The organism is Amylibacter sp. SFDW26, assembly GCF_009184395.1.
Lineage (GTDB): Bacteria > Pseudomonadota > Alphaproteobacteria > Rhodobacterales > Rhodobacteraceae > Amylibacter.
Genome location: NZ_WEIC01000001.1, coordinates 441875 through 555502 on the forward strand (window position 1 = coordinate 441875; position 113628 = coordinate 555502).

Here is a 113628-nt window from a genome sequence, read left to right on the forward strand (position 1 = left end):
TGATTTCAATTTTTCATCTAGAACATGTGTGTAAATCTCTGTTGTTGCGACATCTGCATGTCCCAAAAGCATTTGGATAACACGTAAATCAGCACCATTTGCCAACAGGTGTGTCGCAAAAGCATGACGTAAAGTATGAGGTGTCACCGTATCGGGGCTGACACCAGCATTAACGGCTATTTCTTTGACTAAAGTGTAAAACCGAATACGTGTCAGATGACCAAGCTTACCATTTGAAGGGAACAAGAACCTTGAAGGCGCTTTCCCTTTTGTTTGCGCCATAGCTTCGCGTGCATCACGTTCCTTTAAATATACAGCCGCTGCCATTTTTGCAGGCGGCGATAGAGGCACCATACGTTCTTTGCCACCTTTACCCTTAACCAACAACATTTCTGGATTACCACGAATGGCTGCAACGGGCAGGGATACGAGCTCGGATACGCGCATACCTGTGGCATAAAGCAACTGCATTAAGCATGTGTTGCGTAAGCAGTCGTATTTTTTGCGCCCTGTTTGTGTCGAGGCCTCTAATAACCGATCAACATCGGCCTCGCTTAACGTATTAGGCAGGTGTTTGGTCTTGCGGGGACCTTTGATTTGGGCTGATGGATCATCAGGCCGCCAGCTTTCTTCGAATGCAAAGCGGAATAATTGGCGCACAGCAGATAATCGCCGTGCTCTTGTAGACGCTGCCATCCCACGTGTTTCCAGATCAATAATATAGCTTTCCACATCTGCACGTTCTGCAGATTTGAAATCGTGTTTTATGCCACTCAAAAACGCTTCAAACTCACGTAGGTCACGTGCATAAGCCATGATTGTGTTCTCAGAGGCATCTTGCTCAGCTTGGATAGCCTCAAGGAAGGTTTCAATCCAATGTCCCGTCATGTGTTTTTTCCTAGAACCAGAAGCTGAATTGCAATGCGTTTAGCTTCTTCTTTAAAACCGTCATAAGCCATAACAGAGAGCGCTGTTTCAATATCCCCAACATCCGTTTCTGGTCCATCATGCAGCAACGTTAGGGCGGATATAATAGCTTCGCCTTTTCTGTTGTCTTCAATTGCAAGATGCAGAGCCGATTTTTGGCTGAAACCTTGCAAAGCATTAGATATTGCGGATTGCATATCGGTCTTTGCTGGTGTTGTGAAGTCGTCAGACAGTATAGATATAATGAACTGATCATCTTGTGCACTTGAAGCAAATTTCGGGGCTAATGCGGTAGCATCTGGGTGTAGAACTGCCAGCTTAAATGCAATCTCTTGGGCTGCTGATGTTAAGTCATGATCTAAAAGTGCAGGCGCGAACCAATCTGCCAGTAAAAATTCTAAATTTATATTTTTCAATTGGTTATAAGCTTCTACTAAAGTATCTGAAAGCTTGTCATCGTCCCCTGAAGCAAAGGCATCATTTAGTTTTTGAACAGCTGCGACACGGTCCCAGACACTTCCAGAGGCAGATGGCGAACCCTCTAGGTAAAGGTTTAACAAAGCCGTTGTGGGAAGTGCATTTTCACGCACCAATCGTTCTGCAGATGTAATCCGTACTTTCCATCCTGCATTGTTTTGCAAATCTAAATGAAGAAACGCTAATGGTAAGCTGTGTGCCGGGCGTGGTAGTGCCAGGCTTTCACGCATTACGAATGTTAAAGGCGTTAATTTTTCTGGTAATTCAGGGGCTGCATCGCTTTCGAATGCCTCTGGATCCAAAAACATACCAGCTAAGAGTGCTTCCTGATCAGAAATAGATCCGATCGCTTGACTGGTGGATAACGTTAGTTCAGCCGCTTTCCAATCTCCAAGACGGGCAAGGCAAAAGATACGTGCCTGAAGTGTCGGTGCAAAATTTGGATTGTTTGCCATACGCTTGCATGCGTCATCTGTGCGTTGCGTTAATATACTGACATCAAACCACCGCCGAAACAATTCAGAGTCTTGTGGATTGGCCGCTTTGAGTAAAGCTTCGGCTGGATCAAGATCACCTGCCATTAAGAGATTGTCTAAACGGGCTGCAAGTAACGAATGGGATGATGTCCCAACGACTGGCGGATTGATCTCAGCCAAAACAATACGGCGCCATAGCGCTGTTATAGCAGGGATTTGGCCTTTTGGTGCATTGCGTATAATAACAGCCAAACGTTCAACATTACTGGTGCCCCAAAAATCAATTGGGATGCCTGATATTTGCGATGGAAATAGCCCAACAGTATCTTTTTGGATGTTTGTCAGCGTTGTCGTTTCAATCCCCTCGATAGAGATGCCCTCCAAAGGCTTCTCTGGCGCCACAGTTTGCGGTTGTTCAAGAGATTCTGACAGCCAATCAACAGCAGAAAGCGGATCAGAATAGGTTTGAGTCGCTAAAACTGACAAAGTTAGCGCGACAAAAGCAGATCTAGCTATCATTTGAAGGTACGGGTTGAATGATTTCTACATTCGGGGAAGAAATATCGCCGAAATAAGAATACCCAACCAAGCCTATCAGGCTTAAAATTGCCAAAACGAATAAAAATTTTATCAAACGACCCATCAAATTACCTTAACTGCCTGTTAGTGGACGGTTCCACCTTGTCTTGTCTGGCTGTGATGTTATCACGATTATAGGAAAAGTCATCCGTCTGGGGCAAGTTGCAGCAAAACTTCGCCACTTTGTGATCGGATCGGGAAAGTTGGGGTTCATTGTGAGCTACAAATTGACAAAAACCATTGTTTTAGTTGGGCTTATGGGCGCTGGTAAAACTGCTGTGGGTCGTTTGGTTGCGCAAGAATTTGGCGCAAAGTTCCTAGATTCGGATGAAGAAATTGTAAAAGCTGCGAATATGTCTATTGCCGAGATATTTGAGCGCGATGGCGAACCGTTCTTTCGTCAAAAAGAAACACAAGTTCTGGATCGTTTGCTCGAAGGGGAACCTTGTGTACTGTCCACGGGTGGTGGAGCCTATATGTCTGCTGAAAACCGTCGCTTGATAACGGATAAAGGCGTTGCTTTATGGTTGAACGCTGATTTGGATATATTGTGGGAACGTGTCAGGCATAAAAACACCCGTCCTTTGCTGCGTGTTCCTGATCCATATGCCAAACTTTCTGAGCTTTATGATGAACGCGCTCCGTTTTATGCTAAGGCAGAACTATCAGTGGAATCTGAACCCAATCTCAGTTTGGAAGCGATGACAGATAAAACTGTGCAAGTATTGTTAAATAACCCGCTTAGCGGCGTGCAAAAAGGATAACACATGACGCACGAAACCGTTCATGTTGATCTAAAAGATCGTTCATATGATATTCTGATTGGCCCAGATTTGGTGCCAAATGCTGCAAAGCATGTGAAACCGTTTTTAAACAGAAACCACGTTGCAATCGTCACAGATGAAAATGTTGCCGGGTTACATTTGCAAACACTCCAGGATGGTTTGTCGGCTGAAGGTATCACATCATCTGCGTTAACTTTACCTGCGGGTGAGGCCACAAAATCATGGCCGATGTTGGAAAAAACCGTTGAATGGTTGCTGGCCGAAAAGATCGAGCGCGATGACGTCGTGATTGCGTTCGGAGGTGGGGTTATTGGTGATTTAGTGGGTTTTTCTGCCGCTATTTTACGTCGTGGTGTTCGATTTGTGCAAATTCCAACATCACTGTTAGCACAAGTTGACAGCTCTGTTGGGGGTAAAACAGCGATTAATTCCCCGCATGGTAAAAATCTGGTCGGTGCCTTCTATCAACCACAATTGGTTCTGGCAGATGTGGATATCTTGGGCACGATGACCGAACGTGATTTTCTGTCTGGCTATGGCGAAGTTGCTAAATACGGCCTTTTGGGTGACGCACAATTCTTTGACTGGCTCGAAGAAAACGGCCCTGCATTGGCAGCAGGGGATGTGGAAAAGCGCATCTATGCTGTGAAGCGATCCTGCGAGATGAAAGCTGATATTGTATCGCGTGATGAAAAAGAGCGGGGCGACCGCGCGCTGTTGAACCTTGGGCACACATTTTGCCATGCATTAGAGGCGGCAACGGGATACTCAGATCGTTTGCTTCATGGTGAAGGGGTGGCCATTGGGTGTGCTTTGGCGTTTGAAACCTCTATGCGTCTGGGCTTATGCAGCCAAGAGGCGCCCAGCCGTGTGCGTGAGCACCTAAAAGCGATGGATATGAAGGTGGATTTGGCGGATATTCCAGGGGAACTGCCTGATGCGGATGCTTTGTTGGAGTTGATGTACCAAGATAAGAAGGTGCAATCTGGTAAGCTGACATTCATCATGGCGCGTGGCATTGGCGAAGCTTATGTCGATCGCGATGTTGATTTGGATGTTGTAAAATCAGTTTTAGAAGACGCCCTAAACCAACGCTAATCACTTATAAAACAGCGTATGGCACGAACGCCACACGCTTTTTGTTATTTCCAATAGTTATTTGCAGCAGCAACCGTTTGAAAATTGGTGGCAACGACTTGCGATACATTGATCAACGCGTCTGAATCACTTGCATAGATTGGGCGCATCTTTTCACGTGCGGTATCATCTGGTTGTGTTTTTTTCACGGCCATGCGGGATAGTTTGATTGCAATCTCATAACCTTGCTCGGGCGTGTCGGCGATTAGGCTGGGTAACCAAGACATTGTCTTCTCCATTTTATATTGTTAACAATTGTATTGTATGCAATTAAAATACAAAAGCTTGCCAGTAAGTCAATGCTGGAATATCGAAAAGAAAAGGGGCCTTGGTCACAATATAAGGAATGATGTTGATGTCAGAACAGAAAACCAGTTCAGAATTGCCAAGCACTGCTGACGAGTTGATTTGTTTCGCAGTTTATTCCGCAGGTCACGCGTTTAACCGTGCTTACACGCCTTTGCTGAAAAAATTGAACCTAACATATCCGCAATACATCTTATTGACGGTTTTATGGGAAGAAGATCATCAAACTGTGGGATCGTTGTGCCATCATATGAAATTGGATTCAGGTACCGTCACGCCGCTGTTAAAGCGATTAGAAACCCTTGGGCATATTCAACGTAAACGCAGTGAAAAGGACGAGCGCCGTGTTATAGCATCGCTGACAGACACTGGGCGTGCATTACAATCGCACGCAGGTGAAGTTACAAAATGTATTGTTGGTGCAACAGGGATGGATTTGCAGACATTGGATGGTTTGGTCGAAACAATTCATGCTTTGCGTGACAATCTTATGCAATCGCCAAAGCAGGACTAGGCTGAGCAGCTAGCGCCACCTAAAACACAGAATTTTGCACAATGTTTGTGGTTTAACTTCACAGCACCTTCGGCCTCTTCCAAAGTTTCACCCAGTTCAAATTCAGGGCTATACGGCAGCAATGTACAGGCCAAAACCGCTGGTTTATCTGCACCCTTACGTTTCACAACCATACGCGATGATGCGCACATAATATCGCGTGGAGATTTGTTTAATATACCCCAGCAAGCTGTTGTAATTTCAGGAACTTCCACAGTTTCATCCATCTCAGGAAACAGCACTGTCATGCCAGGGCTATACGCATCTATTTCAAAATTATGCTCTTCAAACAGGGCTTTGTATCCTGCGCGGCTGTCTTCGTCACTGTCACCCCAAAGTGTACGACCCGCAACTGCCATAGTGAAACCATTGTCACGCAGCCACTGCATACCTTTGATGGTCACGGCATAGCTGCCCTTTCCACGTTCTTCGTCGTGTAATTCGGCCTTAAAGTGATCTAGTGAAATACGCATTGTGATTTTATCGCCATACTGCGCTTGCAACTCTAACAATCCAGCTTTCACAGTTTTGCGCATCATCGGCAGCATGGCGTTTGTCAGCACCAAAACCTCATATCCGCGTTCCAATGAAACGCGCATCATATCGATCATATCTGGGTTCATAAACGGTTCACCGCCCGTAAAGGCAATCTCGGTCGTGGCCCATTTCCGTTCTTCGATTTGATCCAAATACTCTTCAACTTCTGCCGTGGTTATATAGACCAGAGCGTCGTTTTTTGGAGAGCTTTCAATATAGCAATTCAGGCATTCGATATTGCACAAAGTGCCCGTATTAAACCAAAGCGTTGTGGCTTTCATCAAAGGCACAGAGGCGCGGTCTTCGCCCTTTGCGGTAATGTTTGGGTTTTCAAACTTCCCGTAGGGGACTGCGTTTTTCGTGTCAAAAGATTGGTCGTTCATGCCAATTGCCTGTTTTATCGTCCTATTTTTGCTACACTTTTTACGGGCATTTGCAAAGGTTTTACGCAGATACCACGATTTTGTGATTGTTTTGGCGTAATAACCCTTTTGCTTGCAGGGGGGCGGGACAATTGCAATAGTCTGAACAAAACGACGAAGGGGAGTGCGCCAAATGGTTGCTCAAACAATTCCAGTAGATGATTTTGATCTGGTGATTATCGGTGGTACGGGCGATTTGGCGAAACGTAAGATTTTACCGGGGCTCTATCGGCGCATGTGTGCAGGGCAAATGCCTGAAGGGGCGCGTATCATTGCGGCGGCGCGGTCTGATTACTCTCAGAAAGATTTTAAGGACTTCGTTCAAGAAGCTTTGGAAAGTTTTGTGAAATCCAAAAAACGCAATGCAGAGAAGATACAAAATTTTCTGGAACGTCTAAGCTATATCAAACTGGATGCGATGGGCGAAGAGGGCTGGAAAGAACTGGCTGGGTCTTTGCGCAAAGACGTTGTACGCGCGTTTTACTTTTCTGTTGGGCCGTCTTTGTTTGCCCCTTTGGCAGAGCGTTTGAAACTGCATAAAATCACCGATGATGCATCACGGATTGTTGTGGAAAAGCCTTTTGGTCGTGATCTGGCAACGGCACAGGCGTTGAACGATGAATTGGCGAATAGTTTTAATGAGAACCAAATCTATCGTATTGATCACTACTTGGGCAAAGAGACGGTGCAAAACTTGATGGCACTGCGGTTTGGCAATGCTTTGTTCGAACCGCTTTGGAATGCACAACATATCGATCATGTACAGATTACTGCGGCTGAATCGCTGGGGGTCGAAGGGCGGGGAGCCTATTATGATAAATCGGGTGCGATGCGCGATATGGTGCAAAATCACCTGATGCAACTGTTGTGTTTAACGGCAATGGAGCCGCCCACCACATTTGACGCGGAATCTGTGCGTAATGAAAAACTCAAAGTCATCAAAGCGTTAGACCCTTTGGATATAGAGGGCGGTTTGGTGCGTGGGCAATACCGCGCTGATGATAAGGGGCAGGATTACCGCACTGAAAGCGGCAATCCGAACAGCCGCACCGAAAGCTTTGTTGCGATGAAGGTGGAAGTGTCGAATTGGCGCTGGACGGGCACGCCGTTTTATCTGCGCACAGGTAAAAAGCTGCGCACGCGTGTGTCAGAGATTGCTATTGTGTTCAAAGACCCGCCGCATTCGATTTTTGCGGACAGTCAGGATCTAAAGGGCAATATTCTGACCATTCGTTTGCAACCTGACGAAGGTATCAATCTCAGCATGACGATCAAAGAACCAGGTCCAGGTGGGATGCGCCTGCGCGAAGTGCCGTTGGATATGACCTTTGCGGATGCATTGGGCGAAGATATCGAAGACATGCCAGATGCATACGAGCGTCTGATTATGGATGTGATCCGTGGCAACCAGACGCTGTTTATGCGTGGGGACGAGGTGGAAGCAGCTTGGGCATGGATTGATCCAGCGATCAAAGCATGGGAAGCGGGAACAGCAAAACCAGTGGAATATGATGCAGGCGGCAATGGCCCAGATGACAGTCTGATGCTGATGCACAAAGACCACCGTCGCTGGCGCGAGATTTCATCATGAGTATTTTATTCGATTATCCAAACCATGAAACACTGATGATGGGGCTGGCCAAGATTGTGGCCAAACAACTGTCCGAGGTTCTAGATACAAAAGGCAAAGCGACATTGGCTGTTCCGGGTGGTACAACGCCAGCGCCATTTTTGGAACGTTTAAGCCTACAAGAATTGGATTGGGCCAATGTGACGATCATGATGACCGACGAGCGGTTACAGCCAACGGATGCATTTCGGTCTAACTTTAAGATGGTTGAGCATTATCTCAGTCAAAATGAAAGCAGCAAAGCAAAACTACTACCAATGGCAGGCGTTGACGAAGCACCAGATGCTGCGCTGAAAAATGGTACAGCACGTTATGTGCCACATCTACCGCTTGATGTTGTTGTGTTGGGAATGGGGGCAGATATGCACACCGCATCGTTGTTCCCTGATTCAGATGAGGTTCATGCGGCTTTGTCCCCCGATGCACCGCCATTGATGGTGATGACCAGCGCATCCCAACCAGAAGATCGTATCACAATGACGGCGCCTGTATTGATGGGGGCAGCGAATACCCACGTTCTGATCACAGGTCCAGAAAAACTGGCAGCCTATATAGAAGCAGAAGAGGGCGAAGGCCCTGCGATCGAGGCACCAATACGGTGCGTTCTACAAAATAACAGAAGCACAATGGTGCACCATACTTTGGGTAAAGCCATATGAAACCATTCCCCGTTTTGATGATCTTATGCGGGGCAAATATGGCCGCAGCCCAAGACTTGGATTGTACCGATGGTGGAACAACGCAATTAGCAATGAATATCTGTTCTTATCAGGCGTATCAGGCGGCGGATGAGGATTTGAACCTTGCCTATCAATTGGCGCGCGATGCTTTACAGCAAATTGATGATGATATTACTGCGGGCAATGGTCTTGCAAAAGAAGGTGATGAAAAGGGTGTGATCTTGCTGCGTGATGCACAAAGGGCGTTGATCATATACCGTGATAAATCCTGCGCTGCCGAAGGGCATATGTTTTCTGGCGGCTCTATGCGGCCTTTGATTGAGAACACATGTAAGGAAAGTTTAACACGCCAACGCACCGAAGGCTTGCGGGCTGCATTCGAGATGAATTAAGGCTTCCAGCTTGCCTCAAGCGTGTATGTCATTTTTTTGTGGTCATACTTCTGTTCAAATTTAACAGGCACACTTTTTAGAACGATCACAAGTTCACCCATGGTGTTGATCTCAACATCTACTGGCTGATTGGTCTTAGTATCCTTCATGTCTAATGCTTCACCCATCGGCCTATTTTTCTGGTTGTTTATGTATGATTGTAATTATGGTCGTTGACGTCTGACCAATCTGCACTGGCCGTTATTGCAAATTACGCGCAATGAACCTTTTGACAAAACCCTTATCGGCTTCGCCTCGTGTTTGGGCTATTTCTTGCTAAACCCTTTATATGACTAAGCAGTATTATGATCACGAAAGAAAAAAGGCGCCGCATTTTCATGCAGCGCCTTTCTTTTTAATAATGTTATCTTATTTCAAGATTACCTCTGGCCCCATGACCATGTTTGGAAGGAACGTTGATATCCAAGGTATGTAAGTGACCATGATCAAGAACACGAACATGATTGCAAGGAATGGTAATGCGGCGCGCACAACACCCATCATAGACATGCCAGCCACACCAGCGGTTACGAATAGGTTCAAACCCACAGGTGGTGTGATCATACCGATTTCCATGTTTACGACCATGATGATGCCCAGATGAATTGGATCAATACCCAGCTCAATCGCAATCGGAAACACCAAGGGTGCTACGATCACCAACAATCCTGACGGTTCCATGAACTGACCACCGATTAACAGGATTACGTTCACGACAATCAAGAACATCACTGGGCCAAAACCGTAGGCCAGCATTGTGTTGGTGATCTGTTGCGGGATTTGTTCATCCGTAATCACGTGTTTTAGGATCAGGGCATTGGCAATCACGAACATTAAGGTAATCACCAAACGACCCGCATCAAACAATGTGCGGCGCGTATCTTCGTGCCATAGTGCGGTGATCAAGGCTTGTGGTTTTTTCAACAAGTTGCTTTTTGCCACGCCTTCGCGCTCGGCCAATGGTCCCATATCGCGGTAGATAAAACAGGCCACGATAAAGGCATAGATCGATGCCACAGCCGCAGCCTCCGTCGGTGTAAAGATCGCTTTTGTAACACCCGGAATGCCATAGATACCGACCATAATGATCACGATCAGCATCAAACCCCAAAACGCTTCGCGCCAAGCGGTGAACACTTCACCCCAACCTTGCCATTCGCCAGCAGGCATATTTTTGATACGTGCCATGATATAGATACCAATCATCAGCATCGTACCAGCCAATAGGCCAGGGATCACACCTGCAAGGAACATACGCCCCACGGATACATCCACGGCAGCAGCATAAACAACCATCACGATGGAAGGTGGGATCAAGATGCCCAAAGTCCCTGCATTACAGATCACACCAGCAGCGAATTCTTTGGTATAGCCCACCTGACGCATTGCTGCGATCACAATAGAACCGATAGCCACCACTGTAGCAGGGGATGAGCCAGATAGGGCTGCAAAGATCATACAGGCCAGCACTGATGCAATGGCAAGACCGCCACGGAAGTGACCAACCAAAGCGATAGAAAAACGGATGATCCGTTTGGCAACGCCGCCAGTCGACATGAAAGACGAAGCTAGAATAAAGAACGGGATTGCCAGCAATGTGGAGTGCCCTTCAAAGGCTTCAAAAAGCGTTTGTGCGATACTTGCCAATGAGCTGTCAGAATAGAACAGCAGGAACAGAATGGATGACAGACCAAGGGATACAGCAATAGGCGCACCCAATAGCATCAGGCCGATCACCAGTGAAAAGAGAATGAAGATTTCCATATTATAAGTCTTTCTCTTGTTCTTTGATCAGCTTTGCAGCTTCTTCAACGTCTTCTTCGGCTTCGTGGGATACGATCAACATGTCGGACTGGCCTTTCCAAACCGCGATGCCAGCTTGGCAAAAACGGTATAGGAGTAAGGCCATAGACAACGGCATCACCAGATAAGGCACGACCTTTGGCATTTTCTCATATGGATCACCGTCATTAAAGACGGTTTCCAGCCATGTCATGAAAAACGGTACAGGCACATCTTGGGTTTCATACCAGCCTTGGCCACGTACATTTTCGGTGAAACCAGTCGGGAACCAACGTCCAGATGTGGGTTGTAAGTTGGCGTAAGGTGCCCAGTAATCCCAAGAACCTTTTAATAATAAGGCGGCATAGAGGATGCAGACGGCAGAAACAAATAACGCCATTTTGCGGCGCATAGGTTTTCCAGCAAGGTTGATTATGGCATCAACGCCTAGATGTGCGGATTTCTTGACCGCGTAAGAAGCACCTAATAAAACCAGCCATGCAAACATGAAGACGGTTAATTCTAAGGCGTAGAAAATATTGGTATTGAATGCATAGCGTGCGGCCACGTTTGCGAATGTCAGAAGGGTCATTGCGCCAAGTAAAAATGCGATAAGATTTTCTTCGAGGCGTTCGATCCAGTTGGATGGCTTTGTCATAACAGCTCCCCCACCGTTAATGAATTAGATATAAGAACGGCCTCAAAGGGAGGTTTGAGGCCGTTCTTTTGGTTTGAAAATTTAGTTAGCAGCGTTAATCGCTTGCGCGGCAGCGATATTATCTGTGCCAACGTCGCCTTCAAACTTAGCCCATACTGGCTTCATCGTATCAACCCAAACCTGACGTTGTTCTGCTGTAAGTTCACGCACAACACCACCAGCTTCGATCATCGCTGCTTTTGCTGCATTGTTCACTTTTGTTGATTCAGCGTTACGTGTTTCAGTCACTTCTGAAATGATTGTCATAAGTTGATCGCGTACGTCTGCATCCAAGCCATTCAACCAATCGATGTTTGTCACCAATAGATAATCCAAGATGCCGTGGTCTGTTTCAGTCACACCGTCTTGCACTTCGAAAAACTTCTTACCAAAGATGTTTGACCATGTGTTTTCCTGACCATCCACAACACCTTGTTGCAAGCCGCCGTATACTTCAGAGAACGCCATTTTCTGTGGGCTTGCACCCATAGCTTCCATCTGTGCAACCAGTACATCTGATGATTGAACGCGGAATTTCAAACCGTTTGCATCAGATGGCGCAATCAATGGTACGTTTGCTGACATTTGCTTCATGCCATTGTGCCAGTATCCCAACCCTTGAAGGCCACGTTTTTGCATGCTGTCCAACATTGCTTGCCCCGCGTCTGAGGCTTGGAATGCTTCAACCGCTTGAATGTTTTTAAACATGAACGGCAAATCGAAAATGCGGAATTGTTTTGTGAATTTTTCAAACTTTGACAATGATGGTGCTGCCAATTGAACGTCGCCTTGCAGCATTGCTTCTAGAACTTTGTTGTCATTGTACAATGTAGAGTTCGGGAACACTTCCATACAAGCTTTACCGTTCATTTCGTCATTCACACGTTGCTCAAGCAAAGAGGCGGCAATCCCTTTTGGATGCTTGTCTGTGTTTGTCACGTGGCTAAACTTGATGACGACCTCACCTGCATCACAAGCGGCTTGTGCAACAGATGGTGTCAGTGCGACTGCGGCAACAGCTGCCGCTTTAAAAATAGTTTTCATGGTATCCTCCCAATGGTCTTTGCGGAACATCCGCCTAGTGATTAGAATAGAGGCAGTGGCAGATGTTTTTGCAAATTTTTTGCGATATTTTTATTTTATGACATAAATTCAAAACGTTATCTATTTTTCACAAGCTGGTTTCAATTTTTGTGCGGATTATCGCACAAAAATCTTGCAGCATTTTCCATTGCCAAGTTAGGGTCGACGCTATCCTTTTTAAGCGATTCGAGATCTGAATGACCGCAAAAACACGCCTTCCTTATTCCATCGCATATGGTTTTTTTGCCTTGGCCATTGTTGTGGGAACCTACACGTTGTCCTATCGCAGCGGCTTAAAACAGTTACATCAAACGGGGCAAATTCGGATTGAACAAAGCCGAGACCGTTTGCTGGGGCAGCTCTCTGCATTTAGGCAGCTTCCGAATATTTTGGCCAAGCATCCGACAGTCCAAAAAGTGCTAAACGGATCGGATGTGCCCGAGGATATCAATGGTTTTTTATTAAATACGGCATTGGTGTCGGGTGCTGACGATATTCTGATTTTGGACCCAAGTGCGCGCACCATTGCCACCTCTAATTTTTATGAAAATGACAATTTTATTGGAAAGTCCTTTGCAAATACAGGTTATGTGAATGCTGCACAGAACGGGCGTCTTGGCTATTCCTATGATGTCCGTGATGACCAATCACGTAAATTCGTTTTTGCACGTGGCGTTCTTGATAATAGGAGTCTCAGTAAAGGTATGGTTGTCGTTTACGTCGACATTGCTGCTTTGGAGTTTGAGTGGCGTATCGATGATGAGGTGATTGCGTTCTTTGATAAAAGCGATGTGGCGATCGTGACAAACCGCCCATCATTAGCTCTGCGTGATATCAGTGCCGCGCAAGATGCACCCAACACAAATCAAACCTTTGGCCATACAATTGCGCGTTTCAAACACGGGGAAACATTGCCAGCTGAAGCGTTGATACTAGAGCGTTATATTCCGCAGATTAACATGACAGCACGCGCATTCTTAAACACAGCAGACACAAAATACCGCGCGCTTCTGCAAGCTTCATTAATAGCATTGTTGCTTGCCCTGATTGGCCTAGCTCTTTGGGCGTTATCCCAACGCAGACAACGCTTAGCAGATCTTTTGGCGATCGAAGAAAGGGCGAACGCAACGCTTGAGGCACGAGTGGAAAAACGCACAGAGCAACTGCGCAATACGCAAAAACAATTGATTGAAGCGGGTAAATTAACCGCCCTTGGGCAGATGTCTGCAGGGATCAGTCATGAATTGAACCAACCCTTGGCAACCATGCAGAATTTTGCGGAAAACGGTGCGCGTTTGATTGAATTGGATCGCAAAGACGAAGCTAAGGGTAACTTTGAACAAATCAAAGGGCAGGTGGATCGAATGAGCCGTATCATCAAATCTTTACGCGCCTTTGCCCGCAAAGAAAAAGAAACCGTCGAAGCGATTGATTTGCAAAAAGTCATTGCTGAATCTTTGGCACTATCTGCCAATCGCTGTCAAATCGAAGGTATCGACTTACAAATAACAGGCATCAAAGAAGCACTTTTTGTGATGGGCGGCCATGTGCGGTTACAGCAAGTGGTGATTAACATGTTGACCAATGGCATAGATGCAATGGGTGAGCAGGCGGAGAAACGAATTTTGATGGATCTGTCGCGGACATCTGATCAGGTATGCCTGTCGATCCGTGATACTGGTACTGGTTTGATTGATCCCGAACGTGTGTTTGAGCCGTTTTATTCCACGAAAGAAGCAGGATCGTCCAAAGGCATGGGATTAGGTCTGTCTATTTCTTACGGCATTGTTGGCAGTTTTGGCGGCGATATTGAATGCCGCAATCATCCTGAAGGCGGCGCAGAGTTTACTATCATCCTACGCCCCGCTGAAAGAGAGCAGAAATGAGACACCAAGTTCTGCTGATCGAAGATGATGATGCTTTGCGGATGTCGTTGACCCAAACGCTCAGCCTTGAAGGTATCAGTGTGATTCAGGCAAATGGATTTGACCAGGCACGTCGCACCATTCGTGCGAACTTCGCAGGTATTGTATTATCCGATATGCGGATGCCACAAAAGAACGGTTTTGATGTTTTGGAATACGTCAAAAGCGTTGATGAAGATTTGCCCGTTGTGTTTTTGACAGGAGAGGCTGATGTGCCAATGGCCTTACGTGCGATGAAAGAAGGCGCTTATGATTTTCTGGAAAAGCCCTGTTCTACCAGTGCTTTGCAAGAGGTTTTGAAACGAGCATTAAGTTACCGAAAAATGGTGCGCCAAACTCGCAGTTTGGAAAGCGCTTTGAAACACAGAGATGCGGCATCGGTGAATTTTCCTGGTAAATCAGCGGCTGTCAAAGAGTTACGTGGAACCTTGCGCAAAGTGTCATCACTGCGAGCACATGTGCATCTACATGGTGAGATCGGTGTTGGTAAGAAACTAGCGGCCTATACGATCCATTCCTTGTCCGAGGATCGTGAAACATTGTTGTCATTGAACTTTCAACATGTGCCAGAAAATGCAGTACAAGATTTGAATGTGCCAAAAGAGTTAACTGACTTAACATTGAAGAACATAAATTTGGCATCGCCCAATCAACAACACCAGTTGCTGGATTTGATTGTCCGCCGACCTAATTTGCGGCTGTTGTTCACCAGTATCCACTCGATGGAACAGCTTGTGCAGCACGGGTTCCATGAAGATTTGGCTGGGGTAAGGATTATTCAGGTGAAAGTGCCAACTTTGAAAGAGCGTAAACAAGACCTGCCTATATTAATCGAAAGCCTTATGCGCCAGTCCGCGCGGTCTATGGATATGGACATGCCTGATATACCGCATACGCTGCATGCGCAGGTTATGGCGAAGAATTGGGATGATAACTTACCAGAAATGCGAGATTTTGCACAATCTATGGTGTTAGGGCTGAATATGCGGACGCATAAGGCGGAAACACTGACTTTGGCACAGCAAATGGAAGCATTTGAAAAGTTGGTGTTGATCGAAACATTGAAGAAAAACAATGGGAAAGCCTCTGAATCGGCAATCGCATTGGGACTGCCACGTAAGACATTTTATGACCACTTAGCGCGCTTCGATATACGGCCTAAAGACTTCAAAAATACCTAATTTTGGCAAAAAACCGCTGTTTTTCGTTCGAAAACCCACATTGCACATTTATGTCCCAATTCATCAATATTTTGATTCGCATCCAAGTGCTCGCGCCCTCCAAGCTCTGCATATTGAATGAATTTTAGATTTAATAAGTCATCTTTGAGGATATCAAGGAAGGATTAAGACAATGTTGAATGAAAGACTGCCAAACGAATACAATGCAAGTGAAGCTTATGCGCACAGACGTGAAGTGTTCCCTGAAAGTGACTTCATACAAGTGCCTTCTCGTGTGGACGAGAAAATAGATGAAGCGGACCTATCTAAAGAAATAGATTCGCTATTTTCAAATTTAGAGTTTGATGAGGTCGGCTGAAGTCTGTCTTAACCACGACGGCGTCTGCGGCGTCCGCCACCAGCACCACCATCGTTGTCACCGCCTGTGTTGAAGTTAACATCAGGCAAGGGAACAATGCTTTCTAGGATTGGGAATTTTTCCACACTGTTTGGAATGGCTGATGCATTTACAAAATGCTCTTGGAATCGTGGTTCAATAGCTGTTTCAATTTTGTGAATTTTCCGAACAGTCTCTTCAATATCAGAACGCGCCTCGACATTTAGCAATGCAATACGCGCACCCGTACCTGCGGCATTCCCCGCAGAGGTGACTTTATCCAGATCACAATCAGGGATCATTCCCAGAATTGTTGCATGTTTCGGGCTGATATGAGCCCCAAAAGCACCTGCCAGAACAATGCGATCGACCACATCCACATCGAATTTATCCATCAACAGACGCGCCCCAGAATAAAGCGCTGCTTTTGCCATTTGGATTTCACGGATATCACGGTTGGTCACCGTGATCTTTGGCCCGCCATTAGCAGTGCCATCCCAAACCAAATAGGAATGGGTGCGCCCATCAAGGAAGCAACGATCAGTGCCCGTTTGTTCAGGGCTGCCGATCAAACCAGGGCCATCAACGATGCCAGCAATGCGCATTTCTGCAACCATTTCGATAATGCCAGACCCACAGATGCCTGTGATACCAGAGGATAGGATGCTTTCGGCAAAGCCAATCTCATCTGACCACATATCTGAACCGATTACGCGGAAGCGCGGCTCCTTAGTTACAGGATCAATCTCTACACGTTCAATCGCACCAGGTGCCGCACGTTGGCCACTGGAAATTTGTGCACCCTCAAAGGCAGGACCAGTGGGGGATGAACAGGCCAACACTTTGTCTTTATTGCCTAATAAGATTTCAGCGTTTGTGCCTACATCCACAACCAAAACCAAATCTTCGGATTTATCAGGCGCTTCTGACAAAGCAACGGCAGCCGCATCTGCACCCACGTGACCCGCGATACAAGGCAATAAATACACACGCGCAGCAGGGTGGACTTTTAGATCAAGGTTTTTTGCTCGTGTACTGACTGCATCAGAGGTCGCCAATGCAAAAGGCGCTTGTCCCAGTTCAAACGGATCAATACCCAAGAACAGGTGATGCATCACTGGGTTACAGACAAACACGGCATCCATAATCTCAGCGGGGTCAATCTGCGCCTCGGCACAGGCTTGCACGAACAACGCATTCATTCCGTTGCGCACCGCCAAAGTCATTTCAGCAGCGCCATTGTCATTCATCATCGAATAACTGACACGGCTCATCAGGTCTTCGCCAAAACGAATTTGCGGGTTCATAATACCCGTGCTTGCAATGACTTCGCCTGTTTGCAGGTCGCATAGGTGCGCTGCAATTGTGGTCGATCCCAAATCCACAGCCATGCCATAGATTGAACCCTCATAGTATCCTGACCACACATGCACGATGCGTGGAGATACGTAATCATCACCCAAATGCACAGCACAGGTGACTTTCCATTCGCCCTTGCGCAAAGCTTGTTGCAGGTATCCCAGAACTGAAAAATCCACCTCAAGTTCAGGTAGTTCCCAATCTTTGCGCAATGCGGCGACCAAACGTTCCAAATCCCCTGATGGGTCGTGCATATCTGGCTCTTGGACTTCAACATAGAACAGTTTTGTCGATGGGTTCATCGTAATATCACGCGCTTCTGCACGTTTACGCACCACTTGTTTGTGTACTTGACTTTCAGGTGGTACATCGATCACGACATCGCCTTGCACCGCTGCCTGACAGCCCAAACGACGCCCATCAATCATACCGCGTTTGGATTTGTAACGTTCTTCAACTGAATTCCATTCCGTCAAAGCGTCATCTTCAACAGTCACACCATGTTTGGAAAATTCACCATAAGACGGTTGTACTTGGCACTTTGAACAAATGCCGCGACCGCCACATACACTGTCCAAATCCACACCCAACTGTCGGGCTGCCGTTAAGATCGGAGTGCCGACAGGAAAGTTACCGCGTTTGCCAGAAGGGGTGAAGATTACCAAAGGGTCGTTAGAAGTACTCATATTTTACATCGTGCCGTATTTTAGTTTCTAAGAAACAATATGCAGCAATATGCCAATAAAGAAAGGGCAAACTGCGCCGTTATGATGTCGCAATTCGCCAAGTTCTTACGTTTTTACAGACCTTTATGCTGTTAAGCTTAACAAGCCATCAATATCCAACCGATCATTGGTTAATGTCAGCTTTCCATCTGTGTCCCGTGGCCATATTTCACGCGGTTTATCCCAGTATAATTCCACACCATTTCCGTCTGGATCACTGAAATAAACAGCCTCAGAAACACCATGATCCGCGGCACCTTCAAGTTTGATGCCTGCATCTTGAACACGGCGTAAAATGGCGGATAGGTCTTTGCGTTCGGGATACAGGATCGCAACATGATAAAGGCCTGCATGGTTCTTAGGGGCAGGCGGCATGTCTTTGCTGTGCCATGTATTCAACGCGATATGGTGATGATATCCACCTGCAGAGATGAAAACAGCATCTTCGCCGTAGCGTTCAATAATCTCAAAACCAAGCAGTTTGTGGTAAAACTCTAAAGCGCGGTCAATATTGGCGACTTTTAGATGTACGTGGCCAATAGTTGCTCCAGCCGGGGTGACATAATCGGTTTGCATCAGATGCTCCTTATATAATTAAGGGCATATTCTAGGACTTTACGATTTATGTCATGTGAATTTGGGGTTGTAAAAGCGCACATAAACTGTGCGCTTTATACTTATTATAATGCTTTAAAGCTTAACCGCGACGACGACGTCCGCCACCTGCACGGCGGCCACGTGCACCTTGTTCACCACCTTCAACTTTGTTGAAGTTGATCCAATCAGAACCGTTTGCATCGTTGTTCGTTAGGAAGTTTGCCGCACGGATTGCTTCCATTTCTTTACCTGGCTTAGACTGAGTAGAGCCCATGCCCATCAATTTTGCGAAAACTTCTGGATCGATGTCAGATGGAACGATGATACCAGCGGCCGAAAGCTCTTCCAGCTTTGCGTCAATTTTCTTAGCACTTACTGGGATCTGAACTGGGTTCATAATTGCAGATGTCATGCCGCAAGCCATTGCCATTGGCAGGAATGCGTTGTTGATACCGTGACGATTTGGCAGGCCGAATGAGATGTTTGAGGCGCCACATGTCGTGTTCACACCCAATTCTTCGCGCAAGCGGCGCACAAGTGAGAAGACTTGCAAACCAGCTGTTCCCATCGCACCGATTGGCATCACCAATGGGTCAACCACGATGTCATGGGCAGGGATGCCGTAATCAGCAGCACGTTCCACGATTGTTTTTGCCACTGCAAAACGCACATCAGGGTCTTCGGAAATACCTGTTTCATCGTTTGAAATCGCCACAACAGGAACGTTGTATTTTTTCACAAGCGGCAGAACTTCTTCCATGCGCTCGCTTTCACCTGTCACAGAGTTCAGCAATGGGCGACCTTGGCAAACTTCCAAGCCAGCTTCCAAAGCGGCAGGCACAGAACTGTCGATACATAGTGGCGTGTCCACTGTGTTTTGCACCAATTCGATCAATTGCTTCATCAAAGCAGGCTCAACAAAGTTGTTGTCTGCATAACGCACATCTTCAGCCATTTTGTTGCTGAAAACTGCGCCAGAGTTGATGTCTAGAACACCAGCACCAGCCATAGTCTGAGCAATTGCGTCTTTTTCAACTGTTGAAAAATCGCCAGCTTCCAATTCTGCATTCAGAATTTTACGGCCCGTTGGGTTGATGCGTTCACCGATCACACAAAACGGCTGATCAAAGCCGATGATGGATGTTTTTGTCTTACTTTCGACGACTGTTTTTGTCATAGTCGGTGTCCTTTAGGATTGAGAAGCAGGTACAGCAGAGCTGCCGCCATGTGTCATTGCCCATGTGGCATTTGTTTTGATGCCACCAAGAGGGAAGAAGTGTACTTTTTCAATATTAAACTCTGGATGTGCGGCTTTATGGTCAGCCAGTTCAGATAATATTGAATTTGGTTCAAATGGCAAAAGCAGTTTGGAAACGTCTTTTGCACGTTTTTGCAGAACTTTTAGCGATGGGCCAACACCACAAGCGATGGCGAATTTAATCATTGTTTGCAGTTTTGCAGGGCCAGCGATGCCAATATGTACTGGGATATCAATACCTTGTTCAACTAAGCTGTCTGCCCATTCAATCACAGGGCCGCTTTCAAAACAGAACTGCGTGGCCAATGCCATGTTTGCATCTGTGCGTTTTGAGAATTCTTGTTTCCATGAAAGTGCTTCAGATACATTTTTCATGCTACCATCGCTATCGATGTCGCGATTACCCTCTGGGTGGCCCGCAACGTGCAAGTTTGTAAAGCCAGCTTTGTCAAAAAGACCTGTTTCCAACAACTGCATAGATGAGTGGTAATCACCATGTGGTTTGTCCACACCACCCGCCAATAGAAGCGCTTGCTTTACGCCAGCTTCACCTTGGTAACGGGCAATCCAATCTGCCAAAGTCGCTTCATCCTTGATGATGCGGGCAGGGAAGTGTGGCATGACATCATAACCTTCGCCAGCCAAACGCTTAGCAGTCGCAACCATGTCGTCAATTGGTGTGCCTTCGATATGTGCCACATAAACGCGTGTGCCTGTTGGCAAAAGATCACGGAAATCCTCAACCTTTTCAGCCGTACGTGGCATCACTTCAATAGAATAACCCTTCAAAAAGGCTTCAAGGTTTGCACTGACCGTTTCTTCGGTCTCTTTGCGCATAAATTTCAGCAATGCCATGTTCTTTAACCTTTCAAACAAGGGGATATCCTTGGTCACGTTTCCCAGCCGTCGCTCGCGATCAGCTCTTTAATCTTTTCTTGGTCGTATTCAGAATCCAAACGTGCAGCTTCTGCTGCTGCCACTTCGTCTTGTTCGCCGTCCAACGGATAAGGCTCTGCTTTACGCCATTCAGCCAAATAAGCGTCCGAATCTTTAGCGTCGATTTTCATCGCACAACGATCAATAGCTTGCTCAAACCGCTCTGGCAGTTGAACTTTTGCGCCGCGGCGTCCTTTGCCCACAATCACTTGGGCTGGGATATCGCGCCAATATACTATTGTTACGTCTGGCATGTTGAATTCCTCTTTATGCTTTAGCCGTATCTTGGTTTGGGCTGATTCCGACGCCGTTTTTCGACTTCGAACCCTTTAGAAACGACAGAATTATGTTTTAACGTTGCGCAAACTACCTTGTAATAAAATCAGACCGCGCGTATCGTTATATTAATGTTACTTAGGAGCGTATGATGCCAGCGGAAAGGGCGAAAAAAGCAAATTTTTTTGCACACAGGCGTCGGAATAAGAAACCTAAGCCAGATGTTGGCGAATTATTTGCCGCATTAGACCTTGGAACTAACTCCTGTCGAATGTTGATTGCGCGCCCCGATGGGGACGAATTTGAAGTGGTGGACGCCTTTTCAAAACCAGTGCATTTGGGCAAAGGGTTAGAAGAGCATGGCACATTATCCCGTGCAGCCATCAACCGTACGATCCAAGCTCTGCATATCTGTCAGAAAAAACTAAAACAGCATGGTGTCGTGAATGCCCGCTTTGTGGCAACCGAAGCCTGTCGTCGTGCCAGAAATGGCCAGCATTTTGTGAAACAAGTGAAAGCCCGCACCGGCTTGCAATTGGAAATCATCCGCCCAGCCGAAGAGGCGCGCTTGGCCTGTGTCAGCTGCGCACCGCATGTGGCACCCGAAACGGAAAAGCTATTGGTGTTGGATATTGGTGGCGGGTCTACCGAATTGGCATGGATCGATTTATCAGGCGTGAAACCAGAAGACCGCTCTGATGCATTGCGCAATTTGAAAGTTTGTTGCGAGAAAACCAATAAATGCGGCCCAGAAGGGGCGCGCATTACCGATTGGATATCTGTGCCTTTAGGTGTTGCCACATTGAATGATCAATTCGCTGATGTAGATGATGATGCGGCGCGTTTTGCATTGATGTCCTGCACCTTTGAAGATGCCGTTTATGATTTCGGCGATAAACTGGATTTTTCTGACCCTAAAATACGCGATAGTTTCCAAATTGTCGGCACCTCTGGCACCGTGACAACTGTTGCGGCCTCGTTCAAAGGTTTGAAACGTTATGAACGCACACAGATTGACGGTGTATCCATGTCATCTGATGAAGTGGAACAAGTCACCCAAGAATACCTGCGCCTTGGTCTGGATGGTCGTCGCAAAGCCGCCTGTATTGGCAATGACCGCTGCGAATTGATCATGTCAGGCGCTGCAATTTTACAAGGTGTGCTGCGCGTATTCCCAACGGATAAATTAACCGTTGCCGATCGCGGGTTGCGCGAAGGGTTGCTGTATTCGCAAATGGCAGAAAAACAAGTCAGCTAAAGCTGATTGCCTTTATCACATGAACCAGAGTAAACGGGTGCCAAATCGGGCAATCACCCATGATATTTAGGACGATAAGACAATGGCAAAAGAAAAAGGCAGTTCAGGACGCGGCCAACGAGACCTGCGCACGCGCGTCAAAAGCGCCAAAGGCCGCCGTTTGTCATCGACGCTTTGGTTGGATCGCCAGTTGAACGACCCCTATGTGCAACGCGCACAAAAAGAGGGGTATCGTGGGCGGGCGGCTTATAAAATCATGGAATTGGATGATAAGCACCGCTTTTTAATCCCAGGTGCCCGTGTCGTGGATCTTGGTTGTGCTCCCGGTGGTTGGATTCAGGTCGCAGTTCCGCGTGTCAATGCTTTGGGGGAACGCAAAGGCAAAGCAGTTGGCACAATCCTTGGTGTGGATTTGCAAGAAGTCGATCCTATTCCTGGTTCTGAAATTCACGTTTTGGATTTTCTGGACGAAGGGGCAGACGACAAAGTCAAAGAATGGCTGGGCGGGATGGCGGACGTCGTGATGTCAGATATGGCGGCGGCCAGTTCTGGGCACAAACAAACCGATCACTTGCGTATCATGAACTTGTGCGAAGCTGCTGCTTATTTTGCATTCGAAGTTCTGGATGAAGGCGGCACATTCGTTGCCAAAGTTCTGGCAGGCGGCGCCGAGGGCGAATTGCAAAAAATCTTGAAAGAGAAGTTCAAGAAAGTCGCAAATGTGAAACCCCCAAGCAGCCGTTCCAACAGTTCTGAAAAATTTGTGGTCGCCACTGGGTTCCGTGGGTAATTCATTCGATCCATGGGTTTAAAGATAAGCCAAAGAGTTTAATCAATACGGCCGCTTTCTAAAAGCGCTATACTTGATCGCTAAGTCATCATAATTCTCTATTCGTCTAAAGCGGGTAAATCTTTAGTTGCTTTAACCACTAGGTCTCGGAACCATTTCATGATCGGTTGTTCATGGGTAATCGGCGCCCATGTCATGAGTACTGACCAATCGGGATAGGCACTTTCCTCTGAAAATGTCATCGCTTTAATTGGCAAATGGTCGTTTTGCTGGAAAACCCGCAGGGGTAGGGTAACGATTATGTCTGAATTGGCGACATGATATAGTGCGGAATGAAAGTGGCGGGTAATGATGGCCTTATGCCGTTTCATTCCCTTACCTTTTAGCCAGTCATCCATCGGGCCACCGCCAACGCCCGTTTTGGTAATAAACACGTGTGTTTCAGCAGCGAATTGTTCTGTTGTAAGTGTATCCCCTATCAATCTTGGGTGATTTTCATGTGCAACAATGACCAAACGATCTTTCCATAAACGTTTTTGGCGAAAATGCCCTGCTTGCGGAACATCGGCACCAACCATCAAATGGATATCTCCCTGAGCCAATGCCTTATCATCCGCTCGGTGGCCCGTTATAAGATCCAATTGAATGTTTGGGGCCTTATGCAGTAGCTCGGGTAACAGCGCGGGGACGAGAATGTTTTCACAGTAGTCATGTAACAATATTCGGATTGTGGCAGTGCTGTTTTGGGGATCGAAATGGCCATGTGATGCCAAGGCACCTTCAAGCAATTGCAATGATTGGGATAGTGTCGCTTGTAATTCTTTGGCACGGTCAGTCATCATCATACCCTGGGCACTGTTTACCAGTATAGGGTCATTAAAATATTCTCTGATACGTTTTAAACTGTGGCTCATGGCCGATTGCGTTACGCCAAGCTCTTGTGCCGCCCCAGTGACAGACTGATGCTCTAGCAAAACGCGCAAGGCTTTCAAAAGGTTCCAATCCAGTTTGTTTAATAGCATTGATTTCCCTCATGTCTCTTATGAAGAGGTTTCATTGGTCGGATAATCCTCTGCGTTTTAATGTCGTTTCATAGCAAAAGACAAAGGAAACTAACAATGAGAAAAATTCTATCAATTAGAAAAAGTCTATTTACCGCTGCATTAACATCAATGATATTCTTAGGGCTTATATCAACTCAAGCCAGTGCTCAAAGTAATAAAGAACTGGTGATAAATTTTTACGAACAAGCACTCGTTAATAAACAAGTCGAAGCAGCGGCGATGACGTATTTAACCGAAGATTATATCCAGCATAACCCATATGTTCCTACAGGGCGTAAAGGTTTTATTGAAGCTTTATCGAGCTGGTTTTCCGCAGTGGATGTAGATTTTTCGATTGTCAGAGCGATCGCGGAAAAGGATCATGTCGTCTTGCATGTGAAACAGGTCATAGATGGTAAAGAAACAGCTATTATTGATATCTTTCGTGTAGAAGAAGGTAAAATAGTTGAGCATTGGGACGTTTCTCAAGCAGTTCCTGATGAAATAGCTCATGATAATGGTATGTTTTAATTATAAAAAAACACATGATGCTGCGCACGCACCCATAAATCCATATTAACCTTTTTCAAACCATACTGATCTCGTTGCAACAAAGTGGACTATGGCTTTCAAAGGGTGTGTGCAGCATCAAATGCGAAAGCTCTGAAATAACTGGTTAAAGTAAGTGCAGGATTAAAACCCCTGTCAGGCATATATCCACACTTCGGTGGCGCCACCTTTCCAAAAGATACTTGTAAAAATCACCTAGCAGATAGAAATACTGTTGGGGAAATTGCCATGCCGTTCGTATATATTGGTTCCCAATACAGATAAAATCCTGTTAGATTTAGCATGGGCTTGGGTGCAATAGGGGACAAATGTGCAAGAGTTGGATTTGATACTGCGCGGTGCTGGCTTGGGCTGTGGCTTGTTGATCCTGATTACGTTGCTTACGGGTGATGTGCCACTCCGTAAAAAAATCGCACTTGTCCTATTTTTGATTTCAACAGCTGGTTATGTGATTGTTTCTAGTCCCAGTTTGGAAACGCTTATTGAGCCTATCGAACCTATATTTATTTTTGCAGCAAAACTGATCCCATTTACCTTTACATGGGCGGTTCTGGAAATTCTCTTTGATCGCATAGAGGGAAAATGGCCTTGGCTGCTTATAACGGGGCTCACCGCCATTATCAGTTTATTTTCAGGGATATTGCCCATTTTGGGCACAGCGGTGAATATCATCGATATTGTCTTGCACATCGCTTTGTTGGTTCTAGTGGTCATAACAAGCGCTGATGATCTGGTTGCTGAAAGACGCGTATTTCGGTTGTGGTTCGTTGTGGCAATGACGCTCTTTGGTCTTGTGATCTCTGCCGTAGAGGTGTCTTTTAAGGATGCAGATGTTCCACAGTTTATCTTTGTTTTGCATGCGGCAGCATTCCTTTTATTGGGGACTGTATTTGGTATTTGGGTATTGGGCGCAAATTCGAGAATATGGGTCAGTGCAGAGCAGCCAAAAAACAACAAAACCTCATCACAAAAGAACAAACAGCTTATTGCGAAATTAATGCAAGCGATGGATGAAGAGGTTTGGCGTGAAGAAGGATTAACTATTGGTTCATTGGCGCAAAAGATCAAGCTGCCCGAACACCAACTGCGTGTTGTGATTAATCAGGACTTGGACTTCCGCAATTTTTCAACGTTCATAAATGGTTACCGCATTACAGCAGCTATGCAAGCCCTTGATGATCCAGAACAATCCAATCGAACAATCCTTGAGATTGCTTATGATATTGGGTTTTCGTCCCTTGGTCCTTTCAACAAAGCATTTCGTCAACAAACGGGCAAAAGCCCGCGTGAATACCGCAGCCGTTAGACTTATTGATTTTAAAAAGAACAGTCATTTTTGAAAAACTCTCGTCGATTTTAAAATGAAGGAGAGTATGTGCGTTTGTTTTGCCAAACCTGTCTTCGAATACAAACTTCGGAGAAAACGATGATACATACTTTCAAAAAATATTGCCTAACAATACTGGTTCTAACTCTATGCGCTTCTGCACCGTCTTATGCGAATGATGGCTTGTATTTCCCAAGCTTACAATTCCCTAAAGAAGGGGTGTTTACAGGGTTTTTGACGGTGAAGTCGCCCAAAGATCAACCTGCGCCAAAGCCCTCTGATAAATAGCGGATATTACGAGGTGATACCCTCAACATATTCCTTATTAAACTCTACATACCCGTTTGATGTGACACGCAATTCCTCTTTGACTAAATCATGCAATGCAGGAAGTTTGTGAAACGGTACAGATGGGTATGTATGGTGTTCAATGTGATAGGGCATATTCCACGCCACAAACCTTACAATACGGTTGGTGAATGTGGTGCGGGTGTTTTCAAACATATTGGCCACGGGCGGACAGCGCCCGTGTTCTGCCAACAGATAAAGGCGCAAGAACGGTTGTCCGATCAGGGATGGTAAAATCCAACACCAGAAAATCCATGACTGCCCAAGGATAAGCGCGATAAGAACACCGCTGTAAAGCGCCAGTGTGGTGCGCGCTTCATGTTTGACCCTAGCTTTGCCTTTATCAGGAACATAAGGGTCGTTGTTTTGTCGCGTCGCATTTTTGATGATTTTTCCGATATTGCCGCGCCAAACAGGTAAACCCGTCACATGCCAGATATATTGCCCAATGGTTTCAGGCTTATCAGACCGCAATTCTGGATCATTTTCGGGGTCGTTCGTGTGGCGATGATGCGCCAGATGAAAATAACGAAACCAATCCATTGGCAGAAGGATCAGAAATGCACTGATCCGTCCTGCGATTTTATTAAAGCTTTCGGTTTTGAAAGGTGTGGAATGCACCGTTTCATGCAGCAACGTAAAATTAAAAGATATAAGAATGCCCAAAGGAACCAGCACAAGCCACCACAGGGGTAGGCCATAAGCCACATACACACCCAAACCAATCATAAGCCCCCAATAAAGCCCAAGATGAATAAGGGCAGGGGTATCAGAGCGTTCCGTTAACTTGGCCCGCGTGTCTGTATCCAATTGGCTTAGGAAAGTTTTATGATCCATTTTCGATGATTTTCCTGAATTGCTCTACTTTCGTTTTTGCGCTGTTATTGAAAAGGTACCTGTACCCGTCTTTCGAGAGACCAATAAGAGTTGCGTCGTGATTTTATAATCAGGCAACTCTTTACTGTGCCACGTGTGCGTTAAAGAAACTGCATTTTTACCGATCATGTTTTGGGCATCTGTTGGCTCAGTTTGTTCTTTTAAGTCGAATAAAGCAATCAGGTAGCGTAAGGAGTTGAGAGCGTCTTTTTGCTGAAAGCGTGCAACTTGGCAATATTGATAGGGCGTATCTAATGTCTGCGCTGCGGCTTTAATAGTAAGCTTATTTTCGACACTACATTCAGGACATGGATCGCTTAATCTAAGATGTGGTTCGGACCCTTTAATAATCGACTTGCGGCCCAGTCTATTATTCCAATTTTCTTTTATGTCGGTCAAATTTCCTGATGTATTTACGCATATTTCTTGAAAGGTATCAGCAAGATCGTTTTTTACATTTTCAATGTTCTTCAGAGGTGATAAATCAAGCGTTTCCTTGTCTTCCTCCAAGCGCCACATGCTAAAAGCGATGCTTTTGTCATCTAAGATCGTCTCAATCGTCCTTTCTGGATGGTTTGGAGATCTCCATAAAAAACGACCATGATTGCTTTTCTCCCAACGTCTTTGCTGTGATTTTCGCAATGGATAAAGTTTCATTTTATCAACAAGATCAGTAGCTTCTTGTTTTGGGTTAGATTCCATTTGGTTGACGAGATTGCATTCGAAAACACGACTATCAGCATTTTTTGCAGATGTTCGTAAGGTATAAAAAGAACCTGGGTTTTCTGGATGAACCGACGAATTGGAAAACTTGTACTCGCTTGACGATACTGATTTTTTGGGCGTTTTATTGATATTAAACTCTTCATTCCATGCATCTAAAACAGATGAAAAATTTTCTGAGTTATCCATACATGTCTTTATAAATATGTCGCTTGTTGTACCAGCTGTTGCCATGCTTGTAACCGATGCAAATAAGATGGGTGTAAGAAATGTTTTTAGAATATGTCGCATTATATGTGTCTTCTTTTTATTTGATTCATTATCTTAAGGGCTCCAGCCTTTTTCAGCTAACTCAAAGCCTGAAAATTCAAACCCAGGGGATACGGTACAACCGACCAATACCCAGCCACCCTTGGGGATAGATTTTTGCCAAGCATCCGTTGGTACAATCCGTTGAGGGCGTTGATCACTCATTACATCTGGCCCTAGCATCTCAATGCGCGTGTCACCGCCATCATTTATATGTAGTTCCATTGGACTGCCAGCATACCAATGCCAAATCTCAACAGCATCAACTTTATGCCAATCGCTGGACTGGTGTTCCTCTAATAAAAAATAAATAGAAGTACCCGATGCACGCGGCTGTTCATCGCCGCGCCATGTTTCACCATACCAACCACCCTCTGGGTGAGGTTGTAAGTTTAGAGTTTTGATTATGTCGTTAGGTGTCATAGAGTTTCAGCTTGTAAGTTACATTTAACTTTTAGGTTGCGGCATAGTGCAGAAGACTTCAATACAAACTTATGACGAATATATTTAATTTCTGGCGCCGAACCCCGCCTGCATTGTTTCCATGTTTATTGGGTTTTCTGGGTCTAGGCCTATCTTGGCGCCGTGCCGCTTCTGTTTGGGGTATACCGACATGGATTGGCGAAGTGCTTGCTTTATGCGCAACAGTTTTATTCGCTCTGACATTCCTATGTTATCTGCTGAAAATGATCGCGCGTCCCTCAGTCGTTATGGATGATCTAAAGGTTGTTCCCGCGCGAGGTGCTGTTTCCGCAGGGTCGATGTGTTTGATGATGATTGCGGCGTTATTGGTTCCATATAGTATTGAAGTGGCGCGGATCATTTGGTGGATTAGCCTGTTTTTGCATACGCTATATATGATTTGTGTGGTTTGGGCATTTGCACAGGCGAAAAATATATTACGCAATATTACCCCGCCAATATTCCTGCCGTTCATTGGCTATATCGTGGCCGCTGTTTCTGGGCCCGCATTAGGATATAAAGATCTAAGTGCATTTATCTTGCTCGCCACTATGCCAGCATTTTTGCTTATTGCAGTCATGTCATTGATGAATTTGGCAAAAGGATATGTTCCTGCGCCACTACATCCAAGTTATGCCATCGTATTAGCCCCAACATGTATTTATGGAGCTGGCGCATATGAAGTGTGGTCTTTGGATGTATATGCATGGTTTTGGTGGGCTGCAATGCTTGTTGCTATTGGGATGTTGCCATTTATAAAATGGTTTACCAAAGGTGGCTGGAACCCAGGGTGGGGTGGTTTTACGTTTCCACTGTCTGCTTATGCCGGAATGATGTTGATGGGGGTTGAAGCCGGATTGGGGATGTTGTCAGAGATAGCGGCAATCGGCAGCTTGGGGGTGGCGACCGTTATCATTCCATATATTGTTTGCAAAACTTATCGCCTGTGGGTGATTGGAGGATTGGCACAAGCGACAGGGGCTGCTTGCGTTTAACTTGTTTATAACTTTTTGAATGATTATGTTGAATATTCTGGGCCGATTAACTTTAAACCCCATAATTGTGCTTTAACTGTAGGGTGCTGTGAATTTGTGTTGGTAGATACAAAATATGGCTCATACAATTCTTTTAGAGAAACAACATACTCTGATGGTCTGTGGTCATTAAAACCAACGCACAGAAAGCGAATGGCGAATATGGACTTCAGGAACTGGGATCATTTACTGTTGATGGTTCTGGTTGGGAAATATTCTTTAAAGGTAAAGCTTATTATGGTGGCAAGGAAAAGAAACGTACTTTAAAACGGATTAAATAGTTGGGTTGAATCTATTAATGTAGAAAGGTGGATTCACATGAAATTTTTCAAGTTTATTTTAATCGCAATCTTTGCACTAATCATAATTGGATACGGTACATGGTTTTCTATAGCTTTGTTCTACCAAGGGTTTTTACCGTTAAAATGGCTACTTATCGGACTTTGGAGCTTGTTCGCACTGTTTTGCCTTTTGGGGGTCTTCAAAGCTGCTGGTCGTACACGGTCTATATTAAGCTTCTTAATTGCAATGGTTCTAAGTTTAGGATGGTGGACATTCGGTATTACGCCAAAGTTAAATCGCGATTGGAAACCAGAGGTTGCACGCACAGTGACTGCTGACATTGATGGGTCTCTGATCACATTAAATAATGTCCGTAATTTCGATTGGACAACTTCCGATGACTTTGTGGAAAAGTGGGAAGACCGCACGTATGACTTGGATCAGTTAGAAAGCATTGATCTGTTCGCATCCCATTGGGGCAGTGAAGCGATTTCACATTCTATAATGTCATTTAGGTTTACAGACGGGGAGCGCATCGCGTTTTCTGTGGAAATTCGCAAAGAGCAGCATGAAAGCTTTTCCACAATCGGTGGGTTCTTTAAGCAATATGAATTGGCGATCATTGCAGCAGATGAAAATGATATCATTCGTGTGCGCACCAATGCGCGCGACCCGATTGAGGACGTGTATCTGTATCCTTTGAAAACGACAATGGAACGTCGCAAGGCATTGTTTTTAGGATATATTGAAAAAGCTAATGCAGACGCAAAAAAAGCTCGGTTTTACAACACGATTACAGCGAATTGCACAACGGTAGTCTATACTTTGATTAAAAGCTACCGTGATACAGTGCCGCTTGATTGGCGTATCCTAGCATCTGGGTATTTACCTGATCTTTTGTCTGAGATGGATGAATTGAACTGGATGAAACCTCATGGAGATATCCGCGCAAGAGCAGCAATTACAGATAAAGCACAGGGTATTCTAGCAGGGCAGAATTATTCAGAGCTGATACGCAAGTAAAACCGCAATAATCGAGGTGTTAAGCTATTTATCAGGCCCACTGGTTAAGCTGTTATGGTCATCGCCAATGAATGGTTCTGGTGGGTTCGCTCCATTATGTTTAAAGGAGAATTTTAATTTACATAACTGATCACTGCTGTTCCATTGGCCTTCATCGCATTCTACATTTTTAATATGAAGGGTGGAAAAGCGCATCTGCTCTATAATTTTGCCGTACTTCCTCTTGAGTGCTATGGTTATTTCTTCTTGCTGGTCATTAACATGCATCGATGATTTATTTTCGAAAGTATAATTTGTAATGATCGTGCCTGGTTTGATGAATGCTACAATTGTGCTGTTTGTTATGCGAAATAATTTTGCGCCAACTTCTGCCTCTGTGTAAGCATATAAACCTTCTGGTAATGCTGCGATCCATTGAGCCAGATATCGTTTCCCATTTATAGATATAACATCTGCCTTTTTACTCCATGTCCCTACATTGAAATGGTACCCTTTTCTATGACATCTAACAGGGAATGATCCCGAACTTACGGGGCAAAATTTTGGATAATGAACGCTAAAGCCTGAGGTTAATTCTTGGACCAAAACAACAGAATTCGGATTTGGATTGGTATCAATTGTAAGAGCCAATAAGGGAGAAGATGAAGCAAATAAACTTGCTGCAATTACGAGGGCTTTGAACGTGGCTTGCATTATAATGGCCTATTTTAGGTGCCAAACCTGCGCATTGAATTTAGTAAAATTAGAAATAATAGTGTATTTGTGCTATAAATTGCAGGTGTGGTCTTTAAGATATTGTACGTCAAATGTGCTAAAACTCAATAATAAAACATTTACTTTGCAAGTGTGTTTAATTTTCCAAAGCCATCTAAAAAATTGATATATTCATCAATTGTAGGCGCTTTAGCAATTTGCCTCTTTCAATTTATCCACATCCATGAGATATGGCAGCGTCAATACCGATAACTCTTGGAGATAGTCATGGAGATTCGTGAGGCCCTCACATTTGATGATGTTTTGCTCGTACCAGGTGCGTCCAGCGTTTTGCCGTCTGATGCCAATACTGCAACGCATGTAACGAAATCTATTGCAATGAATATCCCATTGTTAAGTTCTGCGATGGATACAGTCACCGAAGCGCGTATGGCTATTGCTATGGCGCAAGCGGGGGGGATTGGGGTGATCCACCGCAATCTGAACGAAGAAGAACAAGCGGATCAAGTTCGCCGTGTGAAACGTTTCGTAAGTGGTACAGTTTATTCTCCAGTTACATTAAAAGCCAATCAGACTTTAGCAGATGCAAAAGCATTGCAAGAACGTTACCGCGTCACCGGATTTCCTGTTGTTGATGAAGACGGTAAGGTTGTGGGCATTGTGACAAACCGCGACATGCGTTTTGCAACCGATGACAGCACACCTGTTTCACATATGATGACAGCAAATAATTTGGCGATTGTACAAGAGCCCGCTAATTTGGACGACGCTAAGTTGATGATGCAAGAGCGCCGCATCGAAAAGCTATTGGTAGTGGATGGCTCAAATAAGTTAACTGGCCTTTTGACATTGAAAGACTTGGAACAAGCTGTTTTGAACCCACAAGCCTGTAAAGATGAATTGGGCCGTTTGCGTGTGGCTGCCGCCTCTACAGTAGGGGACGCGGGTTTTGAACGCTCGTCACAATTGATCGACGCAGGTGTCGATCTGTTAGTTATTGATACGGCGCATGGTCATTCGATTAGTGTGTCGCATGCGGTTGAACGTATTAAAAAGCTGAACAGTAATGTGCAAGTTGTGGCAGGTAACGTTGCAACAGGTGAGGCAACCAAAGCTTTGATCGGTGCAGGTGCAGATGCTGTTAAAGTTGGTATTGGACCAGGGTCTATCTGTACGACACGTATCGTTGCAGGTGTTGGTGTTCCTCAGTTGACCGCGATTGATGATTGTTCAAATGCAGCCGCCGCTGACGGTGTTCCTGTGATCGCTGATGGTGGTATTAAATTCTCTGGCGATTTCTCTAAAGCAATCGCAGCGGGTGCACACTGTGCTATGGTTGGCTCTATGCTGGCTGGCACAGATGAAGCACCAGGTGAAGTGATCCTATACCAAGGCCGTAGTTTTAAGTCCTTCCGTGGTATGGGTTCTGTTGGAGCTATGGCACGTGGGTCTGCTGATCGGTATTTCCAAAAAGAAGCAAGCACTGATAAGCTGGTGCCTGAAGGTATCGAAGGTCAAGTGCCTTACAAAGGTGGAGTTACATCAGTTGTGCATCAAATGATCGGCGGCTTGCGGGCTTCAATGGGGTACACAGGATGTGCAACTGTTGATGAGATGCGTCAAAACTGTAAGTTTGTGAAAATTTCTGGTGCCGGTTTGAAAGAAAGCCATGTACATGATGTTCAGATTACACGCGAAAGCCCGAATTACCGGATTGGTTGATCATTCAAAACGGGTAAAGATATTCTAGTTCCCTTGGAGGAACAGCGGTTGACGATACTTGAGCATATAAAACTGCTTGAAGATAATTAACGTTTTCCAAGATAAAGATTCATATTCATAAGTGTTTGATCTTTTGAATATGAAATTACAATCAGATTGGTTCTAATTATGACCCCAAGTGCACGATATGCTGCTGCCATAGATATTTTAGACCGCATATTTGATGGAGCGCCTGCAGAAAAAGTTTTAACCAACTGGGCGCGATCAAATCGCTATGCAGGCTCTAAGGATCGTGCGGCCGTTCGAGATATTGTTTTTGATTGTTTGCGGTGTAAACGGACTTTTATGTTCCGCGCTGGTTTTGAGACTGGCCGAGGTTGCGTGATGGGGCATATTTTAGCGCAAGGTGCTCAAATAGAAGATTTTTTCACGGGTGAGAAATTCGCACCAGCCGTTTTATCTGATGTAGAGTTTACCGTTTTACAAGAACATAAAGGCTGCCCAGAATTTGCAATACAATTGGATATTCCGAATTGGATTGCCCCAAAACTTGATGCCGCTTTAGAGGATGACGATCTTGTGCCTGCGTTATCATCATTGCAAAGTCGTGGATCATTGGATTTACGTGTTAATACCTGTAAGACCACCATCACATCGGCACAGGCTTCTTTGGCGAAAGAGGGTGTTGAAACTGAGGTTTTAGAACTTTCTTCTAGCGCTTTACGCGTTTTAACAAACCCTCGTCGTGTTGCACTCTCAGAAGCGTATCAGAATGGTTTGGTTGAAATCCAAGATGTTGGTTCGCAGATGATTGTTGATGCATTGCCATTGGATACCGTGCAAACAGTTCTGGATTATTGCGCAGGCGGTGGTGGTAAATCTTTAGCGATTGCTGCGCGTTCTGGTGGTAGTAAAAAGCTTTATGCTTATGATCAAAGTCAGGCACGGATGAATGATTTGCCTGCACGGTCCAAACGGGCTGGTGCTCAGGTAAATGTATTAACAAACGACCCTGCCAAACAAAAAATGCAGTATGATCTGGTGTTATTAGATGTTCCATGTTCTGGAACAGGGGCATGGCGCCGAAATCCCGATGGGAAATGGCGGTTTACTAAACGAGACCTAGAAGATCTTTGCATTGTTCAGCAGGATATTTTGCGAAGTACACAAAATTTGGTCAGCACACAGGGATATTTAGCCTATGTGACGTGCTCATTGCTGCTGGAAGAAAATGAAAACCAAATTGAAACCTTTTTAAAAGAGAATCCTGAATGGATATCTTTGAAGCGGATGCGGTTATCGCCAAGCCGTGGAATGGATGGGTTCTTTTTAGAAGTTTTGCAGAAAATACAATTATAGGTTGTTTTTCGTTCAGTAATTTCTTCTAATACTAGTATTGGAAACATTTTATTGATGCGAATTTTATGATAAAAATTTTGACCCTTAAAAGGGATTGGTGGGTAATTGCTACCGTAATATGCATGGCTGCTTTGGTTGCTACCTTGGTCCCTGAACTGGATTCCAGTTTATATCCAGTACTGATTGTCATACCAATTGCGGTTTTTATGACAGCAGGCTTGATATATTGGTTGATTGTATCAAATCGTATTCATTTACAACAAAAAGGCGAAGAGGGTGCTGCAAAGATTGCTAAGCGCAGTTTTGCACATACGGGTGTTAGCACAGTTCAAGACCTGTTTGACGATCTGCCGATAGCATTGTTGCGTGTTACGAAAGATGGACAAATCAAGCAAACAAACCAATTTTCACGCAATATTCTTGGTATTCGCGAAGGTGATTGTCCAAATATTTCTGAAATTATATCTGGGCTGGCGCGCCCAGTACCAGAATGGTTAGAAGAATTAACTGAACGCGCCGCACGAGGAGAACCAAAACTTGTACAAGTGACGGGACCAAAGTCAGAGGTTTTCCTACATGTTTCATTGATAAGTATGGACCCAAGAGGCGGCTCTGATTTAATTGCAGTGATCAGTGATGCAACAGAATTAAAAACCCTAGAAGCGCAATTCGTACAAAGCCAGAAAATGCAGGCGATTGGGCAATTGGCTGGCGGTGTTGCGCATGATTTTAATAATCTATTAACGGCTATTTCTGGTTATTGTGATCTTTTGCTATTGCGGCATGACAAAGGTGATCCTGACTATAGCGATCTGATCCAAATCCATCAAAATGCCAATCGTGCTGCTGCTTTGGTGGGGCAATTATTGGCATTTTCACGCAAGCAGACATTGCAACCAGATGTTTTGAACGTGGATGAAGCACTGGCGGACATGACCCATTTGTTGAACCGTTTATTAGGTGCCAAAATTGATCTGGTACTTAGGCATGCAGAAAACCTACCGAATGTTTACGTTGATAAACGACAGCTAGAACAAGTCGTCATGAACCTTGTTGTGAATGCGCGTGATGCAATGCCCGAAGGAGGGCAGGTTGATATCTTAACCTGTGAAAGAGTTTTCACTGAAGACACGGCCAAAGAAGGGGTGACCATCCCTAAGGGGCGTTATATTGAAATTGTTGTATCAGATAATGGTTGCGGCATTAAACCTAAAAACCTGTCCCATATATTTGACCCGTTTTTTACAACCAAAGATGTAGGTGAGGGAACTGGATTAGGGCTTTCGACGGTTTATGGGATTGTTAAACAAACTGGTGGTTATATTTTTGCTGACAGTGCTTTGGGCCAAGGAACCTCTTTTAGTGTAATTTTACCCGTCACAAAACATGTCGAACAACCCGTTGTTGATACTATGACTGGGCCACGTATGATTGGACAATCACTGAAAGGTACCACCGTTCTTTTGGTAGAAGATGAAGTTCCCGTTCGTAGTTTTGCTGCACGTGCATTAGCGATGCAGGATGTAACAGTTATAGAGGCAGGATCAGCAGAAGAGGCGTTAAAGTTTGTAAATGATTCCAGCTTACATATTGATATCTTTGTATCAGATGTGGTGATGCCTGGTGAAGATGGTCCAACATGGGTGCGCAAGGCTTTGATCACGCGCCCTGATGTAAAGGTTGTATTTGTGTCTGGGTATGCAGAAGAAACATTTTCCCAAGAATTTGGTTCCATAGTTGGGGCTAAATTTTTATCGAAACCTTTTACGTTATCCAGTCTTATTCAAACCATACATGATATTTCCGGCTGATTAAGAGGCAACACCTTCGTATATATCGAAATCAATTCGATAAGCGTTCTGTAATTCGCGCTGTAATTCAGGACTTAAAGAGAGTTCCATCTTGGGGGATACATTGGCTTTGGGTAAATTGATTTGCTTTTTCAAACGCTCAGATAAGAATCGCACCATAGCGTTCATATGGTCGTATTTGAAAATATGTGTCATGCCGACATTACCATTCTTATCAGATATAAATTTTGCTTGGTTGCCAACATTTGCATAGGCTGGCTGGTCATCTTGCAAGTACCCTTCGACAAATTGGTTAAAACTTAAGTTATTTGTGCTGTTGGGTTTGCCTATCAATTCATTGCGGGAGCGGTATCTGTACCAACTGCCCAACCAATCAACGGGCTCCCTGAATGCTGCAACGCAATCAGGTTCGTTTGGCATAACCGTTTGAACAAAGGGCTCTAAAAGACGTTTGTACTTTCTATAGGGAGTGTGCTTTAGGGATGGCATTTTTGATAAACGGATTTCACATAAGGTCCCGAGTGTTGTTTCTATAGATGTAGATGCGGTCTTTGGTGTGGCGAAAAAAACTAAATTTTCTTTTATAAATATCAACATCTTATTTGATCTGCCTGTGTACTCGATAAATCGTTTATAATATTTTTACCTATCATAAACTAACTTTACCAAAAGTAGAATTATAAAATTTATCTTGAAATGTTCCTGTTTTGGTCTCATAACGATAAAAGAGAACATAAATGGAACAAACGACTCATTGTTGCGATCGCAGGGATGTGAAATAAAAAGGAAAAAACATGGGTGCGACTTTACTAGATATGACCGACAAAAAAGCAATGGATAAACAAAAGGCGCTAGAAGCAGCCTTGGGACAGATCGAACGCCAATTCGGCAAAGGCTCTGTTATGAAACTGGGGCAAGACAACCCAGTGATGGATATCGAAGCAACATCAACAGGCTCGTTGGGTTTGGATATCGCACTGGGCATAGGTGGTTTGCCCAAAGGCCGTATTATCGAGATTTATGGCCCTGAAAGTTCAGGTAAAACAACGCTGACTTTGCACGCTATTGCGGAAGAACAGAAAAAGGGCGGTATTTGCGCATTCGTGGATGCGGAACATGCATTGGATCCTGCGTATGCGAAGAAACTTGGTGTGAATTTGGACGACCTGTTGATTTCACAGCCAGATGCAGGTGAGCAAGCTTTGGAAATCACAGATACATTGGTGCGTTCAGGCGCTGTTTCCATGGTTGTCGTGGATTCGGTTGCCGCTTTGACACCAAAAGCGGAATTAGAAGGCGATATGGGCGATCATCAGGTTGGTGCACAAGCACGATTGATGTCGCAAGCGATGCGTAAATTGACAGGCTCAATTGCGAAATCAAACTGTATGGTGATTTTCATCAACCAAATCAGAATGAAGATCGGCGTGATGTTTGGATCACCTGAAACCACATCTGGTGGGAATGCGTTGAAATTCTATTCCTCTGTTCGTTTGGATATCCGCCGCATTGGTGCGATCAAGGATCGTGATGAAATTGTGGGCAACCAAACACGCGTGAAAGTGGTGAAAAACAAAGTTTCACCGCCGTTCAAACAAGTTGAGTTTGATATCATGTATGGCGAAGGCATTTCCAAACGGGGTGAATTGATTGATCTTGGCGTGAAAGCTGGATTGGTTGAAAAATCAGGCTCTTGGTTCTCATATGGGGATGAACGCATCGGGCAGGGCCGTGAGAATGCGAAGAATTATCTGAAAGAAAACCCACGTATGGCGCTGGATATCGAAGATAAAATTCGGGCATCACATGGTTTGGATTTTGATATGCCAGCTGAAGAAGCCAAATTGGTAAAAATGGATGACGATGCGGTTGTTGAAGATTAAATGTGTCTGAAATTAAAGTTTAAAAGGCCAAAGGTTTTCTTTGGCCTTTTTGTTTTTCACAGTGACATGCGATAATTTCTTTACAGTTTTAAAAAATAATGGCTTGGTTCCGATATAGCATTTTAGGAATGATTATGGCTTTTGAACTTTGGCTGGCTTTCGTGGCTGCATCCACCGCATTATTGCTTATTCCAGGGCCGACAATATTGCTGGTGCTGAGCTATGCATTAAGCCAAGGGCGCAGAGTTGCCGTGGCAACCGCTGTTGGCGTTGCCGTTGGTGATTTAATCGCGATGAGTGCATCGCTTGCAGGGTTAGGCGCTTTAGTCTTGGCATCTGCAACTTTATTCACTGCTTTGAAATGGGTAGGGGCTGCTTATTTGATCTATTTGGGTGTTAAGTTGTTTCGCAGTGCGCCCAATGCAAAGGTTGCAATACTCAGCGATGTTGTAGATTTGCCAATGTCCAAAGTCTTTAGCCATGCAGCGGCCGTGACGGCCTTGAACCCCAAGTCCATCGTATTTTTTATAGCCTTCGTGCCACAATTTATCACCACAGAAACGGCATTGTTGCCGCAGTTTTCCATCTTAATAGCTACCTTTGTTTGTTTGGCTGCATTCAATGCCTTAGTATACGCACTCTTGGCTGATAAGCTGCGCGAAAAGATTTCAAAGCCTGCTGTTATTGTTTGGCTTACAAAGTTTGGTGGGGCGGCATTAATTGCAATGGGAGTTGCAACGGCTACGTTCCGACGCGGAACGGTGTAAATTCATGTCGCAGGTGACAATGGATGAATTGCAGGCTGCAATTCCTGATATTTTAGATGCGCCAAAAGATAATGTGCCCGTGCAAATACTCTGTTTGCGCCCTGATTATGGGGAAAGGCAGATTGTGGATCAGATTGAGTTGACCAAAGAATTTGGAATTCCTAGTGAACGTTGGTCAACAGCGGCATGGATGAAACTGCCCGATGGCAAACCTGATCCGCGTATTCAAGTTTCAATTTTGAATAAACGCGTGATGGATTTGGTATGGCTGGATCGGGAAAATACACCACATCCAGGTGATCCGATTGTTGCAGATATTGATACATCAGAGGCGAATATGCCGATTGGTACTATCTTGCAGATTGGAACCGCTGTAATCCGTGTAACCGATGCATTCAATGATGCCTGTGTGAAATGGAAAGTTCGTTATGGCAAAGATGCCAAGGACTGGATTGTACGGCCTGAAAATATCAAACACAAATTGCGCGGATTGCTATGCGAAGTTGTGATAGATGGGCTTGTTTCCAAAGGGGATATGATCCGTAAGGCTTAACTATCGTTTCCCTTTTTCGCTTCACGCCTGAAAAGAATGGCCAAGACAAGAGTTAACCCAAATATAATCGCAGGTGTTGTAACCAATAAATTGAAATCTTCCCCGCTCAACATCCATGGGTATTTGACACTGCAATTCGTTGAGTTGACTGAACCAAAGGCGCAGGCCATGCCCATAACATATATATAAAAGAACGCCCAAAGTCCCAGAACGATTGCGGCTAGTATAAAGAATATAATGGAAAGAATTTTCATGTGTGTCCTGCGTGATGAAATACAGATGTGTTTATATAATGCTATCCTAGCTTTGTGGTAGAGTCGATAAAGGTAAACGTAAGCTGTGGACACCCGTTATCCCCTTGGATACAACGCTGTAAACGACTTAAGCGGAATAGCCAGATGACCAGCGTAAATGACATTCGTGCAACCTTTTTGAACTTCTTTGATCGGAATGATCATCAAGTGGTACAAAGCTCGCCTTTGGTGCCGCGTAATGATCCGACTTTGATGTTTGTGAACTCTGGTATGGTGCAGTTTAAAAATCTGTTCACAGGTCAAGAAACACGTGATTATGTGCGGGCTACTTCGGCGCAAAAATGTGTGCGCGCGGGTGGTAAGCACAATGATCTGGACAATGTTGGTTATACGGCACGTCACCATACATTCTTTGAGATGATGGGGAACTTTTCCTTTGGCGATTACTTCAAAGAGCAAGCGATTACGCAAGCGTGGGATTTGATCACCAAAGACTTCGCAATTGATAAGGATCGTTTGTATGTGACGGTCTATCATACGGATGATGAGGCAGCGGATATTTGGAAGAAATACGCCGGCCTGCCTGATGATCGTATTATTCGCATCGATACAGATGACAACTTTTGGAAAATGGGTCCAACGGGACCTTGTGGACCATGTACCGAGATTTTCTATGATCACGGTGATCACATTTGGGGTGGTCCTCCGGGATCACCAGAAGAAGATGGTGATCGGTTTATCGAGATTTGGAACCTTGTTTTCATGCAAAACGAGCAGTTCGAAGATGGATCCATGGTGCCATTGGATATGCAATCCATTGATACAGGCATGGGTATTGAACGTGTTGCAGCATTGTTGCAGGGCAGCCATGATAACTACCAGACGGATTTGTTCAAGGACCTGATCGAAGCGTCTGCACATGCAACGGGTGTTGATCCTTATGGGGATATGAATGTCAGTCACCGTGTGATTGCGGATCATTTACGCTCGACTTCATTCCTAATTGCGGATGGCGTTTTGCCATCGAATGAAGGCCGTGGGTATGTGTTGCGCCGTATTATGCGCCGTGCGATGCGCCATGCGCATTTGTTGGGGGCGCAAGATCCTGTGATGCACAAATTGGTGCCAGCTTTGGTGAAACAGATGGGCCAAGCCTATCCTGAATTGACCCAAGGCCAAGCGATGATCGAGGAGACATTGCTGTTGGAAGAAACACGTTTCAAAAAGACTTTGGATCGCGGTTTGAAATTGCTGGATGATGAGGTCAGCGGTTTGGGTGAAGGCGGAACCTTGGCGGGTGACACGGCATTTAAGCTTTATGACACTTATGGTTTCCCTGTTGATTTGACCCAAGATGCCCTGCGCGAAAAGGGCATGACGGTTGATGTCGATGGGTTCAATGCAGCAATGGAAGAGCAGAAAGCCAAGGCGCGTGCGGCGTGGTCTGGCTCTGGCGAAGCTGCGGATGAAAGCATTTGGTTTGATATTGCTGAAGACAAAGGTGTGACAGAGTTCCTTGGGTATGACACCGAAACAGCAGAAGGTCAGGTTGTGGCTGTCGTTGTGGATGGGGCTTTGGCGGATAGTGCAGACAAAGGCACAGCTGTTCAGGTTGTTTTGAACCAGACGCCGTTTTACGCGGAAAGCGGTGGTCAGATTGGTGACAGCGGTGTTTTGAAAACGGATGGTGCTACAGTTACTGTGTCCGATGTTAAGAAAAAAGCTGGCGTGTTCATTCACATCGGTGAAGTGAGTGAGGGCACGTTGACCAAAGGCGCAGCAGCTGAGTTAACAGTGGATCACGGTCGCCGTTCAGCCATTCGCAACAGCCACTCTGCAACGCATTTGTTGAACGAAGCATTGCGGAATGCGTTGGGCGATAATGTTGCACAACGCGGGTCGTTGAATGCAGTGGATCGCTTGCGTTTCGATTTCAGCTATTCCAAAGCGATGACTGCGGATGAAATTAAAGCGGTTGAGGCAGAGGTGAATGCTTATATTCGTCAAAATAGCAGTGTGGAAACACGGATTATGACGCCTGATGATGCGCGTGAACTGGGTGCGCAAGCCTTGTTTGGTGAGAAATATGGCGACGAGGTCCGCGTTGTTTCTATGGGTGTTCAAGGCGGCTCTGGTAAGGGATTGGATAAGAATACTTATTCGCTTGAATTATGTGGCGGTACGCATGTCAGCCAATTGGGTCAGATCGGTTTGTTTGCCTTGTTAAGTGAAAGCGCATCGTCAAACGGTGTGCGCCGTATCGAAGCGCTGACTGGGCAAGAAGCGTTAAAGCATCTGACGGGACAATCCGCTGCTTTGGCAGGTGTTGCTGGTACTTTGAAAGCAAAGCCAGAGGATGTGTCCGTGCGCGTTCAGGCGTTGCTGGATGAGCGTAAAGCGTTGCAAAACGAAGTGGCAGAGCTGCGCAAAGCGGTTGCTATGGGCGGCGGTGGTCAATCTGCCGAGGCTGAGGATGTGAATGGTGTGCCGTTCTTTGCGCAAGTGCTGAAAGATGTGCCAGGCAAAGACCTGCGCGGTTTGATTGATGAGCATAAGAACCGTTTGGGCTCTGCTGTGATCCTGTTGATTTCAGATGCGGGCGGCAAAGCGGCTGTTGCGGCTGGTGTGACCGATGATTTGACAAGCAAAGTGAGTGCTGTGGATGTTGTGAAAGCAGCAGCTGCGGAATTGGGCGGCAAAGGCGGCGGTGGCCGTCCTGATATGGCGCAAGCGGGTGGTGCGGATGCAGCAAACGCAGATAAGGCGGTTGCGGTCGCGAAAACAGTTTTAGGAGCATAAAACATGGCAGCTTATTGCATGGTTCAAATCAACGTTCATGATGCGGATGAATACGGTAAATATGTAGAGTTGGCAGGTCCTGCTGTTGCAAAATATGGTGGGGAGTTTTTGGTGCGCGGTGGCAAATGCGTGACCAAAGAAGGGCCAGAACAATTGCGCAACGTGATCATTCGTTTTGAAGATTTTGATACGGCTGTGAAGTTCTATGATGGACCAGAGTATCAAGAAGCTTTGGGCTTTGCGCTGGCAGATGGTGTGTCCACACGCAACTATACAATCGTTGAAGGTCTGTAAGACCAAACAATGACTGATTTCATTCGCCATATTTCCAAGACGGTATTGGTGGATGGATGGAAGCGGTTTTCTGAATTCACATATGAGCTGCGCAACCGTGATGGGTCATGGCAGAAACAAACGCGTGAAGTGTATGAGCGCGGTTCTGCGGTGACGTGTTTGTTGCGTAATCCTAATACGGATAATGTTTTATTAACACGTCAATTTCGATTGCCATGTCATTTGATTGGGCGTGATGCGTTTCTGATTGAAGCCCCTGCTGGGATGTTGGATGGGGCTGATCCTGTCGAACGGATGCGGTTGGAATTGGAAGAGGAAACGGGGTTTTCTGTTTCTAAAATGACCCGATTGTTTGATTTGATTTCATCGCCCGGTGGGGTGGATGAAACAGTGGTGTATTATGTCGGTGAATACCGTGCATCTGATCGGGTATCCGATGGGGGTGGTGTTGTTGATGAGGGCGAAGATATTGAAGTTTTGGAAGTACCCTTAGATGATGCACTGCATATGATCACCACGGGCGAGATTTATGACGCGAAAACAGTGATCTTACTTCAACACTATGCGCTACAGCGGTAGTGCTGTTGTTTCCTTAATCTCTTCCATCACGAAACTGGCGGATACATCAGCCAAGGTCACCTTTTGAATTAGACGCTGGTATAGACGGTCATAGGCGGCCATATCTGCGACTTGAGCGCGGATCAGATAGTCCAGATCGCCACTCATGCGGTATGCGCCCAAGATTTCAGGCATAGAGCGTGTGGCGCTGGCAAATTGGTTTAACCAATCGGGATCGTGCTTGTTGGTTCTAACTGAAATAAACACACTTAAGCCCACATCCAGTTTTTCGGCGTCTAATATGGCGACACGCGATTTGATAAAACCTGCGTCCTCTAAGTTTTTGATGCGGCGCCAACAGGCATTGCGGGACAGACCAACGGATTCGCCTAAATCCTCTAGGCCTAGTGTGGCGTCGCGTTGCAAGTGTTGCAGTATTTGTGTGTCTATGTGATCTATTTTCATAAAGTTACTATATACTGGGATATTTTCACAATAAAGAAGAAAATTACCTTAACTTTGGGACGTTTTTACGTTGGGCGTCTGATATTGTGTGAAAAACAACAGGAGTAGCCCCATGATACGCAAAATTTTCCTAGATCACCCAGCATCTGTAGATGAGACATTTATTGAGCATTTCTTCTTTGCTTTGAAGTTTTCGTCCACTTTGTTTGCCGCTGCTTTCGCTGCATTGCTTCACGCCTTTGTGCCTTGTGCGTGTGAAAAAACGGCGAGTAAGATCGTTGCTAAGCTATATGCAAAGACGCATAATCGAGGTGCTTAATGTGTAGATGGGCGGCCTATATTGGCGAACCTGTTTTTATCGAAGGACTTTTGTTTGACCCGAGCCATTCGTTGATCAAGCAAAGTAAGCAGGCTGAAGAATGTAAAACGGCGATTAATGCCGATGGGTTTGGATTGGCGTGGTATCACGCAAGGCCAGAGCCGGGATTGTACCGTGATGTGTACCCTGCGTGGTCCGATCCGAATTTGAAATCCATTGCCAGTCAAATTCAAACGGGGTTGTTTTTGGCGCATGTGCGTGCCTCCACGGGATCTGCGATCAGTCGTAACAATTGCCATCCGTTTGCTGTGGGCAATTGGAGTTTCATGCACAACGGCCAAATTGGTGGGTTTGAGATGTTTCGTAAAAAGGCGGATATGTTGATCCCAGATGAGTTGTATCAATACCGCAAGGGGGCGACGGACAGCGAAGTGCTGTTTTTATTGGCTTTGGGGTATGGGTTGAACAAGCATCCCTCTAAAGCATTGTCGCGTGCCGTTTTGGAAATGCAGGGCATGTCAGAGCAATATGGCACGGGGCCTGCAATGCGGTTGTCTGCGGCATTTTCAAATGGGAATGATCTCTATGCGGTGCGTTATGCGTCAGATGATCGTGCGCCGTCTTTGTATTATCGCCGTAATGAAGATCAAAACGGATGGGCCGTTGTTTCAGAACCTTTGGATATGTCCGAAGAGGGTTGGATTGAGGTTCAGAACGGTGAGATGTGTTGTTTTCGCAAAAACGGCGTGCATAAAACGCAGTTTTTGTCAGAGTGCCATGAACCAATCGCTGTTTAATGCGGTGTGCTGTTTGAAAACACGTTGATTACGATCACGCCCAACATGATCAAGCCGATGCCGATGTAGGCGGCTAAATCCAAACTCTGTTTGAAAATTACGATGCCGATGATGGTGATTAAGACAATCCCCAATCCCGACCATAATGCGTAGACCACGCCAATGGGCATGTATTTTAGGGTGAGGGATAGAAAATAAAATGCTGCGCCAAAACAGATCAATACGCCAATACTGGGCAGGGGTTTTGTGAACTCTGCGCTGGCTTTGATACAGGCTGTGCCTGCGGTTTCACAGACAACGGCGATGATCAGATAGATGTAATGTACTGGCATTTGATATCCCAATAAAAAAGGGCGGCTTATAAAGCCGCCCCTGAATGCTAATCTGCTTTGGCTTAACCTGCCAAGGCTTTGTTTAGGTTCTCGTCGATTTTTTCCAAGAAACCTTCTGTTGTGAGCCAGCCTTGGTTTGGACCAACCAATAGAGCCAAGTCTTTGGTCATATGGCCGTTTTCAACAGTGTTGATGATTGTTTTTTCCAAAGTCACGGCAAATTCTTTTAGCTTTTCGTTGCCGTCTAGTTTTGCGCGGTGCTTTAGACCACCTGTCCATGCATAGATAGATGCGATGGAGTTTGTTGATGTGGCTTCGCCTTTTTGGTGCTGGCGGTAGTGACGTGTCACTGTGCCGTGTGCTGCTTCTGCTTCGACAATCTTGCCGTCTGGTGTCATCAACTGTGATGTCATCAGGCCCAGTGAACCGTAACCTTGTGCCACTGTGTCTGATTGCACGTCGCCATCGTAGTTTTTACAGGCCCAAACATAACCACCTGACCATTTCAGGGCAGAGGCAACCATATCATCGATCAAGCGGTGCTCGTAGTGAATGCCAGCTTTTTTGAACTCTTCTTCGAATTCGTTTTCATAGACTTCTTGGAAGATGTCTTTGAAACGACCGTCATAGGCTTTTAGGATTGTGTTCTTTGTTGACAGATACACAGGCCAACCAAGGTTCAAACCGTAGTTCATTGAGGCGCGTGCAAAGTCATAGATAGAGGCATCAAGGTTATACATACCCATTGTGATGCCTGAACCTGGTGCATCGAACATGTCTTTTTCGATGATTGTGCCGTCTTTACCTTCGAATTTAATTGAAAGTTTACCTTCGCTTGGGAAAAGGAAGTCTGTTGCTTTGTATTGGTCGCCAAATGCGTGGCGGCCCACAACGATTGGCTTTGTCCAACCTGGGACAAGGCGTGGAACGTTGCTACAGATGATTGGCTGGCGGAAGATCACACCGCCAAGGATGTTGCGGATTGTGCCGTTTGGCGAACGCCACATCTTTTTCAAACCGAACTCTTCTACGCGCGCTTCATCTGGTGTGATGGTCGCACATTTTACGCCAACGCCGTATTTTTTGATGGCTTCAGCGGAATCGATTGTGATTTGGTCGTTGGTTTCGTCACGGACTTCCATGCCGAGGTCATAGTATTTCAAATCGATGTCTAGATATGGAAGGATGAGTTTCTCTTTGATGAAGTGCCAAATAATGCGTGTCATTTCATCACCGTCTAACTCTACGACAGGATTTTCTACTTTGATCTTGGTCATGTGTAACCTCTGGTTATTGGAATCGGAACTTGGCTTATCTATCCCAAGTATCGAAAAATTGAAAGGTCAGTATACAAATGTATACGGACTTTATGTGTAAAGTTTGCGTGCTTTAAGCCACTATAACCGCTGTACTAAGGGAATACGAATTTTATGTGACACTGGTTACTTATGCGTGTGCGGTAGCTTGCACTTAATCTAAGTGGAGCGTATCACGCTGCCAACGACTTTTGGAGCCCTAAAACACATGTCAGGTACAGATCACAGCCAAGCTACGGAATGGAATGGCCCGCAACCCAGTATTATCCTTGTGGAACCGCAAATGGGGGAAAATATCGGTTCTGCTGCGCGGGCGATGTATAACTTTGGGCTGGAATGGATGCGTTTGGTTCATCCGCGTGATGGTTGGCCCAATCAGAAGGCTGTGGCAACGGCATCGGGTGCAGCGCGTGTTTTGGATCAGATCAAAGTGACAGAAACCACTGCGGATGCTGTTGAAGATCTGAATTATGTGTTTGCGACAACTGCGCGGACGCGGGATTTAACCAAGCCGATTATGACACCAGAGCGGGCAATGGCGCATGCGCGGGCGTTGATTGGTGAGGGGCAAAAGGTTGGCGTTTTGTTTGGGCCAGAGCGGGCAGGGTTGGCGAATGACGATATTGTGCGGGCAAATGCGTTGATATCTGTGCCTGTGAACCCTGCGTTTGCATCGCTAAATCTTGCGCAATGTGTTTTGTTGCTTGCCTATGAATGGCGCAGGCAAGAAGCGGATGTGCCAGCAGAAGCGATGGCATTGGCTGGAACGGAGTTTGCGACAGGCATTGAGGTTGAGAAGTTATCGGAACGTTTGGAAGAGCGATTGAGCGAGCGTAATTTCTTTTGGCCTGAGGATAAGGCGGAAAGTATGCGTTTGAATCTACGCAACCTGTTTTCACGTATGCCGCTGACTGGTGCGGATGTGCGGACATTACACGGTGTGTTCCGTGGGTTGGTCAAAAAACCGCAGGATGACTAGATTACTTGTCGGATTGAACCAGACGCCCTAGATTACCGCAAAATGGAGAAAGACCCATGAGCAAGCAACGCAGTATTTTCGAAGAAGTCGCCAGCGATAAACCCAAATCCGAAGCCCCAAAAGGTGGTTTGATTGATGGGGATCGTGGGGGATCACGCAAGGCTGTTGCGCGGTGGTTATTGATCCTGTTTAAGCTTGTTGTTTTGATGATTGTTGTGGGTGGTTTGACCCGTTTAACAGACAGCGGATTGTCAATTACAGAATGGAAACCTATTACAGGTGCCATTCCACCGTTAAATGAAGCGGATTGGATGTCAGAGTTCGAAAAGTATAAGAATATACCTGAGTATATCCTGCAAAACGCAGGTATGACGTTGCAAGAGTTCAAGACGATTTATTGGTGGGAATGGGGTCATCGCCAACTTGGACGCCTTGTTGGGCTGGTTTGGGCCGTTGGTTTCGTCTTTTTCTTAGCGACAAAACGCATTCCAAAAGGTTGGACATTGCGCCTGCTTGGTGTGGGTGCTTTGGGCGGTCTGCAAGGTGCGATTGGCTGGTGGATGGTATCCTCTGGTCTTGAGGGGCGCATGGTTGATGTGGCCTCTTACCGTTTGGCCACGCATCTGGGTTTGGCGTTTGTTATTCTGACAGTACTCATTTGGTACGTTTGGCTGTTGAAGCGTGAAGAAATGGATTTGTTCCAAGCACGCCGTCAGGCGGATGCGCGTTTGGCGCGTATTGGTAAAATCTTACTGGGGCTTGTGTTTGTGCAGATTATACTTGGCGCATTGGTGGCTGGTATTGATGCAGGGCGTGGATATATCGATTGGCCGATGATGAATGGGGAATTCCTGCCATCCGAAAGCTTTGATTACGAACCGTTTTGGACGAACTTCTTTGAAAACCCTGCTTTGGTACAGTTCAATCACCGTATGTTGGGCTATATTGTATTGGCATTTGCTGTGTTTGCATGGTTGCAAAGCCGTGCTTCGGCACTTGTTTCTGTACGCAAATCGTTCAAATGGGCGCTATTCTTTACGATTGGTCAGATGATTTTGGGTATCTTCACTGTGCTTTATGCAGCCCCTTGGAGCATCGCGATTGTGCATCAGTTGGGTGCTGTAGCGGTGATCGTTCTGGTGCTGCGCGCTGTGTTCTCTGTCACATACCCTGCGACGCAAAAACTGCGTTAAGCCCATTACCAGAGTTGGTGACAAAACCAAGAGACGCTTTAGGGATTGCAATGATGGCTTATTTGTCGTTGCCTTGGTTTCTAGGATGGTGATTACCAACCGCTGATATTGTGAGGTTCGTAAATTGGCTACAGCATATAACCCCAAGGCAGTTTGGACTCCATTTGGTGCGTTTTCACAGGCGGTGGTTGCAGGTGAAGGGCGACTTGTGTTTCTAAAGGGACAGGTTGCTCTTGATGCTGACGGTGCAGTCGTTGGGGAGGGGGACATGGTGCGGCAGGTTGAGCAAGTTCTCGATAATATCCAAAATGTCCTAGGGTCTTTTGGTGGTCGAATGGCTGATATAGTCTCTTTAACCCAGCACACCACTGATATCGCTGCCTTTATGGAGTGTGGTTCCATCCGACAGCGCTATTTTAATGAGCCATATCCCGTTACGACGACGATCGAGGTGTCGGCACTCTATGACACGCGGCTGAAAATTGAGATTACCGCGATAGCAGAGATTCCAGTGGATCGGTTTGATGGATCGTTAGATGGGCGACACATGCACGGTTGAGCGATTTACGTTCATTTTTGAAGGCGTCCGTAGGAGATCCTATGCCTTGATCATAGTTAAGGATTTTGCCAAGTCGGATCGCGTTTTTCTAGGAATGCGGCGATGCCTTCTTCGGTGTCTTTATACATCATATTGGCGGCCATAACCTCGCCAGTATAGCTGTAAGCCTCTATTATAGGCATTTGAAGTTGTTCATAAAATGCTTGTTTGCCGATTCTGACGGCTTTGCCGAGTTTGCCCGCAACGGTTTGCGCCAATTCCAGTGTTTCTTTGTTTAAATGTTCATCTGGAACAGCACGATTGATCAGCCCTAATCCTTCGGCTTCTGATGCAAGGATAAACTGTCCTGTGGTCAGCATTTCGAATGTTTTCTTACGCCCGATGTTGCGTGATAGAGCGACCATTGGGGTTGAACAGAACAGGCCGATGTTTACACCGTTTACACCGAAACGGCAGGTATCAGCAGCAATTGCCATGTCGCATGTTGCAACCAATTGGCAGCCAGCGGCGGTTGCGATGCCGTGGGCCTGAGCAATAACAGGCTGGGGCAGGGTCAGAATGCGCTGCATCACGGCACCACAACGGGTGAAGAGATCGGCGAAATAGGCAGCGCCACCATCGGAGTTTGCACGACCTGCGGTCATTTCCTTGAGATCATGGCCTGCACAAAAGGCATTTCCTGCGCCTTTTAGAATAACAGCGCGGCAGGTTTCTGTTTCTGCAATCTCATCTAACGCAGAATGCAGGGTTGCAAGCATATCATCAGAGAGCGCATTGAGCGAATTTGGACGGTTTAACGTTAAGATCGTTACGTCACCTATGTCTTTACGCAGTAGAATTTCTGAGGTCATAGTGCAAACCTATAGTAGCTGAATAATTTGGGGGAGCGTGGCATATGGAATTAAAGATGACAATCGCAGAGATTACTGCGTTTTTGGAAAAAGTATTCCCGCAGATTGATAATGATTTCGATGTGATTTCGCTGAGCTCAGAAGAAGTCGTTGTACGAATGAATGTTAAGGAAAGACATTTGCGTCCAGGTGGCACTGTATCGGGGCCATCTATGTTTGCTTTGGCGGATGTGTCCTATTATATCGCGACATTGGCGTTTATTGGGCCAGAGGCGCTGACTGTAACCACGAACTGTTCGATTGATTTTATGCGCAAACCTGCGGCAACGGATATGATTGCCAAGGCAAGGGTGCTGAAATTGGGGCGTACATTGTCTGTTGGCGATGTGTTATTATATTCAGAAGGGCAAGAAGAGCCTGTAGCGCGGGCGAATTTGACATATGCGATCCCGCCAAAGCGGTAATTTTGTGGGGTATTATTATACCTAATTTTTAACGCATTGTTATTGCTTAATAATTACGGTTTTATCTGTGTTGACTTAACCCCATAAACCCTTAGAACCCCCATATCAGTTTCGGCACATCCCGTGCCATCAACCCTATGGGAAGAAAACAATGAAAACTTTTTCAGCTACTCCTGCTGATATTGAGAAAAAATGGCTTATCATCGACGCTGAAGGCGTTGTACTTGGTCGTTTGGCATCAATCATCGCAATGCGCTTGCGCGGTAAGCACAAGCCAACGTTCACTCCTTCAATGGATATGGGCGACAACGTTATTGTTATCAATGCAGACAAAGTGCAGATGACTGGCAAAAAACGTACAGACAAAATTCACTATTGGCACACTGGTTACCCGGGCGGTATCAAATCCCGCACTGCTGGCCAAATCTTGGAAGGTAAATTCCCAGAGCGTCTGTTGGAAAAAGCCGTACAACGTATGTTGCCAGGCGGTCCATTGTCACGTGAGCAAATGCGTAACCTACGCATCTACGCAGGTGCAGAGCACCCACATGAGGCACAAAACCCAGAAGTTCTAGACGTAAAAGCTATGAACCCTAAAAACACACGGAGCCAATCATGAGCGACGACATCAAATCATTGGACGACTTGAAAGAAGCCGTTGGCGAAGTTACAGCCGCAGAAGCTGTTGCAGCTGCCGTAACACGTGAGCCAGTTCGTGACGAATTGGGCCGTTCATACGCAACTGGTAAACGTAAAGATGCTGTTGCACGTGTTTGGATTAAACCAGGTTCAGGTAAAGTTGTTGTAAACGGCCGTGACCAATCTGTTTATTTTGCACGCCCAGTGTTGCAAATGGTTCTAGCACAGCCTTTCGAAGTTGCTGGCGTTGAAGGCGAATTCGACGTGATGGCAACTGTAAAAGGTGGCGGTCTGTCAGGCCAAGCTGGTGCGGTTAAGCACGGTATTTCAAAAGCATTGCAACTTTATGAACCATCATTGCGTGGTGTATTGAAAGCTGCTGGCTTCTTAACACGTGATGCACGTGTTGTTGAACGTAAGAAATATGGCCGCCGCAAAGCGCGTCGTAGCTTCCAGTTCTCTAAGCGTTAAGCTTTACACTATACGAATTTCGAAAAGGCCAGCGTTTCGCTGGCCTTTTTTTGTTGCATAGCTTCCTTGGTCTATTAAAACGATCATATGGGAAAATTATCTATAAAATCAGAAGTGATCGCTGAAACGCTTGTGGAAGAGATCATTCGTGGAGAATTCGAGCAGGGCGCGCGATTGGGGCAGGATCACCTGGCTGAGCGGTTTGAATGTAGCCATGTGCCTGTCAGAGAAGCATTGCAAAAGCTCATACAAATGGAATTGGCAACGTCAGAGCCGCGGCGCGGCGTGCGTGTTGTATCTTTGGGGCAAGCAGATCATGCAGAGATTCTGGACATGCGGTTAGCTTTAGAACCTTTGGCTCTAAGGGGCGCTGTTCACTCTTTAAATTCTAATGTCATTGGGAATATCAATGTTTTGCGTGATGAATGCGATGCAGCTAAAAATGCAATTGAATGGGAAAAAGCAAACCGTGCGTTTCATTATGCCATCTTAGCCCCCTGCGGTCAGCCGCGCCTATTACAGCGTATTGCAGAGTTACAACGACTGTCAGCCCATCGTTTCCATGCATTGTGGCGCAAGCAGTGGGTTCAGATGGCGGATCGTGAGCATGCTGCGCTTGTCCATGCGATGGCACGCGGGGATGCTGATGCGGCCTGTACTGTTCTTACTAAGCATTTACGGCGACAATAAGTATAATCGCTCCTTTACTATAGATAATTTCGATGCAAAAATAGACAAGAATCATTTTTTATCTATAAAAGGAATTTTGCTTTGAATATTACAACTTTAGCATCGCGTGATAATACGATGTTTGTCGCGAAAATTCTGGTTTCTGTTTGCCTTTTGACAGCTTCAGCAAAACTCGCTGTACCGTTTTGGCCTGTACCAATGACAATGCAGGTGGGTGCTGTTTTGCTGATTGCAGGCCTTGGTGGGCTGCGGTTTGGCACATTAAGCATACTTTCCTATATGGCTGTGGGTGCAGCTGGTTTGCCTGTTTTTTCTGGTACCCCAGAAAAAGGTATTGGTCTGGCATATATTGTGGGGCCAACAGGTGGGTATCTGTTGGGGTTCTTCGTGGCTGCTGCACTAGTGGGTTGGGTTACTGATCACTATGGCCGTGCATTTTCTGCACTGGCCATGTGTATTGGATTGTTGTGCATATATGGTTTTGGCCTTGCATGGCTGGCAGCGTTTGTGCCCGCTCATAAAGTCATCGCTTACGGTCTTGCGCCATTTTGGATGGGCGACCTGTTTAAGTTAGTTTTGGCAGCGTTGGTAACATTCATCATGCCTGCAAAAGTGGTTGCTTGGATCAAAGGAACGCACTGATGTTGGATGGTAATACGACTGATGTATCGGATCTGGCTAATGTCGCAGAGAAATACCTGCGGCTGCCGCTATTAACGCTGATCCATGAAGCGGCAGATGTGCATCGAATGCACCATGATGTGGAAGATATTCAAAAAGCCAGCTTGCTGAGTATAAAGACAGGGGGGTGTCCTGAAGATTGTGCATATTGCCCGCAGTCTGCTCATCACAAAGAGGTGGGCTTGCAAAAAGAGCATTTCATGGAGCCTGCGCGTGTTGTGGCAATGGCTGGTCGTGCTCAAAAAGCGGGTGCTGAGCGGTTTTGCATGGGGGCTGCTTGGCGCAAGGTGCGTGATGGTGCCGAGTTTGATGCGGTGTTGGATATGATACGAGGGGTTCGAAGCTTGGGCATGGAAGCCTGTGTGACATTGGGCATGCTACAGCCCCATCAGGCGGAGGCTTTGGCCAATGCGGGATTGACGGCATACAACCATAATCTGGATACGGGGCCTGAGTTTTATGCCAATATCATTGGCACACGTACATATCGTGACCGTTTGGAGACGCTGAATTATGTGCGTGCAGCGGGTATATCGGTGTGTTGTGGAGGTATCATCGGTATGGGCGAGAGCTTACGAGATCGCGCCGAAATGCTGGCGGTTCTTGCCAGTTTTGCCCCGCAACCTGAAAGTGTTCCAATAAATGCATTGATACCTGTCAAAGGAACGCCTCTTGGGCATTTGCCGCGTGTGCGTTCACCAGAGATAATCCGTATGGTGGCAACAGCACGTATTATGATGCCAGAAACGCGTGTGCGTTTGTCGGCAGGGCGTGATGGGTTTTCAGTCAGCGATCAAATCTTGTGCTTTGTGGCAGGGGCAAATTCTATTTTTTATGGTGATGTGCTTTTGACGGCGCCCAATAGTGGAATTTCATTGGATGATGAACTTTTCGATACGCTTGCAGCTTTATCATAAACAGTTTTTTGAACATGTCATTGTGTGGCGTGTCATAAAGAATGGGTGAGGGTGATTTGAATATATGTAAAGTGGCTAGGTTATTCAAAAATCGAGGACGACGGTGGCTCACACCTGTTTCGACAGGACAAGTGGTCGCTTTTATTTAGTTTATCAGTCATGCGCATTATGCGCTGCGTATGAAGATACTCCTTTGTGGATTTGAGAAGAATATTCGGAAAAATATTATTTTAATGAAATAAATTACTATTTCAGGCAATTAAATATTGCACTTTTCGAAGGATTGTAGTGTTGTGGTTAACTTTTGACATGACGGGGCATATGGACTTTTCCCCTAAAACATAGATACATCTGTCCTAGAATTTAAATATGAGGACAATTATTAGAATGCCAGTCGGAGTTTTCGATAGTGGATTGGGCGGCCTAACCGTTTATCGTGGTATTCAGGAACGGATGCCAGATTTGAAGTTATCCTACATCGGGGACAATATGCATGCGCCATACGGTGTGCGTGATGCGGATGATATTTATAATCTGACTTGTAGAAGTGTTGAGCGGTTGTGGGATGAGGGGTGCAATCTTGCGATCCTTGCCTGTAATACGGCAACTGCTGTGGCTTGTAAGCGTATGCAAGAAGAATGGGTCCCCAAGGATAAGCGCGTACTTGGGGTATTTGTGCCGCTGATTGAGGCGTTAACAGAACGCGATTGGGGTGATAATTCCGCACCGCGCGAGGTTGCTGTGAAACAAGTGGCGTTGTTTGCGACACCTGCAACTGTTGCCAGTCGTGCGTTTCAACGTGAATTGGCGTTTCGGGCTGTTGGTGTGGATGTAGAGGCACAACCCTGTGCCGGTTTGGTTGATGCATTGGAGGACAATGATCTGGAATTGGCCGAAGCCATGGTACGCAGTCATGTCACGGCATTGAAGCGGCGTATGCCGAACCCGCAATCTGCTATCCTTGGGTGTACGCATTACCCGATTTTGGAGCATGTTTTTCAAAGTGCCTTGGGGGATGACGTGAAAGTGTTCTCGCAGGCGAATATCGTGGCGGCATCGCTGGAAGATTACCTGAAACGTCATCCTGATATGGTTGGGACAGATACAGAAGGGCGTTTTTTGACGACGGGCGACCCGCAAGCTGTATCTGATGCGGCAACACGGTTTCTGTCAAAGTCGCTACGATTTGAAGCAGCCTGATTGTCATTTGCGGATGAATCTCTTAAGTCATTCTTGAATTAAGGAGAATTATCATGTCTGCACCAAAAAATATCGCGATCCTAGGGGCCTCTGGCTATACAGGCGCTGAATTGGTGCGCTTGATTGCGACACATCCTATGATGCGTATTGTTGCGCTGACAGCTGAACGTAAAGCTGGTTTGGAAATGGGGGCAGTGTTCCCGCATTTGCGCCATTTGGATTTACCGTCGTTGGTGAAAATCGATGAGGTTGATTTTGCAGGTGTGGATTTATGCTTTTGTGCATTGCCACATGCGACCAGCCAAAAGGTGATCTCTGCTTTGCCAAAAACATTGAAAGTTGTTGATTTATCAGCAGATTTCAGACTGCGGGATCCAGAAGAATATGCCAAATGGTATGGTGGTCAGCATGATGCATTGGAATGTCAGGCAGAAGCGGTTTACGGGCTGACGGAATTTTACCGTGACGACATTAAAGACGCGCGTTTGGTTGCGGGTACGGGCTGTAATGCAGCAACTGGTCAATATGCGTTGCGCCCTTTGATTGCGGCGGATGTGATTGATCTGGATGAGATTATTATTGATCTGAAAACTGGTGTCAGCGGTGCTGGACGTGCATTGAAAGAGAACCTGTTGCATGCGGAATTGTCTGAAGGGGCGCATCCTTATGCGATTGGAGGCACACACCGCCATTTGGCAGAGTTTGATCAGGAATTCAGTGCGATTGCAGGGCGGCCTGTGAAAGTTCAGTTCACGCCGACATTGCTGCCTGCGAACCGTGGGATCATTGCAAATGTCTATGTTAAGGGCGATGCGCAAGTAATTTATGACACGTTGGCAGCGGCTTATGCGGATGAACCGTTTATTGAGATGTTGCCGTTTGGTGAGGCACCAAGCACACGTCATGTGCGCGGCTCAAACTATTGCCACATCGGTGTGACAGCAGATCGTATTTCTGGGCGTGCTATGGTGATTGCGGCTTTGGATAATTTGACCAAGGGGTCGTCAGGTCAGGCCCTGCAAAATGCCAACCTGATGTTGGGATTACCAGAAGCGATGGGACTGGAGCTTGCTCCTGTATTTCCATAATGGCGGTTGGACTTAAGAAAAAACGCCGTATCCAGTTGATTATTATTGGGTTTGTGCTGTTGGCTGTTTCGACAGCATTAATAGGCTATGCTGCGAAAGACGGGATCGAGTTTTTCCGCAGCCCAAGTCAGGTTGCTGAAAATACGCCACCCGAAACGGAAACTTTTCGCATTGGTGGATTGGTGGAAGAGGGCAGTCTTGTTCGTAATGGTGAGAATGCCAGTTTTGTTGTGACCGATGGTGGTGCCTCTGTGCCTGTTACCTTTACGGGAATATTGCCAGATTTGTTTAGTGAAGGAACGGGCATGATCGGAACTGGTAAGTTGATAAATGGCACGTTTGAAGCGCGCGAAATTCTTGCCAAGCACGATGAAAACTATCTGCCGAAAGAAGTGGCAGATGCCTTAAAAGAACAAGGTGTTTTCAAAGAGAACGCTCAATAAATTAATCCGTAAGGTTTTTGTCTAAGTCTTATTCCACGTTTAGAAGTGGGGTAAGATGATGGATAGTGTTGATACGATTGCCGCAGAAATTGTGCATCGCGAAGGCGGGTTTGTGAATGATCCTGATGATCCAGGTGGGGCCACAAAATATGGTGTAACCATTCATACAATGCGCCGTTTGGGGTTGGATTTAACAGGTGATGGGCAGATTGATGTAAATGATGTAAGGCGCTTAAGCGTTGCACAAGCCGTTGATATTTTTAAGAAACACTATTTTTATAAACCTAAGATTGATCAACTGCCAAATGCTTTGCAAGTCAGTGTGTTTGATATGCAAGTCAATGCAGGCGGCACAGCAATTAAGTTGTTGCAAAAGTTGTTGAATGCCTTTGGAGAAGATGTTGTCGCGGACGGTGCATTAGGGCCGCAGAGTATTGAGGCAGCTGGGCGGGTTTTCATGAAAGCTCCTGATCATTTAGTGGACGCTTATGGCATTGAGCGGCGCAATTATTATTACCGTTTGGCAGATAAACGGCCCAAGTCCCGCAAGTATGCGCGTAGACGGAATGGCGGCAAAGGTGGCTGGATCATTCGAGCAGAAGAATTCATTGCAGAACGGTTTCATCTGACACAGGCAGAACATATAGAAAGGACAGCACAATGGGTGTGATTGGTAAGATATTGGGTATTGGCAAAGCTGTTGATCATGTGGGCGGCGCTGTTGAAAACGTGGCAGAGGTGTTCGTTTCAAACCGAACCAAAGCGTTGCAAGCTGCACATGGACAATATGCATCTGAATTTGGTGGACCATCGCATGGACCGTTTGATGATTTTGTGAATGGGTTAAACCGTTTACCGCGCCCGATATTGGCATTGGGGACAGTTGGGTTGTTTGTCTATGCTATGATTGACCCTTATGCGTTTTCAATTCGTATGCAGGGGTTGGATACTGTGCCTGATCAACTGTGGTGGTTATTAGGGGCGATTGTGTCGTTTTATTTTGGTGCACGTGAATTACATCACGCACGTCGCCGAAAGCTGCAACGCAAAATAGAGCCGCAAAGTTTTGCTGTTATGGCGGGGAAAAGTAGTGAAAATGCGGCCTTGGATGAATGGCGCGGATTGAACCGCTAACGCGGCAGTCTGTCCACTTACGGAAATTTCATTTGTAGCTGGCATGGGACGGACTATAGTCCCCCTATGACAGCAGAACTTGGACATTTTGCAACGCTCTTGGCGTTTGTAGTGGCACTTTTACAGTCGGTTATCCCCTTGGTTGGTGCGCAACGTAATCAAGCCAGCTGGATGGCGGCAGGTATGCCTATGGCAATTGCACAGTTCCTGTTGATTGGATTTGCTTTTGTGATGCTTACGCTTGCCTTTGTGACGTCTGATTTCTCTGTGGCTTTGGTGGCGTATAACTCGCATTCCTTAAAACCTATGCTTTATAAAGTGTCTGGTGTTTGGGGGAATCACGAAGGATCAATGTTGTTGTGGATCCTTATCCTTACAATTTACGGCGCTTTGGTTGCGTGGTTCGGAGGAAATTTACCTGACCGTTTGAAAGCACGAGTATTGTCCGTTCAGGCAATGATCTCGGTTGCCTTTTTGGCGTTCTTGATCTTTACATCAAACCCTTTTGAACGATTGCCAAACCCACCAATTGATGGCAACGACTTGAATCCATTGTTGCAAGACCCTGGTTTGGCGTTTCATCCACCATTCCTTTACTTGGGGTATGTTGGCCTCTCTATGAGCTTTAGTTTTGCAATTGCGGCTTTGATCGAAGGCCGCGTTGATGCAGCTTGGGCAAGGTGGGTGCGCCCGTGGACGCTATTGGCTTGGGTAAACCTGACCATTGGGATCGCACTTGGCTCTTGGTGGGCGTATTACGAACTTGGCTGGGGGGGCTGGTGGTTCTGGGATCCTGTTGAAAACGCATCCTTTATGCCTTGGTTGATTTCAGCGGCTTTACTGCATTCTGCAATCGTTGTGGAAAAACGTGATACCTTGAAAAGTTGGACGATTTTACTGGCGATATTAGCGTTTTCATTCTCATTAATAGGTACGTTTATTGTGCGTTCTGGTGTGATCACGTCGGTCCATGCCTTTGCAAATGATCCTGAACGCGGTGTGTTCATTCTGGTGATCCTAGTGATTGCAATTGGTGGGGCTTTAACGCTTTATGCGGCACGTGCTGGGCAGATGAAGGCGACGTCGGCGTTTAACATGATCAGTCGTGAATCTGGTTTGGTTATCAATAATTTATTGCTGGTTGTGGCCACTGGTGTTGTGTTTTGCGGGACGATTTGGCCTTTGGTGGCAGAGATTACAACGGGACGAAAACTATCGATCGGGGCACCGTTTTTTGATCTGGCATTCACGCCATTTATGGTGGCTTTGGCGATGATCTTGCCCATTGGGGCGATCATTCCTTGGAAGCGAGCGCAGTTAAAGAAATCTATGCAGCCGCTTTGGGGCGTTTTGGCGTTGTCCGTCGCATTGGGCGCTTTGGTTTGGACGATGCAAACTGGTGGCCGTATGTTGGGACCTATTGGGATTACATTGGCGACTTGGCTGATCCTTGGGGCTGTTGCAGAGCTTGGATCGCGTGCGAAAGTTGGCAAAGCTACGATTGCAGAAAATTTGCGTCGTTTGCGTAATTTACCGCGTTCTGACTGGGGGAAATCAGTTGCGCATGCTGGGCTTGGTCTGACGATTTTTGGGATTTCTGCGATCACGGCTTGGGAAGTGGAAGATATCCGCGTTGCCAAAGCGGGTGATCGGTTTGAGGTTGGTGGCTATGAATTCCTGTTCCACGGTGTGACCAAAGACAATGGCGCAAACTATAGTGTGGATCGCGGTGCAATCACGGCATTCAAAGATGGCGCAAAGGTTGCAACTCTGCAACCAGAGAAACGGTTCTACCCTGTACAACAAATGCCAACAACGGAAGCAGCGATTGATCAAAGCCTAACACGCGATTTATATGTGGCTTTGGGTGATCAGCAAAACGGCGGTTGGGCTGTGAGAACGTATGTAAAGCCTTTTGCCAATTGGATATGGATTGGTAGTATTGTTATGGCTTTGGGTGGGCTTTTAAGCCTGACAGACAGACGTTACCGCGTTGCGGCTGGTGTGCGCAAGATGCAAGCGGTTCCAGCGGAGTAGGGTGATGATACGGATTATTTTGACATTACTATTACTTGCCACGCCAGTATGGGCAGTGGAGCCTGATGAAATATTGACGGATTCTGGGTTGGAAAGCCGAGCGCGTGAGATTTCAAAGGAATTGCGTTGTTTGGTATGTAGAAATGAAAATATCGACAGTTCCAATGCTGGTATTGCCAAGGATTTACGGGTTTTGGTGCGCGAACGTTTGATTGCTGGTGATGATGATGAGCAAGTGATCGACTATGTGGTTGATCGCTACGGTGAATATGTTCTGCTAAAACCCCGTTTTAGCCTAAAGAATGCGATCCCATGGTTGGCAGGGCCAATACTATTTTTGTTGGGTTTGTTCTTTGCATTGAAGTTTATCGCGCGTCCACGTGCGGAACGGTTGGCGCAATTGACTACAGATGAAGAAAAGCGTCTGAACGATCTTTTGGATAAGTGACGCCACGAAAAACTTTGCAATCTTGTTATCTATGCGCATGGTTGTTTCATGACATATGAAACTATCCTTTATGATTTGACCGATGGTGTCGCGACAATCACTATCAACCGCCCAAATGTTCGCAATGGGTTAAATACAAAATGCCGGATAGAGTTGCTGGATGCTTTTAATAAGGCTGAGGGCGAGGCACGCACTATTGTTCTGACAGGGGCTGGAAAAGGTTTTTGCTCTGGTCAGGATTTGGCTGATGCAACCAGTTTTGATGATTTGGATTTAGAGAGCACATTGCGTGATGAATATGAACCGCTTCTGAAAAAGATATACAACTGTAATTTACCTACGATTGCTGCTGTGAATGGCGCAGCTGCAGGTGCTGGTGCTAATTTGGCATTGGCCTGTGATGTTGTGATTGCTGCGCAATCAGCAGTGTTTTTACAGGCGTTTACTAGGATTGGTTTGATACCAGATGCTGGAGGCACTTATTGGTTGCCGCGTCAGATGGGGTTCCCACGTGCGATGGGCGCTGCATTATTTGCGGAACCTGTAACAGCACAACAGGCAGCAGATTGGGGCATGATATGGGAAGCTGTTGCGGATGATGAATTTGTGGCTCATATCGCTAAACGAGCGGGCCATTTAGCCGAAGGGCCAACTGGTGCATACAAGTTGGTTAAACAAGCATTGCGACAGAGTTATGATAATACTGTTGATGATCAATTGACATTAGAGGCTAAGCTACAAGGCAAGGCTGGTAAATCACATGATTTCCGCGAAGGAGTTATGGCGTTTATGGAAAAACGTAAGCCTGATTATAAGGGAAGCTAATTTGCTTCCACATGGTGTTTCTGGAATTTGCCATAATCCTGTAATTTAATTGCCTTTAAAATGGCACTTTTTATCTTTAGCTAAATTTCAAGAACAGCTTTTTGAAGCAAAAAATGTAATGTGTATTTAGTAGGAGTAGTAAAAATCATGGATAATCAGATTCAATCTTTAAAGAATAAAACGAATTCGAAACAAGATGAGAAAAGGTTTCCAGCTTTTTTAATCTCTGCTTTGGCTCATATTGATGATAATTATACGACTAGCACGCCTGCGGATGCAAAGTAACATAGACCATTTTTTGACTTATTAAATTACGATGTTTAATAAAAAAGGCCGCTAGAAAAGCGGCCTTAGTCATTTCTATCAATTTAAAAATTAACGTTTGTCTAAATCAACGTAATCACGCTGCGTTGCACCTTTGTACAACTGGCGAGGACGGCCAATTTTTTGTGATGGGTCGTTTAGCATTTCTTGCCATTGTGTGATCCAACCCACTGTACGTGACAACGCAAAGATTGGTGTGAACATAGATGTTGGGAAACCCATCGCATCAAGAATGATACCAGAATAGAAGTCTACGTTCGGGTATAGTTTCTTGGATACGAAATATTCATCCTCAAGCGCAATACGCTCTAGTTCTTTGGCGATTTTCAATGTTTCGTTGTTTTCGATACCCAAAAGATCAAGCACTTCGTCAGCACTTTCTTTCATCACTTTTGCACGTGGATCGAAGTTTTTGTATACGCGGTGACCAAAGCCCATCAAACGGAATGGGTCTGATTTGTCTTTTGCGCGTGCTACATATTCTGGAATGCGGTCCACAGTGCCGATTTCACGTAGCATTTCCAAACAAGCTTGGTTTGCACCGCCGTGTGCAGGACCCCACAAACATGCGATACCAGCAGCTATACACGCAAATGGGTTCGCACCAGAAGAACCAGCCAAACGTACAGTTGATGTAGATGCGTTTTGTTCGTGATCAGCATGAAGTGTGAAAATACGGTCCATTGCTTTTGCAAGGATAGGATCAACAACATATTCTTCTGCAGGAACTGCAAAACACATACGTAAGAAGTTTGATGCGTAATCCAGTTTGTTGTCTGGGTAAACGAATGGTTGACCCGCAGAATATTTATAAGCCATCGCAGCAATCGTTGGGATTTTTGCAATCATGCGAATTGATGCGTGTTCACGTTGTTCTGGGTCAGAAATGTCTGTGCTGTCGTGGTAGAATGCAGACAAAGCACCCACAACACCACACATGATGGCCATTGGGTGCGCATCACGACGGAAACCACGGAACAAGAATTGCATCTGGTCGTGGACCATAGTGTGCGTTGTTATCTTGCGCTCAAAATCTATAAGTTTATCTTCTGTTGGCAGCTCGCCGTATAGTAATGTGTAACAAACTTCGATGTAGTTTGATTTTTCAGCCAATTGGTCAATTGGGTAGCCACGGTAAAGCAATTCACCTTTGCCGCCATCAATGTAAGTGATTGTTGAATCACATGATGCTGTTGAAGTGAAACCTGGATCATATGTGAATACACCACCTTGTGCATAAAGCTTTGTAATGTCGATGACATCAGGGCCTGCAGTTGGTGAATACATTGGCAAATCTAGTTCTTTATCGTCAAATGTAAGTTTAGCTGTACGTGGTGCGTCTGTCATATCATCCTCATTCCATTCTGGGCATTAGCCCCTTCAATAATTCTCGGACACCCTAAATGCATCCGAAATGGCCCCGTGCCATGTTCGATGAGCAGTCCAGATCAGTCTGGGTTTGCCGTGCTTGCGATCGTGTCTTCGATCCGTGCAAGCGTTTCATCTCTCCCAATCGCTACCATCATATCAAATGTGGATGGCGACTTCGTCGTGCCTGAAAGAACAACCTTCATCGGTTGCGCAACCTTTCCAAGCCCTAGACCTTCGGCTTCGGCGAAATTCCGAAATAATGCTTCAAGGTCTTCTTTCGTCCAGCTTTTAACCTCTGCTAGCAGCGGGGTCAATCGTTTCAGTATACCATTGAATACTGTATCAACGAATTTCTTATCGTTTTCGTCAGGCGCAAATGGTCGCGCGCCCAATAAGAAGCGTGCTTTGTCTAGGATTTCAGGCAGTTTTTTCGATCTTTCCCGTAGAATCGGCAAAGACGCCTCGATTTTTGCCATATCACTTGCTGACAATGGTTCTTGGCCTTGTGACGCAATGTAATCTGTTAAACCTTTTAACACGACCTCTGCTGGCGCGTTTTCGATGTGATGCTTGCTGACGTTGTCTAGTTTTTTGAAATCGAAACGGGCAGGGGCTTTGTTGATGCCGCTTAGATTGAACCATTCGATTGCTTGCTCTGTAGAAAACAATTCGTCATCCCCATGGCTCCAGCCAAGACGTGCTAGGTAATTGCGCATGGCTTCGGCAAGATATCCCATTGCGCGGTATTCTTCGGCACCTGTGGCACCGTGACGTTTGGATAATTTTTTGCCATCGTCACCAAAGATCAGGGGAATATGCGCAAACACAGGCACAGCCCAACCCATAGCTGTATAGATCAGGCTTTGACGGCCTGCATTGATCAGGTGATCATCCCCGCGAATGATGTGGGTCACGCCCATATCGTGGTCATCTACGACAACTGCTAACATATACGTTGGATTACCGTCTGAACGTAACAGGATCATGTCGTCAAATTCAGTATTTTTCCACGATACTTTGCCTTGGACTTCATCATGAATAGTCAAACCACCTTCGCGCGGCGCTTTAAGACGGACGGCATATGGGGCATCAGGTGCTGTTGCTGGATCAGCGTCACGCCATGGGCTTTGGAAAGCGCCATGTTTGCCTTCTGGTGTGGCGCGGAACGCTTCGATTTCTTCTTTGGTGGAATAGCATTTATAGGCGTGACCATTTGCCAACATTTCATTGGCCACTTCTACATGGCGATCACGACGTTCAAATTGGCTGTATGCGTCACCATCCCAATCAAGACCAAGCCATTTCATACCTTCAAAGATGGCTTGTGTTGCAGCATCAGTTGAACGTTCACGATCAGTGTCTTCGATCCGCAGTAAAAATTTTCCGCCATTCGCACGGGCATAAAGCCAGTTGAACAAAGCGGTGCGTGCACCCCCAATGTGCAAATAACCTGTTGGGGATGGGGCAAAACGGGTGACGACAGACATAAGCCTTAACCTCTTAGAAACTATAATAAAGATAATGTTGTCTTGGTTTAGGCATTTGACATCGGAAGAGCAAGAGACGTGGCATTTACAATGCAGATAAATGCACAACATGGGCGGTTATTTTTATGGGTGCCTGTATGTCTTTCCATCGGTATTGGCATTTATTTTTCCATACGTTTTGAACCTGCGGCTGGGCTTATACAGATTATAGGCGGGGCTTGCGTGATCCTTGGGCTTGTTGCGGTTCTGAGGTGGCGGTCTGGAAACGCTGTGATTTTGCGAGTGGTTTTCTTAATCATACTTGGTTTTTTACTGGCAGTATTTCGAACGCATTCTGTTGCCGAACCCGTATTGGGTTGGCGGTATTATGGCCCGATTGAAGGCACTGTTATGGGCATTGATCGGTCTAACAGTAATAAGCCACGCGTGATTTTGAAAAACGTGGACTTGGGCAAGATATCCAAGCCACGTACACCAACTTATATTCGTGTTTCTTTTCATTCTAATGTGGGCTTGCAGCACCTAATACCAGGGGCACATATTCGAACGATTGGTAGTGTGTCACCGCCATCAGGCCCCGTGGAACCGGGTGGTTTTGATTTTCAAATGTACGCTTGGTTTAAACGTTTGGGGGCTGTGGGATACAGTCGAAAACCTGTCGAGCTGGTTAAACCACCTGATCTGAATACATATTCATTAAAGCTTTTTGATTTACGTATGCGGATATCTGATCACATTCGCAGTCGAATTAAGGGCCAAACGGGTACATTTGCGGCGGCTATTTTAACTGGGGATCGTTCCACGATTGATCCCGATATTTTACAGGATTTACGCGATTCCAATTTAGCACATCTATTAGCGATTTCTGGATTGCACATGGGGCTTTTGGTTGGCTTTTGTTTTGCGTTGGTGCGGTATGGTTTTGCTTTGATACCTTACGTGGCTTTGAAATGGCCAACCAAGAAAATTGGGGCTGTGGTGGCAGTATTTGCAGGGTTTGCATATCTTCAAATCTCTGGTGCTGCTGTCGCTACGGAGCGTGCGTTTATTATGGTTACTGTGATGTTGGTAGGGGTGATTATGGATAAACCTGTGATCACATTGCGGGCTGTGGCGTTGGCAGCAACGATCCTGTTGGTTTTACATCCTGAAAGCCTGTCACAACCCGGGTTTCAAATGTCTTTTGCAGCGACAACCGCATTGGTGGCGAGTTTTGAGTTTTTAAAGCATCAAACCTATTGGCAAAGGTTGCAATTTGGGCGCAATCGGTTTGTGCAACCTATTATCGCATTAGTGATTTCATCGTTCATTGCAGGAGCTGCTACGGCGCCTTTTGCGGCCTATCACTTCAATCAAATCGCTCAATATGGCTTGTTGGCAAATCTGTCGTCTGTGCCAGTGATGGGGATGCTTGTGATGCCAGCTGCCGTTTTGGCTGGTGTGTTATCTGTGATTGGTTTAGATGCGATACCCTTTTGGATTATGGGGGTGGGTATTGATTGGATACTTGGTAGCGCCCATTGGGTAGCTGGTTTAAACGGCTCTGTGATGGCTGTGCCTCAAGGCCAAGTAGGTGTCTTGCCGTTAATCGGATTTGGCGCAGTTTTTTTCATATTATGGAAAGGTTACCTTCGATGGGTTGGCGTGGGCATATGCTGTTTTGCATTTACCCTTTGGACACAAACAGAACGACCTGTAGTTTTAATTTCGGATACAGGGCGATTGTTGGGTATTCTGCATAATGGTGAGCGGGCTTTAAACCGTTCAAAGGGGAGTGGTTTTGCGGCAAGTGTATGGCTGGAAAATGATGGGGATCGGAAGGGGCAGGAAATTGCGGCTTTTCGCTCGGATGGATTTTCAGATGTGATGAAAATTAATTTATATAACAAAGAGATAGGATATGTCTGGCCCAAATCTACACCCATAACAGATATAGAAAATATATGTTCGCAGGTTGATATCCTTATAGCACCTAACTTGAAGGATAAGCTCAGTGCTGGATGCTTCCAAATCACAAAACCCTATTTACGATATCAAGGTGCGGTAGCGCTTACGTTAAGTGGGCAATCCATACATATAAAAACCGCCCGACAGGTTACTGGCGAGCGGTTGTGGAATACTTGGTGGCTGCGAAAGCGAGCAGATAAATCTTAGTAGGTGCGGATCAAGCCAACCAAACGGCCTTGGACCTTTACCTGATCATCACGATATACGCGTGTTTCATAAGCATCGTTTGCCGCTTCAAGAGCTATTGCAGACCCACGCTTGCGCAGACGTTTTAACGTTGCTTCTTGTCCCTCAACCAATGCTACAACGATTTCGCCATTGTTTGCATCGGATTGTTCATGGATCACAACGATATCGCCGTCATTAATACCTGCATCAATCATACTGTCGCCCTTAACTTCTAATGCATAATGTTTGCCGCCATTGGCCAACATTTCACCGGGAACAGCAACGTTATGAGATGGCTCTTGGATAGCTTCTATTGGTGTACCAGCAGCAATACGGCCCATCACTGGCAATTCTAATGAATGGCTAGCCGTTTCCACTGGCAATGCTTCACGCGGGGCTGGTGCTGGGGCCGAGCCTTCGATAACGCGAGGTGTAAAGCCACCTTTATCCATACTATCTGGGAGTTTGATGATTTCTAAGGCGCGGGCGCGGTGGGGAAGGCGACGGATAAACCCGCGTTCTTCTAACGCTGTAATCAAACGGTGGATGCCTGACTTGGAGCGCAAATCCAAAGCTTCCTTCATTTCATCAAATGACGGCGGCACGCCTTCCTTTTCCATTCTGCTGTGAATAAATTCAAGAAGATCGAGTTGTTTACGGGTTAACATGAAGCCGCTCCTATCACAAAGTTTCGCTATATTTCCTCTTTGTTCTACCGATGTTCCCTTTTTGTGTCAACTATTTTACTTTAGACGAGCTTTACTCCTGCTTTATTCCATTAAAGTATATTTTTGAATTATTGCTCATACTTTGGTACTTTTGGGGCTGTATTTGAATGATAGATGGTTAACCGCATATTTTACAGTACTAAGCATTGTTTTTAATCATCTATACTCTATAAGCCAATCAATTATGGAATAAAAACTTTGGCGGTGGCTTTCGTGAAAATAAGTATTATAATCCCTACTCGGGAGCGCGCGGATTATTTATCGTACTCGCTACAGACAGCTTTAGAAATCGAAGATGACAATGTTGAAATCATTGTTAGCGATAATTTCAGCACAGATCATACGCGAGATGTTATTGAAAAATTTTCAGATAAAAGATTGAAATATATCAATACAGGCAAACGAGTTTCTATGCGTGAAAACTTTAATAGCGCTACACTGAAAAGTACTGGCGACTACATTATTTTTTTTGGTGATGATGATGGTATCCTGCCTAAACAATTTAAATATCTTCGCCGTATTTTAGAAAAGCATAAGCCAGATGGTGTGTCTTGGGTAAAATCTACATACCTTTGGCCGAATGACGAGTATGGCGCTAAGACAGGTGGTCGAATACGGTTTTATGGGCCCCGCTCTTATGGGGTTCCATATGAATATAACCCACAGAAAAAGCATATAGATAATTTGATGCAATGTCGTTTAAAGTCATTACGTCCTGCAACTCCCAATATATACCACGGATGTGTTTCACGTGTCTTTTTAGAAAAAAACGCTTCTGAGAAGGATGTGCTTTTTGACAGTACAATTCCAGATGTCAACTTTGAGTATAGGACTATTATGTTGGGCGGAAAATTTATTCATTCAGATCATGCGTTTTCTATTAATGGTGATAGTGCTGTGAGTAATGGACGGGCGCATGGTGGGTACGATTTGAATGACCCTAGAACAAAACCTGCGCAAAAGTTTCATCAAGAAAATGAGAACGACCCATATTTAAACGTATTTGGCAATCAACGCTTCACACCATTACTGTTAATGGCAACGTTAGAGACACTACGCGAACGTATGCCTGATTTTAAGCACCAACCCAATATGGTTGAGTGGTATTCATATGTTTATAATTTATCAAAACAGCAGACTCCCAAGGAAACATTTCAGATTATTGTTAAGTCTTTAAAAGAATATGCTGCTCGAACGGGCACGCTTGATGATTTTAATGTTGCGGAATGTAGGCCATATAAAAAAACCAAAAAGACATGGGGTGATATAAAAGCGCGCCTAAAGCTGAATTTATCAACATTTTCTTTGTCTGCTGAAAAAGATGGTGAGAATACTATTTTATCAGCTGTACGTTTGTATGATGAGATATTGGGAGATGGTTACGAGCATGTTTTAAACAACCCTAAGACGTATAAGACTGAATGGCGTAAAGCAAAAGCTAGATATAAAAAAGCCTTATAATCGAATGATATCTACAATATCTCCTTCTTTCTTTTTTGGTTCGTTTGGTGGGCGGATCATCAAGCAATTTGCTTTTGCCAATACAGATAATAACGAGCTGTCTTGACGATCAAATGGAGTGCATGTCTGAACACCGTTTACCAGTTCTAGGTTTGCACGCATATAGTGGGTGCGAGGACCATTTTTACCGATATCTTGCCCCAATGTGACGGTTTCACGGGCCAATGCTTTGGCTTCAAGTCCCAACATTGCATTAATCGCGGGGCGTAGAAAAACATGCCCACAAACGATCGAGCTGACTGGGTTGCCCGGCAAACCAATCAGTGGCGTGCCGTTATATTGCCCAGCCATAAGCGGTTTTCCAGGGCGCATGGCTACTTTATAAAAGCTGGTGTCCATATCTGAACCCTGTGCCATTTTTCCAATCAGGTCGTGATCTCCAACAGAGGCGCCGCCTAATGTAACGATCACATCCGCCCCTTCGCAAAGATCAAGCACTGTTCGCAGAGCGGCTTCATTATCGCGGGCGATTGGCAGTATACGTGCTTCTGCACCTGTGGATTCTACCATTGCTTTTAGGCCGAAGTTATTGGAACTGACAATGTTATCTGGCCCTAATGGGCTGCCTGGATACACAAGTTCATCCCCAGTTGCGACCAGTGCAATGATTGGTTTGCGGTGCACAGGAATGTCGTGAATGTTCATCGCCGCCAGCAAAGAGATTTCATTGGGGCCAAGATAAAGAGGGGCCGACAGTGCATCGCCAATTACAAAATCACCACCTGCAGGGCGGATATAAGCGGCCGTATCGGTACTATCCGATACTGTGATGGTGTCGCCGTCACGTGTACAATCTTCTTGGATCAGAATTTTATCGGCACTCGGGGGCACAGGGGCACCTGTGAAAATACGAACAGCTTCACCTGATTTGATATCGCCGTCAAACCGAGACCCAGCAGCACTTTCGCCGATAACGTTTAAAGTGGCACCTTTCTGGATGTCATCCGCCATAACCGCATACCCATCCATAGCAGAACTGGCAAAAGGCGGTTGGTTGTGTGTGGCGGCTACATCTTGGGCTAATACGCGTCCACCTGCTTCGGCAATGGGGACGATTTCTACGTCTAATGGGGAAAAGAGGTCTAGGACTTTGGTGAGGGCTTCTTCGACGGTTATCATGATATAGGCTCAATATTGACCTTGAATAATGTTGGATGCTTTGTTGCTTTGTAAAATCTTAAAGGTTTGGCATCAACAACAATACGATTAATAATACTTTCTTTCATCAAATGTATTTGAGTTTCTAATTGAGTAAGTCTTGGCATTTTCATACCAAAAACAACGCACTCAATTGCACCAATTGGAATTTGAAAAAGATGAATTGGTAATCCACCTTCTTTTTCATGGATTTGATGTGCTTTATCAAGTTTTGCAAACATCCTCCATTCACGTTCATATTTCCAGTCTGGGCTCTTTTGAAAGAAAACCTTATAGCCATCTTTCATATCATTTGTGTTTTTAGGTCGCTTGGCTGAATATTTAATTTCTTGAAGCTTGAAGTCCAAATCATTTGTACCCTCTGTAAAAAAGGGATGCGATGAATTGAAACCAATTGCTATTCCTTTGTGATTATTTGCGTAATGCGACCACATTAAAATATTATCATTTGTTTCAGATAAACAAAACATTCCTACAGCCTGATCGAATGCTTTTGTCGTAATATTGGGAACAAGTTTGGAAAATTCTTCAATATGTGCGTCTATTCCAAATGCGCCAGAAATTAAGCCATTATAGATTGTTTGTCTAAATGTATCGGTGACATTCGAAGGAGAATGAAAATTTTTAAGTATTTCCTTATCAATTCTTTCGAATATTTCTGATTTTGGAATATTCTTAAGGCTTTTATATATTTCCCCTTTATTAACGAATAGTTCCATTTCTGGATTAGCATCAAATGGGTCGTTTAAATCGCTTGGTGGTGTAAATCTAAATAAACCAGTTAAAACAGATTCAACGCGATCTTCACTGACATATTTCCATAACATTTTTGGTCTCATAGACCCTCGTATAATCCAGATTTACCGCCATCCTTAAGGACGACACGTATATCACTGATTTGCATGGCTTTATCAACGGCTTTAACCATATCATAAACGGTAAGTGCGGCGATATTAACGGCTGTTAATGCTTCCATCTCTACGCCTGTTTGTCCTGTGGTTTTCACGGTCGCTTCGATATCCACGCAGCTTTGATCTTCGTTCACTGCCAAATCGACAGAAACCTTTGTGATCGGCAGTGGATGGCATAACGGGATCAAATCAGGCGTTTTCTTAGCCGCCATAATACCAGCTAAACGGGCGATACCCAAAACGTCGCCTTTTTTCGCAGTGCCGCTGGCGATCATTGCCAATGTGGTTGGCTCCATAATGATGCGCCCTTTGGCGGTTGCAATGCGTGCGGTGATGTCTTTATCCGACACATCAACCATATGCGCTGCACCTTGGTCGTCGAAATGGGTTAACTTATCGCTCATGCAGCTTTCACCGGGTTGGCTAGCAGGGTTTTCGTGGCTTCGGCAACGTTATCCTGACGCATCAAACTTTCGCCGATTAGGAAACTACGCGCACCAACGGCGGCCATTTCTGCCATGTCGTCAGGGGTAAATATACCACTTTCTGTGACCATATGGCGATCAGATGGCACATTGCGCGACAAATCACGGGTTGTATCCAATGTGACGTCGAATGTTTTTAGATTGCGATTGTTGATGCCTAAAAGGGGGGACTTGAGGTTCAATGCACGGTCAAGTTCTTCGCCATCATGCACCTCTAGCAATACATCCATACCCCATTCAAAAGCGCAGGCTTCTAATTCATTGGCTTGTCCGTCAGAAACGGATGCCATGATGATCAGGATACAGTCGCCACCCCATGCGCGGGCTTGGGCAACTTGGTAGGTGTCGTACATGAAATCTTTGCGCAATGCAGGCAGATCACAAGCGGCACGGGCTTGTGTCAGAAATTCTGGTGCGCCTTGAAAGCTTGGCGTGTCTGTCAGGACTGATAAACATGTTGCTCCACCTGTCTGATAGGCTTCTGCCAATGCAGGTGGGTTGAAATCTGGGCGGATCAAACCTTTAGATGGGCTGGCTTTTTTGATTTCGGCAATCAGGCCATAGCCTGTTTCACATGCTTTTTCCAAAGCGGCAGCAAAACCGCGTGTTGGGCTGGCTTCTTTGGCCATGAATTCCAAGTCATGAAATGGCAGGGCGCGCTTTTGCTTTACCACCTCTTCAAGCTTATACTCTTTGATTTTATCTAAGATATCAGCCATTTAAGATGCCTCTGATGTAATTTTAGCCAACAGAGCCAGTTTTTCTTTTGCTTTGCCACTGTCGATGCTTTCGGCAGCAATCTCAACGCCAGCTTTCAGATTATCAGCTTTATCAGCCACAACCAAAGCTGCGGCTGTGTTCAACAGAACTGCATCACGGTAGGCTGAGGCCTCACCTTCAAGCAATGCTGCCATAGCTGCTGCATTAAATTCAGGGTCACCGCCTTTGATCGCTTCAAAAGGATGCACAGGCAGACCAGCATCTTCTGGGTTAATCTCTCGATCAGTGACTTTGCCATTCTCCAGCGCCGCTAACCATGTGACACCTGCGATAGAAATCTCATCTGTGCCATCAGAGCCATGCACCAACCATGCTTTTTCAGAGCCAAGCTCCAAAAGCACTTCTGCCATAGGGCGGATCATGTCGCGGGAAAAGGCACCTGTTAATTGGCGTTTTACGCCAGCAGGGTTTGTGAGTGGTCCAAGGATATTGAAAATCGTGCGTGTGCCCAATTCCATACGCGTTGGCATTACGTGGCGTACCGCAGGGTGGTGCATTGGTGCCATCATAAAGCCGATGCCAGCCTCGTTAATAGCGCGTTCTACCACGTCTGGGCCAACCATGACGTTTACGCCTGAAACTGACAGCGCATCCGCAGTACCTGATTTAGATGTCAGGTTTTTATTGCCGTGCTTTGCCACAACAACACCCGTACCAGCTGTAACGATTGCAGTGGCCGTTGAAATGTTCAGCGTGGATTTTCCATCACCCCCTGTGCCAACGATATCAATCGCACCTTTAGGAGCTTTAACAGGGTTACATTTGGCGCGCATAACGGCTGCGGCAGCGGCGTATTCTTCAACCGTTTCGCCGCGTGTGCGCATAGCCATCAACAAACCACCTGTTTGGGATGGTGTTGCTTTGCCTTCCATGATGATATCGAACGCGGCTTCTGCCTCTGCACGTGTCAAAGGGCCGTCGGCGGCTTTGCCTATTAAGGGTTTTAAGGCGTCGCTCATGCTGTTTCCTTTGCTTCATCAAGGAAGTTCTTGAGCATGGCATGACCATGTTCAGAGGCAATGCTTTCAGGATGAAATTGGCAGCCGTGAATGGGCAATTCTTTGTGCTTGAGCCCCATAATTGTGCCGTCTTCTAACCAAGCAGTGATTTCTAGGCTGTCTGGCAGCGTATCACGGTCAACGACCAGTGAATGGTAACGTGTTGCTTCGAATGGGCTTGGCAAGCCAGTAAACAAAGATGTGTTATTGTGATGCATCGTACCCATCTTGCCGTGTACGATATCCGTGTGACGTACAACTTTACCGCCAAACGCCTGACCAATTGTCTGGTGACCCAAGCACACGCCAATCAGCGGTGTTTTGGTTTCTGCTGCGGCTTCTGTCATAGCCAAACAAATGCCCGCTTGATCTGGATCACATGGGCCAGGGGACAGCATGATTGCTGATGGATTTAAGGCCATAGCCTCTTGTACATTCAGTTCGTCATTGCGTTTTACAACGACATCAGCACCCAATTCACCAACATAGTGGACAAGGTTGTAGGTAAAGCTGTCGTAGTTATCGATTAATAGCAGCATCAGTTTATTCCAGTTACACGTAAAACAGGGGTGAACCCTGTGAAATTCTGCGCTATACATGCCCCGAGTAGGCGACAATGGTCAATAGACAGACCAGCGTTTTATAAGGAGCAGGGCAATATGTCAGTGGTTAAAGGTTTATCCGGATTTATCGTAGGATTAGGTGTGGGTGGCGCTGCCTTAACTGGTGTTGCAAGTTTTGTGCCACAATTTGAAGGTTTTGCATCTTTAGAAAGCTCCGAAACAGAACAAACAGCTAAGGATACAAAGCCTGTCGAGGTTGTACCAGAAGCTGAAGAAATCGCGGTTTCAGAGGAAAATACTGCTGAAGAAGCGGTGCCAGAGAAAACAAAACCAGAAGTTGATGAGCCTGATGTTGAGATTGCCGAAAAAACAGAAGAGCCAGCAACAGAAAGCGCACCAGAGATAAAAGAGGAAGAGATTGCTGTTATTGTGCCAGAGCCCAAAGAGGGGCTGACAGATACAGAAACTCCGGAAAAAGCGGAACCTGAGCAAGAAAAGAAAAAGATTAATCTGCCGACAATTCAGCCAGAAGAGCCTAAAGAAGAGGTCGTTGAAACCGCAAAAGAGCCTGTTAAAGATCAAGGTATCACAATTGGCAAAAAGCCATCATCGTCTTTGCCGTCAATTTCTGCGGAGGAACCTGCGCCAGAAGTAGCAGTAGCAGAAGAAGAAAAGCCTGATGGGAATGCTTTAGAGTTCAATGCTATAAAATTTGAACGTGGCGAGCGTCCTTTGATGGGTATCGTCCTAGAAGATATTGGCGCTAAAGGTTTGGATGTTGATAAACTTAAAACGTTGAATGCACCCATAACGATTGCGATCCGCACGGATGCACCAGATGCGTCAGAGCGCGCTTTGTCTTATAAAGCAGCGGGTTTTGAGGTCATTGCTATGGCGCCGTCAGGACGTACTGAGGCGTTGAACATTGCATTGAACCCAAATCAGGTAAAAGACGCACTGAATGTATTATTCACATCAGTCCCAAATGCAGTTGGCCTTATTGATAACCCTCAAGCCAAGTTGCAAAAAAGCAGCCGTACATCGGATGCTGTTATTGAAAGTTTTGTTGAGACTGGGCACGGCTTGATTACATATGCCAAAGGCTTAAACTCTGTTGATCGATCAGCACAGTTCAAAGGGGTCAAAACAGCAAAGGTTGCACGTATATTGGACGAGAATCGCGAAAACAAAGCTCTTATAGCGCGGTACTTGGACCGTGTTTCCCTTGATGCGGGTCGGGATGGAAAAGTTCTAATTCTAGGAACAACAGCAAAAGATACTGTTGCGGCATTAGCAGGGTGGATCCTGAGTTCTAAAGGACAAAGCGTTTCCATTGCCCCTGCATCTGCGGTCTTGTTAAGTAAGTAGTAAGCGTTTAAGCAAAAACGCTTACTTGTGTTACAGCATATAATGCTGTGTAGCTTAAGATAAATAATCTAGGTGCAAGTGCTGCGCAGAACGCAATAGCGCCGTCTTTTAGACTTAGCGACCCTACCGGACGTTTTAGGTTTTCTACAATCTTTTTAGGCATTTTTACGCATCTTGCACTTGTCGTAGCATGAATAAAATCACGGACGTTAAAGGCGTCTTTTGGAGTAACTCTTGCTAATGGTTTATTCTTTTTCATGCGATTGAAAAAACAGTATTTCTTTGGTTTCTGCGTATCATTTAACAGCTCTTCAAGTTCTTGATCTGTTAACTGATCTTTTAGGTTTTTTTCAAGCTCTTGAAAGACAAAGGTTCTGAAGTCGTCTTCGATTTCTGGATAGAACCCTTTTGCCATACGGCTAAGGGAAACGCGGTTTCCAAAGCGGGCATCACAGAAGATTTTCTGAATTTTTTTTGGAGCTGCGTTAAATGCAGTAACAGTTTTCGGGTCCCGAAACATTACCATACGCCCCATACCGCTATTGGGTGCGCAGTCTTTGTTGTGTGCAGGTGTTTCTAGGAATAAGTCGCGAGGGATGTCAGCAGCGACATCAAAATCATAATTAAGGGCCATTAGTTCTATCCTTTGGGCAGCTTGGATGGGGTGGGGAACTAATACTGAAAGTAACCAAATACTAACTAAAGTATAAGTTTTGGTTTGGGGCGGCCATAGGGCAGATTTGTGAAAATTTAGTGCCGTTATGTCATTTTAAACAGGATTTAGTTGCCTGATTTAAAGTCAACAAACAGCCCTGCATCCTTTGCTGCTTGACGTAATGCATTGGATTTATTGACTGTTTCTTGAAATTCAGCTTCAGGATCACTGTCATAGACAACGCCGCCACCCGCTTGGATGTAAAGCTTTTCGTCTTTTGTGACTGCTGTACGCAGAGCAATACAGATGTCCATATCACCGTTAGCAGAAAAATAACCGACACCGCCGCCGTATACGCCGCGCTTTTCAGTTTCCAACTCGTCAATGATCTCCATGGCACGAACTTTTGGTGCACCAGATACTGTGCCTGCTGGCAAACCTGCGAGTAGGGCGGAGATGGCGTCATGTTCGTCTGATAGTTCACCTACGACGTTGGATACTATGTGCATCACATGGCTGTAGCGTTCGATGATGAATTGCTCATTTGGGTTCACTGTGCCGATTTTAGCAACACGGCCCACATCATTGCGACCAAGATCTAATAACATCAGATGTTCAGCCAGCTCTTTTGGGTCAGCCAAAAGATCAAGCTCTAGCGCTTTATCTTCTTCGGGTGTTTTGCCGCGCATACGTGTGCCTGCGATTGGGCGAATAGTCACTTCGCCTTCTTGAACTTTTACAAGGATTTCTGGACTAGCCCCGATCACTTGGAAATCACCGAAGTTGAAATAGAACATATAGGGTGATGGGTTCGTGCGACGCAAAGCGCGGTACAAAGAGAACGGCGGTAGTTTAAAGTCTTGTGTCCAGCGTTGTGATGGGACGACCTGGAAGATATCGCCTGCACGAATGTAGTCTTTGGCTTTTTCAACAACTTTAAAGTAATTCTCTTTGGTTGTGTTCGATATTGACGTATCTGTAGTATCCATATCTCCAAAGTCTCGTGTTTCAGAGGTAACAGGACGGTCAAGATCAGACACAGCATCCATGACACGTTCAGCAGCTTGATTATAAGCGGCGCGCGCATTCAACCCATTATCTGCCCATACCGGAGAGATAACAGTAATTTCGCCTTTTACACCGTCGATAACCACAACCACAGAAGGGCGGATCATTACTGCATCGGGCAGTTCAATAGGGTCTGGGTTCACGTCAGGAAGATTTTCAACCAAACGGATCATGTCATAACCAAGATAACCAAACAGGCCTGATGCCATCGGTGGTAAATCTGCGGGCAGATCAATGTGGCTCTCAGTAATTAATGCGCGCAATGTTGTGAGTGGGTCACCTGCAAGATCCTCAAAAGCCTCTTCGTCAAAGCGTGCAGAGCGGTTCACACGCGATGTAGTACCATTACAATCCCAGATCAAATCTGGTTTCATTCCAATGATGGAATAACGTCCCTTAATCTCGCCGCCTGTCACAGATTCCAACATAAAGCTGTTCTTGCCAGCCTGTGATAGCTTCATCATCAAAGACACAGGTGTATCCAGATCTGCGACTAGGCGTGAATAGACAACTTGGTTTTTTCCAGCTTTGAAGTTTTCTTCAAAAGTGGAGAATTCCGGAGATAGGTTCATTATTAATATCCGTTACCGCCGCCATGCCCGCCAGCGTAACCGCCTGTAAGCTGTGCGTTGATTTGGTTGATTGCTTCTTGATTGATAGAAACATCCGCATTTGCACGCAAGGCGTTTGAAAACGTAGAAAGTAAATCATTTGCAATCTGGATGTCTAAACGCTGCTGCACTGATATTGCCAAAGCTTTATTATCGTCTGTAGTCGTATCAAACGCATTAACAGCATCCAAACGCGCTACGAAAACACTGTTTGGACCAGCTATCATTTCAGCTTTGTTCGCTTCTAGATTATAAACTGTATCTAATAGGCCATAAGGTGTATTTTCTATAAAGCCAGAACGACGTACGTTTTTTTCAATGTTCACAGCATAGACACTGAAGCTTCCACCGATATTCAAGCCATCTCTTAACTCTTCTGCTTTCTTTGTTAGCAAGCGTACGGTTTCTGCAGCTTTCCAATCTAAGATCACTTGGTCTTTCACTTCATCCAATGTGCGCAATTTTGGTTGTTTGATTTCATCCACACGTAGGGCAAAAATGCTGCCATCTTCAAAGTTGTTAATTTCAGGGTAATCACCTGGTTCTGATTGATTGGCAATTGTGCGGAAATTTTCATATGCGGCGATGCCATCTGATGTATCCGCAGATAAAGAAATTGTGCCAAGTTGCATATCTGTGTCTCTTACAAGCTCTTCGATTGTCGCGTCACCAGCTAATAGATCGTCAACGTCTTCGACGATATCATTCACTAAGCGGCGTGCAGCCTCTCCAGCCAATTCGCCAACAATTTCTGCACGCGCATCTTCGAATGGTGTAACGTCTTTTGCCAAGACAGCATTTACTCGGAAGATTGCAGGGCCCAATGATGATTCCACAGGTCCCAAAATACCCGTTTCGTTCGTTGAAAAGATCAAATCAGCCGCTGCTTTTGCAATGCCACCAATTTGGACATCACCCAAATTAACATCTTCTGCTGTCAAACCACGCTCTGAAATAATTGTATCGAATGTTTGTGTATTTGCATCAAGGGCGGAACGAGCTGCTTTTGCCTCTTCCATGCTGCCAAAAACGATACGGTCTAAGTTGCGCTTTTCTGCTTTGTTAAAGCGGTCGGGTTGAAGGTCATAAGATTCTTGTATCAATGCTTCGTCTATATTCACTTGATCAGATAACATTTCAGGACTTAACCATGCATATGTAATTTCACGAGACAACGGAGCAGTATATGCTTCTGGTGTTGCTTCATATTGCATTTGAATTTGTGCATCTGTTGGAGTTGCCACTGGTGCATCTAACGCATCAGCAGTAAGCTCTATCCATGTAAAATCGCGTGTTTCACGATCATAAGACAAAAGCGCTTGTGTTTGTGTACCTTGCGATTGAACGCCGTTTAAAATTGCAGATTCAATAAAGCCACGTGATGCTTGTTTGCGAAGGATGTCTTCATATTCTTTTGTAGACAATCGAGCATTCTGTAATGCATTTTGATATGCTTCATTATCAAAGCTACCATCAATGCCCTGAAAGCTTGCTGTTGCAAGAAGCTGTTGGCGGACGGCTTCATCACCAATGCTAAGACCAAGTTTTTTTGCCGCGTCATCTAAGGCAGCTGTTGTCAGTAAGCCTTCCATAACCTGACGTTGCAGGCCTAATTGTTCGGCTTCAAGAGCTGTTAATTGACGGCCCGCTTGTTGAGATAGGCTGTTTAGGGATGTGCTGACCGCTTGGGCGTATGCATCAACGCTGACTTTTTCATCGCCAACAGTTGCGATTGTGCGGATAGTTCCGCCACCAGCACCTGCGCCTCCAAAGCCGATAAGACCTACGATCAATAAGCCTAAGATGATCCAAACTGCTGTTTGGTTTTTCTTATTAGTGCGCATTGAACCCATCATAGTCGATCATCCCTTTTTAATCTTTGAAAGGTTTTAGGATGATGTCAGGGGACTGGCAAGCGAGGAGTAAGGGCAAAACAAGCTTATTTTAGAAAATAAAGCCTATTAGAGGGTGATCACACGGTGAATTGATGGCTTGACCAATTCTTATTCTAGCGCGATAGGGGGAGCATGGCTGCACCTCCGATTTTGACCTTATCTGATATACGCCTTGGTTTTGGCGGAAACCCACTGTTTACAGGACTTGATCTTGTGATCTCTGAAGGAGCGCGTTTGTGTCTTGTCGGGCGTAATGGATCAGGTAAATCGACGCTGTTGAAAGTGATCGCTGGATTGGTGCAAGCAGATGAAGGCGAACGGTTTTTAAGGCCACGTCAATCTGTGGGCTATATGGAACAAGACCCTGATCTGTCTGGTTATGAGACATTGCGTGATTATGCGATGACCTCTTTGGATGCGGCGGATGCTTACCGCGTGGATATGGTGGCCGAAGGTTTGAAGTTGGATTTGGACCGCGCCCCTGACACCGCATCTGGTGGGGAGCGCAGGCGTGCGGCTTTGACTAAGATTGTTGCAGAAGATCCTGATCTAATGTTGTTGGATGAGCCAACGAACCATTTAGATGTGGAAGCTATTGCTTGGTTAGAGGATCATTTGCGGACGACACGCAAAGCGTTCGTGTTGATCAGTCACGATAGAACATTCCTGCGGACATTGACCAAAGGTATCATATGGGTTGATCGTGGGTTGGTACGCCAACACCCAAAAGGCTTTGAAGCTTTCGAAGACTGGCGCGATAAGATGTTCGATGAAGAAGATCAACAACGTCATAAACTTAATCGCCTAATAAAGGCCGAAGGCCGCTGGGCGGTTGAAGGTATATCTGCACGCCGCAAACGCAACCAAGGGCGTGTGCGGCGCTTGGCAGATCTACGTGCTGAAAAAGCAGGGCAAATCAAGCGTACGGGCACGGCTGCTATGGCGCTGGATACGGGGCCTAAATCTGGTAAACTGGTGGTCGAGGCCATAGGGGTTAGCAAAGCTTATGATAAGCCTATTGTTCAGAACTTTGATCTGCGTGTGATGCGAGGGGAACGTATTGCATTGGTTGGACCAAATGGTGTGGGTAAGACCACGCTATTGAATATCCTGACAGGGCAAACAGAGCCTGATAGTGGCACAATTAAACTGGGAACAAACCTTGTCTCAGCGATCTTTGATCAGAACCGCGCGCAATTAGACCCAACAGCCAGTCTGTGGGATACTTTGACCATGGATAAAGAGTTGGGTGTATCGGGTAAGAATGACCAGATCATGGTGCGAGGGAACCCTAAACATGTCGTGGGATATCTAAAAGAGTTCTTGTTTGATGATAACCAAGCACGTGGGCCTGTGTCAGCATTGTCTGGTGGGGAAAAGGCGCGCTTGTTGCTGGCACGTATTATGGCGAAACCCAGCAACCTGCTGATCCTTGATGAGCCAACAAATGATCTGGATGTTGAAACGCTGGATTTATTACAAGAGATTTTAGATGGTTATGATGGTTCTGTAATTCTTGTCAGCCACGACCGCGATTTCCTTGATCTTGTAGCCACCACAACCATTGCGATGGAGGGCGATGGGAATGCCACTGTTTATGCTGGCGGTTGGTCTGATTACCGTTCACAGCGTAAGGAAATATTGGGGCAGGTGGCTAAGGCTCCCAAAAAGGCGAAAAAGACAGATGCTAAAGGGGTAGCAGAGCTAGACCAATCTGGGCTTAATTTTACACAAAAGCATCGTTTGGAAGAATTACCAAGCGTAATGGAGCGTTTAGAGGCCGAGATTGCCAAGCTGCAAGAGTTTATGTCAGACCCAGAATTGTTTACAAAAGAACCAATAAAGTTCCAAAAGGCCACAGATGCCTTGATCGAACGCCAAGCTGCGTTAGATGCAGCGGAAGAAGAATGGCTAGAGCTGGAGGCTTTGGCAGAAGAAACATAAGCTTGGGGAGAGGCATATGACACAGATTACAGTAAGCTTGGACGACATTTTTGATCGATCTAAAGCTGCATTGATGAAACACGGTGCAAATGAGTTTGTTGCAATTGAGGTTGCCAAAGCTGTACGCAAAGCGGAATCTGTAGGAAACTTGATCTGTGGCCTGTATTATCTGGAAAGCTATTGCACACAACTGACGTCTGGTCGTGTGAGCGGTGACATTGAACCGGTTGTTTCTAAACCAAAACTGGCAAGTGTTCAGGTGGATGCAAAACTTGGGTTTGCACAGCCAGCTTTTGCCCGTGGTTTGCCAGAAGCCATCATGGTTGCCCAAGAAGCGGGGACATGTGCATTGGCTATATGTCATTCGCATACATGTACATCGCTTGGCTATTTCACGGAACAAATCGCCAACGCAGGCATGATTGGGATTGGATTTACTAATGCGTCCCCAGTAGTATCGCCACCAAATGGCTATAAAGCCGTGATTGGTACCAATCCAATAGCCATGTCTATCCCAGCCAAAGAGGGGGGTGTTGCGTTCCAATTCGACCAAAGTACATCCGCGGTTGCGCTGGGGAAAATCACTATGGCAGCAAGCGCTGGAGAGAGCATTCCTTTGGGTTGGGCTGTAGATGCTGAAGGCAAGCCAACGACGGATCCAAAAGAAGCTTTGAAGGGGTCATTGGTCTCTACTGGCGGTTATAAAGGTTGGGGTTTTGGTCTCATGACCGAGATTTTAGCGGCTGCAGTTACTGGTTCAGTGAATTCTTTGGATGTAGCAGGGTTGAAGTTGCCAGATGGTAAACCACATGATTTGGGCCAATTCTATTTCATTGTTGATCCAACAACATTCTCTGGCGATGCGTTCTGGGAACGTCTGGCGCGCGTATCAGATGCGGTGACAGAACAAGAAGGTGCGCGTTTACCTGGGACTGGCAAGGCTGATGTATCTGAAGTGACGATTGCAAAAGCCGTTTGGGATCAAACACTAGAGTTGGCGGGTTAATCCTGTACTAGTTTTTTAGCGGCTTCAACTTTGCGTTTGGCAATACGGCAGGCTTCGACAACAGGGCGTAATGCTTTTGTAGACCCTTTAAGCGGAAGCCGTTCTGTAATGCCTGTGGCGATCAGCGAAACATCAGCATAATTGCCTGCAATGAAGTTGCGGAACAATGGGCCAAGGGGTTCTTTATCACGATAACTCCAATCTTTGGCTTCATAATCGTAATTCACTACAGATGTGACGCCAATCTTTGGAAAGTTAAAGAAAAGCATCTCCATATCTGCTAAACTGCTCTCTATAGGTTCGATTTCTGTATTTTTTGGTAATGTTAGATCTTCGATATTTATCGTCACACCGTTCGCTAAAGTAATAACTTCTGATGTTTCTTGTACTTCTGGTTCAGACTTGATTGGAGCATTTATTGGATGGCGTGGACGGTACCTGAATTCCAATTCCGCAGTCTCGGTAAAACACATAATTTGAACGGCAAGCCATATGCCGTCGTCATCGGCACATTGCAAAAGCCCAGAGGCTGGTGTGCCTAATGCTTCGTTTTGGGGGATATGTTCCCATGGCTCACAGGAATTGCGTAGATTTATGGTTTCAGAAAACCCTGTAGTGGCTGTAAAAGTTAAAATTGCCAAACTGGCAGCTGCACGCAAAATCATAGTGTGGAACTCGTTTATTTTGTTTGGCATACGTTACTTTAAATCGGGAAAATGGACAGTAACATTTTTCACCGAACATGAAAATTAAGCGAATTTTTATGAACTGTGGCATGTATACATTATTCGGCTCTTTTTTGATAAAGAATGAAGGTTTTATAACGATCTTAATACAGAAATATTTGAGTTATTTTGTAGAACCTTGAAAACACACACAACTTATTGTGTATTTTCTTTTGACACACACACTATTTAGACGGATAATTCCCTTAGGGAATGTATATGTTTTTTAAGGGGAAAGACAAAATCAGGCCTGCACGAATACTGTGCTTTTCATTGTGACTAATTTATACAATTGAACGTTTTTGAACCTTTACCCCTTATCGTTAAGTTTGGTCATGAGTATCGATTTATGCCCCTTTGGGTATAGCTAAAGTCGGCGAAGCTCTTTGTGTTTTCGAGCAGTAACTTGCCATATCGATAATTATGATCTGCTACTGGATTGCAGAGCCAGTAGCGTAGAGGGCCCTTTCCATTCTCCCGGAGGGCTCTCTTTTCATTTTACAGTCATGGCAAGCGTCTCTTTTGGGGTTTTGCCTGAGATTTCTAAGATCAATTTACGCTCCACCGCTGCTGCAAATAAATCCATGCTTTCTACGGTGACGACAAAAGCGCCTGAACCGCCAATTATGGTGTCTGTATAGCGTTCTACCAGATCGGGTTCTGTTGGTTTACTTTTGCAATTACGACACAGGATTGGCAGTCCATTTATGGTGATGTTCGACGCCAATACTTGTGCGCGTGCATCAGCAATGGAAGGACCATTAAAGCTTATGGCACTGTCACCAGAGATATCAATGACACGACGAATGGCAGAGATATTATTCTTTTCTATCAATTCTTTACCCTTTAACAGGGCAGCCCCAATTGCATTGCGGCCATAAGCGAAGCGGCGAACGGAATGGAGTTGTTGTGTAAAGGCTTTTGCATCTGCTTTGTTGGATATGATGGTCCATGGCACAACCACCTCTTGTCTGCGGTAATCGCCCCATTCAACGTATGTCACAGCGATTTTTCCTGTGAAGGTGTATCTGATCGCATCTAAGACACCGTCAGATACTAAGGCATCGGCATAACCCTTTCTTTGGAAAGAGATTTCTTCGTCGGTAATGGAACCTGTTGTATCAGCTAATAAGACCAATTCCAGATCTACATCTTGGGCGTAAAGAGGTGTGGAAAATAGGATGAAGAGTAAGAGAGAGTGTATAAATTTCATACGTCGGAGGTACACTTGTTGTGTTACGAATTTATGACAATTTCTGTGTATGGAACCTGTATGGCATGCGTATGGCAACCTGTCGGTTATAGTTTTCTTAACATTTCAGCATATTTTGCTGAATGATCGCCCTTATGATTGTCCATTTTGGGATTGGTTAAATATCCGCGTGGTGGCACATAACTTTGAATCTTTCGCTCAGGTGCTTCGGACCAGCGAATATTGAATGCAGCATTCTTTGGGAAGAAGAACAAACGGCAATAGGGTAGGTGGTCATGTATCCACCATGCCAACTGTGTCCATGACATGCCGTCATTGTAGAGTTTGGCAAAGGATGGCACGACAATACTTGCCGTTGCCCCCATATGCCCGTTTTTATCCAGATGGTCCCAGATATGACAGCCAGCTGTGGTGTCATTTGTGGAACAGGAATATCCCGATTTGCCTGCTTGCTGTTGTTCGTTGCCAAAGGTATTCACAGAAGGGGAGCGGTAGCCTGAACGCACTGCAATCCGTCCAAAGCGATCTTGTAGGGGTTCGAGGAGTTGTTCGCAAAGTTGCGTACCAGCTTGAATGGCAAGGTCTGGGTTTTCTGGGATGTTTTGCACCCCATGAAAATTGGCGATCTCAGAATGCAGGAAATCGCGCATGTAAAAGGTCTTTGACAGTTGAATACGCCCAAAATCATCCAATGATGCAACTGAATTGGGCGGTCGTTTGGGCATGTTTATCTGCTGTGTACTGTTGGTGAGAAACGTCGACAACTGTTGCCATCATATTGACTGGATGCAATGCGCCCTTGATCCAAAGTGGCTGTATAAGTGCAGTTGAAATGCGTGGTTTCTGTTACATCACCAATAAGGCGGCTTTTGCCGCGTTGAAAATTCTCAAAGCGGGTTTCCGTAATCTCAACGGTTTTATCGAAATGCCAAATGGCGCTATTTGCGCTTTGTTGGGTTGGGGGGCCAATAAGGCTTGAAACTTGCGCTAATGTTTTGCCGTTGAATTGCTGTGCACGCGTGACTTTCTGTTCTGCACTTTCGAACAGGCAAGCGGAGAGAAATAATGGGGTGGACAGGAATAATACTTTTAAAGCGGGCATTTCGATCACCTGATTGATATTATGGTTATAGCTTAAGAGCTTTTATGTCAGATGCAAATCACAGGTTGGTTTTGCAAAAACTCAAACATCCAATTCCTCAACAAACTGTGCGTTCTGTTGAATATATTCAAACCGTAGCTCGGGTTTTTTACCCATCAAACGATCAACTAAATCTGCTGTTTCCCCTGGTTCATCTTCATCAATGTTGATGCGGATCAATTGGCGTGTGGCAGGGTTCATTGTGGTTTCTTTTAGGTCTTTGGCGTCCATTTCACCCAAACCTTTAAAGCGAGATACCTCGATTTTAGCACGACCGCCCAAGCCTTTTTCCATCAACGCATCCTTTTCTACATCGTCCATGCAGTACTCGCGGCGTGCCCCTTGGGTCAGGCGGTAAAGGGGTGGGCAGGCCATGTAGAGGTGGCCGTTGTCGATAAGGGGGCGCATTTGGGTAAAGAAGAATGTCATCAGCAAGGATGCGATGTGGGCACCGTCGACATCTGCATCCGTCATGATAATGATTTTGTCATACCGTAGGTCTTCGACGTTGAATTTTGTGCCCATTTGCACGCCAAGTGCTTGGCATAGGTCGTTGATTTCGTTGTTGGTTCCAATTTTGCTGGATGCAGCACCTAAAACGTTCAGGATTTTACCGCGTAGGGGTAAAAGGGCTTGGGTTTTGCGGTCACGTGCCATTTTGGCAGACCCACCCGCACTGTCGCCCTCGACGATGAACAGTTCTGTGCCTTCGCGCACATTGGTGGAACAATCCGTTAGTTTTCCTGGTAGGCGGAGTTTTTTGGTTGCTGATTTGCGTGCAGTTTCTTTTTCCTGACGGCGGCGCAGACGTTCTTCGGCCTTTAAGACCATGAAATCTAGGATCGCACCTGCGGATTTATTGTTTGCTGCTAGCCAGTTGTCGAAGTGATCGCGTACGGATGTTTCGACCATTTTTTGGGCGGCGACTGTCGCTAAGCGGTCTTTGGTTTGACCTACAAATTCTGGTTCACGGATAAAGCAAGAGACGAGGGCGCAACCACCTCCCAACACGTCTTCGCGTGTGATTGTTGCGGCTTTTTTATTACCGACCAATTCGCCGTAAGCTTTGATGCCTTTCAGGACAGCTGCCCAGAAACCGCTTTCGTGTGTGCCACCCTCGGGTGTTGGCACGGTGTTACAGTAGGACTGCATGAATGCATCGCGGGACGGGGTCCAGTTGATCGCCCATTCTACGGAACCGGGTGTGTCGTTGCCGAATTTTTCGGTGAAGTTCACTTTGCCCGCAAAGGGTGCTTCGGCATATGTGGATGAGTTTTCTAGACGTTCATTCAGATAGTCGGCAAGGCCGCCTGGGAAGTGGAATGTGGCTTCTAATGGTGTGTCGTCATCTGCTTTGATACAAGATGGGTCACACTTCCAGCGGATTTCCACACCAGAGAAAAGGTAGGCTTTTGATCGTACCATTGTCATAACGCGTTTTGGTTTGAAACGTGCTTTTGGTCCGAAAATTTCTGCGTCTGGATGGAATGTTACGGATGTGCCGCGGCGGTTTGGGGCGGCACCGATTTTTTCAACAGGGCCTTTAGGGATGCCGCGTGAAAATTCTTGGCAATATAGTTCTTTGTTACGTGCCACTTCAACACGCATGTGATCGGAGAGGGCGTTTACTACGGATGCACCAACACCGTGCAAGCCGCCAGAAGTTTGGTAAGCTTTGCCGTTAAATTTACCGCCAGCGTGGAGGGTACATAGAATGACCTCTAGTGCTGATTTTTCTGGAAATTTCGGGTGTGGATCGATTGGGATACCACGGCCGTTGTCGCGGATGGTGACAGAATAATCTGCAAGCAATTCAACATCAATGCGCGTGGCATGGCCTGCCACGGCTTCGTCCATAGAGTTGTCCAACACTTCGGCGATTAGGTGATGCAATGCGCGGTCATCTGTGCCGCCGATATACATGCCGGGGCGTAGGCGAACGGGTTCAAGGCCTTCTAGGACTTCAATACTAGAGGCGTCGTAATCTGTTTGTGCTGGGTCTTCTTTGAATAGGTCTGTTGCGGCCATTATTGATTCTTATTTGCTCGTTTTTACAAAGCATAATCTAAAACGGCGGCGATGTGTATAGGACCTTAGCGTATTAATCCGCTAAGGTTGTGGTTACGTTGATCTCGCCCTCTAATGTGCGGTGTACTGGACATTTATCGGCGATTTCCAAAAGCTTTTGTTTTTGTTCTTCGGTCAGGTTGCCCTTTAGGCGGACTTCGCGTGTGAATTGGTCAATGCGGCCTTCGGTTGTCATGCATGTATCGCAATCTTGGGCGTGGACTTTGTGATGAACAATACTGACCTGCACATGTTCAAGCGGGATTTTTTTGCGTCTTGCATACATGCGAACGGTCATGGATGTACATGCACCCAATCCTGCGGATAGGAATTGATAGGGCGACATGCCTTTGTTCGTGCCACCATAAGTAATGGGTTCATCTGCAAGTGCATGGTGAAGCGGACCTGCGCAGATGTCTTGTAAGAAACCATCTGGGTCTGCTTCGGTGGATCGTACCACACCTTCTGGTGCGCCGATTGGGGCAGCAGGTTGTTTCAGGCCAAGATAGCGTGCTGACCATGCGGCAATAACTTCGGCAGCGTATTCTGCGTCTTCTTTGCGTGTGACCAAGTGATCGGCATCATCTAATGTGATGAAGCTTTTGGGATGCTTTGCATTCGTGAAAATCTGCGCGGCGTTTTCGATACCTACGGTTTGATCTGTTGGGGAATGCAGAACCAATAGGGCGCGTTTTAGATTGGCGATGGCTGGTGTCAGCTCTGCCTCGGATACGTCATTGACGAAATCTTGGGTGATCTTGAATGGGCGGCCTGCCAATTTGACGGTTGCTTTGCCTTTTTGTCTTATCTCATCCAATGAGCTGCCAAAGTTATGGACAACATGACCTGGGTCAGCAGGGGCACCGATGGTTACGACGGCTTTGATGGATGGGATTTCACCCGCAGCTTTTAGGACAGCAGCGCCGCCTAAAGAGTGACCTATTAGTAATGTCGGTGCGCTGTTGTTTTCCGATAAGTATTTTGCAGCGTGTACCAAGTCACCTACGTTACTTGTAAAATCTGTATTTGCGAATTCGCCACCTGAATGGCCAAGGCCAGTAAAATCAAACCTTAGAACGGCAATACCCATCGTTGCCAAACGTTGCGCGATACGGCGTGCGGCGGGGATATCTTTGGTGCAAGTAAAACAATGTGCAAAAATAGCTGTAGCGCGAACATCGCCTGATGGCATGTCCAAGCGTGCTGCAAGTTCTTCACCCGAATGACCAGTGAACGTGATTTTACCCTGTGACATAAAGGGGAACTCCTGTGGCTTGTCTTTAAATTAAGCAAGAGAAGGGCGTTAGCAAGAGAATGAAAGGAAAAGTCACGTGCTTGTGAGGGTTATGCGCCTTATGTTTCACCCATCAGGTGCGGACAGAAGGGATATTTGGTTAAATTCTCAAATCCATCCTCTGTCACCAATACCTGATCTTCGAGTTTTATAGAAAAATCACCGCCTTCTGGACTTACCAAAGCTTCGGCGCAGAGCACCATTCCAGCCTCTAATTCATAATCGAAAGCACCTTCTACATAACCTTCTTTATAGGCGATTAGAGGCCATTCATCGCATAAGCCAACACCGTGAAAACGGCATCCATATTGGCCTTTGATGTATTGATCATCAAGTTGGTGACCTTTGAAGGTTAAATCACGCATGGACACACCAGGTTTCATCAATGCCATATTGGTCATGATGTGTTCATGGGCGTGCTGCATCGCATAAATCATATCTTGGCGGGGCTTTTGATCGCCAAACCACCATGTGCGGCTGATATCAATACAAATGCCGTAACACCCGACTAAATCGGTATCAAAGGCGAGGATTTCGTTATTTTGCAAACGGCGTGGACCGCATTCTTGGAACCATGGGTTTGTGCGTGGTCCTGTTGATAGAAGGCGGGTTTCGATCCATTCGCCGCCGCGTTTGATGTTGGACCTGTGAAGTTCTGCCCAAATCTCATCTTCGGACATGCCTGTTTGGGTGGCTTCAAACATTTCAAGTATTGCTGCTTCGCAAGCATGGGACGCACAGCGCATAGCATGGATTTCATCAGGGCCCTTTATGCTGCGGGACTTTTCGGTGACTTCTTCACCAGGCATGATTTCAAAACCTTGGGCTTCTAACGCGCGTATGCCGTTTAACATGGCTTTATCTACAGCGATGCGATTGTTACCGCCGCCATGTTCATTGATCAGATCGCGCACCTCTTTGGAAAATACATCAGCAGCAACATCCACTTTATCGCCGCGGTCAAAGTAAAACAGATCTGCGCCTGAGCGTTGCTCGCGCACCAAAGGATTGAATGTTGAAAGGAAGGGGGAGTTTTTGTAATCCCAGATCACCATATATCCGTCTGCACATAAAAGGACGGCGCGAAACGGATTGTGTGTGTTCCACAACTGCATGTTTGTGCTGTCTGTGGCATAACGAATGTTCAGTGGGTCGAACATGAGCAGGCCACCATAATCACGATCAACGATGTGTTTTGTCAGGCGTTCCCAGCGGAACTTGCGCATGGCATCTAGGTTTGGTGGTGTTAGACCTGCGGCTTCCCATTCGCGTAAAGCCAAAAGGGTGGGGCCAATCTCGATACGATCACCATCATTCGGGCTGCCATCAGCTAGCGTGTCGCCACGTGTGGGGTCGATTTTGCGTGTATCTGAGTAATGTGTGTTCATTGGTTTGGCGTCCCTTTCTGTTAGGGGAGCATAATCAATGTGTTATTCGCAATTCTATTTGCGTCTTTGATTAAACAAAAATGTCGTGATTAGGATGCGTCTTATACCATTCTAGAAACGGTAAAACGGTAGACGAGATAAATGAATATAGGCACGCCAAGTTCGACTGCTGCTAGAACCACAAAGAGTGGATGTGGATTGCCCACGAAGATGTACGATAGAATACGGCCACTGCCAACGACCATAAAAAGCCCAAGTAAATGAGGTACGTAGTAGAGATGGGTCCTAAGATGTTTGGCACATAGAAATACCATGAAACCGTAAGCGACCATCATTGGGGATAATGTACGGATTTCGCTGTCTACATTTGCGGGTGACATTTCAACGATAGGGGGTTGTTCGCCAAGGATCGGTTTCATGAGATCCAACATAAGGTTAAAAGCTATGTCTGGGCCCAACAAATAATATGAGCTGCCTATGATCATAATCAGGATACTGGATAAGAATAACAGCCCGCGTAAGATATGAAATGACATCTTTGGATCCCCTTATTTCCCTATTGGTATAGTTTGGCGGCTTTAAATGAAGCTGTCCATATAAAAAGGGCCCCCAGTTGGAGGCCCTTTTCGTAATGTGTGTTGTGATCTTAGCGGTAAGAGTCGATGCCTTTTACTTCGCCATCTGGACGTGCAATGGCTTGTACCATTGAGTCCATAGTGACAGAACCAACAACTTTCTTGCCGTCCATAACTGTCGCTGATTTTGCTTTTGCGTTTGAAAGCGCTTGCATAGCAACATCGATCACCATGGATTTGTCCAGTTTCAAAGCAGTCGCTTTGGCTGGTTTTTTACCCATGATAGAGTTCAGCTCCAGAACGCGTGCACGGTTGATGTCTTGGATAAAGTCCGTGACGTATTCATCCGCTGGATTCAGAACAATGTCTTGAGCCGAGCCAGTTTGAACCATGGCACCATCGCGTAGAATGGCGATATTGTCACCGATGCGCAAAGCCTCATCCAAATCGTGTGTGATAAAGATGATGGTTTTGTGCAGCTCTTCTTGCAGTTCCAAAAGGATGTTCTGCATATCTGTACGGATCAATGGATCAAGCGCAGAGAAAGCTTCATCCATCAGTAGGATGTCAGCATCTGTTGCCAATGCGCGGGCAAGGCCCACACGTTGTTGCATACCACCAGACAGTTGCGCAGGGTAGTGATCTTCGAACCCTTTTAGGCCCACACGTTCCAACCATTTTTGGCCACGCTTTACAGCTTCATCCTCGGCTATACCTTGGATTTCCAAACCGTAAAGTACGTTCTTAAGAACTGTACGGTGTGGAAGCAGGGCGAACTTTTGGAACACCATTGATGCTTTGTAACGACGGAAGTCGCGCAATGCATCAGGTGACATGGTCAAAACATCTTGTCCATCAACAATCATTTCACCAGCAGTTGGTTCAATAAGGCGATTGATGTGACGGATCAGGGTAGATTTACCCGAACCAGACAAGCCCATGATCACTTGGATACCCTTTGCAGGGATATCCAGGTTGATGTTGTTTAGGCCGATTACGTGTCCGTGGTTTTTCAACAAGTCTGGTTTAGACATGCCGCCCTCAACATGTTTGACCATGCTTTTGGGATTTTTACCAAAGATTTTGTAAAGGTTTTTGATTTGTACTTTAAGATCAGACACCGTGGCCTCCTTCGCGGTGTTTCTGCAACCGCTTACCATATGCTTGAGATACACGATCAAAGATGATCGCAATCGCAACAATTGCCATACCGTTAAACACACCAAGTGCTAGGTATTGGTTGTTCACGGCGCGTAGCACTGGAGTACCCAGACCACCTGCACCAATCATCGCAGCAATCACAACCATAGCCAAAGCCATCATGATTGTTTGGTTCACACCTGCGAAGATGTTTGGCAGAGCCAGTGGAATTTGAACACCGAACAGGCGCTCTTTTTTGTTGGCGCCAAATGCGTCAGCCGCTTCCAATGTTTCTTTATCCACAAGGCGAATACCAAGGTTTGTCAAACGCACGATCGGTGGGATCGCATAAATCATCACAGCAATCAAAGCTGGTGCTTTACCAATGCCGAGCAGCATAACAACTGGAATAAGGTAAACGAAACTTGGAATTGTTTGCATGATATCGAGAATTGGAACGATGAATGATTGAACGCGATCAGAGCGTGACATCCATACGCCAAGAGGTATTCCAAGGGCGATACAGAGCAGGGTAGATACCGAGACCATAGCAACTGTCGCCATTGTGGCCTCCCACATATCTAACCAACCGATTAGAACAAATGATAAGACTGCGCCTAAGGACAGTTTCCAACTTCTGGAACCAAGATATGATAAGCCTGCGACGATCACTAAAAATAGTGGCCATGGCATCCCAACCATTGCATGTTCAAATTTAATGAGAATCCATTTTAATGGTTCAAAAATATTTTCGATCCATTCGCCATTTTCACGGATGAAATCGCGAAAACCACTATCAATTCCCTTTTTAAGATCCCTTAGGTCAGTGCGGCCCATGACGGGCGGTTCTATCCAAGTGAGCTTAGACCAATCTATAAGACTGTCTTCTGCCATTGTTTTTCCCTCTGAATTTTATATATAAAAAAGCCCACCACTGCTGTGCAGTAATGGGCGATTTTTGCCAAAAGCTTAAAGTGAAGCTTCGATTTTAGCCGCAGCTTCTTCTGAAACCCATGATTTCCACACATCTTTTTGTGTGTTCATGAATTCAACAGCAGCATCTGCACCAGCTGCTTGCTCGTCAGCCATGTAAACCAACATGCTACCCATTACGTCAGCTGGGAATGAACGTTTACCGAAGTAATCCATTGCATCGCCACCTTTTGCTTGAGCTTCTTTTGTGATCACTGTGTTCACAACAGATTCAACATAAGATGTTGGTTGTGGGTCGGCGCAATCTTGCTCTGCTTTAGAGATACAGCCGTTCCAGTTTTCGTCGCCACCCCAATCTTGTTCGATAGTTAGTGGTGAAAGACTTAGACGACCAGCCAAGGCTGTTGGTGACCAGTAGTAGCCTACCCATGGTTGGCCGCGTTCTGTTGCTTTTGTTACAGAACCGTCAAGACCAGCAGCTGAACCTGGGTCAACCAGTTTCCAACCTTTTGCTTCCATGTCGAAAGCGCGGAAAAGGTTTGCACCGATCAATTGACAGCCCCAACCAGCAGGACAACCAAGAATGCCGCCTTTTGATGGGTCTTCTGAATCTGGGAACAAGTCTGGGCGTTCCAAGATTTTTTCTAGTGTGTCTAGTTCTGGATATTTTTCAGCAACCACTGGGTTGATGTAATAACCATCACCAGCACCAACGATTGGTCCTTCGTTTACTACGAACATACGGCCTTCGTCTACGGCAGCATTCAAAGGCTCAGCAACAGCATTTGCCCATAGCTCTGGGGCTACGTCTGGTTGTGCTTTTTCATTCATTGATGCGAATGTTGTTGTCGTCGCGCCTGGAATTAGTTCAACGTTACAGCCGTAACCTGCTTCAAGGATCATTTTGTCTACGTTTGCCATCAACTCAGCAGATGCCCAGTTCATTTCAGCGATAGAAATGTCACCACAAGCAGCGTGAGCAGCAGATGACATTAGTGCAGCGCCAACAGCGAATGCGGCGATACCTTTAAATTTATTACTCATTAGTTTAGTCTCCCATGTTGTTTGTATGTTTTTTCACATACTAGGCTGTCGGTGTTTTCATAGTCCCCGCAGCTCTGGCAGCATTAAGCGATGCAGAAACCCTGTCGTCAAGCTTGTCGTTGAAAAAAAACGTCTATTTTTCAAAAAATGAGAAAAAGTGAACAGTAAATATCGTTTATTTGAATTGAAGTGTCGTTTTCACACTGTATCGCAATGGATTCATATAAATTGTTGATTGATTGGATATGTTTTTTGAATTGATTTGCGTTACGGTTAAGATTAATTCAACTTAAGCAGTGTTGATAGCAACAGATTTGAGTCTACTGGTTTCGAAAGAATCGTATCAAATGTGCCTTTGGGCCCAGCCTTTAGTATTTTCTCTGGTTGGGCAGTTAAGGCAATAATTGGTACGGTCGCATTTTTATGATCCAACTTTCGAATATCATTTAGTAAGGTGTTCCCATCGTAATCAGGTAATTGTAAATCGCATAAAATGATATCGAAATCATAGTTCTCTAAAAGTCTTAAAGCTTTTGCTCCAGTATTAGCATCGATAACTGTGGCTTCTTTATCTTCCAACAATATACGAACCAGTATGAGATTGGTTTTTGTATCCTCAATGTGCAAGATACGCTTGTTTGCTAATGTGCCTATATTTTTAGGGGCATTAATGTCGTCATTGTTAATGTTGAATGTTAACTCAAACTGACTACCACTATCTGAGGATATTAATAGGTTTAATTCTCCATTCATTGCTTGTGCAATATTTCGGATAAGCCAGAGACCGAGACCAGTACCTTGTGCTGGGAGTATTTGATTATCAGCCTTAAAAAACTTATCGAAAATTTTAGCTTTATGCGGTTCTGATATTCCCACACCAGTATCTGTTACACTGATGTGTAGTTTAGAGCTTGAAGTGCCATCTATAATGCAAGCTCGCAATGTGATCTTGCCTTTATTTGTAAAACGAATTGCATTCGACATAAGATTAGATACGCATTGTCCTAACCGTGTTTCGTCAATCATGACTTTGTTTGGAAAATTGCTGCTGATATCCAATATTATATCTATCTCTTTATCTTGAATTGCAGCTTCAAATGTTTTTTGTAATCTATACAACAGGCGAGGTATATTTGTTTCGATTGGATTGTGTAAAAACTGACCACGTTCAATGGCTTCGCTATCCATGATGTTTGAAAGAAGTAAGTTTAAATTTTTTCCGGAGTCTTCGATCAGGTTGATATATTCGCCTTGTTTCGATGATAATTCGGTTGTTTTCATAATGCGAGAAAAGCCAAGAATACCATTCAATGGGGTTCTTAGCTCGTGACCGACTGTTGATAAAAGATCGCTTTTAAACTGGGTTAATTCTTGTGCATGTTTTAATGCTGTATTCAGTTTTTCTTCGTTTCGATTATTCTCTTGATAATTGCGGTAAAAGTATCGCGCGATATCTATTGTAAAAAAGATAAGGATAATGGATGCGAAAAATTCGGCCCATGCGGTTCCTTTTTCTTCTGCTGAGCTGATAAAAACATCTCGTAATGCGATGAATATTATAGCGGAGTTATGGATTAAGAGATGCCCAAATAAAAATATAGCATCATGGAACATAGTGCTGATTATGTAAATTGTTGCAGATAAAATCACCACATAAGGAATAAACTGTGTGTGATTTTCGGTTAATAGGGATAGATGAATAAATATTCCTGCAATGCATATAGATTCCATCCAAGATATGAATAGAAAAAAAACTCTCAACCGTTTGGAAATCTTTTGATCTCTTTCGTGATCCGTAATGATGCGCTTTTCTATTATTATATTTATGAGATCAACGAGCATTAACGGGATAACCCAAAACAAGACAATGTTGGTTGGGTATATTTTAAAAACGATGAGTGTTAGCCCTCCAATGATCAGTGTCCTTATTTTGACACGAGCCATTGATGCTTTGCTGACTTCATAAAGACCTTTATCGTCAGATCGAGATAATAAGGAGAGAAGAGGATTGGTCACGTTTATGCTTTTTACTTTGGTTGTACCAGTCTACATATCTTGTTCTTGAATGCTACTGTTATGATTGCAAACCACAATACTCTTTTGTAGCACTGCTGAGTTTAGTATTGTAGTCAATGTTGAATAGTACATTTTAAGGAAGCTGACTGATGCCTGCGATGATTGAAGATCATTATAACGCGTATCCATATCCAGAGCGTAATCCACAGGATGAACGTAAAAGATTGATCACAGGATCACCATCTAATCCTTTTGAAATTGATCACCATGTATTTGGCGGAAGACGAGATTGGTCTAAGACCATTAAGATATTGGTCGCGGGGGGTGGTTCTGGTGATGGGTTAATCCAAATTGCACAAGGTTTAACGGATGCTAATCGACCCTATGAAATTGTGTATATAGATTTATCGACGTCTACACGAAAAATAGCAGAAGAACGGGCTGAAATTCGTGGGTTGAGAAATATAACCTTTATCACTGGGAGTTTACTGGATGCAGCTGATTACGGTGAGTTTGATTATATCGACTGTTGTGGGGTCTTACACCACCTAGAAGATACGCAAGCTGGTTTCACAGCTCTTTCGAATGCTTTGACAGACGGAGGTGGTTTAGGTTTCATGGTTTATGCTCCATACGGTCGAAGTGGTGTTTATCCTTTGCAGGAAGCTTTTGGAGCCCTGTCAGAAGGGATGACGCCAGAAGAGCGTTTGAAGTTTGGGCAAACCGCTTTTGGACGTGTCCCTGATACACATCCATTTAAGAGAAATGAATTACTTGGGGACCATAATGATGGGCCTGCGGGGTTTTACGATTTATTGCTGCATAATCAAGATCGCGCTACGAGTGTCAAAGAATTAAATGGCTACTTAACTGAAGCAGATTTGGAATTAAGTAGTTTTGCACAACCAGCTTTGTATCGTTTGAGTGACTTTCTACCTGAAGGATTTGAATTGCCTGAGGGGCTATCGAATGTAGACCAAATGCATTTGGCTGAAAAACTACGAGGGACTTTGAAAACCCACGTGGGGTATGCAAATAAAATAGGACAGAGCAAACCTATTAATTTGAACGACCATTCTTTGATCCCACATTTCATTGGAGCTGATCCAAGACAGGCCGCTCAGGTTATTTTGAAAACAGGAGTTCTGCAGATACATCTTGATGGTCAAAAAATTGGTCTGACTATGCCGCCTGTCGCTGCAAAATTAATGGGTGTGATTGATGGGCAGCGCTGCTTGGCTGATATTGTGAAGCTTTCTGGCATGGACAGGATCGCATTTTCATCAATATGGGCGCAGTTATCTGCGTTGTTGTGTGACTATGGACTGCTTCTGTATTCAGATTTAGGCAAAAACTAAATGCAATACCCAGTTCCGCCAATTATGACAGCGCTTTGTTCCGTACAGCTTTTGCTAGAGTGTTGATTTCTTTCTTTTGGCGCATTTGCACATGCTGCCAATAAAAGAGATGCCGTTAAGCATACGAATTTAAAAAATGTATTCATGATCTTACCCGAAATATTCTTAGTTTTATGCTAATAGTTTAAACGTGTAATTTATTTCTGGTCAATATCTATAACTAAAAAGGCCCCCGAAAACTCGGAGGCCTTAAATTTTTTAGTCCTAAAGCTATTAGCAGCTGTAATACATTTGGAATTCCATTGGGTGTGGCGTGTGCTCGTATGCGTGCACTTCTTCCATTTTCAACTCAATGTAACCATCCAATTGTGACTTCGTGAACACGTCACCAGCCAATAGGAAGTCCATGTCTGCTTCAAGCTCTTCTAAAGCTTCACGAAGTGAACCACAAACAGTTGGGATTGCTGCCAACTCTTCTGCTGGTAGATCGTACAAGTCTTTGTCTGATGCTTCACCTGGATCGATTTTGTTTTTGATACCGTCAAGGCCAGCCATCAACAATGCAGAGAAACACAAGTATGGGTTTGCTGCTGGATCAGGGAAACGAGCTTCTACGCGTTTTGCTTTTGGTGATTCAGCCCAAGGAATACGTACACAACCTGAACGGTTACGTGCAGAGTAAGCGCGAAGAACTGGTGCTTCGAAACCTGGGATCAAACGCTTGTAAGAGTTTGTTGATGGGTTTGTAATCGCATTCAACGCTTTAGCGTGCTTCAAGATACCACCGATGAAGTATAGAGCTTCTTGAGATAGGTCAGCGTATTTGTCGCCTGCAAACAATGGTTTGCCATCTTTCCAGATAGACATGTTCACGTGCATACCTGTGCCGTTATCACCAGCGATTGGTTTTGGCATGAATGTAGCAGATTTACCGTATGCGTGTGCAACGTTGTGGATGATGTATTTATATTTTTGCAAATCATCAGCTTGTTTTGTCAAAGGACCAAACACTAGGCCAAGCTCGTGCTGACATGACGCCACTTCGTGGTGGTGTTTGTCAACTTTCATGCCGATACGCTTCATTGTTGAAAGCATTTCGCCACGTAGATCTTGTGCAGCGTCTGTTGGGTTTACTGGGAAGTAACCACCTTTAACGCCTGGGCGGTGACCCATGTTGCCCATTTCAAACTCAGCATCTGTGTTCCATGACGCATCAGCGGCATCAACTTCGTAAGATACTTTGTTGATTGTGTTTGAGTAACGAACATCGTCAAACAAGAAGAATTCAGCTTCTGGACCCCAGAAAGACTGATCGCCGATACCTGATGCGATCAAGTAGTTTTCAGCGCGCATAGCTGTTGAACGTGGGCAACGCTCGTATGTTTCACCAGTGTCTGGTTCAACAACGTGGCAGTGCACACAGATTGTTTTTTCAGCGTAGAACGGATCGATATATGCGCTGTCGCAATCTGGGATCAATTTCATGTCTGACTCGTCGATTGATTTCCAACCAGCGATAGAAGAGCCGTCGAACATAAAGCCGCCTTCTAGAAAGTCTTCATCAACTTCGTCGTTGATTACAGTCACGTGCTGCAGCTTGCCGCGTGGGTCTGTGAAACGGATGTCAACATATTGGATATCTTCATCCGCAATGCGTTTGACTAGGTCTTTTGCACTCATTATAAAATTCCCTCTGAGATAAGGTTACGGGGTTGATGTATTAAAGTGCTTCCGCACCTTCTTCACCGGTGCGAATGCGAATAGCGTGTTCTACGGTGGAGATAAAGATTTTTCCGTCGCCGATTTTTTCAGTACGAGCGGCATTTACGATTGCTTCTACAGCAGCGTCAAGTTGATCGTCGTCTAAAACAACTTCGATTTTCACTTTTGGTAAGAAATCCACAACGTATTCCGCACCGCGGTATAGCTCTGTGTGGCCTTTCTGACGGCCGAAACCTTTGGCTTCTGTTACTGTTAGGCCTTGAATGCCTACATCTTGAAGGGCTTCTTTAACTTCGTCTAATTTAAACGGTTTAATAATGGCTTCGACTTTTTTCATTTTAGCGTTCTCCCAATATATGCTGTGAATGCTTGGCAGGAGTGTTGGAGAGGATTATGTTGATGTGCAATTGAGTGTCTTGCTTCCTGTGTTTTAATTCAGATGATTCAGACTGTTTTGATTAAAAAATAGGCAATATGCATAATAATTAAACAAATGAGAATCCTGAGCTATGGTTGAACTGCTAACATCTGCCCAAATGCGCGCCACTGAGCAATCTGCCATCGACAATGGCGAGGTCACTGGGTTGGAATTGATGGAACGCGCGGGGCGCGGCGTTATTGATGCCATTTTCCAAGAATGGCCAACAATGGCGCGTACATCTTATTCTGCAGTGGTTTTATGTGGACCAGGTAACAATGGTGGCGATGGTTTTGTTATTGCGCGGTTATTAAAGCAATGGGGCTGGGCTGTAGATGTTTTCCTATACGGAGATGCGAATAAATTACCATCAGATGCGCGTATAAATTATGATCGTTGGGCCGATATTGGCGATGTCATGCCCTTAAATGATGCCGACCTTGGGTTCGAAGCAGGTAATATGCCCGATTTGATTGTAGATGCGCTTTTTGGCACAGGATTGACGCGTACTGTTGAAGCACCGCTTTCATTGTTATTAAGAGAACTTGACACCATAAGAGAACGCTATGGTGTGAAATGTGTTTCAGTTGATGTTCCATCAGGCTTATGTGCCGATAGTGGCCGAAACTTAGGGACATATTGTACTGTAGATATGACAGTGACGTTTCACAGCGCAAAAATTGGGCATTATTTGGAACGTGGTTCAAATCAGTGTGGGAAATTGGTGATCACGGATATCGGTTTAAAGCCAAGTGATGGAAGCCCTGTGAGATTAGCCGAACCTGAAAAAGGTATGATGGGCAAAACTTCATTTGCCCATAAGTTTTCACATGGTCATGCTTTTGTGCTATCGGGGCCGCATACGAAAACTGGCGCAGCGCGTCTTGCGGCAGGTGGGGCTTTGCGTGTTGGGGCAGGGTTGGTCACTATTGGGGCGCAACCGTCTGCGATGGCGGAACATGCAGCGCAATTAAACGCTATTATGTTGTCTAAGGTTCAAGGTGCAGAAGATTATGCGAACACTATCGCATTGGATGAACGTCTTAATGCAATCTGTGTTGGCCCTGCTTTTGGATTATCCCAAGATCGTGCGGATCTGTTAAAGGCAATTTTGGTGTCAAAACGGGCGACTGTATTAGATGCAGACGCTTTGACTTTAATCAGTAAAGACAAAGCTTTATTTGACCTTGTTCATGAGAATTGTGTGTTAACACCACATGGTGGGGAATTTGCACGTGTCTTTCCTGATATTGCGAAAAAATTAGATGTCAAAGTTTCTAAGGGGCCTGCATATTCTAAGGTGGATGCGACCAGAGAGACTGCAAAGCGTATAGGTTGTGTGGTTCTGTTTAAAGGGGCGGATACGGTGATTGCAGCCCCTGATGGGCGGTGCGCTATAAATTCGGCGCATTATGAACGCTCAGCACCTTGGTTGGCCACGGCAGGATCAGGTGATGTGCTGGCTGGGTTCATAACAGGACTATTGGCACGGGGCTTTTCACCTATGCAAGCAGCGGAAACCGGGGCGTGGTTGCATGTTGAATGTGCGTTGAAATTTGGTGCTGGTTTGATCGCAGAAGATATCCCAGAGCAGTTGCCGAAAATTTTTTCGGATTTAGGGCTATAAATTTGCATTTTCCTCTCGCCAAGGGAAAAGAGTTAGGCTAGAAGGCACCTCATTCGAGCGAAGCAACCGATCGTTCGAACTTTGTGCGGGTGTGGCGGAATTGGTAGACGCACCAGATTTAGGTTCTGGCGCCGAGAGGCGTGGGGGTTCAAGTCCCTTCACCCGTACCATTTACCAAACAATGCTTTAAGTTTTGATCCTACTTCTGTAGGGGCTTAATGTATTGATTTTAAAGGTGGGGTGGTTCGCATGTTTGACGGTTTGATGCAGTGGTTTTTGAATCGCACGCGTGTGATGTTGATTAAACGTGACGGCTATGTCCCTGTAAACAAAAAGACTTATCTGGCAGAAATTGGTGAGTTTCGCCCAGAAAGCAACTATGAACTGATCGTGCAATGTTTGGGTGAACGGTTGTTTGCAGATGGTGGCTTGGACGCATTAAAGCTGCATGCAGATCATTTATTTTGGTTGATTGTGACTGCGCGTATTCATTTGGGTGAAGCGTTTGCAGAGCCACAAATGCAATTTGCCCAAGCTGTGCGTAAAGGTGATTTGGAAGCGGCGCGTAAATTGGCAGCGGCACCTATATCATATGCAGGGGCTGCATTAGAGGCCGTGAAACTGCGTATTGGGCATAATCCACCGTGGTATGAAGCACAGGCGCGTGAAACGAAAAAAGCATATGTGAAATTCTATGAAGAGCATATCAATGATCCCGAATTTACCGTTGATAAAGCCAAGATGCGGATTTGGGTGAAAGCTGCGAGTTTATAGAATTTAACGGTATACGTGAAACTGTTGCAAACTATAGCCAAAACGCCCTTGCATACCCCCCAATCCATCCATAAAAGGGCACCAGATTTTACCCATGTATGTGGGTGTATGCCTATGCCTGCACCCCTGAAACTTAAAAGGACGCCATAATGCAGGTATCAGAGACCGTTAATGAAGGCCTAAAGCGCGGATATGCGATCACAGTCACAGCCGCTGAGCTGGATGAAAAAGTGAATGCAAAGCTTTTGGAAGCACAGCCAAACGTAGAAATCAAAGGTTTCCGCAAAGGCAAAGTGCCAATGGCGATGCTGAAAAAGCAATTCGGTCAATCTGTATTGGGCGAAGCGATGCAAGAAAGCGTTGACGAAGCGATGAAAAATCACTTTGAAACATCTGGTGATAAGCCAGCTGGTCAACCTGACATCCAAATGACGAACCAAGATTGGAAAGAGGGCGATGATGTTGAAGTATCATTAGCATATGAATGTCTTCCTCCGATCCCAGAAACTGATTTTTCTAAATTAAAGTTGGAAAAACTGGTTGTTGCTGTTGAAGATGCAGACGTTGACGAAGCTTTGGCAAACTTGGCTGGTACTGCAACGAACTATGAAGACAAGAAAAAAGGCGCAAAAGCAAAAGACGGCGACCAAGTTGTAATCAACTTCTTGGGTAAAGTTGACGGCGAAGCTTTTGATGGCGGTCAAGCTGATGACTATCCTTTGGTTTTGGGTTCAAACAGTTTCATCCCTGGTTTCGAAGATCAGTTGGTTGGCGCAAAAGCAGGTGACGACGTAGAAGTTAAGGTGAAATTCCCTGACGAATACGGCGCGCCAAACCTAGCAGGCAAAGACGCTGTGTTTGAATGTAAAGTGAACGCAGTACAAGGTGCTGTTGCAGCAGAAATCGATGATGAGTTGGCAACGAAGTTTGGTGCTGAATCATTGGATGATTTGAAAAAGCAAATCACAGAGCGTTTGGAAGCTGAATATGCAGGCGCTGCACGTATGGTGACAAAGCGTGACTTGATGGACGGTCTGGACAAATTGGTTGATTTCGATCTACCGCCAAGCATGGTTGATGCAGAAGCAAATCAAATTGCACACCAGTTGTGGCACGAAGAAAACCCTGACGTTCAGGGGCATGATCACCCAGAAATCGAAGCAACTGATGAGCACAAAGAATTGGCTGTACGCCGTGTACGTCTAGGTTTGTTGTTGGCTGAAGTTGGTTCTGTGAAAGAGATCACTGTAACAGACGCAGAAATGCAGCAAGCTGTGATGCAACAGGCATCTCAGTACCCTGGTCAAGAGAAGCAATTCTTTGAGTTCATTCAGAAAAATGAACAAGCCTTGCAGCAGTTACGTGCACCAATCTTTGAAGATAAAGTTGTTGATCACATCATGGAACAGGCTGATGTGACGGAGAAGACAATCTCTAAGGATGATCTGCAAAAAGCAGTTGAAGCATTAGAAGATAAATAATTCTTCCACTAATATAATCGAAAAGGGCGCCCGATTTTGGCGCCCTTTTTTTATAGATTTATATCTACCAACAAAAAAGGCCGCCTAAAAAGACGGCCTTAAGTTTTTAGTCTTAAACTTTCTTAGAAGTTTTTAGATAGTTTTATACCAACAGTTGTTACGGAGTTGTTCCCAAAAGCTACTGCTGTATTTGTTCCTGTTGTGTCACCACGGTTTGAATAGCTTATGCCGCCTGAAACTTTGAACCCTTTCCCCATTTTCACAGCAACGCCAACTGTACCACCAAAGATACCATCTGTTGGAGCAAGCTCGCTGCTTGTACCGCCATCTGGTGCTTCATAGAACAATGCGAATGAACCTGACACGTTATCCGTAAACTTGCGGCCAACACCCAATGTATACGCTGTTGTATCTTCAAATTCTGTAAGTGCAGCTCCAGCTGGGGATATGATGTTTGAATCGCCCCAGTTCGCATGTCTGATTGAACCAAATACCAATGTTTTAGGTGCAACGCCTGTTTGGAATTCCAATGTCCATGCAGATGGTGTTGATGCATTTGTAATACCAGTTGATGCGCCACCAGTGGTGTTCAATTGATATTCAATTTCAGATTCGTAACTTAGAGCGACGCGTAAAGCAATCTCTGGCTTCTCGTAAGCAACACCTGCAATATACCCGACTTCACTTTCTGATGCAAAGTTACTTGTTGTTAGGCCAGCAAGAGCAATATTTGCTGTTGCCGATACTGTTTGGTACTTCAACCCGCCATATACGCTAAAATTATCTGTCGCTTTGTATTTCCCTAGCAATGTTAATGCTACTGCTTGTACATTTGCTGCCAGATTGCCCGTTGCTGGACCTAATGTAGTTCCAGCATAATTGATGTCAGAACCAATTGGTTGATTGTTATACGTAAGTGCTACGGCAATTTTCTTACCAATATCAGTTTTAAAACCAATTTTTACAGTGTTAAAGCTCTGTGCGATATCCGTGTTGGGAATGTTTGCCGCAGACACTTTTGGTGTTGTCACGCCGTAAGCGATTTCTGCATATGTACCTTTTTCAAAAAGGATTGCAGAGCTAAATGTAGAGCGGTCAAGACCGCCTGCAAATGCTGTGCTTGTACCTGCTGCTAGAATAGCCGCTGTAGTGGTTATTTTCTTCATTGTCATATTAAGATGCTCCCTCATCGTTAATCATTTCCCTAAATGCACCCTATTTAATCACACTGCGCTCCGTCAAATGTGACCTAACGTTATAATTCGTCGCATTGTTGTGACGTGATAAATCTGCAACCAATTTATAGTGAACGACTGTGTCGGTCAGATGACCAACAAAATTCGACATTGGCTATAAACTTGGTTGAACTGCTCTTGCCTCTCTTTGATCGCGGCACTAATGTTTTGGTTAGATTTACATGCGATAAAGCAAAATACACTTAAATACAGGCGAGACTATGAGAGATCCTTTAGACGTATATATGAATACACTTGTGCCAATGGTTGTTGAACAAACATCTCGTGGTGAACGCGCTTATGATATTTTTTCGCGTATGCTTAAGGAACGGATCATTTTTGTATCTGGTCCGGTACATGACGGCATGTCTACGCTAATCGTAGCACAGTTGCTGTTTTTGGAAGCTGAAAACCCAACAAAAGACATTGCGATGTATATCAACAGCCCAGGTGGTGTTGTGACGTCTGGTTTGTCTATTTATGACACGATGCAATACATCCGCCCGAAAGTTTCAACACTTTGTATTGGTCAAGCGGCTTCTATGGGCTCGTTGTTATTGGCTGCTGGTGAAGAGGGTATGCGTTTTTCATTGCCGAATTCTCGTGTGATGGTGCATCAACCGTCTGGTGGTTTCCAAGGGCAGGCGTCTGATATTGCTTTGCACGCTAAAGAGATTTTGGAACTGAAAGATCGTTTAAATAAGATTTATGTCAAACATTGCGGTCAAAAATTAAAAAATGTTGAAGAAGCGTTAGATCGCGATAACTTTATGACAGCTGAAGAAGCAAAAGGTTGGGGTTTGATCGACGAAATCGTACAGCAACGCACTGTTGTGGAAGAAGATAAGTAATCAAAATCTGATTACTTAGTGAAATTAAGAGTGCCTTACGTGATGTAAGGTGAATAATATGAGCATTGTGCAGGCCTATAAACTGCAATAGTGTTTAATGTAACAGGGTCAAAACTATTATTTGGCGATCCTAAATGAGAATGTGAGCGGAGTTTTTAAAGTATGGCAGATTCAGATAACGGCGAGTCAAAAAACACGCTCTACTGTTCCTTTTGTGGCAAAAGCCAACATGAAGTTCGTAAGTTAATTGCTGGCCCAACTGTTTTTATCTGTGATGAATGTGTTGAACTTTGTATGGATATCATCCGCGAAGAGGCAAAATCATCAACACTGAAAACATCAGAAGGCGTTCCAGCACCAGCAGAGATTTGCGGTGTTCTTGATGATTATGTGATTGGTCAGGATATGGCGAAACGCGTTTTATCTGTTGCTGTTCACAATCACTATAAACGTTTAAACCATGCAGATAACAATTCTGAAATTGAGTTATCTAAGTCTAATATCATGCTTATTGGCCCAACAGGCTGTGGTAAAACACTTCTTGCTCAAACATTGGCGCGTATTTTGGATGTGCCATTTACAATGGCCGATGCGACGACTTTGACAGAAGCGGGTTATGTTGGTGAAGATGTTGAAAATATCATTCTAAAACTTCTACAAGCATCAGAATATAATGTAGAACGTGCTCAGCGCGGTATCGTTTACATTGACGAAGTTGATAAGATCACACGTAAATCTGATAATCCATCGATCACACGGGATGTGTCAGGTGAGGGTGTTCAACAAGCACTTTTAAAGATTATGGAAGGGACTGTTGCATCTGTTCCACCACAAGGTGGCCGTAAACATCCGCAACAAGAATTTCTGCAAGTGGACACAACAAATATTCTGTTTATCTGTGGTGGTGCTTTTGCTGGGCTTGATCGTATCATCGGCCAACGCGGCAAAGGGTCTTCAATTGGTTTTGGTGCTGATGTAAAAGAAGAAGATAACCGTGGCGTTGGTGAAATGTTCACTGATCTTGAACCAGAGGATTTGTTGAAGTTTGGTTTGATTCCAGAATTTGTAGGTCGCTTACCTGTGTTAGCAACGTTGACAGATTTGGACGAAGATGCGCTTGTGACGATCCTTTCTCAGCCTAAGAACGCTTTGGTGAAACAATATCAACGTCTGTTCGAACTGGAAGATGCGAAGCTTACATTTACCGACGAAGCCTTACGCGCTATTGCACAGCGCGCAATTGAGCGGAAAACAGGTGCACGTGGTTTGCGTTCTATTCTAGAAGAAATTCTATTGAATACGATGTTTGAGTTGCCAAGCCTTGAAAATGTAAGTGAAGTTGTTGTTAATGAAGAGGCTGCACGCGGCGAAGGTGAACCGTTAATTGTATACGGTGAGGCTGAAGCGGCGGATGAAAGCGCATCTGCGTCTTAATCCAGCTAGACCTTTTCGCAAAAATTGGGCATAGATCAACCAACGCTAAAATAGGGTGACGAGCATGGATTTCCTAAAACGCCTTTTCACATGGTGGAATGGTCAAACATTGAACACACAGATTCATACTTGGCTAAAAGGTGTGCGTGTGGGTGAAGATGAACAAGGTAATGTGTTCTATGAAACACGTGACGGCAAGCGCCGTTGGGTGATTTTCAACGGCGAAGCAGAGGCAAGCCGCGTGTCCCCAGATTGGCATGGGTGGTTGCACCATACATATAAGCAACCACCAACGGATAAACCTTTGATACATAAATCATGGGAAAAACCACATCAGGAAAACCTGACTGGGACTGCAAATGCGTATGCACCTGCTGGTAGTTTGCGTGCTGCAAAACCTGCAGATCGCTCTGACTACGAAGCTTGGCAACCTGAATAAGGGCTTGAAATCATGAAAAGTAATGTGATTGAAACAACTATTGGGGCAATGGTCGTTGCTGCAGCTGTTGGTTTTCTAGTTTTCGCCGCAAATGCTGTTGGTGTTTCTGGTCCAGAAGACGAATATGAATTGAACGCAAGTTTTAGAAGTGCTGAAGGTGTTTCTTTAGGCACAGACGTACGCATGGCTGGTGTGAAAATTGGTTCTGTTTCTAAGATGGAATTAAATCCATTAACATATCGTGCTGAACTCGGCATATCTATTATCGAAGGTATTGAAATACCAGATGACTCATCAGTGTCAGTTGCATCTGAGGGCCTTTTAGGAGGTAACTTTATCGAAATTATCCCTGGGGCTTCTGAGTTTATGATTGAGAATGATGGCCAGATTGAAGACACGCAAGGCAGTGTAAGTCTTGTAACGCTTCTGTTGAAATTTGTTTCAGGAAGCGGTGAGTGATGATCCGCGCTTTTGTTTTTTGCCTAAGCTCATGTCTATGTCTGGCTGGAACAGCATGGGCGCAAGCTCAGGTTGCAACGGATAATGCAGGTATCGCACAATTACGTGCACTCGATACTTTGACAGGTGCTGTCACCGATATTGATGCGACTGTTGGTGAAACACATAGCTATGAGCGCTTGATGATCACGGTTCAAGAATGTCGTTACCCAAAAGGTAATCCTAATGGGGATGCATTCGCACTTTTGACTATTAAGGACATTCGTGAAGAAAAACCGCGCTTTGATGCATGGATGGTTGCATCTAGTCCAGCTTTATCCGCGCTTGAGCATCCACGTTACGATGTATGGCTGCTTAAGTGTAAGACTTCTGAGGGTTGAACATCCAAAGGCAGTTTATAAAAATCTGCTGATATTTCCAAAGCATATGCCAGACGCTCCCGATACTCATTGCGTGTGATTTCTTGTGCACCTAAACTTTTCAAGTGGTCTGTTTGGAATTGCGTATCTAGCAATGTGAAATCACCATAATTCAAGCGTGCAATGAGGTAGGTGAGGGCGATCTTTGAGGCATCTGTACGGCGTGAGAACATACTTTCACCAAAGAATGCACTGGCCAATGTGACGCCGTATAAACCGCCAATAAGCGTATCTCCATCCATTACTTCGACGGAATGGGCAAACCCTAATTCATGTAGTTGACTATAAAGATCAAATATTTCGGCATTAATCCATGTTTCATCACGGTCAGCACATGCTTTTACAACATCACCAAAACGTTCATCAAAGGTCACCTGATATGGGGCGCGTTTAATTGTACGGGCTAAGCTGCGGGATACATGAAACCCATCTAAAGGAAAAATGCCACGCATCTGCGGGTCTACCCAAAATATATCTGGATCATCCACACTTTCAGACATAGGGAAAACGCCCGAGGCGTAGCCTTGCAGCAACAACTCGGGCGTTATTTTGGTATCAGAATCGGCGGTCATTTTCCGCCAATCCTTATTCGAATGTTTGTGTTTCTAGCCACTTTTCTAGCCAGTGAATATCATAGTCACCCGTTTGAATGGCTTCTTCTTGTAAAAGTGCATGGAATAAAGGAACCGTTGTGTCGATACCATCAATGATCAATTCATCCAAAGAGCGTTTCAAGCGAGCTAAAGCGCCTTCGCGATCCAATCCTGTTACAATCAACTTACCAATCAAGCTGTCATAATAAGGTGGAATTGAGTAGCCATCATAAAGAGCTGAATCCATGCGAACACCTAAACCACCTGGTGCGTGATACATAGATATTTTACCAGGGCAGGGTGTGAAGTTTGGGAGCTTTTCAGCATTGATCCGCACTTCGATCGCGTGACCTTTGATCGACAGATTTTCCTGCTTCAAAGTCATTTCCTGACCTGCAGCAACACGCAATTGTTGTTTTACCAAATCCACGCCGAAAATAGCTTCGGTTACAGGATGTTCTACCTGTAAACGTGTGTTCATCTCGATGAAGTAAAACTCGTCATTCTCGTACAAGAACTCAATTGTACCCGCACCTTCATAACCGATTTTCGCAACAGCATCCGCACATGTTGTGCCGATTTTTTCGCGCAGCTCAGGTGTAATGCTTGGGCCAGGGGCTTCTTCAAAAACCTTTTGGTGACGACGTTGCAAAGAACAATCGCGTTCACCCAAATGAATGGCGCGACCTTTACCATTACCAAAGACCTGAACCTCAATATGACGTGGTAAAGTCAGGTATTTTTCGATGTAAACTTCGTCATTGCCAAAAGCTGACTTTGATTCTGCACGTGCTGTGCTGAAAGCTTCATCCAAGTCCGCTTTTGTTTTGGCAAGTTTCATACCGCGACCACCACCACCAGCAGTGGCCTTCACGATCACAGGGAACCCCATTTCATCAGCCACTTTATGGGCTTCTTCAATGGTTGGAACGCCGCCGTCTGATCCCGGTACACAAGGTACACCAAGATCAATCATGGTTTGTTTGGCTGTGATTTTATCGCCCATCATGCGGATGTGTTCCGCGGATGGCCCGATGAATTTCAAGCCGTGCTCTTCGACAATCTGAACGAATTCAGCGTTTTCAGATAGAAAACCATATCCAGGATGGATGGCTTCGGCACCTGTGATTTCACATGCAGCGATAATAGCTGGGATAGAAAGGTAACTGTCTGTGCCAGATGGTGGGCCAATACAGACGCTTTCATCTGCCATACGCACATGCATGGCATCGCTATCAGCTGTTGAGTGAACAGCAACTGTTGAAACGCCCAATTCTTTACAGGCACGGATGACACGCAATGCGATCTCACCACGGTTCGCGATCAGGACCTTGGAAAACATGGCTGATGCTCCTCTAATTGAACGATTATTCGATAATGACAAGCGGAGAGCCGAACTCTACAGGCACACCATCGTCGACCAAGATACGGGTTACTTTACCCGATTTTGGCGCAGGAATTTGATTCATGGTCTTCATTGCCTCTACGATCAGCAATGTTTGGCCTTCGTTAACTGTTGCGCCAACAGAAATAAACGCAGCGGCGCCTGGTTCTGGTGATAGGTAAGCTGTACCAACCATCGGTGAGGTCACAGCGCCTGGGTGTTGTGATGGATCTTCTGCTGCGGCAGTTGGTGCATCTGCAACTGGAGCGGCAACAGCAGGTGCTGCGGATGGGGCAGGTGCGGCAATGGCAACTTGTTGTGGGGCTGCAGCAACCATAGCTTGACGCGACACACGTACGTTTAATGCTTTGTTACCACCATAATCGCGATGAACTTCTAGCTCAGTTAGATCGTTTTCACGTAACAATTCTGCCAAAGACTGGATGAATTCTACATCTGTTTCTTGATCTTTTTTGGTCATATTCCCCTCAACCGTTACCGCCCACACTGGGCATTTCATCTCTTATACAGCTTCGTGACGCAGGGTTAAAGCATTCTTGTTGCTGTTTTGGCTTTTTACTACTGAGTATTTGCCCGTAATTCAGCAATGATTTGTTCCATTGCATCTTTTGGAACATAGCCACGTACTATTTGATCATTAAATAAAAATGTTGGTGTTCCTGAAACCTGTAAGGTCTCGCCTAACTGACGAGTACGTGCAATGTGTTGTGCTACGGCAGGCTCTTGCATTTGAGCGACTATTTTATCACCATCTAACCCTGCCTTGTTTGCAATAAATGCGATGCTTTTATCGTTAACAGGCCCATCAAACTTTATCAAAGAATTATACATTTTCTTGTAAGCGTCAGATCCTTGGCTTTGTAATGCCGCGATTGCTGCCTGAGATGAAATTAAAGAATCTTGACTTAAGATTGGGTATTCTTTGACGACTAAACGAATATTTCCATCTGCTTTTACCAATGCGACAACGTCATCATGAGCTTTGCGGCAGTAATGGCATTTGTAATCAACGAATTCTACTAGGGTAATATCGCCATCAGGATTGCCACCAACCCATGAAAAACCATCATTCTGGATTTCTTCAATATTTTCAGAGATTAATGCAATCTCACTTTGTTCCTCAGCGGTTGCTTGTCGTTCTTGCAATATTTGGATAGCCTCCATAATCACTTCTGGGTTGTTTACCAAATAATCGCGCACTAATTCACCAAAAAGCGCCTGATCAGATTCGCTCATCGCTTCTAAATCAACGGCAATAGCTGGGGTGCTGAGGGCCATAAAGCCTGTTATTAATGAGACTTTGATCGCATTAAATTTCATCATCTTTTCTTTCTAATTTTAGAAGTGCGTTTTGCAATACTTAATATATCTACGGCTTTACGCCAACCAGTAGAGCCTTGCGGTAATAGTTTTTCTGCACGTTCGGCATGAACTGCAGCAAGTTTAAAATTCGACGCGAGCGCATAGCGTTCTGCAGAAGTAATAGAGGCCATACCCGGGTTGCCTGTTTTTGCATAGGCCACTCCAAGGTCGCGTAACATACGCCCATTACGGGGATCGCGTGCATAAGAGCGTTTTAATGTTTTTAACGCAGCTTGGGTCGAACTCTTGGTGTTTTGGGCAAGTTGTGCTCGGCCAAGTCCTGCTAAAATTTGTGCATCTTTGGGTAATTTATTTACGGCTTTTGCATAAGCCGCGGTAGCAGCCGATGCATTCCCATTTTCCAAAAGCATCTGCCCGTATAACTCTTGATAATATGGATCAGCTGGGCGCATCGCAAGCAGCCGCTTAATTTCTACCATTGATTTTTTCTTATTGGGTAACCGGTGATATGCTATTGCGCGTGTTAATGTTGCAATTTCACCCTTGTCAGTTTTGCTGACTCTTCGCAAAGTGCCCTTTGGACTGCCTATAAAACCGTTGAATTTTGCCACGGAGCGCGCATACCAATAGTCCACATTTGGGTTTTGAGTGCTCACATTTCCTTTGTAAGCTGCAACAACAGTTTTTAAATCTGCAATCCGTTGAGAATGTAATGGATGGGTAATTGCATAAGAATCTTGGCGACTGATATTCAAAGCTTCTTGACCTCTGAATATGTTTAAAACATCCAATGCAGCAGCAGGGTTTATACCAGCACGTGCCATGTAACGGGCGCCGGCCTGATCCGCCGCAGATTCTTGCGCACGTGTAAAAGCGAGAAAGTTACGTTGTCCAGCTGAACTTGTGGCGGCAGCCACACCAACGCCTGCACCACCACCGCCAGCTGCAGCGGTTAAAATACCAAGTAATACACCAACACCAGCGGCTGTATTAGCGCTGCCAATATTGGCAGCTCTTTGTGCTAAATGCCCGCCAGTTAAGTGGCCAATTTCGTGAGCAATGACTGATTGAAGCATTTCAACATTCTTCATCCGCCTAATGAGCCCAGAACTTAGGAAAACATTGTTACCCCCTGTTGCAAATGCGTTGGGGCTATTACTGTTAATAATAAAGATATTTACGCGCCCAATACCAGCAGCCTTAATAATTGGTTCAGCAATGATACGCAGTGTACGTTCAATCTCTGCGTCGCGAATTAAACCTTGAGCATATGCAATTGGTGACCAGAACATGATTGCTAGGGTTACAATTAAATAACTAATTTTATGAAGTTTCATCATATTACTAGATTAAAGCACCGCAGTTAAAAAACACAAGTCATAGAAAAACAAAAGCGCGCCAAACACAAGGTTTGAGCGCGCTGTTGCCGATAAAGTGAATTACTTTAGCCGCGAGACCACCAGCCCCGACGTTTTGGTTTTTTCTCATCCGTTGTAGTTTCCATAATTGGTGCAGGTTCCGTAGTTTCTACACCAGCGGCAACGACTTGCAGCTGCTCGGGTACTTTTTCCGCCGCCGTTTTGCGTGGAGCACGTTTACGCTTTGGTTTTTCTTCAGCATCTGCAGGTGCGTCCGCTGTTGTTTCTGTTTCAGTGGCTTTTTTTGCAGCTGTTTTGCGTGGTGCGCGCTTACGCTTTGGTTTTTCTTCAGCATCTGCAGGTGCGTCCGCTATTGTTTCTGTTTCAGCGGCTTTTTCCGCTGCCG

Annotated in this window: 117 protein-coding genes and 1 tRNA gene (2 of these 118 only partly in view); 61 read left to right on the forward strand and 57 right to left on the reverse strand. The window is 45.4% G+C overall.

The features are described 5' to 3' along the window. Positions 1-888, reverse strand: partial view of a site-specific tyrosine recombinase XerD gene (locus F9L33_RS02310; protein ID WP_152141114.1) — the 5' portion only. Its footprint begins 36 nt before the window's first position; 888 of the gene's 924 nt are visible here — the first part of the coding sequence; its start codon is at positions 886-888; its stop codon lies off the left edge, out of view. Next, a complete protein-coding gene (locus F9L33_RS02315; protein WP_193221943.1) occupies positions 885-2399 on the reverse strand; it encodes a hypothetical protein in 1515 nt (504 codons plus the stop codon). Before F9L33_RS02315 ends, F9L33_RS02310 begins: the two co-directional genes overlap by 4 nt. 275 nt (positions 2400-2674) lie before the next feature. Here F9L33_RS02315 and F9L33_RS02320 point away from each other — a divergent pair, with 275 nt between their 5' ends. Next, on the forward strand, positions 2675-3223 hold the full coding sequence (locus F9L33_RS02320; RefSeq protein ID WP_152141116.1) for a shikimate kinase: 549 nt from the start codon (positions 2675-2677) through the stop codon (positions 3221-3223). Positions 3224-3226: 3 nt separating this feature from the next. Continuing rightward, complete coding sequence (gene aroB, locus F9L33_RS02325) at positions 3227-4342, forward strand: 3-dehydroquinate synthase (protein WP_152141117.1); 1116 nt, start codon at positions 3227-3229, stop codon at positions 4340-4342. Positions 4343-4386: 44 nt separating this feature from the next. Here the strand turns inward: aroB and F9L33_RS02330 are convergent, their stop codons facing one another. Further along, entirely contained in the window at positions 4387-4608 is a 222-nt protein-coding gene (locus F9L33_RS02330; protein ID WP_226803909.1) for a hexameric tyrosine-coordinated heme protein, read from the reverse strand. 128 nt (positions 4609-4736) lie between these two features. On the opposite strand from F9L33_RS02330, the gene F9L33_RS02335 reads away from it, so the two are divergent. Beyond that, positions 4737-5201 (forward strand): MarR family winged helix-turn-helix transcriptional regulator, encoded by a 465-nt coding sequence (locus tag F9L33_RS02335; RefSeq protein ID WP_152141119.1) that lies wholly within the window; start codon positions 4737-4739, stop codon positions 5199-5201. On the opposite strand, the gene F9L33_RS02340 is transcribed toward F9L33_RS02335, so the two are convergent. Beyond that, positions 5198-6160 (reverse strand): radical SAM protein, encoded by a 963-nt coding sequence (locus F9L33_RS02340; RefSeq protein WP_152141120.1) that lies wholly within the window; start codon positions 6158-6160, stop codon positions 5198-5200. The two genes, F9L33_RS02335 and F9L33_RS02340, sit on opposite strands and share 4 nt — an antisense overlap. A 172-nt stretch (positions 6161-6332) precedes the next feature. Between F9L33_RS02340 and zwf the strand changes: the two genes are divergently transcribed. From zwf to F9L33_RS02355, 3 genes are read left to right on the forward strand one after another with little or no spacing between them, the layout of a single operon-like run. Further along, positions 6333-7790 carry a glucose-6-phosphate dehydrogenase gene (gene zwf, locus F9L33_RS02345; RefSeq protein ID WP_152141121.1) on the forward strand — a complete coding sequence of 486 codons (1458 nt, stop codon included), beginning with the start codon at positions 6333-6335 and terminating at the stop codon, positions 7788-7790. Then, positions 7787-8488, forward strand: coding sequence for a 6-phosphogluconolactonase (pgl, locus tag F9L33_RS02350; protein WP_152141122.1), 702 nt, complete (start codon positions 7787-7789; stop codon positions 8486-8488). Before zwf ends, pgl begins: the two co-directional genes overlap by 4 nt. Continuing rightward, positions 8485-8901 carry a lysozyme inhibitor LprI family protein gene (locus tag F9L33_RS02355; RefSeq protein WP_152141123.1) on the forward strand — a complete coding sequence of 139 codons (417 nt, stop codon included), beginning with the start codon at positions 8485-8487 and terminating at the stop codon, positions 8899-8901. Before pgl ends, F9L33_RS02355 begins: the two co-directional genes overlap by 4 nt. Here F9L33_RS02355 and F9L33_RS15690 read toward each other — a convergent pair. From F9L33_RS15690 to F9L33_RS02370, 4 genes are all read right to left on the reverse strand, one after another. Next, positions 8898-9050, reverse strand: coding sequence for a hypothetical protein (locus F9L33_RS15690; RefSeq protein WP_226803911.1), 153 nt, complete (start codon positions 9048-9050; stop codon positions 8898-8900). The genes F9L33_RS02355 and F9L33_RS15690 overlap by 4 nt on opposite strands. Before the next feature lie 259 nt (positions 9051-9309). Beyond that, positions 9310-10704 (reverse strand): TRAP transporter large permease, encoded by a 1395-nt coding sequence (locus F9L33_RS02360; protein ID WP_152141124.1) that lies wholly within the window; start codon positions 10702-10704, stop codon positions 9310-9312. 1 nt (position 10705) lies between these two features. Next, positions 10706-11380 carry a TRAP transporter small permease gene (locus F9L33_RS02365; RefSeq protein ID WP_152141125.1) on the reverse strand — a complete coding sequence of 225 codons (675 nt, stop codon included), beginning with the start codon at positions 11378-11380 and terminating at the stop codon, positions 10706-10708. Positions 11381-11461: 81 nt separating this feature from the next. Further along, the gene (locus F9L33_RS02370; RefSeq protein ID WP_152141126.1) at positions 11462-12463 is read right to left on the reverse strand and encodes a DctP family TRAP transporter solute-binding subunit; all 1002 of its coding nucleotides are present in this window, start codon (positions 12461-12463) and stop codon (positions 11462-11464) included. A gap of 236 nt (positions 12464-12699) precedes the next feature. Between F9L33_RS02370 and F9L33_RS02375 the strand changes: the two genes are divergently transcribed. From F9L33_RS02375 to F9L33_RS02385, 3 genes are all read left to right on the forward strand, one after another. Continuing rightward, entirely contained in the window at positions 12700-14388 is a 1689-nt protein-coding gene (locus F9L33_RS02375; protein ID WP_152141127.1) for a sensor histidine kinase, read from the forward strand. Then, a complete protein-coding gene (locus F9L33_RS02380; RefSeq protein WP_152141128.1) occupies positions 14385-15608 on the forward strand; it encodes a sigma-54 dependent transcriptional regulator in 1224 nt (407 codons plus the stop codon). Before F9L33_RS02375 ends, F9L33_RS02380 begins: the two co-directional genes overlap by 4 nt. Positions 15609-15780: 172 nt before the next feature. Next, the gene (locus F9L33_RS02385; RefSeq protein WP_152141129.1) at positions 15781-15966 is read left to right on the forward strand and encodes a hypothetical protein; all 186 of its coding nucleotides are present in this window, start codon (positions 15781-15783) and stop codon (positions 15964-15966) included. A gap of 8 nt (positions 15967-15974) precedes the next feature. Here F9L33_RS02385 and F9L33_RS02390 read toward each other — a convergent pair whose 3' ends face one another. The 5 genes from F9L33_RS02390 to F9L33_RS02410 form a co-directional block, all read right to left on the reverse strand. After that, complete coding sequence (locus F9L33_RS02390; RefSeq protein WP_152141130.1) at positions 15975-18029, reverse strand: ASKHA domain-containing protein; 2055 nt, start codon at positions 18027-18029, stop codon at positions 15975-15977. Between the two features lie 123 nt (positions 18030-18152). Continuing rightward, a complete protein-coding gene (locus F9L33_RS02395; RefSeq protein WP_152141131.1) occupies positions 18153-18644 on the reverse strand; it encodes a VOC family protein in 492 nt (163 codons plus the stop codon). Between the two features lie 121 nt (positions 18645-18765). Next, positions 18766-19842, reverse strand: coding sequence for a methyltetrahydrofolate cobalamin methyltransferase (locus F9L33_RS02400; RefSeq protein WP_152141132.1), 1077 nt, complete (start codon positions 19840-19842; stop codon positions 18766-18768). A gap of 12 nt (positions 19843-19854) precedes the next feature. Then, complete coding sequence (locus F9L33_RS02405) at positions 19855-20778, reverse strand: methylenetetrahydrofolate reductase (protein ID WP_152141133.1); 924 nt, start codon at positions 20776-20778, stop codon at positions 19855-19857. 35 nt (positions 20779-20813) lie between these two features. After that, the gene (locus tag F9L33_RS02410; protein WP_152141134.1) at positions 20814-21113 is read right to left on the reverse strand and encodes a virulence factor; all 300 of its coding nucleotides are present in this window, start codon (positions 21111-21113) and stop codon (positions 20814-20816) included. 173 nt (positions 21114-21286) lie between these two features. Between F9L33_RS02410 and F9L33_RS02415 the strand changes: the two genes are divergently transcribed. Then, the gene (locus tag F9L33_RS02415) at positions 21287-22393 is read left to right on the forward strand and encodes a Ppx/GppA phosphatase family protein (protein WP_152141879.1); all 1107 of its coding nucleotides are present in this window, start codon (positions 21287-21289) and stop codon (positions 22391-22393) included. An 82-nt stretch (positions 22394-22475) separates the two neighbouring features. Next, entirely contained in the window at positions 22476-23183 is a 708-nt protein-coding gene (locus tag F9L33_RS02420) for an RlmE family RNA methyltransferase (RefSeq protein WP_152141135.1), read from the forward strand. A 98-nt stretch (positions 23184-23281) separates the two neighbouring features. Here the strand turns inward: F9L33_RS02420 and F9L33_RS02425 are convergent, their stop codons facing one another. After that, complete coding sequence (locus tag F9L33_RS02425; protein WP_152141136.1) at positions 23282-24205, reverse strand: LysR family transcriptional regulator; 924 nt, start codon at positions 24203-24205, stop codon at positions 23282-23284. Positions 24206-24301: 96 nt separating this feature from the next. Between F9L33_RS02425 and F9L33_RS02430 the strand changes: the two genes are divergently transcribed. From F9L33_RS02430 to F9L33_RS02440, 3 genes are all read left to right on the forward strand, one after another. After that, positions 24302-24757: an ester cyclase gene (locus F9L33_RS02430; protein WP_193221945.1), complete on the forward strand. Its 456-nt coding sequence runs from the start codon at positions 24302-24304 to the stop codon at positions 24755-24757. 349 nt (positions 24758-25106) lie between these two features. Beyond that, the gene (locus tag F9L33_RS02435; protein ID WP_152141138.1) at positions 25107-26102 is read left to right on the forward strand and encodes an AraC family transcriptional regulator; all 996 of its coding nucleotides are present in this window, start codon (positions 25107-25109) and stop codon (positions 26100-26102) included. Between the two features lie 120 nt (positions 26103-26222). Next, the gene (locus F9L33_RS02440; protein ID WP_152141139.1) at positions 26223-26411 is read left to right on the forward strand and encodes a hypothetical protein; all 189 of its coding nucleotides are present in this window, start codon (positions 26223-26225) and stop codon (positions 26409-26411) included. 6 nt (positions 26412-26417) lie between these two features. Here F9L33_RS02440 and F9L33_RS02445 read toward each other — a convergent pair whose 3' ends face one another. The 3 genes from F9L33_RS02445 to F9L33_RS02455 form a co-directional block, all read right to left on the reverse strand. Then, complete coding sequence (locus tag F9L33_RS02445; protein WP_152141140.1) at positions 26418-27308, reverse strand: fatty acid desaturase; 891 nt, start codon at positions 27306-27308, stop codon at positions 26418-26420. Positions 27309-27332: 24 nt separating this feature from the next. Next, positions 27333-28304 carry a hypothetical protein gene (locus F9L33_RS02450; protein WP_152141141.1) on the reverse strand — a complete coding sequence of 324 codons (972 nt, stop codon included), beginning with the start codon at positions 28302-28304 and terminating at the stop codon, positions 27333-27335. Positions 28305-28394: 90 nt separating this feature from the next. Then, positions 28395-28802, reverse strand: a complete 408-nt coding sequence (locus F9L33_RS02455) for a cupin domain-containing protein (protein WP_152141142.1) — start codon at positions 28800-28802, stop codon at positions 28395-28397. A 71-nt stretch (positions 28803-28873) separates the two neighbouring features. Here F9L33_RS02455 and F9L33_RS02460 point away from each other — a divergent pair, with 71 nt between their 5' ends. The 3 genes from F9L33_RS02460 to F9L33_RS02465 all read left to right on the forward strand — a co-directional run bounded on the left by F9L33_RS02460 (position 28874) and on the right by F9L33_RS02465 (position 31180). After that, entirely contained in the window at positions 28874-29836 is a 963-nt protein-coding gene (locus F9L33_RS02460; RefSeq protein WP_152141143.1) for a hypothetical protein, read from the forward strand. A 161-nt stretch (positions 29837-29997) separates the two neighbouring features. Next, positions 29998-30156, forward strand: coding sequence for a hypothetical protein (locus tag F9L33_RS15695; RefSeq protein ID WP_193221946.1), 159 nt, complete (start codon positions 29998-30000; stop codon positions 30154-30156). Between the two features lie 37 nt (positions 30157-30193). Then, complete coding sequence (locus tag F9L33_RS02465; protein ID WP_152141144.1) at positions 30194-31180, forward strand: DUF4105 domain-containing protein; 987 nt, start codon at positions 30194-30196, stop codon at positions 31178-31180. A 24-nt stretch (positions 31181-31204) separates the two neighbouring features. Here F9L33_RS02465 and F9L33_RS02470 read toward each other — a convergent pair whose 3' ends face one another. Continuing rightward, a complete protein-coding gene (locus F9L33_RS02470) occupies positions 31205-31873 on the reverse strand; it encodes a hypothetical protein (RefSeq protein ID WP_152141145.1) in 669 nt (222 codons plus the stop codon). A gap of 288 nt (positions 31874-32161) precedes the next feature. Here F9L33_RS02470 and guaB point away from each other — a divergent pair, with 288 nt between their 5' ends. From guaB to F9L33_RS02485, 3 genes are all read left to right on the forward strand, one after another. Then, positions 32162-33616, forward strand: coding sequence for an IMP dehydrogenase (guaB, locus tag F9L33_RS02475; protein ID WP_152141146.1), 1455 nt, complete (start codon positions 32162-32164; stop codon positions 33614-33616). A gap of 168 nt (positions 33617-33784) precedes the next feature. Continuing rightward, entirely contained in the window at positions 33785-34975 is a 1191-nt protein-coding gene (locus F9L33_RS02480) for an RsmB/NOP family class I SAM-dependent RNA methyltransferase (protein ID WP_152141147.1), read from the forward strand. A 122-nt stretch (positions 34976-35097) separates the two neighbouring features. Next, positions 35098-36786 carry an ATP-binding protein gene (locus F9L33_RS02485; RefSeq protein ID WP_193221947.1) on the forward strand — a complete coding sequence of 563 codons (1689 nt, stop codon included), beginning with the start codon at positions 35098-35100 and terminating at the stop codon, positions 36784-36786. On the opposite strand, the gene F9L33_RS02490 is transcribed toward F9L33_RS02485, so the two are convergent. Further along, entirely contained in the window at positions 36787-37383 is a 597-nt protein-coding gene (locus tag F9L33_RS02490; RefSeq protein ID WP_152141149.1) for a sulfotransferase family 2 domain-containing protein, read from the reverse strand. A gap of 197 nt (positions 37384-37580) precedes the next feature. On the opposite strand from F9L33_RS02490, the gene recA reads away from it, so the two are divergent. From recA to F9L33_RS02505, 3 genes are all read left to right on the forward strand, one after another. Beyond that, positions 37581-38669, forward strand: coding sequence for a recombinase RecA (gene recA, locus F9L33_RS02495; RefSeq protein ID WP_152141150.1), 1089 nt, complete (start codon positions 37581-37583; stop codon positions 38667-38669). 134 nt (positions 38670-38803) lie between these two features. Further along, entirely contained in the window at positions 38804-39436 is a 633-nt protein-coding gene (locus F9L33_RS02500) for a LysE family translocator (protein WP_152141151.1), read from the forward strand. A 4-nt stretch (positions 39437-39440) separates the two neighbouring features. Next, positions 39441-39989 carry a hypothetical protein gene (locus F9L33_RS02505; RefSeq protein WP_152141152.1) on the forward strand — a complete coding sequence of 183 codons (549 nt, stop codon included), beginning with the start codon at positions 39441-39443 and terminating at the stop codon, positions 39987-39989. Here F9L33_RS02505 and F9L33_RS02510 read toward each other — a convergent pair. Beyond that, positions 39986-40243, reverse strand: coding sequence for a methionine synthase (locus tag F9L33_RS02510; protein WP_152141153.1), 258 nt, complete (start codon positions 40241-40243; stop codon positions 39986-39988). The genes F9L33_RS02505 and F9L33_RS02510 overlap by 4 nt on opposite strands. A 144-nt stretch (positions 40244-40387) precedes the next feature. On the opposite strand from F9L33_RS02510, the gene alaS reads away from it, so the two are divergent. Genes alaS through F9L33_RS02525 form a run of 3 tightly spaced genes read left to right on the forward strand, consistent with a single transcriptional unit; the run spans position 40388 to position 43915 of the window. Beyond that, entirely contained in the window at positions 40388-43042 is a 2655-nt protein-coding gene (gene alaS, locus F9L33_RS02515; RefSeq protein ID WP_152141154.1) for an alanine--tRNA ligase, read from the forward strand. 3 nt (positions 43043-43045) lie between these two features. Next, the gene (locus tag F9L33_RS02520) at positions 43046-43336 is read left to right on the forward strand and encodes a DUF1330 domain-containing protein (protein ID WP_152141155.1); all 291 of its coding nucleotides are present in this window, start codon (positions 43046-43048) and stop codon (positions 43334-43336) included. Positions 43337-43345: 9 nt separating this feature from the next. Then, positions 43346-43915, forward strand: coding sequence for an NUDIX domain-containing protein (locus tag F9L33_RS02525; RefSeq protein WP_152141156.1), 570 nt, complete (start codon positions 43346-43348; stop codon positions 43913-43915). On the opposite strand, the gene F9L33_RS02530 is transcribed toward F9L33_RS02525, so the two are convergent. After that, a complete protein-coding gene (locus F9L33_RS02530) occupies positions 43904-44359 on the reverse strand; it encodes an Lrp/AsnC family transcriptional regulator (protein WP_152141157.1) in 456 nt (151 codons plus the stop codon). The two genes, F9L33_RS02525 and F9L33_RS02530, sit on opposite strands and share 12 nt — an antisense overlap. Positions 44360-44471: 112 nt before the next feature. Here F9L33_RS02530 and F9L33_RS02535 point away from each other — a divergent pair, with 112 nt between their 5' ends. Continuing rightward, positions 44472-44678, forward strand: coding sequence for a DUF6356 family protein (locus F9L33_RS02535; protein WP_152141158.1), 207 nt, complete (start codon positions 44472-44474; stop codon positions 44676-44678). Next, positions 44678-45475, forward strand: a complete 798-nt coding sequence (locus F9L33_RS02540) for a class II glutamine amidotransferase (protein ID WP_152141159.1) — start codon at positions 44678-44680, stop codon at positions 45473-45475. The genes F9L33_RS02535 and F9L33_RS02540 overlap by 1 nt, the downstream gene beginning before the upstream one ends. Here the strand turns inward: F9L33_RS02540 and F9L33_RS02545 are convergent. Then, positions 45472-45807 (reverse strand): multidrug efflux SMR transporter, encoded by a 336-nt coding sequence (locus F9L33_RS02545; protein WP_152141160.1) that lies wholly within the window; start codon positions 45805-45807, stop codon positions 45472-45474. The two genes, F9L33_RS02540 and F9L33_RS02545, sit on opposite strands and share 4 nt — an antisense overlap. Positions 45808-45869: 62 nt before the next feature. Continuing rightward, positions 45870-47084 carry an NADP-dependent isocitrate dehydrogenase gene (locus tag F9L33_RS02550; protein ID WP_152141161.1) on the reverse strand — a complete coding sequence of 405 codons (1215 nt, stop codon included), beginning with the start codon at positions 47082-47084 and terminating at the stop codon, positions 45870-45872. 247 nt (positions 47085-47331) lie between these two features. Between F9L33_RS02550 and F9L33_RS02555 the strand changes: the two genes are divergently transcribed. The 3 genes from F9L33_RS02555 (at position 47332) to F9L33_RS02565 (ending at position 49854) form a co-directional block, all read left to right on the forward strand. Further along, on the forward strand, positions 47332-48102 hold the full coding sequence (locus F9L33_RS02555; protein ID WP_152141162.1) for an RNA methyltransferase: 771 nt from the start codon (positions 47332-47334) through the stop codon (positions 48100-48102). Between the two features lie 56 nt (positions 48103-48158). Then, complete coding sequence (gene ctaA, locus F9L33_RS02560; protein WP_152141163.1) at positions 48159-49295, forward strand: heme A synthase; 1137 nt, start codon at positions 48159-48161, stop codon at positions 49293-49295. Between the two features lie 124 nt (positions 49296-49419). Next, entirely contained in the window at positions 49420-49854 is a 435-nt protein-coding gene (locus tag F9L33_RS02565; protein WP_152141164.1) for a RidA family protein, read from the forward strand. 56 nt (positions 49855-49910) lie between these two features. Here F9L33_RS02565 and F9L33_RS02570 read toward each other — a convergent pair whose 3' ends face one another. After that, positions 49911-50705 (reverse strand): enoyl-CoA hydratase, encoded by a 795-nt coding sequence (locus F9L33_RS02570; RefSeq protein ID WP_152141165.1) that lies wholly within the window; start codon positions 50703-50705, stop codon positions 49911-49913. A gap of 44 nt (positions 50706-50749) precedes the next feature. Here F9L33_RS02570 and F9L33_RS02575 point away from each other — a divergent pair, with 44 nt between their 5' ends. The 15 genes from F9L33_RS02575 to F9L33_RS15700 all read left to right on the forward strand — a co-directional run bounded on the left by F9L33_RS02575 (position 50750) and on the right by F9L33_RS15700 (position 62027). Next, positions 50750-51169 carry a PaaI family thioesterase gene (locus F9L33_RS02575; protein WP_152141166.1) on the forward strand — a complete coding sequence of 140 codons (420 nt, stop codon included), beginning with the start codon at positions 50750-50752 and terminating at the stop codon, positions 51167-51169. Between the two features lie 151 nt (positions 51170-51320). Then, the gene (gene rplM / locus F9L33_RS02580; RefSeq protein ID WP_152141167.1) at positions 51321-51788 is read left to right on the forward strand and encodes a 50S ribosomal protein L13; all 468 of its coding nucleotides are present in this window, start codon (positions 51321-51323) and stop codon (positions 51786-51788) included. Then, a complete protein-coding gene (gene rpsI, locus F9L33_RS02585; protein WP_152141168.1) occupies positions 51785-52279 on the forward strand; it encodes a 30S ribosomal protein S9 in 495 nt (164 codons plus the stop codon). Before rplM ends, rpsI begins: the two co-directional genes overlap by 4 nt. Positions 52280-52366: 87 nt before the next feature. After that, positions 52367-52969 (forward strand): GntR family transcriptional regulator, encoded by a 603-nt coding sequence (locus tag F9L33_RS02590; protein ID WP_152141169.1) that lies wholly within the window; start codon positions 52367-52369, stop codon positions 52967-52969. Positions 52970-53050: 81 nt separating this feature from the next. After that, on the forward strand, positions 53051-53611 hold the full coding sequence (locus tag F9L33_RS02595; RefSeq protein ID WP_226803913.1) for a biotin transporter BioY: 561 nt from the start codon (positions 53051-53053) through the stop codon (positions 53609-53611). Next, on the forward strand, positions 53611-54567 hold the full coding sequence (bioB, locus tag F9L33_RS02600; protein ID WP_152141170.1) for a biotin synthase BioB: 957 nt from the start codon (positions 53611-53613) through the stop codon (positions 54565-54567). The genes F9L33_RS02595 and bioB overlap by 1 nt, the downstream gene beginning before the upstream one ends. Before the next feature lie 387 nt (positions 54568-54954). Beyond that, a complete protein-coding gene (locus F9L33_RS02605) occupies positions 54955-55767 on the forward strand; it encodes a glutamate racemase (protein ID WP_152141171.1) in 813 nt (270 codons plus the stop codon). Positions 55768-55820: 53 nt separating this feature from the next. Beyond that, positions 55821-56855 (forward strand): N-acetyl-gamma-glutamyl-phosphate reductase, encoded by a 1035-nt coding sequence (gene argC / locus F9L33_RS02610; protein ID WP_152141172.1) that lies wholly within the window; start codon positions 55821-55823, stop codon positions 56853-56855. Further along, positions 56855-57298, forward strand: a complete 444-nt coding sequence (gene ccmE / locus F9L33_RS02615) for a cytochrome c maturation protein CcmE (RefSeq protein ID WP_152141173.1) — start codon at positions 56855-56857, stop codon at positions 57296-57298. The genes argC and ccmE overlap by 1 nt, the downstream gene beginning before the upstream one ends. A 58-nt stretch (positions 57299-57356) precedes the next feature. Next, on the forward strand, positions 57357-57968 hold the full coding sequence (locus tag F9L33_RS02620) for a holin-associated N-acetylmuramidase (protein ID WP_152141881.1): 612 nt from the start codon (positions 57357-57359) through the stop codon (positions 57966-57968). Further along, positions 57959-58432, forward strand: a complete 474-nt coding sequence (locus F9L33_RS02625; protein WP_152141174.1) for a holin family protein — start codon at positions 57959-57961, stop codon at positions 58430-58432. The genes F9L33_RS02620 and F9L33_RS02625 overlap by 10 nt, the downstream gene beginning before the upstream one ends. Positions 58433-58498: 66 nt before the next feature. Continuing rightward, positions 58499-60469: a heme lyase CcmF/NrfE family subunit gene (locus F9L33_RS02630; RefSeq protein ID WP_152141175.1), complete on the forward strand. Its 1971-nt coding sequence runs from the start codon at positions 58499-58501 to the stop codon at positions 60467-60469. A 4-nt stretch (positions 60470-60473) separates the two neighbouring features. Next, complete coding sequence (locus F9L33_RS02635) at positions 60474-60917, forward strand: cytochrome c-type biogenesis protein (RefSeq protein WP_152141176.1); 444 nt, start codon at positions 60474-60476, stop codon at positions 60915-60917. A gap of 48 nt (positions 60918-60965) precedes the next feature. Beyond that, entirely contained in the window at positions 60966-61742 is a 777-nt protein-coding gene (locus F9L33_RS02640) for an enoyl-CoA hydratase-related protein (RefSeq protein ID WP_152141177.1), read from the forward strand. Positions 61743-61889: 147 nt separating this feature from the next. After that, a complete protein-coding gene (locus F9L33_RS15700; protein WP_193221948.1) occupies positions 61890-62027 on the forward strand; it encodes a hypothetical protein in 138 nt (45 codons plus the stop codon). Between the two features lie 90 nt (positions 62028-62117). On the opposite strand, the gene gltA is transcribed toward F9L33_RS15700, so the two are convergent. Next, on the reverse strand, positions 62118-63413 hold the full coding sequence (gltA, locus tag F9L33_RS02645; protein ID WP_152141178.1) for a citrate synthase: 1296 nt from the start codon (positions 63411-63413) through the stop codon (positions 62118-62120). Positions 63414-63514: 101 nt separating this feature from the next. Further along, positions 63515-64924 (reverse strand): glutamate--tRNA ligase, encoded by a 1410-nt coding sequence (gltX, locus tag F9L33_RS02650; protein WP_152141179.1) that lies wholly within the window; start codon positions 64922-64924, stop codon positions 63515-63517. A 78-nt stretch (positions 64925-65002) separates the two neighbouring features. Between gltX and F9L33_RS02655 the strand changes: the two genes are divergently transcribed. Further along, entirely contained in the window at positions 65003-67078 is a 2076-nt protein-coding gene (locus tag F9L33_RS02655) for a ComEC/Rec2 family competence protein (protein WP_152141180.1), read from the forward strand. Here the strand turns inward: F9L33_RS02655 and lexA are convergent. Then, positions 67075-67767 carry a transcriptional repressor LexA gene (gene lexA, locus F9L33_RS02660; RefSeq protein WP_152141181.1) on the reverse strand — a complete coding sequence of 231 codons (693 nt, stop codon included), beginning with the start codon at positions 67765-67767 and terminating at the stop codon, positions 67075-67077. The two genes, F9L33_RS02655 and lexA, sit on opposite strands and share 4 nt — an antisense overlap. 273 nt (positions 67768-68040) lie before the next feature. Here lexA and F9L33_RS02665 point away from each other — a divergent pair, with 273 nt between their 5' ends. Next, positions 68041-69288, forward strand: coding sequence for a glycosyltransferase family 2 protein (locus tag F9L33_RS02665; protein WP_193221949.1), 1248 nt, complete (start codon positions 68041-68043; stop codon positions 69286-69288). On the opposite strand, the gene glp is transcribed toward F9L33_RS02665, so the two are convergent. Genes glp through F9L33_RS02695 form a run of 6 tightly spaced genes read right to left on the reverse strand, consistent with a single transcriptional unit; the run spans position 69283 to position 74219 of the window. Continuing rightward, positions 69283-70467 (reverse strand): gephyrin-like molybdotransferase Glp, encoded by a 1185-nt coding sequence (glp, locus tag F9L33_RS02670; RefSeq protein ID WP_152141183.1) that lies wholly within the window; start codon positions 70465-70467, stop codon positions 69283-69285. The two genes, F9L33_RS02665 and glp, sit on opposite strands and share 6 nt — an antisense overlap. After that, on the reverse strand, positions 70464-71345 hold the full coding sequence (locus tag F9L33_RS02675; protein ID WP_152141184.1) for a DUF2971 domain-containing protein: 882 nt from the start codon (positions 71343-71345) through the stop codon (positions 70464-70466). Before F9L33_RS02675 ends, glp begins: the two co-directional genes overlap by 4 nt. Next, positions 71342-71821, reverse strand: a complete 480-nt coding sequence (gene moaC / locus F9L33_RS02680; RefSeq protein WP_152141185.1) for a cyclic pyranopterin monophosphate synthase MoaC — start codon at positions 71819-71821, stop codon at positions 71342-71344. The genes F9L33_RS02675 and moaC overlap by 4 nt, the downstream gene beginning before the upstream one ends. Next, positions 71818-72621 carry an indole-3-glycerol phosphate synthase TrpC gene (trpC, locus tag F9L33_RS02685; protein ID WP_152141186.1) on the reverse strand — a complete coding sequence of 268 codons (804 nt, stop codon included), beginning with the start codon at positions 72619-72621 and terminating at the stop codon, positions 71818-71820. Before trpC ends, moaC begins: the two co-directional genes overlap by 4 nt. Then, complete coding sequence (trpD, locus tag F9L33_RS02690) at positions 72622-73641, reverse strand: anthranilate phosphoribosyltransferase (RefSeq protein ID WP_152141187.1); 1020 nt, start codon at positions 73639-73641, stop codon at positions 72622-72624. It abuts the gene before it with no gap. After that, positions 73638-74219 (reverse strand): aminodeoxychorismate/anthranilate synthase component II, encoded by a 582-nt coding sequence (locus F9L33_RS02695; RefSeq protein ID WP_152141188.1) that lies wholly within the window; start codon positions 74217-74219, stop codon positions 73638-73640. Before F9L33_RS02695 ends, trpD begins: the two co-directional genes overlap by 4 nt. Positions 74220-74339: 120 nt before the next feature. On the opposite strand from F9L33_RS02695, the gene F9L33_RS02700 reads away from it, so the two are divergent. Continuing rightward, positions 74340-75611 carry a divergent polysaccharide deacetylase family protein gene (locus F9L33_RS02700; protein ID WP_152141189.1) on the forward strand — a complete coding sequence of 424 codons (1272 nt, stop codon included), beginning with the start codon at positions 74340-74342 and terminating at the stop codon, positions 75609-75611. A gap of 7 nt (positions 75612-75618) precedes the next feature. Here the strand turns inward: F9L33_RS02700 and F9L33_RS02705 are convergent, their stop codons facing one another. The 3 genes from F9L33_RS02705 to F9L33_RS02715 form a co-directional block, all read right to left on the reverse strand. Next, positions 75619-76245 (reverse strand): hypothetical protein, encoded by a 627-nt coding sequence (locus F9L33_RS02705; protein ID WP_152141190.1) that lies wholly within the window; start codon positions 76243-76245, stop codon positions 75619-75621. A gap of 146 nt (positions 76246-76391) precedes the next feature. Continuing rightward, on the reverse strand, positions 76392-77906 hold the full coding sequence (gene trpE, locus F9L33_RS02710) for an anthranilate synthase component I (protein WP_152141191.1): 1515 nt from the start codon (positions 77904-77906) through the stop codon (positions 76392-76394). A gap of 2 nt (positions 77907-77908) precedes the next feature. After that, on the reverse strand, positions 77909-79801 hold the full coding sequence (locus tag F9L33_RS02715) for a peptidylprolyl isomerase (protein ID WP_152141192.1): 1893 nt from the start codon (positions 79799-79801) through the stop codon (positions 77909-77911). Positions 79802-79972: 171 nt separating this feature from the next. Here F9L33_RS02715 and F9L33_RS02720 point away from each other — a divergent pair, with 171 nt between their 5' ends. Together F9L33_RS02720 and F9L33_RS02725 are read left to right on the forward strand one after the other, a co-directional pair. Next, positions 79973-81784: an ABC-F family ATP-binding cassette domain-containing protein gene (locus F9L33_RS02720; protein WP_152141193.1), complete on the forward strand. Its 1812-nt coding sequence runs from the start codon at positions 79973-79975 to the stop codon at positions 81782-81784. 16 nt (positions 81785-81800) lie between these two features. Further along, positions 81801-82790, forward strand: coding sequence for an Ldh family oxidoreductase (locus F9L33_RS02725; RefSeq protein WP_152141194.1), 990 nt, complete (start codon positions 81801-81803; stop codon positions 82788-82790). Here F9L33_RS02725 and F9L33_RS02730 read toward each other — a convergent pair. The 12 genes from F9L33_RS02730 to F9L33_RS02785 all read right to left on the reverse strand — a co-directional run bounded on the left by F9L33_RS02730 (position 82787) and on the right by F9L33_RS02785 (position 96326). Next, positions 82787-83455 carry a hypothetical protein gene (locus F9L33_RS02730; RefSeq protein WP_152141195.1) on the reverse strand — a complete coding sequence of 223 codons (669 nt, stop codon included), beginning with the start codon at positions 83453-83455 and terminating at the stop codon, positions 82787-82789. The genes F9L33_RS02725 and F9L33_RS02730 overlap by 4 nt on opposite strands. Positions 83456-84008: 553 nt before the next feature. Next, complete coding sequence (locus tag F9L33_RS02735; protein WP_152141196.1) at positions 84009-84728, reverse strand: DUF1194 domain-containing protein; 720 nt, start codon at positions 84726-84728, stop codon at positions 84009-84011. A gap of 86 nt (positions 84729-84814) precedes the next feature. Then, complete coding sequence (locus F9L33_RS02740; protein ID WP_152141197.1) at positions 84815-85453, reverse strand: hypothetical protein; 639 nt, start codon at positions 85451-85453, stop codon at positions 84815-84817. 2 nt (positions 85454-85455) lie between these two features. Beyond that, positions 85456-85830 (reverse strand): hypothetical protein, encoded by a 375-nt coding sequence (locus F9L33_RS02745; RefSeq protein ID WP_152141198.1) that lies wholly within the window; start codon positions 85828-85830, stop codon positions 85456-85458. 81 nt (positions 85831-85911) lie between these two features. Beyond that, a complete protein-coding gene (gene parE / locus F9L33_RS02750; RefSeq protein WP_152141199.1) occupies positions 85912-87897 on the reverse strand; it encodes a DNA topoisomerase IV subunit B in 1986 nt (661 codons plus the stop codon). 73 nt (positions 87898-87970) lie between these two features. Next, positions 87971-89191 (reverse strand): bifunctional alpha/beta hydrolase/OsmC family protein, encoded by a 1221-nt coding sequence (locus F9L33_RS02755; protein ID WP_152141200.1) that lies wholly within the window; start codon positions 89189-89191, stop codon positions 87971-87973. Between the two features lie 98 nt (positions 89192-89289). Next, the gene (gene dddP, locus F9L33_RS02760; RefSeq protein ID WP_152141201.1) at positions 89290-90618 is read right to left on the reverse strand and encodes a dimethylsulfonioproprionate lyase DddP; all 1329 of its coding nucleotides are present in this window, start codon (positions 90616-90618) and stop codon (positions 89290-89292) included. Positions 90619-90719: 101 nt separating this feature from the next. Next, positions 90720-91154: a DUF4345 domain-containing protein gene (locus tag F9L33_RS02765; RefSeq protein WP_152141202.1), complete on the reverse strand. Its 435-nt coding sequence runs from the start codon at positions 91152-91154 to the stop codon at positions 90720-90722. 110 nt (positions 91155-91264) lie between these two features. Continuing rightward, positions 91265-92353 (reverse strand): glycine betaine/L-proline ABC transporter ATP-binding protein, encoded by a 1089-nt coding sequence (locus F9L33_RS02770; RefSeq protein ID WP_193221950.1) that lies wholly within the window; start codon positions 92351-92353, stop codon positions 91265-91267. Further along, the gene (locus tag F9L33_RS02775) at positions 92307-93227 is read right to left on the reverse strand and encodes a proline/glycine betaine ABC transporter permease (protein ID WP_152141204.1); all 921 of its coding nucleotides are present in this window, start codon (positions 93225-93227) and stop codon (positions 92307-92309) included. Before F9L33_RS02775 ends, F9L33_RS02770 begins: the two co-directional genes overlap by 47 nt. A gap of 75 nt (positions 93228-93302) precedes the next feature. Further along, on the reverse strand, positions 93303-94310 hold the full coding sequence (locus tag F9L33_RS02780; RefSeq protein ID WP_152141205.1) for a glycine betaine ABC transporter substrate-binding protein: 1008 nt from the start codon (positions 94308-94310) through the stop codon (positions 93303-93305). 279 nt (positions 94311-94589) lie between these two features. Then, on the reverse strand, positions 94590-96326 hold the full coding sequence (locus F9L33_RS02785; protein WP_152141206.1) for an ATP-binding protein: 1737 nt from the start codon (positions 96324-96326) through the stop codon (positions 94590-94592). Positions 96327-96475: 149 nt separating this feature from the next. On the opposite strand from F9L33_RS02785, the gene F9L33_RS02790 reads away from it, so the two are divergent. Then, on the forward strand, positions 96476-97684 hold the full coding sequence (locus F9L33_RS02790) for a bifunctional 2-polyprenyl-6-hydroxyphenol methylase/3-demethylubiquinol 3-O-methyltransferase UbiG (protein ID WP_152141207.1): 1209 nt from the start codon (positions 96476-96478) through the stop codon (positions 97682-97684). Positions 97685-97957: 273 nt separating this feature from the next. Here F9L33_RS02790 and glnA read toward each other — a convergent pair whose 3' ends face one another. Continuing rightward, a complete protein-coding gene (gene glnA / locus F9L33_RS02795; RefSeq protein WP_152141208.1) occupies positions 97958-99364 on the reverse strand; it encodes a type I glutamate--ammonia ligase in 1407 nt (468 codons plus the stop codon). A gap of 40 nt (positions 99365-99404) precedes the next feature. Next, complete coding sequence (locus F9L33_RS02800; RefSeq protein WP_152141209.1) at positions 99405-99743, reverse strand: P-II family nitrogen regulator; 339 nt, start codon at positions 99741-99743, stop codon at positions 99405-99407. Positions 99744-99915: 172 nt separating this feature from the next. Between F9L33_RS02800 and F9L33_RS02805 the strand changes: the two genes are divergently transcribed. The 4 genes from F9L33_RS02805 (at position 99916) to tig (ending at position 103706) form a co-directional block, all read left to right on the forward strand. Then, positions 99916-101451, forward strand: coding sequence for an NAD(P)H-hydrate dehydratase (locus F9L33_RS02805; protein WP_152141210.1), 1536 nt, complete (start codon positions 99916-99918; stop codon positions 101449-101451). An 85-nt stretch (positions 101452-101536) separates the two neighbouring features. After that, positions 101537-101621, forward strand: a tRNA-Leu gene (locus F9L33_RS02810). Positions 101622-101700: 79 nt separating this feature from the next. Then, positions 101701-102225 carry a hypothetical protein gene (locus F9L33_RS02815; protein ID WP_152141211.1) on the forward strand — a complete coding sequence of 175 codons (525 nt, stop codon included), beginning with the start codon at positions 101701-101703 and terminating at the stop codon, positions 102223-102225. A gap of 149 nt (positions 102226-102374) precedes the next feature. Further along, positions 102375-103706 (forward strand): trigger factor, encoded by a 1332-nt coding sequence (gene tig / locus F9L33_RS02820; protein ID WP_152141212.1) that lies wholly within the window; start codon positions 102375-102377, stop codon positions 103704-103706. Positions 103707-103828: 122 nt separating this feature from the next. Here the strand turns inward: tig and F9L33_RS02825 are convergent, their stop codons facing one another. Continuing rightward, the gene (locus tag F9L33_RS02825) at positions 103829-104878 is read right to left on the reverse strand and encodes a hypothetical protein (RefSeq protein WP_152141213.1); all 1050 of its coding nucleotides are present in this window, start codon (positions 104876-104878) and stop codon (positions 103829-103831) included. A gap of 284 nt (positions 104879-105162) precedes the next feature. On the opposite strand from F9L33_RS02825, the gene clpP reads away from it, so the two are divergent. The 5 genes from clpP to F9L33_RS02850 all read left to right on the forward strand — a co-directional run bounded on the left by clpP (position 105163) and on the right by F9L33_RS02850 (position 108504). Then, entirely contained in the window at positions 105163-105792 is a 630-nt protein-coding gene (gene clpP / locus F9L33_RS02830; RefSeq protein ID WP_152141214.1) for an ATP-dependent Clp endopeptidase proteolytic subunit ClpP, read from the forward strand. Positions 105793-105954: 162 nt separating this feature from the next. Further along, on the forward strand, positions 105955-107226 hold the full coding sequence (gene clpX, locus F9L33_RS02835; protein ID WP_152141215.1) for an ATP-dependent Clp protease ATP-binding subunit ClpX: 1272 nt from the start codon (positions 105955-105957) through the stop codon (positions 107224-107226). Between the two features lie 64 nt (positions 107227-107290). After that, the gene (locus F9L33_RS02840; protein ID WP_193221951.1) at positions 107291-107665 is read left to right on the forward strand and encodes an NADH:ubiquinone oxidoreductase subunit NDUFA12; all 375 of its coding nucleotides are present in this window, start codon (positions 107291-107293) and stop codon (positions 107663-107665) included. Positions 107666-107677: 12 nt separating this feature from the next. Next, positions 107678-108124, forward strand: a complete 447-nt coding sequence (gene mlaD / locus F9L33_RS02845; RefSeq protein ID WP_152141217.1) for an outer membrane lipid asymmetry maintenance protein MlaD — start codon at positions 107678-107680, stop codon at positions 108122-108124. After that, positions 108124-108504, forward strand: coding sequence for a DUF2155 domain-containing protein (locus F9L33_RS02850; protein WP_152141218.1), 381 nt, complete (start codon positions 108124-108126; stop codon positions 108502-108504). Before mlaD ends, F9L33_RS02850 begins: the two co-directional genes overlap by 1 nt. Here F9L33_RS02850 and aat read toward each other — a convergent pair. The 6 genes from aat to F9L33_RS02880 form a co-directional block, all read right to left on the reverse strand. Next, the gene (gene aat / locus F9L33_RS02855) at positions 108462-109115 is read right to left on the reverse strand and encodes a leucyl/phenylalanyl-tRNA--protein transferase (RefSeq protein ID WP_152141219.1); all 654 of its coding nucleotides are present in this window, start codon (positions 109113-109115) and stop codon (positions 108462-108464) included. The two genes, F9L33_RS02850 and aat, sit on opposite strands and share 43 nt — an antisense overlap. Positions 109116-109128: 13 nt before the next feature. Next, a complete protein-coding gene (accC, locus tag F9L33_RS02860) occupies positions 109129-110478 on the reverse strand; it encodes an acetyl-CoA carboxylase biotin carboxylase subunit (protein WP_152141220.1) in 1350 nt (449 codons plus the stop codon). A 25-nt stretch (positions 110479-110503) separates the two neighbouring features. Further along, entirely contained in the window at positions 110504-111001 is a 498-nt protein-coding gene (gene accB, locus F9L33_RS02865) for an acetyl-CoA carboxylase biotin carboxyl carrier protein (RefSeq protein WP_152141221.1), read from the reverse strand. 98 nt (positions 111002-111099) lie between these two features. Then, a complete protein-coding gene (locus F9L33_RS02870) occupies positions 111100-111864 on the reverse strand; it encodes a DsbA family protein (protein WP_226803915.1) in 765 nt (254 codons plus the stop codon). Next, on the reverse strand, positions 111861-113156 hold the full coding sequence (locus F9L33_RS02875; protein ID WP_226803917.1) for a M48 family metalloprotease: 1296 nt from the start codon (positions 113154-113156) through the stop codon (positions 111861-111863). The genes F9L33_RS02870 and F9L33_RS02875 overlap by 4 nt, the downstream gene beginning before the upstream one ends. A gap of 152 nt (positions 113157-113308) precedes the next feature. Continuing rightward, positions 113309-113628: the final stretch of a ribonuclease E/G gene (locus F9L33_RS02880; RefSeq protein WP_152141222.1), read on the reverse strand. It continues 2422 nt past the right edge of the window; 320 of the gene's 2742 nt are visible here — the last part of the coding sequence; its start codon lies off the right edge, out of view; its stop codon occupies positions 113309-113311.

Excerpts from the sequence above, each read along its gene's own strand:
- F9L33_RS02815 (WP_152141211.1), top strand. The coding sequence starts at position 101,701 with ATGTTTGACGGTTTGATGCAGTGGTTTTTGAATCGCACGCGTGTGATG.
- F9L33_RS02755 (WP_152141200.1), bottom strand. The coding sequence starts at position 89,191 with ATGTCACAGGGTAAAATCACGTTCACTGGTCATTCGGGTGAAGAACTT.
- ctaA (WP_152141163.1), top strand. The coding sequence starts at position 48,159 with ATGAGCAAGCAACGCAGTATTTTCGAAGAAGTCGCCAGCGATAAACCC.
- F9L33_RS02765 (WP_152141202.1), bottom strand. The coding sequence starts at position 91,154 with ATGTCATTTCATATCTTACGCGGGCTGTTATTCTTATCCAGTATCCTG.
- gltX (WP_152141179.1), bottom strand. The coding sequence starts at position 64,924 with ATGTCTGTCGTCACCCGTTTTGCCCCATCCCCAACAGGTTATTTGCAC.
- mlaD (WP_152141217.1), top strand. The coding sequence starts at position 107,678 with ATGAAAAGTAATGTGATTGAAACAACTATTGGGGCAATGGTCGTTGCT.
- F9L33_RS15690 (WP_226803911.1), bottom strand. The coding sequence starts at position 9,050 with ATGAAGGATACTAAGACCAATCAGCCAGTAGATGTTGAGATCAACACC.
- F9L33_RS02630 (WP_152141175.1), top strand. The coding sequence starts at position 58,499 with ATGACAGCAGAACTTGGACATTTTGCAACGCTCTTGGCGTTTGTAGTG.
- F9L33_RS02625 (WP_152141174.1), top strand. The coding sequence starts at position 57,959 with ATGGGTGTGATTGGTAAGATATTGGGTATTGGCAAAGCTGTTGATCAT.
- trpD (WP_152141187.1), bottom strand. The coding sequence starts at position 73,641 with ATGAGCGACGCCTTAAAACCCTTAATAGGCAAAGCCGCCGACGGCCCT.
- F9L33_RS02535 (WP_152141158.1), top strand. The coding sequence starts at position 44,472 with ATGATACGCAAAATTTTCCTAGATCACCCAGCATCTGTAGATGAGACA.
- F9L33_RS02415 (WP_152141879.1), top strand. The coding sequence starts at position 21,287 with ATGCCAGCGGAAAGGGCGAAAAAAGCAAATTTTTTTGCACACAGGCGT.
- F9L33_RS02410 (WP_152141134.1), bottom strand. The coding sequence starts at position 21,113 with ATGCCAGACGTAACAATAGTATATTGGCGCGATATCCCAGCCCAAGTG.
- F9L33_RS15700 (WP_193221948.1), top strand. The coding sequence starts at position 61,890 with ATGGATAATCAGATTCAATCTTTAAAGAATAAAACGAATTCGAAACAA.
- F9L33_RS02465 (WP_152141144.1), top strand. The coding sequence starts at position 30,194 with ATGAAATTTTTCAAGTTTATTTTAATCGCAATCTTTGCACTAATCATA.
- F9L33_RS02570 (WP_152141165.1), bottom strand. The coding sequence starts at position 50,705 with ATGACCTCAGAAATTCTACTGCGTAAAGACATAGGTGACGTAACGATC.
- glp (WP_152141183.1), bottom strand. The coding sequence starts at position 70,467 with ATGATAACCGTCGAAGAAGCCCTCACCAAAGTCCTAGACCTCTTTTCC.
- F9L33_RS02335 (WP_152141119.1), top strand. The coding sequence starts at position 4,737 with ATGTCAGAACAGAAAACCAGTTCAGAATTGCCAAGCACTGCTGACGAG.
- F9L33_RS02545 (WP_152141160.1), bottom strand. The coding sequence starts at position 45,807 with ATGCCAGTACATTACATCTATCTGATCATCGCCGTTGTCTGTGAAACC.
- ccmE (WP_152141173.1), top strand. The coding sequence starts at position 56,855 with ATGGCGGTTGGACTTAAGAAAAAACGCCGTATCCAGTTGATTATTATT.
- argC (WP_152141172.1), top strand. The coding sequence starts at position 55,821 with ATGTCTGCACCAAAAAATATCGCGATCCTAGGGGCCTCTGGCTATACA.
- glnA (WP_152141208.1), bottom strand. The coding sequence starts at position 99,364 with ATGAGTGCAAAAGACCTAGTCAAACGCATTGCGGATGAAGATATCCAA.
- F9L33_RS02540 (WP_152141159.1), top strand. The coding sequence starts at position 44,678 with ATGTGTAGATGGGCGGCCTATATTGGCGAACCTGTTTTTATCGAAGGA.
- parE (WP_152141199.1), bottom strand. The coding sequence starts at position 87,897 with ATGGCCGCAACAGACCTATTCAAAGAAGACCCAGCACAAACAGATTAC.
- rpsI (WP_152141168.1), top strand. The coding sequence starts at position 51,785 with ATGAGCGACGACATCAAATCATTGGACGACTTGAAAGAAGCCGTTGGC.
- F9L33_RS02675 (WP_152141184.1), bottom strand. The coding sequence starts at position 71,345 with ATGAGACCAAAAATGTTATGGAAATATGTCAGTGAAGATCGCGTTGAA.
- F9L33_RS02430 (WP_193221945.1), top strand. The coding sequence starts at position 24,302 with ATGAGAAAAATTCTATCAATTAGAAAAAGTCTATTTACCGCTGCATTA.
- F9L33_RS02365 (WP_152141125.1), bottom strand. The coding sequence starts at position 11,380 with ATGACAAAGCCATCCAACTGGATCGAACGCCTCGAAGAAAATCTTATC.
- lexA (WP_152141181.1), bottom strand. The coding sequence starts at position 67,767 with ATGTTAACCCGTAAACAACTCGATCTTCTTGAATTTATTCACAGCAGA.
- F9L33_RS02875 (WP_226803917.1), bottom strand. The coding sequence starts at position 113,156 with ATGTTCTGGTCACCAATTGCATATGCTCAAGGTTTAATTCGCGACGCA.
- F9L33_RS02840 (WP_193221951.1), top strand. The coding sequence starts at position 107,291 with ATGGATTTCCTAAAACGCCTTTTCACATGGTGGAATGGTCAAACATTG.
- zwf (WP_152141121.1), top strand. The coding sequence starts at position 6,333 with ATGGTTGCTCAAACAATTCCAGTAGATGATTTTGATCTGGTGATTATC.
- gltA (WP_152141178.1), bottom strand. The coding sequence starts at position 63,413 with ATGACAGACGCACCACGTACAGCTAAACTTACATTTGACGATAAAGAA.
- trpC (WP_152141186.1), bottom strand. The coding sequence starts at position 72,621 with ATGGCTGATATCTTAGATAAAATCAAAGAGTATAAGCTTGAAGAGGTG.
- F9L33_RS02790 (WP_152141207.1), top strand. The coding sequence starts at position 96,476 with ATGCCTGCGATGATTGAAGATCATTATAACGCGTATCCATATCCAGAG.
- F9L33_RS02470 (WP_152141145.1), bottom strand. The coding sequence starts at position 31,873 with ATGCAAGCCACGTTCAAAGCCCTCGTAATTGCAGCAAGTTTATTTGCT.
- rplM (WP_152141167.1), top strand. The coding sequence starts at position 51,321 with ATGAAAACTTTTTCAGCTACTCCTGCTGATATTGAGAAAAAATGGCTT.
- F9L33_RS02405 (WP_152141133.1), bottom strand. The coding sequence starts at position 20,778 with ATGGCATTGCTGAAATTTATGCGCAAAGAGACCGAAGAAACGGTCAGT.
- F9L33_RS02500 (WP_152141151.1), top strand. The coding sequence starts at position 38,804 with ATGGCTTTTGAACTTTGGCTGGCTTTCGTGGCTGCATCCACCGCATTA.
- F9L33_RS02380 (WP_152141128.1), top strand. The coding sequence starts at position 14,385 with ATGAGACACCAAGTTCTGCTGATCGAAGATGATGATGCTTTGCGGATG.
- F9L33_RS02455 (WP_152141142.1), bottom strand. The coding sequence starts at position 28,802 with ATGACACCTAACGACATAATCAAAACTCTAAACTTACAACCTCACCCA.
- F9L33_RS02715 (WP_152141192.1), bottom strand. The coding sequence starts at position 79,801 with ATGATGGGTTCAATGCGCACTAATAAGAAAAACCAAACAGCAGTTTGG.
- F9L33_RS02575 (WP_152141166.1), top strand. The coding sequence starts at position 50,750 with ATGGAATTAAAGATGACAATCGCAGAGATTACTGCGTTTTTGGAAAAA.
- recA (WP_152141150.1), top strand. The coding sequence starts at position 37,581 with ATGGGTGCGACTTTACTAGATATGACCGACAAAAAAGCAATGGATAAA.
- F9L33_RS02315 (WP_193221943.1), bottom strand. The coding sequence starts at position 2,399 with ATGATAGCTAGATCTGCTTTTGTCGCGCTAACTTTGTCAGTTTTAGCG.
- F9L33_RS02425 (WP_152141136.1), bottom strand. The coding sequence starts at position 24,205 with ATGCTATTAAACAAACTGGATTGGAACCTTTTGAAAGCCTTGCGCGTT.
- tig (WP_152141212.1), top strand. The coding sequence starts at position 102,375 with ATGCAGGTATCAGAGACCGTTAATGAAGGCCTAAAGCGCGGATATGCG.
- F9L33_RS02780 (WP_152141205.1), bottom strand. The coding sequence starts at position 94,310 with ATGAGTAATAAATTTAAAGGTATCGCCGCATTCGCTGTTGGCGCTGCA.
- F9L33_RS02390 (WP_152141130.1), bottom strand. The coding sequence starts at position 18,029 with ATGAGTACTTCTAACGACCCTTTGGTAATCTTCACCCCTTCTGGCAAA.
- F9L33_RS02635 (WP_152141176.1), top strand. The coding sequence starts at position 60,474 with ATGATACGGATTATTTTGACATTACTATTACTTGCCACGCCAGTATGG.
- F9L33_RS02800 (WP_152141209.1), bottom strand. The coding sequence starts at position 99,743 with ATGAAAAAAGTCGAAGCCATTATTAAACCGTTTAAATTAGACGAAGTT.
- F9L33_RS02805 (WP_152141210.1), top strand. The coding sequence starts at position 99,916 with ATGGTTGAACTGCTAACATCTGCCCAAATGCGCGCCACTGAGCAATCT.
- F9L33_RS02450 (WP_152141141.1), bottom strand. The coding sequence starts at position 28,304 with ATGGCAACAGCTGGTACAACAAGCGACATATTTATAAAGACATGTATG.
- F9L33_RS02700 (WP_152141189.1), top strand. The coding sequence starts at position 74,340 with ATGTCAGTGGTTAAAGGTTTATCCGGATTTATCGTAGGATTAGGTGTG.
- F9L33_RS02770 (WP_193221950.1), bottom strand. The coding sequence starts at position 92,353 with ATGGTAAGCGGTTGCAGAAACACCGCGAAGGAGGCCACGGTGTCTGAT.
- F9L33_RS02850 (WP_152141218.1), top strand. The coding sequence starts at position 108,124 with ATGATCCGCGCTTTTGTTTTTTGCCTAAGCTCATGTCTATGTCTGGCT.
- F9L33_RS02825 (WP_152141213.1), bottom strand. The coding sequence starts at position 104,878 with ATGACAATGAAGAAAATAACCACTACAGCGGCTATTCTAGCAGCAGGT.
- F9L33_RS02370 (WP_152141126.1), bottom strand. The coding sequence starts at position 12,463 with ATGAAAACTATTTTTAAAGCGGCAGCTGTTGCCGCAGTCGCACTGACA.
- F9L33_RS02460 (WP_152141143.1), top strand. The coding sequence starts at position 28,874 with ATGACGAATATATTTAATTTCTGGCGCCGAACCCCGCCTGCATTGTTT.
- F9L33_RS02745 (WP_152141198.1), bottom strand. The coding sequence starts at position 85,830 with ATGCCCGCTTTAAAAGTATTATTCCTGTCCACCCCATTATTTCTCTCC.
- F9L33_RS02870 (WP_226803915.1), bottom strand. The coding sequence starts at position 111,864 with ATGATGAAATTTAATGCGATCAAAGTCTCATTAATAACAGGCTTTATG.
- F9L33_RS02605 (WP_152141171.1), top strand. The coding sequence starts at position 54,955 with ATGCCAGTCGGAGTTTTCGATAGTGGATTGGGCGGCCTAACCGTTTAT.
- F9L33_RS02775 (WP_152141204.1), bottom strand. The coding sequence starts at position 93,227 with ATGGCAGAAGACAGTCTTATAGATTGGTCTAAGCTCACTTGGATAGAA.
- moaC (WP_152141185.1), bottom strand. The coding sequence starts at position 71,821 with ATGAGCGATAAGTTAACCCATTTCGACGACCAAGGTGCAGCGCATATG.
- F9L33_RS02740 (WP_152141197.1), bottom strand. The coding sequence starts at position 85,453 with ATGCCCAAACGACCGCCCAATTCAGTTGCATCATTGGATGATTTTGGG.
- F9L33_RS02330 (WP_226803909.1), bottom strand. The coding sequence starts at position 4,608 with ATGTCTTGGTTACCCAGCCTAATCGCCGACACGCCCGAGCAAGGTTAT.
- F9L33_RS02725 (WP_152141194.1), top strand. The coding sequence starts at position 81,801 with ATGACACAGATTACAGTAAGCTTGGACGACATTTTTGATCGATCTAAA.
- F9L33_RS02400 (WP_152141132.1), bottom strand. The coding sequence starts at position 19,842 with ATGACAAAAACAGTCGTCGAAAGTAAGACAAAAACATCCATCATCGGC.
- dddP (WP_152141201.1), bottom strand. The coding sequence starts at position 90,618 with ATGAACACACATTACTCAGATACACGCAAAATCGACCCCACACGTGGC.
- F9L33_RS02355 (WP_152141123.1), top strand. The coding sequence starts at position 8,485 with ATGAAACCATTCCCCGTTTTGATGATCTTATGCGGGGCAAATATGGCC.
- clpX (WP_152141215.1), top strand. The coding sequence starts at position 105,955 with ATGGCAGATTCAGATAACGGCGAGTCAAAAAACACGCTCTACTGTTCC.
- F9L33_RS02360 (WP_152141124.1), bottom strand. The coding sequence starts at position 10,704 with ATGGAAATCTTCATTCTCTTTTCACTGGTGATCGGCCTGATGCTATTG.
- F9L33_RS02735 (WP_152141196.1), bottom strand. The coding sequence starts at position 84,728 with ATGAAATTTATACACTCTCTCTTACTCTTCATCCTATTTTCCACACCT.
- F9L33_RS02440 (WP_152141139.1), top strand. The coding sequence starts at position 26,223 with ATGATACATACTTTCAAAAAATATTGCCTAACAATACTGGTTCTAACT.
- F9L33_RS02640 (WP_152141177.1), top strand. The coding sequence starts at position 60,966 with ATGACATATGAAACTATCCTTTATGATTTGACCGATGGTGTCGCGACA.
- F9L33_RS02385 (WP_152141129.1), top strand. The coding sequence starts at position 15,781 with ATGTTGAATGAAAGACTGCCAAACGAATACAATGCAAGTGAAGCTTAT.
- F9L33_RS02490 (WP_152141149.1), bottom strand. The coding sequence starts at position 37,383 with ATGTTGATATTTATAAAAGAAAATTTAGTTTTTTTCGCCACACCAAAG.
- clpP (WP_152141214.1), top strand. The coding sequence starts at position 105,163 with ATGAGAGATCCTTTAGACGTATATATGAATACACTTGTGCCAATGGTT.
- F9L33_RS02480 (WP_152141147.1), top strand. The coding sequence starts at position 33,785 with ATGACCCCAAGTGCACGATATGCTGCTGCCATAGATATTTTAGACCGC.
- trpE (WP_152141191.1), bottom strand. The coding sequence starts at position 77,906 with ATGAACCTATCTCCGGAATTCTCCACTTTTGAAGAAAACTTCAAAGCT.
- aroB (WP_152141117.1), top strand. The coding sequence starts at position 3,227 with ATGACGCACGAAACCGTTCATGTTGATCTAAAAGATCGTTCATATGAT.
- F9L33_RS02525 (WP_152141156.1), top strand. The coding sequence starts at position 43,346 with ATGACTGATTTCATTCGCCATATTTCCAAGACGGTATTGGTGGATGGA.
- F9L33_RS02705 (WP_152141190.1), bottom strand. The coding sequence starts at position 76,245 with ATGGCCCTTAATTATGATTTTGATGTCGCTGCTGACATCCCTCGCGAC.
- bioB (WP_152141170.1), top strand. The coding sequence starts at position 53,611 with ATGTTGGATGGTAATACGACTGATGTATCGGATCTGGCTAATGTCGCA.
- accC (WP_152141220.1), bottom strand. The coding sequence starts at position 110,478 with ATGTTTTCCAAGGTCCTGATCGCGAACCGTGGTGAGATCGCATTGCGT.
- F9L33_RS02505 (WP_152141152.1), top strand. The coding sequence starts at position 39,441 with ATGTCGCAGGTGACAATGGATGAATTGCAGGCTGCAATTCCTGATATT.
- F9L33_RS02590 (WP_152141169.1), top strand. The coding sequence starts at position 52,367 with ATGGGAAAATTATCTATAAAATCAGAAGTGATCGCTGAAACGCTTGTG.
- F9L33_RS02375 (WP_152141127.1), top strand. The coding sequence starts at position 12,700 with ATGACCGCAAAAACACGCCTTCCTTATTCCATCGCATATGGTTTTTTT.
- pgl (WP_152141122.1), top strand. The coding sequence starts at position 7,787 with ATGAGTATTTTATTCGATTATCCAAACCATGAAACACTGATGATGGGG.
- F9L33_RS02550 (WP_152141161.1), bottom strand. The coding sequence starts at position 47,084 with ATGACCAAGATCAAAGTAGAAAATCCTGTCGTAGAGTTAGACGGTGAT.
- aat (WP_152141219.1), bottom strand. The coding sequence starts at position 109,115 with ATGACCGCCGATTCTGATACCAAAATAACGCCCGAGTTGTTGCTGCAA.
- F9L33_RS02730 (WP_152141195.1), bottom strand. The coding sequence starts at position 83,455 with ATGATTTTGCGTGCAGCTGCCAGTTTGGCAATTTTAACTTTTACAGCC.
- F9L33_RS02510 (WP_152141153.1), bottom strand. The coding sequence starts at position 40,243 with ATGAAAATTCTTTCCATTATATTCTTTATACTAGCCGCAATCGTTCTG.
- F9L33_RS02530 (WP_152141157.1), bottom strand. The coding sequence starts at position 44,359 with ATGAAAATAGATCACATAGACACACAAATACTGCAACACTTGCAACGC.
- F9L33_RS02445 (WP_152141140.1), bottom strand. The coding sequence starts at position 27,308 with ATGGATCATAAAACTTTCCTAAGCCAATTGGATACAGACACGCGGGCC.
- accB (WP_152141221.1), bottom strand. The coding sequence starts at position 111,001 with ATGACCAAAAAAGATCAAGAAACAGATGTAGAATTCATCCAGTCTTTG.
- F9L33_RS02695 (WP_152141188.1), bottom strand. The coding sequence starts at position 74,219 with ATGCTGCTATTAATCGATAACTACGACAGCTTTACCTACAACCTTGTC.
- F9L33_RS02555 (WP_152141162.1), top strand. The coding sequence starts at position 47,332 with ATGTCAGGTACAGATCACAGCCAAGCTACGGAATGGAATGGCCCGCAA.
- F9L33_RS02720 (WP_152141193.1), top strand. The coding sequence starts at position 79,973 with ATGGCTGCACCTCCGATTTTGACCTTATCTGATATACGCCTTGGTTTT.
- F9L33_RS02620 (WP_152141881.1), top strand. The coding sequence starts at position 57,357 with ATGGATAGTGTTGATACGATTGCCGCAGAAATTGTGCATCGCGAAGGC.
- F9L33_RS02520 (WP_152141155.1), top strand. The coding sequence starts at position 43,046 with ATGGCAGCTTATTGCATGGTTCAAATCAACGTTCATGATGCGGATGAA.
- alaS (WP_152141154.1), top strand. The coding sequence starts at position 40,388 with ATGACCAGCGTAAATGACATTCGTGCAACCTTTTTGAACTTCTTTGAT.
- F9L33_RS02340 (WP_152141120.1), bottom strand. The coding sequence starts at position 6,160 with ATGAACGACCAATCTTTTGACACGAAAAACGCAGTCCCCTACGGGAAG.
- guaB (WP_152141146.1), top strand. The coding sequence starts at position 32,162 with ATGGAGATTCGTGAGGCCCTCACATTTGATGATGTTTTGCTCGTACCA.
- F9L33_RS02420 (WP_152141135.1), top strand. The coding sequence starts at position 22,476 with ATGGCAAAAGAAAAAGGCAGTTCAGGACGCGGCCAACGAGACCTGCGC.
- F9L33_RS02395 (WP_152141131.1), bottom strand. The coding sequence starts at position 18,644 with ATGCAAACCGATTATGTCACCCCGGCTGGAGCAACTATTGGCCACGTA.
- F9L33_RS02485 (WP_193221947.1), top strand. The coding sequence starts at position 35,098 with ATGGCTGCTTTGGTTGCTACCTTGGTCCCTGAACTGGATTCCAGTTTA.